The sequence below is a fragment of the Achromobacter aloeverae genome (genome assembly GCF_004121055.1).
Lineage (GTDB): Bacteria > Pseudomonadota > Gammaproteobacteria > Burkholderiales > Burkholderiaceae_B > Bordetella_C > Bordetella_C aloeverae.
Window position 1 is genome coordinate 1 of the sequence record NZ_PYAL01000005.1, and the last position, 115,343, is coordinate 115,343.

Sequence of the window (115,343 nt, forward strand, 5' to 3'; positions counted from 1 at the left end):
AACGCCCCGTTCGCCGCGCAAGCCGACTCCGGCGTGTCGCGCGCCCAGGTTGCCGCTGACGCCGCGCAGACGCCCGGCGCCACCGCGTTCGGCGACCTGAACAACGTGCCGTTCCAAGGCTGATCGACCGCCAGCCGCGGACAGAACAGAAGTCCGGCCCGCCAGGCATGCTGGCCTGGCGGGTTCCCCGGCGAGAGGCGGGGTGCAGTTCTGGATGTCCTCTCGATGCGGTACCTGTAGTCGAAGCAGATTGCAGTTGAAGTACCTGCTGTAGAAGTACCTGCTGTAGAAGTACTTGTAGTGTGCAGTACCCGCAGTACCCATGGCCCCGCTCGCCCCCCTTGTGCGGGGCCATGGTCCATCCCATTCCCTGGAACGGCAGCGCGCCCGCGCGGCTGGCATTCCTTCGGTTCGCTCCCCTCCATAGACCGCAAGCACCGCAGCCCTGGCGACTGTCACGCACATGCGCGCCCCTTCGCGCGCCAAAGTCGATATAAATCGAAAGAATAAAAATTAATTACCCCTATTTTTGAACAAGAGTATTCGCTATCTAGGGTTTATCCCAGGTCTATTACGGCGGAGAATTCAACTCATGGGGAACGACAAAGAGACACCCCCGCGAGATCCGAATCCCGCCCGGATGCCTCCCCGTTCCAAATCAGACAGATCAGGAGTGACATCATGCGTATCCAGACTATTGCGACTTCCGCGGCCCTAGTACTCGCCCTGGTGGGCATTGCCCATGCGGGCACCCCGTTGGGCGATCCCGACAACACCCCCTTCCAAGGCGCCTATGGCCAATCGGACAACGCGTCCGCCAGCCGCGCGCAAGTGCAGGCCGAGCTGCAACAAGCCAAGGCCGAGGGCCTGGTCGCCCGCGGCGACTTGAACAACGTCCCGTTCGCCGCGCAAGCCGACTCCGGCGTGTCGCGCACCCAGGTGGCCGCTGACGTCGCGCAAACGCCCGGCGCCACTGCCTTCGGCGACCCCGACAACGTCCCGTTCCAAGGGGCCTGAGCAAGACTGAAGGCCGGATCAGGGCCATAGCGCCGATTACGTAGTCCGGCTGCCTGGACCCGCTGAATCCAGGTAGTTGCCCCGGCGGGAGGCGGGGCGGCAGTTCATGAAGTCCTCCCGGCGCAGTACCCTCGGCCCCGTCCCCTCGGGGCCGAGTCCATGAAGCCGTGTCCATGGACCCGGGCCTATAAGGCAGCGTCCCTCCGGCGCACGGCGCCATCGTCGAATGCCGCAAGCTCCTGCCGCATCACCTCGCGCGCCAGCTCCGCGAAGACGTTCACCAGCCGGGTACGGTTGTGATACGGCGGGTACAGCAGCCCGATGATCACCGGCACCGCCGGCGAAAACGGCCGCACCTCGATATCCCCCTCCAGCTTTTCTTCCCCAGCGGCCACGGGGTTGATCAGGCTCACGCCCAGGCCCGCCGCCACCAGCGCGCATATCGATGCGCCCAGCCCGGCCTCGGCCACGATGCGGCGCTCCACCTTGGCCGCCTGGAAGATGCCGTCGATGCGTTCGCGCAATGCGCTGCCCATGGGAAAGGAGATGAAAGGCTCGCCGACGAAATCGGCGGGCTTGAGCCGTTTCAGCCGTGCCAGGCGGTGACCGCGCGGAAGCACCGCCACGCAGCGCGTGGTGACCACCGGCTCCACCTGCACGCCCGGCGCGTCGCTGTAAAGCATCGCCAGCCCCGCCTCGCAGAATCCGGAACTGACCCAGTCATGGACGGTGCCCGCATTGCCCGACTGGATGGACACCATCACGTCCGGGTACTGGGTCTTGAAGCGTGCCACGATGCGCGCCAGCAGACCGCCGGCCAGGCGCGGCATGGCCGCCACGCTCAAGCGGCCGGCCGCGAAGGACCGGATGCTGGCGGCCGCCGACTCCAGGCCGGCCAGGCCTATGAAGGTTTTCTCCACTTCGTTGAAAAAACGCGAGCCATCCAGCGTAGGCGTCAGCCGGCTGCCATTGCGTTCGAACAGCGGGAATTGCGTCACCGCCTCCAGCTGCGCGATCAGCCGGCTGACCTGCGGCTGCGAAGTATGCAAGCGGCGGGCGGCCGCGGTCATCGACCCGGACACCATGATGGCCCGGAAGGCTTCGATCTGGCGCAGGCCCAGGCGAGGTGTTGTCATACCATTCCCGTATAGAGCAATACAAAAGTGGAATTGGGAAAAACATTACAGGTAGGACATACTTTTTGCCATCCGGACCATCACGAGTCCTGTATCACGATCCAGCGCCGCCAGGCGCCATGCATAGAACGGGGAAAACGCTTGAAAGCCATCACTACGCTTGCCGCCGCGCTGCTGTCCATCGCTACCGTCGCCGCCCACGCCGACGGCGCCAGCCGCCTGGACAAGATCCGCGAGACCGGCACCATCGTCATCGGCCATCCCGAATCCTCGGTGCCGTTCGCCTATCTGGATGCGTCGCAGAAACCGATCGGCTATACCGTCGAGATCTGCCAGGAGATCGCCAAGGCCGTGCAGGCCGAGCTCAAGCTTCCCAAGCTGGACGTGCGCTACAACCCGACCACATCGGCCACCCGCATTCCGCTGTTGAACAACGGCACGATCGACCTCGAATGCGGCAACACCACCAACCTGCCGGATCGCCACAAACTGGTGTCCTTCGCGCCGACCACGTTCGTCGCGCAAGTCGTCCTGATGGCGCGCAAGGATGCGGGCGTGGACCCCAATAACCCCGCCACGTTCCGCGGCAAGGCCATCGCCGCGCAGGCCGGTGGCCAGACGTTCCGGCTGATCTCGGAAATCAATGCCAAGAACAACTATGGCATCCAGGTCATCGGCGCGAAGGATACCGGCGAGACTTTCCTGATGGTGCAGTCCGGCCGCGCCGCCGGCTCCGCCAACGATGACGGCCTGGCCTACGGTTCGGTGGCCTCGTCGAAGAATCCCGACGACTTCGTGATCGGCACCAAGGGCCTGCAACTGGCGCCTTACGGCATCATGGAGCCCAAGGACGATCCGGCCTACAAGAAAGTGGTCGACGACGCCGTCATCGCGTTGATGAAGAGCGGCAAGGTCGCGGCCATCTACGAGAAGTACTTCAACTCGCCCATCCCGCCGCGCGGCATCAACCTCAAGTATCCGATGAGCGATGCGCTCAAGCGCGCGCTGGCGCATCCCACCGACTCGGGCGACGCGGCCGCCTACGAATAAGCGCCCGGCCAGCCCCGTGCCGTTCACGGCCGCAACCAAACGGCCCGCCGGCGCGCGGCCCGGTTTCCGCCTTCCCTGGACACGCGCATGAACTACGACTGGAGTTGGCGGGTCTTCCTGGATATGTCGCCCGACGGCGTGCACACCTTCCTGGAGACCCTGGCCATGGGCGCCGGCTGGACGCTGGCGCTATCGCTTTCCACCTGGGTGCTGGCCATGGCGCTGGGCTCGCTGCTGGCCGTCTTCCGCACCTGCACGTCGCGCCCGCTGCGCGCCGTGGGCGCCGTGTACGTGGAACTTTTCCGCAACTGTCCGCTGCTGGTGCAGATGTTCCTGTGGTACTTCGTCGTGCCCGAGATCGTGCCCCGGTCGCTGGGGCTGGCCATCAAGCAGATGCCGCAGCCCTGGGGGCAATTCGTGCCGGCCCTGCTGTGCCTCACGCTCTATGGCGCATCGCGCGTCTGCGAACAAATCCGCGCCGGCATACAGTCGCTGCCGCGCGGCCAGTTCCAGGCCGGCACCGCGCTGGGCCTGAGCCAGCCGCAGGTCTACCGCCACATCATCCTGCCGGAGGCCTATCGCATCGTGATCGCGCCGCTGACCTCGGAGTTCATGGGCACCATCAAGTACTCCTCGGTGGCGCTGACCATCGGCTTGCTGGAGCTGACCGGCCAGGCGCGCGCCATGCAGGAGTTCAGCTTCCACATCTTCGAGGCCTTCAGCGCCGCCACGCTGGTCTACCTGGTCATCAACGGCATCGTCGCGTTGAGCCTGCGCGGCCTGGAAAAACGCTATGCGGTGCCCGGCCTCATCGCCGGCAAGCACTGAGGACCGCCATGGGCAATTTCGACTTCGGCGTCATTCGCGACGCGCTGCCATACCTGTTCGGCACGGGCATGACCTTCACGCTGACGCTGACCGCGCTGGCGGGCCTCGCCGGGCTGGGGATAGGCACGCTGCTGGCGCTGATGCGGCTATCGCCGCTGAAGGCCTTGGCGGTGCCGGCGACGATCTACGTCAACACCATGCGCTCCATCCCCCTGCTGCTGGTGATCTTCTGGTTCTACTTCCTGGTCCCTTACCTGGGCGCCTGGATCCTGCGGGCGCCACGGCCGATCCACGTCGGGGCGTTCAATTCCGCGGTGATCACGTTCTCGATGTTCGAGGCCGCGTATTTTTGCGAAATCATGCGCGCCGGCATCCAGTCCGTCGCGCGCGGCCAGGTCCATGCCGGCATGGCGCTGGGCCTGACATCGCGCCAGACCATGTTCAGCATCGTGCTGCCGCAAGCCATACGCAACATGGTGCCGTCGCTACTGACGCGGGTCATCATCCTGTTCCAGGACACCTCGCTGGTGTACGTACTGGCGCTGACGGACTTCCTCGGCGCGGCCGCCAAGATCGGCCAGCGCGACGGCCGCCTGGTCGAGCTCTACGTCTTCGTCGCCGTCGTCTACATCCTCATCAGCTTCACGGCCTCGCAATCGGTCAAGCTGCTGGAGAAACGCCTCATTCCCGCGCGCTGACGCGCCCCGCTCCCCGGAATATCCGCATGGCAAGCCCGCTTCCCCACTCCGCCCAGACCGAACTCCCCGACCACTTCGTCGACCTGCGCAGCGATACCGTCACGCGCCCCACCGAGGCCATGCTGGAGGCCATGCGCGCCGCGCCCATCGGTGACGATGGACTGGACGGCGACCCTTCCGTGCGCCAGCTGGAAAGCACCGTCGCCGCGCGGCTGGGCAAGGACGCGGGCCTGTTCGTCCCCAGCTGCACCATGGCCAACCTGCTGGCGGTGCTGGCGCAGACCGCCAGCCGCGAGCAGGTCGTGCTGGAATCGAACGCCCACATGTACACATCGGAGCGCGGCGCGGCCACCTTCACCAATCTGTTCTACCTGGGCGTGCCGGGCGTGGACGGCGCGATGGACCTGGAACGCCTGGCCGAAGGCGTGCAGGGCGGCGGCCACAAGCTGAAGACGTCATTGGTGGCGATGGAGACCTCGCACAACAATGCCGCCGGCGCCGTGCCGCCGCTGGACTACATGCGCGCGGTCCACGAACTGGCGGCCGCGCGCGGCATCGCGGTGCATCTCGATGGCGCGCGCCTCTTCAATGCGGCGGTGGCGCTGGATGTCGCGCCGCAGGCCGTCGCGTGCCACGCGGATACCGTGTCACTATGCCTGTCCAAGGGCCTGAGCGCCCCGGTGGGCGCGGTGCTCGGCGGCCCGGCCGTGGTGATCGAGCGCGCCCGCACGCTGCGCCGCATGATAGGCGGCACGCAGCGCCAGGCCGGCCTGATGGCGGCGGCGGGCCTGTACGCGGTCGAGCACATGGGCGCGCGGCTGGCGCAGGATCACGCGCGGGCCCGCCGTTTGAGCGATGGGGTGAACGCCGCGCAAGGCGTCCTGCGCGCCACGGTGCCACAGACCAATATCGTGCAGCTGGACGTATCGCGCAGCGGGCGCGACAGCGCCACATGGGTACGCGATCTCGAAGCGGCCGGCCTGGCCGTGCGTCCGTGGGGCGCCGGGCGCCTGCGCTGCGTCACGCACCGGCACATCGAAGACAGCCATATCGAGCGCGCGCTGGCTTCGATACGCGCGGTGCTTGCGCGACACGGGCAGGCTTGATGCCTACGCGCCGAGCGTAGGCGGGGCCGCCCACCAGGGCGCGGCAAGTGCCGGCGCGCTCGGGCATGCCGCCCGACAGTTCGTAGGGATAGCGCTCGCCGCTCAGGCAGCCAGGCGCCAGACCAGCAGGCCCAGGGGCAGGGCGGCGCAGGCCGCCCGCCGGGCCAGCAGCGGACGATAGGTCAGCAGCAGGCCTAGCGGCAGCGCGGCCATGGTCAGGCCGCCGAACCACAAGACTGTGCCCACCGACGGCCCCCATGCATCGATCGCCGGCCACAGGGCCAGGGCCAGCACGGCATAGCCGAGGCCGCGCCAGGCGCGCCGCGCGCGCGCCGGCGGCTCGCGCCGCAGCAGGTCCTCGCAATGACGGTCCATCGATGCGGCGATGGCGCCGAAGCCGGCGAACGCCAGGAGTATGCATGCCCAGGCCATCATTGCTGCACGCCCATTTCACCGGGTTCGCCCGCCCGTGGCCGTCGCTCGGCAAGCGCCTTGCGCGGCGCACCGGCGAGGACGGCGGCATCGGCTCCCCCTCGCACCTTGCGGACCGCGAAGGCCAGCAATACCGCCACGGCCATCGCGCTCAACTCGAAGCCCGCGATGCTCCATTGTCCGCGCGCCAAGCTGCGCCACAAGGGCAGGCCACCCGTAAGCGCATTGAGCGCCGGCAGCAAGAACAGCAAGACGGCCGCGGCGCTCAATTGTTCCACCCAGGCCTGCCGGTGCGTGCGCAGCAAGGGATGCAGCGCGCACAGCAGCCATAGGCCGAAGAACCCGCGTATCTCCCACAGCGCCCGGTCGCGCAAGGCGGCGGGCAGCAGGTGATTGAGCCAGAAGTACCCGGCGATGGCGACCGCCAGGCCGCCGATGGCGCCCACGTTGAGCACTTCCACCAGGCGGTGGCTGAATGGCGTAACGCCTGTCTTGCGGCGTTCCGGCAGGCGCTTGACCACCCACAGCACCAATCCGGTGGCGACCATCAGCGTGCCGGCGATGCCCGACAGGAAGAAAATCCAGCGCAAGGCCGGGCCCGCGAAACGGCCGATGTGCACATTGATCATGGTGCGGTAGACGTTCGTGCTCCATGCCAGCGCCGGCTCGGACGGCGCGTCCATGGGCGTGCCGTCGGCGGCGTAATACAGCCGACGCGCGGGGTACTCCGTCATGCTGTCGCCCGTCGCGGGCCGCAACTCCACCGTGCTGTCCGCCTTGCCGGGATGCCTGATCATGAAGGAATCGATGCCGCGCCCGCCCCATTGCCTGCCTGCGTCGCGCAGGATGTCATCCAGCGCCAGCACGCCGGCCACCGGCGGCGGCGCATCGGCGGGGCGCTCCAGCCTGGGCTCCAGCAGGACGCGCCGCTCCTGGTAGAACTGCATGCGCTGCCCATCGTAGGCGCCGTCCAGGCCCCAGGGCAGCAGCATGAACATCAGCAGCAGCAGGCCGGTGAAAGTCAGGATGAAATGAAAGGGCAAGCCCAGGACGGCCAGCGCATTATGGGCGTCCAGCCAGGAGCGCTGGCCCTTGCGCGGACGGAAGGTGAAGAACTCGGTGAATATCTTCTTGTGCGTGATCACGCCGCTGATGATGGCCACCAGCATGAAGAAGGCGGCGATACCGGCCAGGATGCGCCCGCTGTAGACGGACATGCCGTAGAACTCGAAATGGAAGCGGTAGAAGAAATCCGCGCCCCGCGTTTCGGGTACCCGCAGGACCTCGCCCGTGCCGGCGTCCAGCATGGCGGTCTCGCGGCCGCGCCTGCCCTGGGGCGCGCCTTGCGCCCGCCAGCTGACTTCCACGGCCGGCTGGCGCACGGTGGGCAGGTTGACGGTCCACTGTTCCGCGTCCGGCGCCAGCTTGCGCAAGGCCGCCACCGCGCGGTCGGCGGTTTGCGCGTCGGCGAAGGAATGCTGCGCGGGCGGCTTCATCCAGGCCGTGATCTCGTCGCGCACGTAGCTCAGCGTGCCGGTCAGGAACATCGCGAAGAGCACCCAGCCCAGCAGCAGGCCGGCATAGGTGTGCAGCCAGGACATGGACTGGCGCAATCCCTCGGGCTTGCCGTCGGGCCTCATGCCGCCGCCCCCGCCAGCAGACGATCCAGGCCGTGGCACAACAAGGCGCCGCCCAGCACCCAGGCCCAGGCGCGGGCGGCGCTCGCGCAGGCGAATACCACCAGCACGGCGATGGCGTAGCCCAGGAAACCGATCATGGTCGCGGCGAGCGCGGCGTCGGCCCGCGTCACGACGCGCAACAGCAGGTGGGCGCTCAGCGTGGTGAGGGTATAGGCGAACAGGTAGCCGGCGGGGCCGGCGGCCAGGACGCGCGACAGCACGGCGCAGCGATAGGCAAGGGAAAGGCGGGCAGCGTTGGCGGACATGGGAATCGGTCGTTCGCGCGCGGGATGACCGGGCGGCGGCGCGTAAGGGCGTAAGGGCGTAAGGGCGTAAGGCGTAAGGACGCCTCGGCAAACTCCGATTCTAATACAAATGAGAGTTATTCGTATTATTTGACGGCGCAGCAGGCTGGGCCGGGCCTAGGATGCCTGCCTGCCGACCAGCAAGCCGTGCATATAGCGCCCCGCCTCTTCGATGTCGCAGCGAATGGCCCGGCAGGCGCCTTCCGCGTCGCCCCGCGCCAAGGCATCGACCGCGGACGCGTGGTAATCCATGCGCTTGAGCAGGGGCACGTATTCGGGCAGGACCAGGTTCAGGACAGGCCCGCAGCGCAGCCAGAGCATCTCTATGGCGTCCTCGATCAGGTCCAGGCCGCTCAGGGCGTAGATGTGGAAATGGAACTGGCGATGCGCGTCCAGGTAACCCTCGTTCGCGGGGGCGTCGATAAGCCGGCGCATGTCGTCCACCAGCCCGCGCAGCTTGTCGATATCGGCCGCCGTGACGTGCGCGGCCGCCTCGTAGGCGGCGCGCCCTTCGAGTTCGGCGCGCATGATCAGCAACTGCTGCAGTTGCCCGGCATCGATGTCCGGCACCACCGCCCCGCCGCCCTGGCCTCCGGTGCCGCGCTTGAGCACGCGCTCGGCGATCAGGTGATTTACCGCGTCGCGCACCGGCGTCAGGCTGATGCCCAGCTCCGCGGCCACTTCCCGCAAGACGATGCGGTGTCCGGGTTCATAGCGCCCGTTGAGCAGGGCTTGGCGCAGGGCGGCATAGGAGCGGTCCCACAAGGTTTCCCGGTCTATGGGCTGCAAGGCCGGCGCCTTGGAGCCGGCGCCGGGAGCGGACGCGGATTTCGCGTGGGGCATGCTGGATGTACCTGGTGACTGGGGGCAATGGAGGCCTATTTTCTCACTTCCTCCTGGCGCCGGATCGTGCAAAAAGACCATTGTTATTTGTTATAACGAATGTTAGCATGCGCCGGACTACCGAATCGCCCGCAGAGGCATAGCCCACGCCGCAACGACGGCGTACCTTCGGAGGAGACCACCATGCCATCCTTTACCCGCCTGCTTAGCAGGGGCCTGCTCGCCTGCGCGCTGCCCCTGGCCGCGCCGTCACACGCGGCTGGCTTTCCCGACCACCCAATACGCTTCATCGTGCCCTGGAACGCCGGCGGCTCGAACGACATCGCGGCACGGGAACTGCAACAACTGCTCAGCGCCGACAACATCACGCTCGTCGTGGAAAACCAGCCCGGCGCGACCGGCGCGATAGGCCTGGCCAAGGTGGCTACCTCGCCGGCCGACGGCTATGTGCTGGGCATGGGCACCAGTTCGACGCTGGCGCAGATCGCGCAGAACCTGACGCCGCTGCGCAACGAGCAGTTCACCCATATCGCCCGCGTTTCCACCGATCCCCTGATGCTGCTGGTGCCGGCCGAGGGTCCAGCCAGAAACCTGGCCGACTTCCTCGCCCTCATGAAGAAGAACCCCGGCAAGATATCCATCGGCACGCCCGGCACCAACAACCTCAATCACATCTTCGCGGAAATGACCGCGCGCAGCGCCGGCGTGGGCTATGTCAACGTTCCCTACACGGGGGGATCGCGCGTCATCACCGACCTGGCGGGCAAGCAGATCGACGGGGCGGTCCTCAAGCCTTCGGAGAGCAAGGCCCAGATCGACGCCGGGTTCGTGCGCCCCATCGGCATCTTCGCCAACGAGCGGCTGGCGCTGTATCCGGACGTGCCGACCTTCAAGGAGAAAGGCTACGACGTCTTTCCCTACGGGCCACTCGTGCAAATGGCCTATGTCGTGGCCCCCGCGGGCCTGCCCGCGCCGGAACGCGCGCGTCTTGTGGATGCCTTCCGCAAGGCCATACAGAGCCAGAAGTACAAGGACTTCGCCGCACGGAACGGTTTCCTGGTCGACGACCTGGCCGGCGATGCGCTGGACAAGGAAGTGCGGGACGTGCAGGCCACGCTCAACAGCGTGGCCACCAAGGTCTTCAAGCCCTGACCGACGCAGCGCTTGCCGCTACCGGCGCGCCGCCGCGCGTGCCTGCATCGATATCGACAACACGCAATCGAGGACATGATGAGCATCATCGAGAAAGTTACCTGCCACGTCGTCGCCGCCCCCGTGCAGCGTCCGTTCACGTCATCGCGCGGCTGGCTCTACAAGACCCGCGGATCCTGCATCGTCGAGATCGAGACCCGCGACGGCATCGTCGGGTGGGGCGAATGCTATGGGCCTTCCCAGGTCGCGCGCGCCTATATCGAATCGCAGTATGCGCCACGCATCATCGGCCGCGATGCGCACGACGTCGAAGTCATCTGGGATGACCTGTACAACCGTATCAAGGACTATGGCAGCAAGGGGATGGCGATCTCCGCGCTCAGCGGCATCGATATCGCGCTGTGGGACATCATCGGCAAGTCCTGCGGCAAGCCGGTGCACAAGCTGATCGGCGGGGCGTACCGGACCGAAGTGCAGTCGTACGCGACCGGCCTGTACTTCATCGACATGGATCGCCTGATCGAGGAGGCCGTGGAAGAAGCCACCGAGTACGTGCGGCAAGGTTTCACCGCCGTCAAGATGAAGATCGGGCTGGGCTCGCCCAAGCTGGACCTGCAGCGCGTGCGCGCGGTGCGCGAGGCCGTGGGAGACGATGTCCGCCTGATGGTGGACGCCAACCACTGCTTCACCGTACCGGCCGCGATCCGCCTGGGACGCGAGCTCGAGGCGCTGGACATCGAATGGTTCGAGGAACCGATCTCGCCGGAAGACCTGGACGGCTACGTCGAAGTCACGCGCGCCCTGGACATGGCGGTGGCCGGCGGCGAAAACGAGTTCACCCGTTGGGGTTTCCGGGACATCGTCGCGCGCAAGGCCATGGACATCGTCCAGCCCGACGTCTGCGCCGCCGGCGGCATCAGCGAATGCCGCAAGATCGCCACGCTGGCCATCAGCCATGGCGTGGAATGCGTACCCCATGCGTGGGGGTCGGCCATCGGCCTGGCCGCGACGCTGCACTTTCTTGCCGCGCTGCCCGACCAGCCGCCCAGCTTCCGGCCCATGCCGCCGCTGCTGGAATTCGAGCAATGCGAAAACCCCTTCCGCGACGAACTCACGGTGGCGCCCATCGAGCAGCGGCGCGGCATCGTGCAGATACCCACGGCGCCCGGCCTGGGCATCGAGATCAAGCGCGCGGTGCTCGATCGCTATCGGGTCGCCTGATACAGGGAGGCGCCGATGCGTTTCATCTCGCTCCATCGCGCCGACGGACGTATCGTCCCCGGCATCATCCTGCGCCGCGACGGCGTCGACATGGCGGTGGATGTCACCCATCCAGCCAATCCGCCGTGGTACGCGGCCTTGCCGGCCGATCTGCTGGCCTGGGTCGAGGCGGGCCTGGACACGCTGTCCGCACGCCTTGCGTCGGGCCGCTACGCCGACGCCGCCTGCGTGCCCTTGTCGCAAGCCAGCCTGGCCGCGCCCCTCCCGCGTCCGGGCAAGGTCGTGGGCGCCGCGTTCAACTTCCACGACGCGTTGCGTGAGCGCGGCATGCCACCGCCCGCGAGTCCCGTGATATTCATCAAGTCCGGACGCACGGTGATCGGTCCCGGCCAAGCCGTGCGCCTGGCCACGGATGTCGGCAACGTGACCTACGAAGCCGAACTGGGCGTGGTCATCGGCCGCACGGCGCTGCGCATCGATGCGGCGGACGCGATGGACCACGTCGCGGGCTACCTCATCGTCAACGACGTCAGCGCCAGTGACATGGTCCGCGCCGACAAGGCGTTCGTGCGCGGCAAGAGCCAGCCCACCTTCTGTCCTTGCGGTCCGTGGATCGCCACGCCCGACGAAATCGCCGATGCCGGCGCGCTGGGCGTGCGCTTGCGGCTGGACGGCATCGCGCGGCAACAAGGCAACACGGCGGACCTGGTGTTCGGCATCGCGGAACTGATCGCCCATGCTTCGACGCAGATGCCACTGGATCCCGGCGACATCATCGCCACGGGTACACCGGCCGGCGTCGCCATCGCCCACGACCCGCCCGCCTGGCTGCGCGCGGGGTCGGCCATGATCGCGGAGGTCGACGGCCTGGGCGCCCTACACAACCCCATCGTCGCGGAAGGCCGGACATGAACGAACTGCCCGTGGTGCTCCTGACCAGCGCCATCCATCCTGACGAACATGCGCGGCTGGCACGTCATGCGAACATCGTCCTGCCGGCGGATCCGCGGCCGGATACGCTGCGGCACGCGATTGCGCCGGCACACGGCGTCATCGTGCGCAACCCGCTGCCCGCGGACATTTTCGAACACGCGCCACGCCTCAAGGCCGTGGTGCGGCATGGCGTGGGACTGGACATGATCCCGATGGAGGCGGCCCGCCGATTCCCGGTCGTGGTCGCCAATGTACCCGGCGCCAATACCGCCACCGTGGTCGAGTATTGCCTGGGCGCGATGCTGCATCTACGCCGCCCGCTCGCCCGCCTCGACGGAATGCTGCGCGAGCAAGGCTGGGGGCCCGCGCGGGCCTATGGCGAAAGCAGCGGTGAATTGCATGGCGCCACCTGCGGCATCGTCGGCGTGGGCGCCATAGGCCGCCGGCTGGCAACCGTGGCCGGCGCGCTGGGCATGCACACCCTGGGCTTGACCCGCAGGCCCGAGACCCTGCCACCCGGGGTGCGAGCCGTCGACCGGGAAACGTTGATGCGGGAATCGGACGTCATCGTGCTGTGCTGCCCGCTCACCGAGGCCACGCGCGGCCTGGTGGACGAAGCCGCGTTGTCCGTCGTTCGTCCCGGCGCCATCCTGATCAATGTCGCGCGCGGCCCCGTCGTCGATACGCCCGCGCTGCTCCGGGCGCTGACGGACGGGCGCCTGGCCGGGGCTGCGCTGGACGTCCACGATGTGCAGCCGCTGCCGGCCGACGCACCCATCCTGCGCGGGCCGAACGTCTTGCTGACCCCGCACGTCGCCGGATCGACCGGGGCCAGCATGCGACGCATGAGCGAAGGCGCCGTGGATGAGATGCTGCGCATCCTCGCCGGCCAGGAACCGGTCAACCGCGTTTGAAGCCATATCTTCGGCCATATGTGTGACGCCCTATGTGTGACGCCGTATTGCGTGACGCCGTATTCATGAAGCTGTCGTATGAAGCCCCACTGAAGGATCCGACATGAAAATCACCGATATCGAAGCCGTGCCCATCTCCTTTCCCGTGCCGCCGGAGAAATCTGTGCGCCTGGGCATAGGCCGCAGCGTCAAGCGCGATGCCGTACTGGTACGGGTCCGCACCGACGAAGGCGTGACCGGATGGGGCGAGTCCCATCATGGACGCTGTCCGGGCGCCATCGCGCGCCTGCTGGACACCACGATCCGTGAACTGGTGCTCGGCATGGACGCGCTGGACGTCAACGGCGTCACTGCCCGCATCTTGAAAATGCAGTTCGCCAGCCATGGAATGGGCGCGGCGGCGGCGCTGGCGCTCAGCGGACTCGACCTGGCGTTGTGGGATATCCGTTCGCGCGCCAGCGGATGGCCCTTGTTCCGCCTGCTCGGCGGCGCGGCGCGTCCGGTAAAGGCCTATGCGGGCGGCATATCGCTGGGCTGGCAGGACCCGGCGCGGCTTGCCGATGAGGCGCTGGGCCTGGTCGAACAGGGCTATCGCGCGCTCAAGCTGCGCGTGGGCGATACACCGGCGCGCGACATCGCCCGGGTCCGCGCCGTCCGCGCGGCGGTCGGCGAGGATATCGACATCCTGGTGGACGCCAACACCAGCTACAGCATCGACGATGTCCGCCGCGTCATGCCAGCCTACGAAGAACAGAACGTCGGCTGGCTGGAGGAGCCCTTTCCCGCGCACGACGCGCAGGCTTATGCGCGCGCGGCGCGGCTGGGCCGCGTGCCCTTGGCGGCGGGAGAGAACCACTACACGCGTTACGAGTTCGCGCCCTTGGTGGCGTCGGGCGACGTGGGTTTCATACAGCCCGACCTGTCGAAGTGCGGCGGCATCACCGAGGGCATGCGCATCGCGGCCCTCGGCGCCGCAGCCAAGCTGAGCGTCAACCCGCACACCTCGGCCACCGCGATCAACATGGCCACCACCATCCACTATCTGTCCGCGCTCGACAACCCCGGCTACTTCGAGGCCGATGTCACCGCGCTGAATCCCTTCCGCGACGAGATGATGGACAAGCCACCGTATGTCCTGGACAAGAACGGCATGGTGGCCCCCTACGAAGGCACGGGCCTCGGCTTGGAGATAGACGAGAAATTCCTCGCCGCGCATCCTTTGATAGAGGGACCCTGCTACGTTTGAATCCGGGCATGCCAGGCGTACCCGCGCGCAGCCCTCAGCGCCCGCGTCGGGCCCCGGGGGACTGGCCCTGGTCACGCCACGCGCGACAAATTTCGCGAATACGCCAGCAAGGCGGCGATGGCGGCGACCTGGACGGCCGCGGCGACGGGGAACAGCCAGGTCGCGCCGCCGATATCGCGCAGCAGGCCGAACAGCGCCGGCGCGAAGGCATAGGTGCCCTGGGACACGGCCACGATCAACGGGATGACGCGCTGCGCATCGTCCCGCGTGAACTCGGTCTGGGCGATCAGGGGCGGCAGCGACGTGGCATTGCCGATGCCGGAGCCGAACAACAGCAGGCCGAGCCAACGCAGCGCGCCCGGGAGCGCGCCATCCTGGGGGGGCAGCCACACGCTCATCAACAGGCCGAGCACGCCCGCGACCTGCAAGCCGTAGGCGATGGCGGCGACACGACGGCGATCCGTGCCCGGCGGCATCAGCCTGCCTACCACCATGCGGCCGAGGATCGCGCATGCCGTGCACAGGCCCATGGCGACGCCGGCGGCTTTTTCCCCCATCACGGGCACCAGCAGCGAGAACAGGTGCGCGATCAGCCCGATCTGCGCGAACAGGCCCAGGGCCATGCCGGCGCACAGGGTCAGGAAGCGGCGGTCCCGCCACGCCTTGCCCAAGGGCGCGGGCGGCGCCGATGCCGTGGCAGCGGCAGGGGCAGGCGGCTGCACTATCGCGTCCTTGCCCGCGGTGGCGTCGCCACCGTCCGGACGTTGGCCCTTGGACGCCGGCGTGTGCCGGAACACGGCGCCGGCCAGCCAGGCCATTACGCACACCATCACCAGGCCCACCACCATCGCGGCGCCATCGAGACCCATGCGGCCGATCAGCAGCACCCATAAAGGCGAGAACACCACACCGCCCAGGCTGGCGCCGTTGTACGCCATGCCCAGCGCCGATGGGCGCCGCGCCACGTACCAGGGCGCGATCAGCGCATTCACGGCGGCGGCCCCCATGGTCACCCATCCGGCGCCGCTGAAGGTCGCTGCCAGGAACAGCTGCGCCGGTGTCGCCGCGATGCCCCACCCATACACGCCCACGGCCAGCACGGCGGCGCCCAGCACCGTGATGCGCGGCACGCCGGCCCGGCGGTACAACCGAGGCAGGTTGGCCACCACGAAGGCGCCCAGCACGAAGTGCCACGTTACCGCCGCGGACGCCCACGTCACGTCGGCGGCGCCGCGCTGCACGACCGACTGCAAATAGACGGGGGGCCCGTAGAACCCCACGCCCCAGCCGAAGACCGCCAGCAAGAAGGTGCCCGCGATGACCCGGGATCCAAAGAATGCGCGCGCGGGCGCCACTATGCTCATCGACATTTTCTGCTTGTAGTGAAGGACAGGCGGCCAGTATGCTGCATTGTCGTATCCACACTTCGACCTGGATCGAATCATGCCCGACATTCCCCCCACCGTCGACGATCCGGTCGACGGCCAGCTCGCAGCCGTCGCCGCGGCCATCGGCGATCCCGCCCGCGCCCGCATGCTGTGCAGCCTGCTGGACGGCTGCGCGCGCACGGCCACAGAGCTTGCGGCCGTCGCCGACATCGGCGCGTCCACCGCCAGCAGCCATTTCTCGCGACTGCGCGAGCAAGGGCTGGTGGAACAGGCCACGCAAGGCAAGCACCGCTACTACCGCCTGGCCAATCCCGATGTCGCCGCCGCGCTGGAGGCCTTGCTAGTGGTGGCGGGCGTACGCGCCACGCCTTTCAAACCGCACACGCCGCCCGAGCTATGCGAGGCGCGCACCTGCTACAAGCACATGGCGGGCGCGGTCGCCGTCCGCCTGCACGATGCGTTTCTGGCGCGCGGATACCTGCACGCAGGCACGGGGCAGTATGCCCTGACCGCGGCGGGCGAGGACTATCTGCGCGACCTGGGCATGGACGTGGCCACGGTTCACACCACGCGCCGCAGCTTCGCCCACCCCTGCCTGGACTGGAGCGCGCGCCGCCCGCATATCGGCGGGGCCTTGGGCGATGCGCTGCTGGCGCATTTCCTGAAGCGCAAATGGGTCGAGCGGCAGGGCCACACGCGGGCGCTGCGCCTGACCCGCAGCGGCGAAAAAGCCTTGCGCTTCGAATGAAGCATTAAATGAAGCATTAAATGAGGCATTAAACCTAGCCCTGAACGATGCTTCGAATAAGGCGTGAAGCGCGAGCCCCACCTGCGCGCGCATCGACCCGCCGCCCGCATCAAGCCAGCCAGAGCGCCCGCATCATCGACTCCAGCGCCACCACCAGCGGCTCGCCGACACGATCCGCCGAAGCGATGAAGCCCAGCACGGCATCGGCATGCACGCTGCCCCACACCGTGCAGTCGCCTGCCGCCGCGCCTTGCAGCGCGATCTCCTCGCGCAGGAGCGCGCAGCCGGCGCCGGCCCTCACCAGTGCCATCAGGTTGGCCTGGTCATCGTTCTGCATCACCACGCGCGGACTCAGGCCATGCCGCTCGAACAGATCGCGCAGCAGCAGATGCGCATGGCTGCCGGCCGGACCATCCAGCCATGGCAATTGCGCCAGTTCCCGCCAGCCGCCCTTGCGCATGCTGTCCGCCAGCGCGCGCGGCAAGGCCACTCGATAACGCACGCTGCGCAGGGGCATCCACTGGACCCCCCGCGGCGGCGCGGCGGCCACCGTCAGCGCCGCCGCCAGGCGCCCGCTGGCCACCTGTTCGGCCAGCGACTCGGTGGGCATCACGTGGGTCTTCAATTCGACCAGGGGCAGTTGCCGCGTCACGGTCGCCGCCAGTTCGCCCAGCCGCAGGAAATCCGGCTGCTCGCTGGGCACGCCCAGTTCCAGCACGCCATGCAATTCTCCTTGCAAGGCCTGCGCCGCCGACTTCAGCTGGTTGCCCAGGGCGACCAGCTGCTCGGCGGTCTCCAGCAGCGCTTCCCCCGCCTTGGCCAGGACCAGGCGGCCGCCGCTGCGATCGAACAGCGCCACCCCCAGGCTTTGCTCCAGCGCCTTGATCTGCGCGGTGACGGCCGGCTGCGTCAGGGACAAGGCATCCGCCGCGCGGGTCACGTTGCCCAGGCGAGCCACCTTGATGAAGGCGCGGATCTGGTAGATCTCCATGCCGCCGTCAGGCCGCCAGCAAGCGCACCTGGCTGGGCTCCAGGCCCAGCGCGACCGGCGCGCCGATGGGGAAAATGGACAGGCCCGCCAGGTGCGACTGGTCGGCCGTGATGCATTGGTCGCCGATCATGACTTGGTACCGAGTGAACTCGCCCTGGAATTCGCTGGCATGCACCACGCCGGGCAACCACACATAGCGGGCGTCGGGCGCGCCGCCGGCCAGGTCGATGCGTACCGTGTGCGGCCTGAAGCTCGCCGCCATCCGCGGCCCGTCCGGCAAGTCGCCGTTGGTGGGCAGGTGCAGGTCTCCCACGCCGTCCACCGACAACACCACGCCCTGGCTGGCGCGTTCCTTCACGGCGCCTTCCAGCACATTCATCGTGCCGACGAAATTCGCCACGAAGCGATTCACCGGAAAGTCGAACAGATTATTGGGCGAGCCGATCTGCTGCACCACGCCGTGGTCCAGCACCGCCATGCGGTCGGCCGTGGTCATGGCCTCCTCCTGGTCGTGGGTCACGAAGATGGTGGTAATGCCCAGGCGTCGCTGCAAGGCCAGCAGCTCGCGTCGCATCTGCACGCGCAGCTTCTTGTCCAGGTTCGACAAGGGTTCGTCCAGCAACAGCACCTGCGGCTCGATGACGATGGTGCGCGCCAGCGCGACACGCTGCTGCTGGCCGCCCGACAATTCATTGGGGCGGCGCTTGGCATACTGCGACAGGCCCACCAGCGCCAGCGCGGCCTCGGTGCGCTCCCGCAATTCCGCGCGCGGCACCTTGCGCTCGACCAGGCCGAACGCCACGTTGTCGAACACCGTCATGTGCGGCCACAGGGCGTAGCTCTGGAACACCATGCCGATATTGCGTTTCCAGGGGGGGATGCCCGTCACGTCCTTGCCGTCGACCAGCAGCTGGCCGCTGGAATGCTGGTTGAAACCCGCGATCAGGCGCAGCAGGGTGGACTTGCCCGACCCCGACGGTCCCAGCAGGGCGAAGAATTCGCCGGGCTCGATGGAGATATTCAGGTTCTTAAGCACCTGTGTCTTGCCATAGGACAAGGATATGTCCCGGCACTCGACGCCGACTTTCTTCATAGGGCCTCCAACTCCTCGTTATTGTTCGTCCGCGCCGGCCGCTGCCGCGCGGTGGAGCGCTGCACCAGCACATGGCTTGCATAGGTGCCGATGGCGACCGCCACCACCGCCAGCACGCCCAGCGCGGCGCCCGGGCCGCGTCCCGAGGCGCTTTGCATATACAGGTAGATGCCGTAGCTCATGGGCGCCTGGCTCTCGCGCGTCACCAGCATGATGGTGGCCGACAACTCCACCGCCGCCGTGACGAAGCTGGTCACGAACCCGGCAAGCATACCGCCGGCCATCAAGGGCACCACCACACGCCGGATGGTACGCCAACGATTGGCGCCCATGGACTGCGCGGCTTCCTCCAGCGACACATTGATCTGCTGCAGCGACGCCACACAGGACCGCAGGGCATAGGGCAGCCGCCGCACCGAGTACGCGATCATGATCAGCACCCAGGACCCGGTCAGCAGGGTGCCCGTGAAGGGAATCTCGACCCCACGGAAGGTGCGCAACAGGCCGATGGCCAGCACGATGCCCGGGATGGCCAGGGCCGCCGACGCCAGCCAGTCCAGCCACTGGCGGGCGGGCAGGCGCGTGCGCAGCAGCAGATAGGCGATGGCGGTTCCCAGCGCCACGTCCAGCCCGGCCGCCAGGCCGCAATAGAGCAGGGTGTTGGCGATCATGCCGCTCGAATCCTGGAACACCGACGCGTAGTGAGCCATCGTATAGCCGTCCGGCAGTGGCGCATAGCTCCACACGCTGGCGAAGGACAGCAGCAGCACGCCGATGTGCGGCGACAGCACCAGCAGCAGGACCAGGATGATCCAGCCATAGGCCAGCACGCTCTCGGCGGGACGCAGGCGCCGCTTCTGGATCGCGCCGCCGCCCTTTTGCAGCGTCGAATAGTCCTTGCCGCCGAGCAGGCGCGTGGACAGCCACAATGAAACGATGGAGAAGGCGATGATGATGACGCCGATCACATAGCCCAGCGGGTCCTCCAGGCCGACCTGGGTGATGCGCAAGTAGGCTTGCGGGGCCAGCATGTTGGTCGCGCCCAGCACCAGCGGCGTGCCCAGGTCATCGAAGACCTTGATGAAGACCAGCGACGCGCCCGCCACGAAGCCCGGCAGGGCCAGCGGGAAAATGATGCGGCGGAACAGGCGGAAGCCGCGCGAACCGAGGTTGAAGGCCGCCTCCTCCATCGAGCCGTCGATATTGCGCAGCGCCACCACCAGGTTCATCAGGATGAAAGGGAAGTAGTGCAGCGCCTCGACGAAAATGACGCTGTTCAAGCCCTCCATCAAGGGAATATTGATATCGAACCAGTCGCCCAGCAGCAGGTTGACGCTGCCCGAACGGCCGAATATCAGCTGCATGGCCACCGCGCCGACAAAGGGCGGCATGATGAGCGGCAGCACGCCCAGCGTCTGGATGATCAGCGCGCCGCGAAACTCGAAGCGCACGGTGAAGTACGCGAGCGGCACCGCGATCAGCGAGGCCAGCAGGGTCGACCAGCCCGCCACGTAGAGGCTGTTGAAGAAGGCCTCCTGCATCAGCGGCTGGTGGAAGAAGGACTGGAAATGTCCAAGGGTGAAGCTGCCGTCGGCGTTGACGAAGGCCGTATGGAACACCATCGCGACCGGCACCAACAGGAACAGCAGCAGGAAGGCCAGCACCAGCAGCGCCACGGCCGCGGGTCCCTTGCTCAAGCCGAAGGGAGAAGAATTTCGCATGCGACGTCCGGAATGCCGTGTCGGTTCGACACCTGGTCACGGCGGGGTAGCGTACCGCCCGCTAGCGCGGGCGGTACGCACGGATGGAATACACGTCAGGGGCTACACGCCGGGGGATGTGCCCCCGGCCGTGGCGCCGCTACAGCGCAGCCGCCTGGCCCGCCAGCTTGACGGCTTCCTCGTAGTTGGCGCGGGCCTTGCCGTTCCACTCGCCTTCCAGCTGGGTGATCTTCTGGCTGACGGACGCATCGCGCTTGTCGCCCGAGAACAGTTGCTGGAAGGCCGGATCGGCCGCCTGCTTTTCGTCGACCAGCGGGTTCCAGGCCAGCTTGCGGGCCTGCGCCAGCAGCTCCGCCGCCTTGCCGGATCCGGCCTTGTCGCCAAGCTTGCGTTCGGCGTCATAGATGGCCTTGGTGGCCTGCTGCAGCTCCTTCAGGCGGAAGGTGATCGTCTGGTCGTAGAGCGACTGCACGACGTAGTAGCGCGACTGCGACAGGTTGACGTTGAAGTGCACCTTGCTGCGCTTGGCAATCTCGGCGGGATCGGGATAACCGGGCGGGATCTTGCCCTTGAGTTCGCTGTAGGGCAGCACGGGCAGGCGCGAGATCTTCGGGTCCAGCAGCACCTCCTGGCCCGGCAGGCCCAGCGTGTAGCGGATGAACTGCTTGGCCTCGTCGGTATTCTTCGCGCCTTCGATCAGCGCGATATTGGCCGGCACGATGGCGGTTTCCGTGGGGTAGACGAACTCCACCGGGAACTTGGAGAACTTGCTGGACAGGCCGAAGAAATCGATGACCGGTCCGGCGCCGAACTGGCCGTTGTTCACGCCATCGGGCACGCCGAAAGAGCGTTCGGTCACCGCGCTGCTGTTGCCGGACATGCGCAGCAGGGTGCGCCAGCCGTCGTTCCAGCCTTCGCCCTGGAGTATGGTCTCGGCGGTCAGATGCATGGTGCCCGACCGGGAGGGAGACGTGATGCCCACGTGGCCGAACCAGGCCGGCGCCAGCAGGTCTTTCCACTCGACCGGCGCGGTCAGCTTGTGCGCCTTCAGGTAGCGCGTGTTGTACATGATGCCGTAGCCGGCCAGGGCCTGGCCGAAATAGAGCCCGGCGGCATCGTTGATGGGGAAACTGCCGATCTTGTCCGGCACCTTGGGGTTGGCCAGGTCGCTGGCCTTGGCCAGCAGCTTGGCCTGTCCCAGCAATTCGAAGGCGTCCGGCGCACTGGCCCAGAACACGTCGGGCCGCTGGCCAGCGGGCGTTTCGCGCACATAGGCGATGCCGGCCACCGTATTCTTGTTCAGGAATTCCAGCGTGATGCCGGGATGGCTTTTCTCGAAAGCCACCTTGTAGGCCTGGGTCAGGTCCTTGGGAAAGGACGTGATCACCGTCACGGTACCGGCCTGCGCGGCCGCGCCCGCGCCGGTCAGGGCCAGGGCAAGGGCAAGGCGTCGGATACTCGGCATGGTTGTCTCCCTATTGTCATTTATCGTGCGGCAACCTTAATGGGCAGCCCGGCCCAGCGTCCAATCAGAAATTTTGATGCGGGCTATCAATGGGGGCGTGCGGCGCCACGCCAGGGTCGCCTGCCGTGCCCTAACCCGGCAGAAGGTCGGGCGCCAGCGTTCGGGCCAGCGGCGCCGTTCATCATGCATGGCGGTCTTCTTTCCTGTGGCAGGCGTCGCATCGTCGCTGCCGCGTTAAACAGTTCGCGAGCACCAAGGTGTCTTTGTAGGCGTCAATATCGCTACCATGGTCAACCCCAGACAACCAGGATGGACCATGATCCTTGCCTCCGGTTCGGCCTATGTTGGCCCATTTGTCGACGCCATCTCACATGCAAGACTGAGCAACTACCGCACGTTCTTCTGCCCCGCCGATGACAACGAGACGCTTGGGCTCTACCAGTGGAATGACGACGTCAGCGGTTCGCTGTTCCGTGCCATGTCGCTTCTTGAGATCGTCCTCCGCAATCAGTTCCACAAGGCCCTGGGTGGCCGGTATGGCGCTATTGGTCCCACCGGGGGGAAGGACTGGTTCAATCACCTCAACTTGAATCCGGATTCACGAGACAAGGTCAGAAAGATCACCCACAGGAGACGCCACGGGACTTGGTTGCCTCGCAACCCCATGCCTTCGCCGGACGATGTAGTCTCGAAGCTGACGTTCGGCTTCTGGCCCCACCTTCTGGATGTGACCACAGATGCCACCGGCCAAGCGCTGAAGTGGGGCGATATCCTGGTCGACGTGGTGCCGGGCCACCGGATGCGCTTGCCGACCCAATGGAAACAGCACCAGCGCGACGCGCTTTTCGCAAGACTGGACCTGTGCAACGAAGTCCGCAATCGCATCGCGCATCATGAGCCCATCTGGAAGCTCGGCCCTCTGCTTCAGGAAGCGCGAGCACGCCAAGGCGTGACGCCTGCCATCGTGGCGCCTGCGCCGGCGACACCCTCGGATGCCGTTGACCGATTGGCCCTGTACTACAACCGCATGGTGGAGTTGCTGAAGTGGCTGTCGCCCGACGTAGCGACGGCCTACCGGGGCTGCGAAGCGGATGCCCGCTGCCGGATGCTACTGACTCACGAGACCCTGGAACACTACCGCCGCCGGCGCAGCCTTGGCGCAGTCCAGTTGGACCACTTCCTTGGAAAGCGACGCCTCGCGAAGGTACTGAAGTACGCATCACGGCATCGCCAACCTGTCGCCCTCAAGCGCGGCGAGGCCGTAGTCGGACATTGGGCGAGCCACGCCAGATAGTGCGCCGTTACAGCCACCCGAGCATCGCGGAGATGCTCGCACAAAGGAAAATGGCCGCTTGCGCGGCCATTCCCTCTTTTGCGTCTTGGAGTTTGACGTCCGTCCGAGGAGGGAAGCAGTCAACCTGTGATCCAAGCGCTTACATGACTAGTGTATCCCGTATCGTCCATACCGGCAAATCAGAACCTGATCGCAACCTCACCGCCAGTTCTGACCTGTACGGATACTCCGGGACACGTCCCGGACCCTACACGATCAGATGTCGATATTGCTCGCCGACAGCGCGTGGGTTTCGATGAAGTTGCGGCGCGGTTCGACGTCGTCGCCCATCAGGGTCTGGAAGACCTCGTCGGCGGCGATGGCGTCTTCGATCTGGACGCGCAGCAGGCGGCGCACCTTGGGGTCCATGGTCGTTTCCCAGAGCTGCTCGGGATTCATTTCGCCCAGGCCCTTGTAGCGCTGCTTGCTCACGCTGCGCTCCGCTTCGCCGCGCAGCCAGCGCATGACTTCGCGGAAGTCGGAAACACCGGCCTCCTTGCGCTTCTCGCCCTCGCCACGCGCAACCAGCGCGCCCTTGCCGATCAGGCCCAGGAAGGTCTTGGCCGACCGCGACAGCACGCCATAGTCGGCGCCCGCCACGAACGTGGCGTCGATCACGCTGATGCGCGCATTGCCATGGCGCATGCGGCGCACGATCAGACGCTGCTTCTCCGTGCCCGGGTCCACTTCGGCCGTGACGGACACCGCCTTGGGCGCGAGCGGATCGAACATCGCCTGCTGCAGGTTCTCCGCCGACGCCGCGGCCGTCTCGGGCGTGGAGAGGTCGATCTCCACGCCTTCGGCCATGGCGGACAGCGCGGCTTCGTCGATCATGCGCGACGCGCGCCCGATCACGGCATCCGCCAGGTCGTACTGGCGCGCCAGTTCGGCCAGCGCGTCGCCCGTGATGGGATCGGCGCCTTCGGACGGCACCAGCGACGCATCCTTAAGCGCCAGCTGCAGCATGAACACGGCTTCTTCCTGGTCGTCCTTCAGGTAGCGCTCGTCGCGGCCCACCTTGACCTTGTACAGCGGCGGCTGGGCGATATACACGTAGCCGCGCTCCACCAGCTCCGGCATCTGGCGATACAGCAGCGTCAGCAGCAGGGTGCGGATGTGGGCGCCGTCGACGTCCGCGTCGGTCATGATGATCAGGCGGTGATAGCGCAGCTTCTCGACGTTGAAGTCGGGGCCGATGCTGGTGCCCAGCGCGGTGATCAGGGTAGCGATCTGCTCGCTGGCGATAAGGCGGTCGAAACGCGCCTTCTCGACGTTCAGCACCTTGCCGCGCAGCGGCAGGATGGCCTGGAACTTGCGGTCACGGCCTTGCTTGGCCGAGCCGCCCGCCGAGTCGCCCTCGACGATGTACAGCTCGCACAGCGCCGGATCCTTTTCCTGGCAATCGGCCAGCTTGCCGGGCAGGCCGGCGCCTTCCAGCACGCTCTTGCGGCGCGTCATCTCGCGCGCCTTGCGCGCGGCTTCACGCGCCCGCGCGGCCTCGACGATCTTGCCGCACAGCGCCTTGGCATCGTTGGGATGCTCCAGCAGCCAGGTTTCCAGCGTGCGGGCCACCGCGTCTTCCACGGCCGGACGCACTTCGCTGGAGACCAGCTTGTCCTTGGTCTGGCTGCTGAACTTGGGCTCGGGCACCTTCACCGACAGCACGCAGGCCAGGCCTTCGCGCATGTCGTCGCCGGAGGTCTCGACCTTGGCCTTCTTGGCAAGCTCGTTATCCGCGATGTACTTGTTCAATATCCGGGTCATCGCCGCGCGCAAGCCCGTCATGTGGGTGCCGCCGTCGCGCTGGGGGATATTGTTGGTGAAGCAAAGCACGCTTTCGGAGTAGGTGTCGTTCCACTGCATGGCCACGTCCACCGTGACCGGCACGCCACCGGCGCTCGACTCGGCGCTGACCGAGAACACGTTGGGATGCAGGACCGTCTTGCTGCGATTGATGAACTCGACGAAGCCCTTCACGCCGCCGGAGAACGCGAAGTTCTCTTCCTTGCCCTGGCGTTGGTCGACCAGGCGGATCTTCACGCCGTTGTTCAGGAAGGACAGCTCGCGCAGCCGCTTCGACAGGATCTCGTAGTGATACTCGATGTGCGTGAAGATGACGGGATCGGCCAGGAAGCGCACTTCCGTGCCGCGCTTCTCCGTCTTGCCGGTGACCGCCAGCGGGGCGACGCGCACCCCTTGGCGGAATTCCATTTCATGCACTTCGCCGTTGCGGCGTATGGTCAGGCGCAGCCATTCCGACAGCGCGTTCACGCAAGACACGCCCACGCCGTGCAAGCCGCCGGACACCTTGTACGAGTTCTGGTCGAACTTGCCGCCGGCGTGCAGCTCGGTCATGACGATTTCCGCCGCGCTACGGCCGAATTCGTCGTCCTTGTGGATGTCGGTGGGAATGCCGCGGCCGTTGTCCGATACCGAAATCGAATTGTCGGTGTGGATGGTCACGACGATGTCGTCGCAATAACCGGCCAGCGCCTCGTCGATGGCGTTGTCCACGACTTCGAAAACCATGTGATGCAAGCCCGTGCCATCGGACGTATCGCCGATGTACATGCCGGGGCGCTTGCGCACGGCCTCCAGCCCCTTGAGCATCTTGATCGAATCTGCGCCATAGTTGGCGTTCTCGGGATTGGTATTCGGGGTGTCGGACATAAGTCTTTTCGTTTACTGATTCAAAGAGCCACCGGCCTGAGGGCCGGCACACCAGGCCGGAGAATGCCGGCGAGGCGAGGGAGGAACGATGCGCGCCGCACGAATCGCGGTAGCGGTCGAAGGACGTGCCCTGGAACGGCCCCGACCGGGCCCGGCCCAGGGCACGTCCTTCGCTTAGATGCGCATCGGCATGACGACGTACTTGAACTGTTCGTCGTCAGGCAGCGTGATCAGTGCCGAGGCGTTCTGGTCCGGCATCACGGACCACTTGATCTCCTCGACCTTGATGTTGTTCAGCACGTCCAGCAGGTAGCCGACGTTGAAGCCCACATCCAGCGGTTCATGGCTGTAATCGATGTCGATTTCTTCCTGTGCCTCTTCCTGCTCGGCGTTGGTCGAGGAAATCTTCATCAGGTTCTGCGCCAGCTGCAGGCGCACGCCCTTGAACTTGTCGGTGGTCAGGATGGCGGCACGCTGCAGGCTGCCTTGCAGGGCTTCGCGGTTGACCAGGAAATGGCGCGTGTAGGACGTGGGGATGACGCGCGTGAAGTCCGGGAACTTGCCTTCGACCAGCTTGGACACCAGCTCCACGTCGCCGAAACGGAAACGGATCTGGCCCGGCGCCACGTCGATATCGACGACGGCGTCGCTGTCTTCGAGCAGGCGCTGCATTTCCAGCACGGTCTTGCGCGGCACGATCACTTCATGGCGCTCGGCGATGCCATCGGCCTCGGTGGAGCTGTGTGCCAGGCGGTGGCCGTCGGTGGCCACGGCGCGCACGCGGCCCGGTTCGAATACCAGCAGCATGCCGTTCAGGTAGTAGCGGATGTCCTGCTGCGCCATGGCGAAGTGCACCATGTTCAAAAGGTGGCGCAAGGACTTCTGCGTGAGGCTCAGGGACACGTCCCACTGCTCGGGCTGGGCCACGGTGGGGAACTCGCTGGCCGCCAGCGTCTGCAGCGCGAAGCGGCTCTTGCCGGTCTGCACCGCAAGCTTGTTGCTGTTCAGGGCCAGCTTGACGTCGCCGACGTCGGGCAGGGCCTTGAGAATGTCCACCAGCTTGCGCGCGGCCACCGTGATGGACTCGTTATCGCCGCCCACGCCGAAATCGGCATGCGTGGTGATCTGCACTTCGAGGTCGGTGGCGATGAACGACACCCGGCTTCCCTCTTTGCGCATCAGGATGTTCGCCAGGATGGGCAGCGTATGCCGTCTTTCGACGATGCCCGCCACAGTCGACAGCGGTTTCAGCAATGCATCGCGTGTGGTTTGTACGAGTTGCATGGTCATCCTTTTAGAGTTTGTTCCAACACGTGCAGGGTATGGTTGAGTTCAGCAAGCTTGGCCCGGGCGTCCGAGATCTTGCGCACGGCGTGCAGCACCGTCGTGTGATCCCGGCCACCGAACAGATCCCCGATTTCGGGCAAGCTTTTCTGCGTCAGCTCCTTGGCCAGGTACATGGCCACTTGGCGCGGCAGCGCAATGTTCGCAGGCCGCCGTTTCGAGTACATGTCGGCGACCTTGATCTTGTAGAAGTCGGCCACCGTCTTCTGGATATTCTCGACCGTGATCTGGCCGTTGGACACGGACAGCAGGTCCTTCAGCGCGTCCTTGCAGACATCGACCGTGACGACATCGCGGCCATGGAAACGGGCGTAGGCCAGCACCTTGCGCAGCGCCCCTTCCAGCTCCCGCACGTTGCTGCGCAGATGCTTGGCGATGAAGAAGGCCACTTCCTCGGGCATGGGCACGCCCTCGGACTCCGCCTTGCGCAGCAGGATGGCCACCCGCATCTCCAGCTCCGGCGGTTCGATGGCCACGGTCAGGCCCGAGTCGAAGCGGGAGATCAGGCGACTGTCGATGCCGGCCAGCTCCTTCGGATAGGTATCGCTGGTGATGATGATCTGCTTGCGCTGCGCCACCATCGCCTCGAAGGCATAGAAGAACTCTTCCTGCGTCCGGTTCTTGCCCGAGAAGAACTGGATATCGTCGATCAGCAGCAGGTCGAGCGAATGGTAGTAGCGCTTGAAATCGTCGAAGGCCTTGCGCTGGTAGGCCTTGACCACGTCCGACACGTATTGGTCGGCATGGACATAGCGCACGCGCACGCCAGTGCCCGCCGCCACCATGGCGTTGCCGATGGCATGGATCAGGTGCGTCTTGCCCAGGCCCACGCCGCCGTAAAGAAACAGCGGGTTGTACGAAATGCCGGGGTTCTCGGCCACCTGCAGGGCCGCCGCGCGAGCCAACTGGTTGGCTTTCCCGGTGACGAAGTTCTCGAACGTCAGGTCCGTGTTCAACCGCGACCGCTCGTACACGATGTTCGCGGCTTCGCTGGTGACCGGCGGCGGTGCCGGTACGGGCGCCGGCGCGACGCTGGCCGGGCCGGACGGGACGCCGTTGAGCCCATGCTGCGGCGCGCCATTCGGGATGCCCTCAGACACGCCATTCGCCATGCCATTGGCGCCATGCGACACGTCTTGCGCCGCCGCGGCCGCGGCCGCATTCGCCGCCGCCATCGCCGCCGCGCCACTGACGCCGGGCGTGCCGAGGCTGGCCGCGCGCGGGCGCGGCGCCAGCGGCAGGCGGCCGCCGGCGCCGGCCGGCAGCTCGAACTGCACCTGGACGGGACGCTGGAACCATTCGGCGGCAAGCGACTCGATTTGCTGAGCGTAATTCTTGCGCACCCAATCCAGCTTGAAGCGATTGGGCGCGGAAATGCGCAGAAGGGCCTGCGCTTCGTCGAACGCAACCGGCACCAGCGGACGGATCCATGCGCTGATTTGCTGGGGGGGGATTTCCTGCTCAAGACGACTGACGCAGGTCTGCCAGAATTCTTTCATGTCGCTCTTGTCTAAACCTCGATTCTACCTTGCCCGGGCTGTACTTATCCACAGGCCTGCGTGGCCCGGTGCCCGCGCGGGGGGCCTAACTGTTTGACAAGATAGAGAAAACTTGCTGAAATGGTGGGCTTTACCGAATTTTGCACGAAATTTGGATCCGGGCTTCAGGCTTTGAGGCTTTAGCTTTAGGCTTTAGCTTTAGGCTTTAAACCCCCCGGGCGCCGGGCCTGAGCGCGTGAGCACTCGACCCGAGACCCAACCTGGAATCTGAAATTCGCTGAAATCCGGCCCGGAGCGGCCCAGTACCCAGAAGCACGCCCTCCGGACCCAGAAACTGGCTTAGCCTTCGCCTGCATCCGTCAAGGAAGCAGACGGACCAGCAGGCCGTGTCGACTGGCAGCGTCGCGGCGGCAGCACAGAACGTGCGGGCTGTACAGGACGCGCCCCCCGTAAATTTGTTCTTTTTGTGGACCTTCCATGAAACGCACCTTCCAACCTTCCGTTACCCGCCGCAAGCGCACCCATGGTTTCCGTGTGCGCATGAAAACCCGCGGCGGCCGCGCCGTCCTGAACGCTCGCCGCGCCAAGGGCCGCAAGCGCCTGGCCGTCTGATCGCCCCGTCGCGATCCGTGACGCCGGCCTGCGTGCCGGCGCCAGCGCCTGACATGCCGCGCACCACGCTTCCCCCGGGGGCGCGGATGCACCGCCCCTCCGAGTTCGCCGCCGCCCTGAAAGGCCGCCGGCTGGCACGAGGGGCGTTTTTCATGGTGACTTCCGCCGCCAGCATACAAGCGCCCGGGCAGGCTTGCGCCCGCCTGGGCCTGGTCATTGCCAAGCGCCACGCCGCGCTGGCCGTGACGCGCAACGCGCTCAAGCGGGTCATACGCGAAGCCTTTCGCCACCGTCGGCACGACCTGCGGCCGGCGGACTATGTCGTCCGTCTTCACGCCCGCGTTCCCCGCATGTCGCTGACCGCCCTGAAGCATCTGGCGCGCGCCGAAGTGGACACCCACTTCGAACGCATCGTCCGGATGCCGCCGTCGCGCGGCGAATCCGCGAGGGACAAGCCGGCCGCGCCGGCTGTCGCCACGCCATGATGCGCGCCCTGGTCACCGCGCTGCTGATCGCGCCGATCCGGTTCTACCGGTACTTTCTCAGTCCCTGGATCGGGCGGCAATGCCGCTTTGCCCCGACCTGCTCGGCCTACGCCATCGAGGCCATCGAAACCCACGGTCCGCTGCGCGGCCTGTGGCTGGCGGTCCGGCGTATCGGCCGCTGCCATCCCTGGGGCCCGGGCGGATTGGACCCCGTCCCGCCCGCTTCAGGAACTTCCGGCCCTTGTGGCGGCTCCCATTGCCACCGCGCCGGTCATGATTAACGCTAAACTGGCGGGCTTTGCTGTTCTCGCTTTCACCTTGTAGGCGCCATGGATATCCGACGCACCGTCCTCTGGATGATATTTTCGTTCTCGCTGTTGCTCCTCTGGAACAACTGGCAAGTCCATAACGGCAAGCCGTCGTTGTTCGGTGGCACGCCGCCCGCGGCCACGGCACAGGCCCCCAATCCGCAAGCCGCTCCCGCGGCCTCCACCGCCATTCCGTCGGCGCCCGCTGCATCCAGCGCGCCGGCAGCCCCGGCCGGCGGCGGCGTGCCCACTGCCGCGGCGGCCCAGGCGGCCCAGTCGCAGCGCGTGGTCATCACCACCGACGTCCTGCGCCTGACCTTCGACACCACGGGTGCCCAGGTGGTGCGCGCCGAGCTGCTGAAGTTCCCGGACGCCAACCATGACGACCAGCCGACCGTGCTGCTGGACGACTCGCGCGACCTTAACTACGTGGTGCAGTCCGGCGTGGTCGGTTCGACCAGCGGCCAGCCCTTCCCCACCCACCAGACGCCTTTCCGCATGGTCTCGACGGACCGTTCGCTGACCGGCGATACGCTGGCCGTGGTGTTCGAGGCGGATTCGGGCGGTCTGAAGGTCACCAAGACCTACACGCTGCATCGCGGCCGCTACGACATCGACGTGCGCCACGATCTGACCAACACCAGCGGCGACCCGCTGCGCCCGGCCCTGTACCTGCAACTGCAGCGCGACGGCAACAACCCGCCCGACACGTCCAGCTTCTACCACACGTTCACGGGCATGGCGGTCTACTCGGAGCAGGACAAATTCCAGAAGGCCACCTTCTCCGACATCGAGAAGAAGAAGGCCAGCTATATCAAGCAGGCCGACAACGGCTGGATCGGCGTGGTGCAGCATTACTTCGCCACCGCCTGGATTCCCCCGCAAGGCAAGAACCGCACCAACGAACTGTTGGAAGTGGCCCCCAACCTGTACGCCGCGCGCACCGTGGAATCGGTGGGCGAAGTGTCGGCGGGCGCCTCGGCCTCGATCGATTCGCACCTGTGGATCGGCCCCCAGGACCAGAAGGCCATGGCTGCCGTCGCTCCCGGACTGGAACTGGTGGTCGACTATGGCGTGCTGACCATCATCGCCAAGCCCCTGTTCGCGTTGATGACCTGGCTGCATTCCATCCTGGGCAACTGGGGCTGGACCATCGTGGCGCTGACCGTGCTGGTCAAGGCCGTGTTCTATCCCCTGGCCGCCACCAGCTACCGCTCGATGGCACGCATGAAGCAGGTCGCCCCGCGCCTGCAGGCCCTGAAGGAAAAGTACGGCGACGACAAGCAGAAGCTGAACGCCGCCATGATGGAGCTGTACCGCACCGAGAAGATCAACCCGCTGGGCGGCTGCCTGCCCATGGTCGTGCAGATCCCCGTGTTCATCTCGCTCTACTGGGTGCTGCTGGCCAGCGTGGAAATGCGCGGCGCGCCGTGGCTGGGCTGGGTGCACGACCTGTCGGTGCATGACCCGTACTTCATCCTGCCCGCCATCATGATGGCGACCATGTTCCTGCAGATCAAGCTGAACCCCACCCCGCCGGATCCCGTGCAGGCGAAGGTCATGATGATCATGCCCTTGGTCTTCGGCGGCATGATGTTCATGTTCCCGGCCGGCCTGGTGCTGTACTGGTGCGTCAACAACACGCTGTCCATCCTGCAGCAGTGGAGCATCACGCGCCGCCTGAAGCACGCCACCGAGGCGGCGGCGAACAAATAAGCAGCGAGGCCGGAACAGGGAGCGCACGTCTCCTGCCTGCCGGCTAGCAACCGCAACAAGCCGCGGGGCCGTTTCCTTGGAAGAGGAAACGGCCCCGCGGTTTTTTAACGCCCGGATGTTTCACGCCCCGATACACGCGGCGCCTGTCCGCGTACGGGCTGCGCGGCGCGCCTAGGTTTGCGCGATACCGATTTCGCGCGTCAACCAACGATACGTCGGCCAGGAACGGGCGATGAACTTGTGCAGGTCCTCGCCCACCAGCGGCGTCTCGTCTTCCGCCAGCGTCGCCATCACGTTCCTGACCCGCTCGGATTCGACGACCGACCGCTGCACCAGCCGCGCGATCCTGTCGACGATTTCACGCGGCGTTCCCTTGGGGGCGAACAACATATTGGTCTCGGCAAGATCCTGGTAGGCGGGTCCGATAAAGCCCGCCTCGGCCCAGGTAGGCGTGTCGGGCAAGGCCTTCGAGTGCGGCCCCGTGGTGACGACCAGCGGCTTCACATTGCCGACCTTGATGCCGCCGCCGATGCCCGCCAGCGAGCCCGCGCCGATGCTGACCTGGCCACCGTACAAATCGCCCAGCATCGCGCCGGTGCCCTTGTAGGTCGCCACGTTGAATTCCGCGCCCGTGTCCTTGCTCAACTGGTGCAACATCAACTGCCAGCCGGAGCCGATGGCGTAGTTGCCGCAATTGACCGGCTTGGTCCTGGCCAGCGCGATCAATTCCTTCAAGGAATTCGCGGGAAAGGCCTTGTGCGCCACGCCCACCACGGGACCGACGCCGACGGAGGCAACGGGCACCAGGTCGGTATCGAAATTGACGGCCGGGTTCTTCACCAGCACCGAAGCCTGGGCTGCGGAACTTTGCAGGGTGATCAGCAGGGTGTGCCCGTCGGCGGGGGAATGCGCCACGACCTCCCCCCCGATGGTACTGATGGCGCCTGGCCGGTTCTCCACCACGACCGTCGCGCCCAGTTCCTTGGTCATGTATTCGGCCAATGCCCGCGCCGTCGCGTCGTTGGAGGAACCCGGCGCCTGCGTGGCGATCAGGCGGATGGGCTTGGCGGGCCACGCGGCGCCCTGGCCGAACGCCCGGGGCGCGCCCAGCACGGCGGCGCCAAGCCCGAAGGTCTTCAATACGTCGCGCCGCGATATGCGCTGCGACGCGGCGTCGTTGCGGGTCGTGTTTTTCATAGTCTCCTCCTCGGACCCTGGCGGGCCCAGTCCTTATTCGAATTCGAATCGCTTTTTTGAATGGGTCGGCGAGCCGGACTCGCTGTCCCGGGTATTCTTATTTATACTTGTACGAACAAGTGTACATGCAATACAAGGAGACAGCCAGAATGACAGCCGAACCATCGTCCGCCATGGAGCAGGTCCTGCAAGGCATACGGGTGCTGGACCTGACACAGAACGTGGCGGGCCCCTTCTGCACCCAGATCCTGGGCGATATGGGCGCCGAGGTCATCAAGATCGAGCGGACCGGTTCCGGCGACGACACCCGGGCCTGGCAGCCGCCCAGCTGGGGCGCGCGCTCGTCGACCTTTCTCGCGCTGAACCGCAACAAGAAAAGCCTTGCCGTCGATCTCGACACGCCGCAGGGCGTCGACATCGTCAAGGCCCTGGCACGCGACGCGGACGTGCTGGTGCACTCGCTGAAGCCCGGCAGCGCCGAATCGCGCGGGCTGGGCGACGAGGCGCTGCGGGCCCTCAACCCAGCCCTGGTGTATTGCGCCATCAGCGCCTTTGGCCAACAGGGGCCCCTGCGCGCGCAGCCCGGCTACGACCCGCTGATGCAGGCCTACACGGGCATCATGAGCGTGACCGGCTCCGAGGGCGATCCGCCGGCGCGCGTCAGCGTGTCCCTGATCGACATGGGCACGGGCATGTGGGCCGCCATGGGTATCCTGGCCGCCCTGCTGCGGGTGAAGCTCACCGGCAAGGGCACGACGGTGTCCGCCAGCCTCCTGGAGACGGGCGTCGGCTGGATGAGCATTCTTATCGCCAATTACCGCGCCAGCGGAGTCCTGCCCCGCAGGATGGGCACGGCCATGGCAATGACGGCGCCCTATGAATTGTTCCAGGCCGCCGACGGCGCCGTCTTCATAGCGGCCGGCAACGACCGGCTGTTCCAGAAGGTCTGCGTGGCGCTGGACCTGGAAGCGCTGCCGCGCGACGAGCGATACGCCAGCAATGCCGTCCGGGTCCGCAACCGGCAGGCGCTGCACGAGACCATCGAGCAACGCACGCTGGCGCTGGGCGCCGCGGACATCGCGCGACGGCTCCAGCGGCAGGGCGCCCCGTGCAGCGTGTTGAACAACGTCCAGCAAATGCTGGAAAGCGAGCAGGTGGCGGCGGTCGGCATCATGCAGGAACTCGACATCCAGGACGGCGACGGGCACCAGGTCGTGGGCCTGCCTTTCACCCTGGACGGGCAGCGCCGCACGCGCCACGACGCGCCGCCCGAGCTCGGCCAGCACACGCGCGCGCTGTTGGACGCGGCCGGCTACCCGGCCGCGTCCGTTGACGACCTGATCGCGCGGGGCGTCATCCGCTAACCCTCTACTGGAACCTCACATGAACCACGTCGATACGGCCCATCTCGAAGAAATCCGCCGCGCGGTCGGCGCCCTGTGCGCGGACTATCCCGGCGAATACTGGCAGCAATGCGAGCGCGACGAGCGCTATCCGGAAGAATTCGTCGACGCCATGACCCGCGCGGGCTGGCTGGCCGCCTTGATCCCCGAGGAATACGGCGGGTCGGGCCTGTCCCTGCGCGAGGCCTGCGTCATCCTGGAAGAGGTCAACCGGTCCGGAGCGAACGGCGCGTCGTGCCATGCCCAGATGTACACCATGGCTGCCCTGCTGAACCACGGCAGCGAGGCGCAGAAGCGCAAGTACCTGCCCCGCATCGCGGACGGCAGCCTGCGCCTGCAGGCTTTCGGCGTGACCGAACCCGACGCGGGGTCGAACACGCTGCGCATCAAGACCCAGGCCAGGCGGATCGACGGCGGCTATGTCATCAACGGCCAGAAGGTCTGGACGTCGCGGTTCCGGCAATCGCATATGTACCTGCTGATCGCGCGCACCACGCCCTACGAGGAAGTCAGGAAGAAGACCGACGGGCTGACGCTGTTCCTGGTCGATATCGAAAAAGCGGGCAAGGCGCTGACCTCGACGCCTATCCGGACGATGCTGAACCACCATACCAACCAGGTCTTCATCGACGACCTGCACGTCAGCGACGACGACAGAATAGGCGAAGAGGGCAAAGGCTTCACCTATCTGCTGGACTCCTTGAACGCCGAGCGCCTGCTGGTCGCCAGCGAATCGCTGGGCGACGGGAAATGGTTCGTCGAACATGCGTCGCGCTATGCTAGCGACCGCGTGGTATTCGACCGGCCCATCGGCGCGAACCAGGGCGTCCAGTTCCCCATCGCGCGGGCGCACATGAATTTGCAGGCCGCGGAGCTGATGCGCGACAGGGCGGCGGCGCTGTTCGACGCCGGCGAACCCTGCGGCCCCGAGGCCAACATGGCCAAGTACCTTTCCACGGAGGCCTCGTGGGAAGCCGCCGAGGCCGCCATGCTGGCCTACGGCGGCAACGGCGTGGCCTGCGAATTCAACCTGGAGCGGAAATGGAAGGAAGCGCGTCTTTTCAGGATCGCGCCCATCTCCAACAATCTGGTGCTGGGATATGTGGGCCATCATTTACTGGGAATGCCGCGTTCGTATTGACCCATAGACTAGGCAGACAAGCATGACCAGACCCGCCGCGGCATCGGCCGCGATACCAGGAAACACCAAGCACGCCATGGTCGCGCGTGCGTTGATGCAGGATATCGCCTCAGGCAAGTATCCGGTCGGCGCACAGCTGCCGTCGGAGCCCGACCTGGTGGCCGCGCTGGGCGTCAGCCGCCAGACCATACGCACCGCCTTGCGGTATTTGCGCGATGTCGGCCTGATATCCGGCTCGCAGGGCGTAGGCAGCTTCGTGCGTGCCAGCGCGCCGTCCAGGCGCTACGGCTACGCGTTCGATTCCGTGACGGACCTGGTCCAGTACGCCGCCGACACCGTCATGCGCGTGCTCTCCCGCCGGGAGATCACGCTGACGGCCGAACAGGCCGAGTGGCTGGGACGCAAGCAGGGCGAAGCCTGGTGGCAGGTCCACACCTTGCGCGTCACGGCCGGGCTCGGCGAACCGGTGGCGAGCTCCGTCATCCTGATTCCGTATGTATTCGGCCAGGTCCTGGACGAGGCCGAGCATTCGAGCGAGGCGATCTTCTCCCTGATCGAGCGGCGCATGGGCGAGTCCATCACCGAGATCCGGCAGAGCATCTCGATCGCGCGGGCCGACGACGCGCACGCGGAGGTCCTGGGCGTGCCGCCCGGCGACGCCGTGATGTGCATGGAAAGACGCTATTTCGGGCGCACCGGCGACCTGCTGGAAGTGACCCGGACCCTGCACCCCGCCGAGAAATTCCAATACGACATGCGCGTGCGCGTCAATCCATGACCGTGCGCACGGGCCCCGCGACAACGAGAGGAGACAGCACGCCATGAGCGCCTACGAAACCATTCTTTTCGAAGCAGACCCGCAATGCGCGGAATTGCGGATCGTCACGTTGAATCGTCCGGCGCTCATGAACGCGATGAACACGCGCATGTTCCAGGAGTTGCGCGAGGTCTTCCGGCTGTTGCGGGACGATCCCACGGTCAGGGCCGTGGTGATCGCCGGCGGCGAAAAGGCCTTTTCGGCCGGCGGCGACCTGAAGGAGCGCAATGCCATGAGCTACGACACGTGGCGCCAGCAGCATGAGCTGATCGAGGAGACCTTTCTCGGCGTCCGGGACTTTCCCTGGCCGGTGATCGCCGCGGTCGAGGGGCACGCGCACGGCGGCGGCTTCGAGCTTGCCATGATGACCGACTTCATCATCGCGTCGGAGACCGCGCGCTTCTCGCTGCCCGAAACCCGCCTGGGCATCATGCCGGGCGGCGGCGGCGTGCAGAACATCGTGCGCGCCCTGGGCGTTCCCAGGGGCAAGCGGTACTTGCTCACGGGCGATCGAATCAATGCCGAGGAGGCGCTGCAATGGGGCCTGGTGACCGAGGTGACCGCCGCCGGGCAGGCGCGCGAGACGGCGCTGGCGCTGGCGCGCCGCATCGCGCGCGGCGCGCCCATGTCGGTGCGATACATCAAGGTGGCGGCCAGTCGCGGCGCGGAGGTCGATTTCCACACGGGCTATGCGCTGGACATCGCGGCCTACAACGTGCTCGCCTCTTCCGCGGACAGGGTGGAAGGCGTGGCCGCCTTCAACGAACAGCGCCCGCCGCGCTGGTCGAACCGCTGAGCCGGCCGGAGACCGCCATGAACGCCATTACCGTCACGAACGCCACGCAGCAGCTTGCCGAGTTCATCACCGCCCCGTCGCCCGGCATCCCCGACGTCGTCCTGCGCCGGGCTGCGCGCCAGCTGGTCGACACGGTGGCCGTCACGCTGGCTGGCGCGCGCGACCCTATCGTGCAAGCCTTGCAAGGCGCGCTGGAGGACCGGGACGGCGGCGTCGCGCTGCCGTGGACGCCACGGCGCTTCAGCCAGGACGATGCATGCCTGCTGGTCGGCACGGCGTCGCACGTCCTCGACTATGACGACGTCTGCATGCTGGCGATCTCGCATCCCAGCGCGCCCATCCTGTCCGCGCTGCAGGTGCTGGCCCGCAGCCAGGCCATGCATGGCCGCGACTTCCTCGAATGCTATGTCGTGGGAACGGAGGTCATGATCCGCTGCGGCGAAGCGCTGGGCTTCGGGCACTATGACCTGGGTTTTCACGCGACCGGGACCCTGGGCGTGCTGGGCGCGGCCGCGGCCTGCGCGCGTGCGCTGGGGCTTACGCCCACGCAGGCGCGCCATGCGCTGGCGATCGCGGCCAGCCAGTCGGCGGGGCTGCGGGTCAATTTCGGCAGCGCGGTGAAGTCCATGCACGTCGGGCTGGCGGCGGCCAGCGGCCTGCGGTCCGCGCGGCTGGCCCAGGCGGGCCTGGACGGCGCGCAGGACGCCCTGTCCGGCAAGGGCTGGCTGCACGCCATGTCCGGCGGCGCCGTGGCCTTGTGGCCCCAGGCGGTCCGCCTTGGACAGCCCTACGCCATGGCGCAGCCGGGCTTCGAGCAGAAGCGCTATCCCTGCTGCTACATGATGCACAAGATGATCCGGGCCACCCTCTCGCTGCGGGAACGGCACGGCCTGGGCCTGCCGGGCCTGGAGCAAGCGACCGTGCTGATGGCCCGGGGCGGCACCGAGCCGCTCATCCATCCATCTCCCCGCACCGGCCTGAACGCGAAATTCAGCGGCCCCTATGCCATCGCCGCCAGCCTGGAAGACGGGCAAGTCGGGCTGAAAAGCTTCCACGATGCGGCGGTCATGCGCGAGCCGATCCAGCAGGCCTTGCCGCGCGTGCGGCTGGTGGAGGCCGGAGAGGCCGCGAAGACGGGCGGCGACGTGGGCGCCGCGCCGGTGACCGTCGAACTGCGCTACGCCGACGGCCAGGTGTACGCCTGCACGGTTTCCGTGTCGCCGGGCTCCATCGACGATCCCCTGTCCGACAAGGACCTGCAGGAGAAGTGGCTGGACTGCGTGGCCGAAGGCCTGCCGGAAATGGACACGGATACCGCCCGGCGGCACTTCCACCGGGGCCTGGCCATCGAAGCGGAGGTGGACGTACGGCGCTGGCTGGCGCTCGAACCGGACACCAGCGCGCCACTCAGCGATGCATGCCCCACCGGCGCACGGTAACGCGCTCCAGGTTGTCGAAGCCCAGCCCCTCGACCAGCAGGCCGATCAGGACGACGGCCGCCAGGCCCGCGAAGACGCGGTCGGTATAAAGCTCGTTGCGGTTCTGGAAGATGTACCAGCCCAGGCCGCCCTTGCCGCTGGACGCGCCGAAGACCAGCTCGGCGGCGATGAGCGTGCGCCAGGCGAAGGCCCACCCGATGCGCAGGCCGGCCAGTATGGCGGGCAGCGCGGCCGGCACCAGTATCCGCAGGACATAGCGAACGCCGCGCAGGCCGTAGTTGCGGCCGGTCATGCGCAGCGTGTCGGGAACGGCCAGGAAGCCGGCATACGTATTGACCGCCAGCGCCCACAGCACCGAGTGGATAAGCACGAACACCAGGCTGCCTTCGCCCAGCCCGAACCACAGCAACGCCAGCGGCAGCAGGGCGATGGCCGGCAAGGGATTGAACATCGCCGTCAACGTCGCCAGCAGGTCGCGTCCCAGGCGTGTCGATACGGCCAGCGTCGTCAGCACGAAGGCCAGCGCCACGCCCGCGAGATAGCCCTTGACCAGCACCCGCAGGGACGTGGCCGCGCGCGCCAGCAGTTCGCCGTCCAGCAGGCCCTCGGCAAAGGCCTTGGCCGTGGCGACGAATCCGGGCAGCAGCAGATCGTTGTCGGTGAGCCGCGCGGCAAGCTCCCATAGCGCGGCCAGGACGACGAGGATCAAGGCCTTGCGCACGGCGGTGCGCCGCCAGATGCGTTCCAGCCAGGGCAGCGGCGCCTCCACCGCCAGCTCGGGCAGGGGCGCCAGGTCGCGTACGAACTCTTCGCGGATCGGCGGCAGGGGCGGGCGAGTGTCTGATAGCTGGGACATGGAAGGCGTCGACGTTGCGGTTCGAGGCGAAGTAAGGATCAAGCGGCCGCGCGCCGCGCCGTGGCGAGATGCCGGTCGGACGCGGGTTCTTCCGGCGTGGGCAGGTCGAACAGCAGGTCATGGATGCGCTGTGTCGTGGCCTGGAAAGCCGGTGAGCCCGCGCTGTGCATGCCGTACTGATGCGCGTTGAGTTCGGCGCGGACGCGACCCGGGTGCGGCGACAGCAGCAGGATGCGATTGCCGACCAGCAAGGCCTCCTCTATGGAATGCGTCACGAACAGCAAGGTGAACCGCACTTCCTCCCACAAGGCCAGCAGCTCTTCCTGCATCTTGCGGCGCGTCAGCGCGTCGAGCGCCGCGAAGGGCTCGTCCATCAACAGGATGCGGGGTTGCATGGCCAACGCGCGGGCGATGGCCACGCGCTGCTTCATGCCGCCGGACAAGGTGTGCGGATACGCGTCCGCGAAAGCGGACAGGCCGACCTTGTCGAGGTAGTGAAGCGCGCGCGCGTCCGCTTCGCGCCGCTTGAACTTGCGCGAGGCCAAGAGGGGAAACGCGACATTCTCCCGTACGGTCTTCCAGGGCGGCAGCTGGTCGAACTCCTGGAACACGACGATGCGATCCGGCCCGGGTTCGCGCACGGCGTTGCCATCCAGCCGGATCACGCCTTCGGTGGGCGCGATGAAGCCGGCCACGGACTTGAGCAGCGTGGACTTGCCGCAACCCGACGGCCCCAGCAGGATGTAGCGGTCCGATTCATGCACCTGGAAACCCACCCGATGCGTGGCCCGCACGCGGCGGCCCGGCGTCTTGTATTCCAGGCTGACGCCGTCGACGTCCAGCAGCGGCCGGGGCGGGGCGGCGGTCGCGGTGGGAAGGCCGGCGGCGTGGTTCATGTCAGCTCCCGTTCGCGAGCACGGCGTCGTCGAAGAAGTAGTCGCGCCAGCTTGCGGGTTCGTGCTTGATGGCGCCGACCCGGTGCATGAACCTGGCCAGTGTATAGGTGTTCTGCGGCTCGACCTTGAATTGCACCTGGGGGTTGGTGATGATGTCCAGCAACAGCTTGCGATCCTGCTTGGCGTCGGCGACGCGCAGATAGGTATCGGCAGCCTGGTCGGGATGCTCGCGCACGAAGCGCGCCGCCTCGACCAGGGCATCCTGGAAGGCCTTGTAGGTCTTGGGATTGTCCTTGCGGAATTTTTCCGTGGCGAACAGCACCGTGGACGACGACGGGCCGCCCAGCACCTTGTAGGAATCGAGCACGATGTGCGCGCGCGGATTGCCGGCGAGCTCCTGCTCCTGGAAAGGCGGATTGCCGAAGTGGCCGGTGATCTCGGTGCCGCCGGAGATGATGGCCGCCGTGGCGTCAGGGTGGGGCAACGCCACCGAAATGCTGTCGAGCTTGTTGTATTGCGCTTCTCCCCAGACGGCGGCCGACGCCATCTGCAGCACACGGGACTGCACCGACACGCCGACGGCCGGCAGGGCGATGCGGTCCTTGTCGGTGAAGTCGGCGATGGTCTTCACCTCGGGCCGGTTGCTCACCAGGTAATAGGGAAAGTTGCCCAGCGACGCCACGCCCTTGACGTTCTGCTTGCCGTAGGTGCGGTCCCATATGGTCAGAAGCGGACCGACGCCGGCGCCGGCGATGTCCACCGCGCCGGAAAGCAGGGCGTCGTTGACGGCGGACCCACCGGACAGCTTGAGCCATTCGACCTTGATATCCACGCCTTCCGCCTTGCCATGCTTTTCGATCAACTGCTGATCCCGCGCCACATTCAGCAGCAGGTACACGATGCCGAACTGTTCGGCGATGCGGATGCGGCCTTCGGCATGGGCGGGGGTGGGCATGGCCAGGGCGACGGCGGCCAGGGACAGGGACAGGACGGCGGCGGTGATGGCGCGCGTCAGGCGCGAGGCGAACGGGATCGAGGGCGGCATGGTTTTCCGTCTTTCTTGGTCTGTGGAAAGAAAAACGCGGAACCATCTTCCCGATGGCTCCGCGCTCATGGCGCGTCCGGCATGACGCGCGCGATTGCAGGTGAGGGGGCGGCCACCCACCAGCGGAGGAATCGATGCAGGGGTATCAGTTCGCCAGGCAAACCGCGCCGGTGGCCGGGGCCGCCGATGCCGGCGTGGGCGACGCCAGGGCCAGTATGGCCAGCGCCAGGGCGACCGCGACGCCGGACGCGGCCTTGGCGAGGCGGGAATGAGCGGCGGCGGAGGGCTGGGACATGCTGGATCCTGTGTATTCGTGCAAGGCTGATGAGGATTATCAGCAAGCCGCCACAAGGATCCAACGAATGAATCGGCGTTTATTCAGATCCAGAACTTATATAGACCGCGCCGGGGGCTGGCCGGCCGGGCGAGAGGGCCCGGCCGCCGAACTGGTCGCCGAACTGGCTGCCCAGGGTCAGCCCGCCTTGCCGAGGAAGGCCTCGACCAGCTTTACCCAATACGTGGCGCCCACGGGCAACAAGGCGTCGTTGAAGTCGTAGTTCGGGTTGTGCAGCATGCAGGGCCCCATGCCCGAGTACTGCGACTGGCGGTGCGCGCCGTCGCCGTTGCCCAGGAACAGGTAGGCGCCCGGCACCGCCTCCAGGAAGAAGGAGAAGTCCTCCGCGCCCATGAAGGCCGGGATATTGGTGTCGACGTTTTCCTTGCCGAACGCGGCCTCGGCCACCTGGGCCGCGAAGGCGGTTTCCTTTTCCCAGTTCACCAGCGGCGGGTAGGCGCGGACGAAGTCCAGTTCGCCGGTGCCGCCGTACACCTGGGGCAGGGTGGTGGCGATGCGGCGGATGGCATCCTCGATGGTGTCCAGCGCCTCGGTGGTATAGGTGCGAACCGTGCCGCGGATGACCGCCTCGCTGGGGATGACATTGAAGGCGTCGCCGGCATGGATCTGGGTGACCGACAGCACGGCGGAGTCCAGCGGGTCCTTGCTGCGGGAAATCACCGTCTGCAGCACGCCCACCATCTCCGACGCGATGACGATGGTATCGACCGACTTGTGCGGCTGGGCGGCGTGGCCGCCCACGCCATTGATGGTGATGGTGAAGCGGTTGCTCGACGCCATCGCCGGGCCGGCGCGGAAGCCGAACTGGTTTACCGGCATGCCGGGCATGTTGTGGATGCCGAAGACCGCGTCACAGGGGAATTTCTCGAACAGGCCGTCCTGCATCATCGCACGCGCGCCGGCATTGCCGTTTTCCTCGGCCGGCTGGAAGATGAAGTGCACGGTGCCATCGAAGTTGCGATGTTCGGCCAGGTATTGCGCCGCGCCCAGCAGCATGGTGGTATGGCCGTCGTGGCCGCAGCCGTGCATCTTGCCCAGCACCGTCGAGGCGTGGCCAAAGCGGTTGTGCTCTGGCATCGGCAGCGCGTCCATATCGGCGCGCAGGCCTATCGTCTTCTTGCTGTTGCCGTTGCGCAGCACGCCGACCAGGCCGGTCTTGCCGAAGCCCGTATGCACTTCGATGCCCCAGCCGCGCAGCTTTTCGGCCACCAGGGCCGACGTGCGGGTTTCTTCGAAAGCGGTTTCGGGATGGGCATGGATATCCCGGCGTATCGCCGTCAGCTCGCCCGCGGCGCGCTCGATTTCTGCGATGGTTTTCATAGTTGCCTTTGGATGTAGAGGGCGACGGCCTGCGTCGCCTTGGTCAGTGCGGCCTGCAAGGCCGGAAATCGTTCGTTCTTCTCGAAAGTCTGTTCGTTCATGTACTGCTTGCGATGGATCTCTATCTGCAAGCTGTGGCGCCGTTGCGCCGGCCGGCCCAGGCGCGCGATCAGCGCCACGCCCTTGAAGGGATCGTTGCGCGCCACGGTGTAGCCGCTGGCTTCCAACGAGGCCTGCACGACGTCGACCAGCCCGGGATCACAGGTCGTGCCGTCACGGTCGCCCAGCACGAAATCCGCCAGCGGGCGGTCGCTCTTGATTTGCAGCGTCTCGTAGGAATTGGACGGCATGGAGTGCAGGTTCAGGTGCCAGACCGCGCCGAAGCGGCGATAGGCGGCCTCGATATCCTGGTTCAGCGCCGCATGATAGGGCTGGTGGTAGGCATCGATGCGATGCTGGACCTCCGCGACGCCCAGCTTGCGCGCGTAGATGGGCTGGCCGGCGGCCTTGCTCCAGATCAGTCCATGGCCGATGCGGCTTTTTTCCGTCGGATGGATGGCGCCCGGCCACGGGCCGTCCAGCAGGCCCGGCTCGATGTCGTCGGGCTCGCGGTTGGGGTCGATATAGGTGCGCGGGAATTGCGCGCAGATCAGCGTGCCGCCGACATCGGGAATGCCGCGCCACAATTCGTCGACGTGCGTGTCCTCGCCGCTGCGCAACAGCGACGGGGCTAGCGCATGGCCGAAGTCGGCGGGATAGATGACGCCGCTGTGGGGCGAGTCGCATACCAGGGGCAAGGGGTCGACGCGCGGCGCGTGGCGAACGTAAGGGGCGAAGGACGAGTCGCTGGTCTGCATGGGGGCAAGGGTCCGGTTGATGGCGGCGTGGCTAGGATCCGGCGGCGTAGGGGTTGTCGGTCGGGTTGTCGGTCGGGGTGTCGTTCGGGGTGTCGTTCAAATGGCAGGCGCTCACATGCCCAGGCGCGATCATACGCAGCAGCGGCCGCTCCTGCCGGCACCGCGCCATGGCCCGCGGGCAGCGGGGATGGAAGGTGCACCCCGGCGGCGGCGCCAGCGGCGACGGTAATTCGCCCTTGATGGGCTGGAAACTGCGCCGCTGCGCGTTCAGCGTGGGCAACTCCTTGAGCAGCGCTTGCGTATAGGGATGGTTGGCGCCCTTGAAGACTTGCTCCGTGGTGGCGATCTCGACGATACGGCCCAGGTACATGATGGCCACGCGGTCCGAGATATGCCCTACCACCCCCAGGTTATGGCTGATGAAAAGATACGTCAGATCCAGTCCTCGGCGCAAATGCGCGAAAAGATTGAGCACCTGCGCCTGGATGGAAACGTCCAGCGCGGCCACGGCCTCGTCGCACACGATGACCTTGGGCTTGAGCGCCAGCGCCCGCGCGATGCCGATGCGCTGGCGCTGGCCGCCGGAGAACTGATGAGGATAGCGCTGCGCGTAGGCGGGATCCAGGCCGACCTGGCCCATCAGCCGCGCGACGTAAGCCCTTTTCTCGCGCGCGGGGATGATGCGATGCACCACCGGCGCCTCCCCGATGATGTCCTCCACCCGCATGCGGGGATTGAGCGAGGCGTAGGGGTCCTGGAAAATCATCTGCACGCCCAGCTCGTACGCGCGGCGTTCGCTGTCCGGCATGGCGGCCACCGCCTTGCCGCGATAGCTCACCTGGCCGGCGGTGGGGCGCAGGATCCCCGCGATGATGCGCCCCAGCGTCGATTTGCCGCAGCCCGATTCGCCGACGATGCCGATGACTTCGCCCGGCATGACATCCAGGTCGACGCCAGCCACGGCATGGACCTCGGTCTTGCGCAGGCGCGCGCCGAACAGATTGGCGATACGGCCGGCCAGGTCGACATTCTGCGTGAAGCGCATCTCCGCGCCGCGCAGGGAGAGGATGGGAGTGATCGCGGCGCCGGGCGTGGACGGCATCGATGTGCCTTCGGCCGAACCGGCGCCCTGCTTCGTAGCCTGCGCGCTCATACGGCGGACTCCTCGCCGGCATGCCAGCAACGCACCCAGTGCGCGGGCCGCCACTCGACGGCCTCGGGCGCCTTGATACAGGCTTGCGTGGCGCGTGGACAGCGCGTGCGGAAGGCGCAGCCTTCCGGCAGTTTCAACAGGGAAGGCGTCATGCCAGGTATGGATGCAAGGTCATGGCCGCGTGTCGCGGGCGTCGGGATCGATGCCATCAGGCCATGCGTATAGGGATGCAGCGGATGGCCGATGATTTCCGCCGTGCTGCCGGTCTCCACCACGCGGCCGGCGTACATCACCGCGATGCGGTCCGCCAGTCCCGACACCACTGCCAGGTCGTGGGTGATCCAGATCAGCGCCGTGCCGGTCTCGCGGCACAGTTTCTGCACCTCGTGGAGAATCTGTGCCTGGATGGTCACGTCCAGCGCGGTGGTCGGCTCGTCGGCAATGATCACGCGCGGCGAATTCAGTAGCGCGATGGCAATGGCCACGCGCTGGCGCATGCCGCCGGACAACTGATGCGGGTAGGCGAGCAGCCGCTCGTCGGGCGCAGGGATGCCCACCATGGTGAGCACCTCGCGCGCACGCTGGCGCGCCTCCTTCTTGCTGACCTTGCGATGCGCGCGGATCGCTTCCAGCATCTGCGTATCGACGCGCAGCACCGGATTCAGGGTCATCATGGGATCCTGGAAGATCATCGCGATCTCGCGCCCGCGCAGGCTGCGCAAGCGTTCCGGCGTGGCATGGCGCAGGTCCTGGCCGTCGAAGCGTATGCTGCCGCCCACCACGCGGCCGGGCTCGTCGATCAGGCCGATCAATGAAAAGCCGGTAATGCTTTTTCCGGACCCGGACTCACCCACGAGGCCCAGGATCTCACCCGCATCCAGGCGCAGGTCGACACCGTCGACCGCCTTCAACACGCCGGCACGCGTGAAGAAGTGCGTCTGCAGGCCGGCGACGTCAAGAATGGGCGCGCCGGCGGCCGCAGGCGCGGGAGGCAGGGAAGTCGCTTGCATCGTCGCGGTCATTGCGCGTTCCGTGGATTGAGCACGTCACGCAAGTGGTCGCCCACCAGGTTTATGCCGATGATGGTGATGGCCAGCGCAATACCGGGGAAGAAAGATATCCAATAGCGCCCTGAAAGCAGGTACTCGAAGCCGTTGGAGATGAGCATGCCCAGCGATGGTTGGGTCACCGGCACGCCCACTCCCAGGAAGGATAGCGTCGCTTCCAGCGCGATCGCGTGCGCCAGGTCGATGGTGGCGATGACGATCAGAGGCGGCATGCAGTTGGGCAGCAGATGGCGCCACAGGATGCGCCCCCAGCCCAGGGACATGCAGCGCGCCGCCTCGACATACTCCTTGCCTCGCTCCACCAGGGCGGCGCCGCGCGCGGCCCGCGCGAAATAGGCCCATTGCACCACGATCAGCGCGATGATCACCTTGTCGACGCCGGTGCCCAGGATGGACAGCAGGATCAGCGCCACGAGTATGGACGGGAAGGACAGTTGTATGTCCGCGATACGCATCAGCAAGGCATCCAGGCGGCCGCCAAAATAGGCCGCCGTCAGCCCTACCGTGGCGCCGATCGCGAATGCGAAGAACACCGATACACAGCCCACCATCAGGCTGATGCGCATGCCATAGAGGATCGCCGACAGAACGTCGCGTGCCTGTCCGTCGGTGCCCAACCAATAAGTCATGTCGCCCGACATGCTGGCGCTGCCTGGCGGCAGCTTGGCGTCGGTGATGTCCAGCGTACCGATGTCGTAGGGATTCTGGGGCGCGATCCATGGCGCCAGCAGGGCCGAGCCCACCATGACAATGAGCAGCACCAGGCCCAGGATGGCCAGCTTGCTGGCAAGGAAATCCTGGAGGAAGCGGCGCAGGGGAGTGAGTTCCTTCTCGGCGCTCGCCGGGGCCGTCGGCCCGTCGGGAACACCGTGCATGGGGCTCTGCGATGCATACCTGGCTGCCTCGCGCACGGCACTCGGCGCCACGTCCAGCGGCGTGTCGGTGGACGGATTGGGCGGCTGGTTGGAAGTAGGGGTCATCGGCGGCCATCCAGCCGGACGCGCGGGTCCAGCACCGTATAGACGATGTCGACCACCAGGTTCAACATCACCAGGAAAAAGACGATCAGCAACAGGTAGGCCACCACCACCGGGCGGTCCAGGTTGATGATGGAATCGATCAGCAGCTTCCCCATGCCGGGCCAGGAGAACACCGACTCCGTGACCACCGCGAAGGCCACCACCTGGCCGAATTCCAGGCCGCCGACCGTGACGATGGGAATCAGGATGTTTTTCAGCAGATGCACGCTGAGCACGCGCCGCTCGGACAGGCCCTTGGCGCGCGCGAACTTGATGTAGTCCATGGGCAGCGCCTCGCGCGTGGCAGCGCGCGTGACGCGGATGATGGTGGCGCACTTGGCCAACGCGATGGTCGCCGCCGGCAGGATGAGGCTGGCCCAGCCACCCAGCGTCAGCACGCTCAGGCGGACGGGGCCCAAGGCGACGGTCGGCCCGCGGCCGCTGGCAGGCAGCCAGCCCAGGGTCACGGCGAACACCATGATCAGCATCAGGCCGACCCAGAAATTGGGCAGGGAGAAGCCGAGCACCGAGCCGGTCATGATGGCGCGCGAGCTGACCGCCTTGGGCTTGAGTCCGGCGCGTATGCCCAGCGGAATGCCGACCAGCAGGGAGATGCCCATCGCCACCACGGCCAGCTCCAGGGTCGCCGGCGCGCGGTCGAGGATCAGCTTCATGGCCGGTTCGCCGGTCAGGAAGCTGTTGCCGAAGTCGCCATGGATGGCCTTGCCGATGAAGATCAGGTATTGATGCCACAAGGGCAGGTTGAGCCCCAGGGACTGGCGGATGGCTTCGCGCTGCGCCTCGGTGGCGTCGGGGCTGGCCATCATGGCGATGGGATCGCCAACCATGTAGATGCCACCGAAAACCAGCGCCGACATGACGAACATGACGACGACGGTCTGCAGAAGGCGACGGATGATTGTTGCTAGCACGTCGGCAGGCTCACTTCGTCACGGTTCATACAACGCGGCACGCGGCGCGCGCCACAATGTGCGCGCCGCGTGTCACGGCAATGGTCGGCGCGGCCGGGCCGCCGCCGTCAAGGCTTGATGGTCGCGTTCTGGGCCAGCGTCATCTGGTCGGCCCGGCCCAGGTAGCGCAGGTCGTTCTTCATGGCCCACACCGACAGCTCGAAATGCACCGGCAGCGCGGCGTAGTCCTCCATGGCGGTGTCGGCGGACTTGGCCAGCAGCTCGGCGCGCTTGGTGTCATCCATGGTCGAGATGCCCTGCTTGAACAGCGTGTCCACCGTGGCGTTCGAATAACGGCCGCGATTGGTGGTGCCCAGGCCAGCCTTGGGGTCGGGCGTGACCAGCAGCGATCCCAGCGCATTGGACATTTCGCCGCTGGTCACGGACCAGCCCGCCAGGTAGGCGCTGTACTCGTACGAATCCCGCTTCTTGAAGAAGACGGGGGGCGCCGAGGCATCCACGTTGGTCTTCACGCCGATGCGCGTCCACATCGACGCGATGGCTTGCGCCACCTTGGCGTCGTTGACGTAGCGGCCCGAGGGCGCGCCCAGCGTAATGCCGAAGCCATCCGGATAGCCCGCTTCCTTCAGCAAGGCCTTGGCCTTTTCCAGGTCGGCCTTGGGCGCCTTGGAATGCTCCTTGGACGCACCGAACATCGGGTAGGGCAGCAGGTTGCCGGCGGGCAGGGCGATGCCGCCCATCACGCGGTCCACCAGGGCTTCGCGGTTGATGGCCAGCGACAGCGCCTGGCGCACCCGCTTGTCCTTCAGCGGGTTCTTGTTGTTGGTGCCGGTGATGCCGGGGCTGGGCTCGGCGAATTGATCCATGGCCACGTACATGACGCGCACCGAAGGCGTTTCCTCGATGTGCAGCTTCTTGTCGGCCTTCAGCTTGGGCAGGTCGTCGGTCGGGGGATCCTCGATCAGGTCGACGTCGCCGGCCAGCAGGGCGGCCACGCGGCTGGCGGCATTGCTCATCGGCCGATAGACGACCTTGTCCCACAGCGGCTTCTTGCCCCAGTAGTTGTCGTTGCGCACCAGTACGATCTCGGCGCCGCGCTTCCACGACACGAACTTGTAGGGACCGGTGCCGATCAGGCCGTCGCCGGCGTTCAGTTCGGTGGTCGTCTTGCCTTCGGGGGCCGGGCCCGAAGCGGCCTTCTTGGACAGGATGGGCAGTTGCGACAGGTTGGGCAGCAGGGCGGGCGCCGCTGCCTTGGTGGTGATGCGCACCGTGTGGGCGTCCACCACTTCCGTCTTGGCCACGTCCTTCAGGTACAGCGTGAAAGGCGAAGGGCTGTTGGGCACCTTGGGCGCGCGTTCATAGGTGAAGACGACGTCTTCCGCGGTGAGCGGCGTGCCGTCGGAGAACTTCACATTGGGCCGCAGCTTGAAGGTCCAGACGTTGCCGTCCACCGTCCACGATTCCGCCAGCGCCGCTTCCGGCTTCAGCTGGCTGTCCGTGCGCACGAGCGGGTCGAAGATGGTTTCGGCGATCTGCGTATTGGGAGTGAGCGAGTGATACTGGGGGTCCATGGAGCTGGGCTCGCTCTTCAGACCGATGATCAGATCGCGTGCCATGGCATGGCCCATGGCGCCGAAGGCCAAGGCGAGTGCAGCGGCGCTGCCGGCAAGAACGCGGGTAAAGCGGCGAGTCGACATCAAGACGCTCCCTGTTAGGATGAAACCCGGTGTAGGACCTTAGCTTAGGGGACCCGGTGCGCTCAGGCTTGTGGCCCAGCTTAGGCTGTCTAGGCCGCAACATACGGAGGAAACGGGGTCGGCGCAACCCGTTATATTCCCTTATTGCGCAAAGTAGCCCCTCTCTGAACCCCCTATGTCCCCTTTTGTCTCCGCTCCCATTGCCGCCATCGCCACCGCTCCCGGGCGCGGGGGCGTGGGTATCGTGCGCGTCTCCGGACGCGACCTGGGCGCATTCGTGCGCGGCCTGTTCCAGCGCGACCTCACGCCGCGCCATGCGCATCTGCTGCCGTTCCGGGATGGCGATGGGGAGGTGCTGGATGAAGGGCTGGCGCTATTCTTCCCGGCGCCGCATTCCTATACGGGCGAGGACGTACTCGAGTTACAGGGTCACGGCGGTCCTGCCGTCTTGCGGCGCGTGCTGGACCTTTGCCTGCGGGCGGGCGCGGACCTGGGCATGCGGCTGGCCGAGCCCGGCGAATTCACGCAACGGGCCTTCTTGAACGACCGCATCGACCTGGCGCAGGCCGAGGCCGTCGCCGACCTCATCGAAGCCACCTCCGATGCCGCTGCGCGCGGCGCCATGGCATCGCTGTCCGGCGTGTTCTCGGCGCGCGTCACCGCCCTGGCGGACCGCATCGTGCATTTGCGCATGCTGGTGGAGGCGACGCTGGATTTCCCCGAGGAAGAAATCGACTTCCTGGAAAAATACCAGGCGCGCCCCCTGCTACAGGGCTTGCGCGACGAGCTTGACGCCATCCTGGCGCAGACCCGCCAGGGCGTGATCCTGCGCGAAGGCCTGCATGTCGTGCTGGCCGGCCGGCCCAACGTCGGCAAATCCAGCCTGCTCAATGCGCTGGCGGGCGACGAGGTCGCCATCGTCACGCCGATCGCCGGCACCACGCGGGACAAGGTGGTGCAGGAAATCCACATCGAGGGCGTACCGTTGCACGTGGTCGATACGGCGGGCCTGCGCGAGACCGACGATCCCGTGGAAAAGATAGGCATCGGCCGCACCTGGCAGGAAATCGCCAAGGCCGATGTCATCCTGCACCTGGTGGATGCCGGCGCGCCGGACGAAGACATGGACGCCGGCATCGCGGAGAAGTTGCCGCGGGGCGTGCCGGTGGTGAAGGTGGTGAACAAGATCGACCTGGAAGCAGCGGGCGGCCCGGGTCATGTCCCCGGTTCCGCGCAGGACGCCCTGGCCTTGCGATCGCAAGCCGGCATCGACGGCACCCTCCGCATCTCCGCCAAGACCGGCGCCGGCCTGGACAGGCTGCGCAAGGCCTTGCTGGACATTGCAGGCTGGAATCCCGGCGGCGAATCCCCCTGGCTCGCGCGCGAACGCCACCTGCGCGCCTTGCAGGACGCGTCCGACCACCTGCAACTCGCCACCGAACATGCCGCCCTCGACGATCGGGTGCTGGACCTCTTCGCGGAAGAACTGCGCCTGGCGCATGACAGCCTGGGCAGTATTACAGGACGGTTCACCAGCGACGATTTGCTGGGGGAGATCTTCTCCAGCTTCTGCATCGGGAAGTGAGGCGGTGTCGTTCACATCACCCATGCACAGGGGTAAGTCCGGTCGCTATCGCGAAGCGCCTGATACGGGTTTGGGCCTGCTCCCATTTTTTCACCCATTTACACCCATTTAACGATGACTGCGACTTCGCGTCGGCCACCTCCGCGAAGCTGAGGATGGCCCGGCACGCCAGCCTCAACGCTGCGAAAACGCCGGCTGCTGGCCGCGGTTCTGCCAGCGATGCCGCAACGACAATCCCCAGCGTTCGACGTAGCGCCAGGACGCATCGGCCATGAGCCAGGCCAAGGGGAAGAACACCGCGGCGCGCACCCACCAGGACTGGCCGGCCAGGTAGTAATCGACCAGGACGACCACCAGCCAGTGTTGCAGGTATAGCGAATAGCTGATCTTGCCCACATAGCGCATCGGCGGCGTGGACAGCAGGCGCTGGACCCAGGAGGGCGCCAGGATGGCATACGGGAACAGGGCCATCAATGCCAGCGACTGCACGGTGAAGCGGCCCACTTCGCGGAAGGCCGGGTCGCGGTACAGCAGGCTGCCCAGGAGCAGCGCGGCACCGGCATAGAATGGCAAGGGCGTCTGCCAGCCCCGCAGCAGGACGGGGTAGAACCACACGACGAGACTGGTGATCGCGCCGAACAGAATGGCGTCGATACGCGTATCCGTGGCCATGTAGATACGCAGGTTCTCGGTCGCGGTCGGGCCGATCCCGGCATACAGGTGCGCGCGCCAGGCCAGCACGATCACGCACAGGGCCAGGAACACGGCCAGCGCGCGCCTGCAGTCGTCCACCCTGACCAGCAGCGCGAACAGGGCGGGAAAAACCAGGTAGTAATGTTCCTCGACGGCGAGCGACCAGGTGATGCTCATCGGCGACAGCAGCTTGCCCTCGAATGGATGGCCGAAGATCTGCCAGTAATTCTGCAGGTAGAAGAACGCCGCCCCGACATCGGTCCATGGCACGTCGCCTTGCACGACGCGCACGGCGGCGATGCACAGCAGCAGGAACACGACCAGCGCGGGCATCAGCCGCAGCAGGCGCCGTACGTAAAAGGCGCTGATCTGGATGCGGCCGGCACGCGACTGCTCTTGCAACAGGGTGCGGGTGATGATGAAGCCGCTGATGAAGAAGAAGACCGTTACGCCCAGTCCGCCGGGGATGATGTTGCCCAGCCCGGTATGCGACAAAACCACCAAGGCGATGGAGATGGCCCGCAACCCGTCCAATGCCGGCAAATAGTTTTCACGAGACATGCGACCCCTGTCTGCTCACGCGGGCCAGAACGGCAAAAACCGCCAGCGACATGGTCACTGACGGTTACCGAGGATTATGCCATATGCAACCGCGCGCCCATTCAGGGCACGGGAGCGCCGGGCGGCTCGCGATGCGCACACACCGCCAGCAAGGTCGCCAAGGGGGGCAGGACAAAACACCACATGCCAACGGCGACGAACAGCAGGGCGGCAATCGCGCAGCCTAGCGCAAAACCCAGCAGGACCGGCGTCATGCGCGCCAGGCGATCCACCGTGCTCTTGCGCTCGGCGGCCGCCAGGCCGCGGAACAGATCGGCCAGGTCCAGCATGACTTGCGTGGTGGTGCCGGTCATCAGCGTGGAGGGCGGTTCGCTGCCGAGATGCGCGCGATGGGCGGCATTCTGGATGGCCATGGCGGCCACCAGCACCATGCCGGTCAGAATGGCCGGTCCGGCGTCGGGATCGCCGGCGAACGGTCCCCAATACATGGCGATGGCGCCGCCGGCGGCCAGCATCACCGTCTGCAACATCAGCAGGATGCGCATGACCGGCGCGTCCCGGCGGGCCAGCCAGCCCCCCAGCAAGCGCATGGCGATGACCATCGCGCAGAACACCGGCAGGGCCAGCAGCTTGCCGATGGCGCCGCCGCTTCCCTGCGCCAGGGCCGCGCCCAGCGTGACGAAGTTGCCCGTGACATGGGCGGTGAACAGCCCGTGCAGGGTCAGGAAGCCGGCGGTATCGACATAACCGCCGTTGAACGCCAGCAACCTCGCGACACGCCCCGCGGGTGTACCCATGATCGTGCTCCCGTCCGTCTCCGCGGCGGCCGATCAGGCCGCGCGCAACGTCTTCAACGCACCGGTCCAGCGCAGCAGTTCGTCAAGCGCGACCTTGGCCGCGTCGTTGTGCAGCTGGGTCGGTTGAAACTTGCCGCTTTCGTCCAGGGTCTGGGGGAAGTTGGGCACCATGACCTGTTCGTTCAGCGGCACGATCTTCAACGTGGTCAGCAGCGTCTTGACCTCCTGCACGGCGCGCAGGCCGCCCGAGGCATGAGCATAGCTGACGAAACTGGCGGGCTTGTAGTTCCACTCGTTGTAGAGATACTGCAGGGCGTTGAGCAGCGCCGGCGGCGCGTTGAAGTTGTATTCCGGCGTCACGAACACGAAGGCGTCGGCGCTCGCGACGCTGGCGGACCACTTGCGGGTGTGCTCATGCGTGTACTTCTGCATGCGCGGATGGTTGGGCTCGTCGAATACCGGCAGCCTGAAGTCGGCGAGATCGACCAGTTCGACATCGAATTTGCCGTGTTCGACGGCGGCTTCGTAGAACCACTGCGCGAAGGCGGGGCCGACGCGGCCGGGACGGGTGCTGGCGATGATGACGTTGAGACGGGGCTTGGTGGACATTTGGGAGCTTCCTGGATTTGAGGCCGGCAGCGGGCAAAGACGCGCCGCTTGCCGCGGTGCCGCAATTCTAGGAGTTCCCATTTTTAAAATAAAGTGGGCAAATCCGGCTTTAATCATTCCAAAAACAGCAACATTGACCCCCCTGCCGGGTAGTGCCACAACGGCCTCCAAGAACGCCGCCCCCCGCGCGCTGGCCAGCAACAGCCCAGTTTCGAAGTAACTGGTTTCCATCATGGAGATTGCGGAAGATGCCGCTCCTTCGATGAGCAAGCCTCGCCAATTATCTGTTTTGTCGTCGTTTTCTCTGAAAGATCGAACTTCGAGACAATTAATGTCGGAAACGCTACGGTAGAATCAGTCATAACATTTCGCTACGGTGTCCAAGGCCCTGCTCGTGAGCCCGTCCTCCGAATACAGTCTGTTGTCGTTGAACCAGGTCCGGACCATGCTGGCTGCCCGGTCCCGGCTGGTCGCGCGGGTGACCGCGGCGACCTTGCTGCTGACGCTGGTGCTCGTCCTGGTGCTGCCGCGCGTGTGGACCGCCACCTCGGACGTGTACATCGACTATCGCGAGAACGACCCCATCAACGGCCGTGCGTTCTCGGCCATGCTGGATGAGAGCTACATCCAGACCCAGATCGACATGATCCAGAGCCAGGCGGTGGCCGACCAGATGATCAAGACGCTGGGCCTGCTCAGCGGCGCGGACGCCCGCAACGGCTCGGTCGAGCATAACGAGCTCAGCGCCTACATCAAGCGCAATCTCGAAGTCACGAAGGCGCCGAACAGCCGCGTGCTGACCGTCTCCTTTTCGGCCAATACCCCGCAGAAGGCGCGCGATTACGCCAACGCCATCGTCAATTCCTATATCGCGGTCAGCCAGAGGATCTCCTCCTCGGCGGCGCGCGAGCGTTCCGAGCAGTACACGGCGCAGCTGGAGCAACTGCGCGGCGAAATCGACGCCATCCAGGACAAGCTGACGCAGTACCAGAAGGAAACCGGCATCGTCGACACCAAGGAAGCGGGCGACCTGGAGTTGCGCCGCCTTAACGACATGAGCACCTCCATGCTGGCGCTGGATGCGCAGCTGGAAGAGGCGCGGGCGCGCAACGCCGCCATCGACGGCATGCTCAAGAGCGGCGTCCGTCCCGAGGACCTGCCGCTGGTGGGACAGGTGTCGCCCACCAACGATTTGCGCAACACCATCAATATCCTGGACAACAACCTGGGCGAGCTGCGCGGTTCGCTGGGACCAAACCATCCGACCGTAAAGGGCCTGATGGCGCAACGCGCGCAAATGCAGGCCGGCATCACGCGCCAGGCCAACGCGGCCATCGATGCCCAGCGCAGCAACTTCCAGCGCCTGCAAGCACAGAAGGACGCCCTGCAGCGCGACATCGACACCCAACGCGCCAAGGTGCTGGACCAGATGGCCAAGCGCGACCGCATCGCTGCCTATCAGCGCCAGTTCGCCGGCGTGGAACAGGTCTACAACACGGCGCTGCAGAAGTACGACAGCATCCTGATGGCGAGCAATATTTCGCTGCCCAACCTGGCGGTGCTGCGTGCCGCCGAGATTCCGACCGAACCGTCGCGTCCCCGGGTGCGCCGCAGCCTCGCGCTCGGCTTGCTGGTCGGCCTGTTCGCGGGCGTCGCGCTGGCCCTGCTGCTAGAACTGAGCCAGCGCCGCATCCGCAGCGCCGACGACCTGCTGCGCGATACCCGATACCGTGTGCTCGGCCGCATAGGCCGCCGTCCTCCCACGCTATCGCAGGCCAAGCCATGAGCAATACCGCGCTGCACTCCCTGTTCGATCGCATCGGACAACCGGCCGGCCGGCCGGATGCGCCCGCGGCGCCCGACGCACCGGCGCATGCGGCCGCGCCCATACCCGCGCCCATGCCGGTGCATACGGCCGCGCCCGCCGCCACGGAGCCACAGCCGCCCAGCCCCCCGCAGGACGTGGCTCCGGCTGCCCCCCAGGCCGCCGCACCGGCCGGCCCCACGGAGAAAATGGGCGAGCGCTTCATCCGCCTGGGCCTGCTGACCGAAGAACAGGTCCAGCACGTCGTGAAGTTGCAGCAGGCGGAGCGCCTGCGTTTCGGCCAGGCTGCCGTCAAGCTGGGCTTCGTCTCCGAGGAGCGGGTGCAGTCGGTGCTGGCCGAGCAGTATCACTACGACTATGCGCCGGCCAACCAGCAGCAATCGGATATTCCCCTGGCCATCGCTTCGGCCCCGTTCAGCCAGGAAGCCGAGGCCATACGCCAACTGCGCGCGGAAATCTCCATACAGCTGGAAGGCCAGCCGCGCATCGCCATCGCCATCGTCAGTCCCGAGGACGGCGAGGGCCGCGCCTACCTGTCCGCCAGCCTGGCCGTCGCGTTCGCGCAGACCGGCCGCAGCACGCTGCTGGTCAACGCCAACCTGCGCGCCAGCGGCCAGCGCGACCTGCTGGGCGCCAGCGGCGGCGCGGGCGGCCTGTCCAGCATATTGGCGGGCCGCAGCGGCACGGGCCCCTGCCGAGCCGTGCCCGGCTTCCCGAAGCTGGCGGTGCTCGACGCGGGTCCGCAGCCGCCCAACCCGGCCGAACTGTTGCGCGAACCGGCATTGGGCAGGGTCCTGGAAGCCTATGCCGGCAACTACGAGATCTTCATCGTCAACACACCGGCGATGAACCACTCATCCGATGCGCAAGGCATCGCCCGCCAGGTCGACGCCTGCGTGATGATCGCCCGCCGCGACATGACCCGCCTGGCGGACCTCGAACGCGCGGCTCAATTGCTGGAAACGGCAGGCGTACGCGTCCTGGGCACCGTCTATAACGAATACGATCCGGACGATCGCGCCAACCGGGGCCTGTGGGCGCGCGTGCGCGATCTGCTGCCAGGCAAGCTGCGCCGCTGAAAAGGCATGCCATGTCCCTGGTCGCACCCGTTCCGAACACAGCGCAAGACGATGCGCGCATGAATCCACAAGGCCCGGGCGTACGCTGGACCATCTGGTTGCTGGTGGCGGTGAGCATGGCCTTCCCCGTCCTCCCCGACACCTTCACGATGAACGCCATGGGGCCGGAGTTGACCCACTCCGTGGTCGAAGGCTCCCTCAAGCGGCAGATCGTGTTCGGCTCCCTGTTCCTCGGCGCCGCGCTGCTGGCGTGGCGCTGCCGCGGCAGTGTCCTGCGCAACCTGCGCGGGATGAATATCTTCCTGCCGCTGGTCGTGCTTTACTGCCTGGTCAGCGCGGCATGGTCGCCCTATCCGGAAGTGACCATGAAGCGGACCTTCATCGTGATGGTGCTGTTCCTGATCGGCGTGGCGGTCGCGCCGCCGACAGGCATGACGCGGCAGGTGGGGCGGATCACGATGGGCGCCTACACCCTCATCCTGGTCATTTCCTTTTTCGTCGTTCTTATCGATCCCGGCATCGGCGTGGACTACGCGCTGGGCGATGCATGGCGCGGCATCACCTGGCAGAAGAACACGCTGGGCTCCATCGCCGGCTTCGCGGCCCTGTTCTACCTGCGCGAGGCGGCGATGCAGCCGCAATACCGCGGGCGCTACGTGGCCGGCCTGTTGTTCTGCATGTTCATGCTGGTGATGTCCAAGAGCGCCACGTCCATGCTGTGCCTGGCGGTCAGCGCCGGCATCTACCTGGTCGTACGGCGCCGCCACGTCGGGGGCCGGCACGCGGAAGCCATCGTGGTCCTGGCCGGCGTCGTGGCGGCGCTTTTCGCCTTGCTGCTGTTCTATGTCGTACTGGGCCGCATGCCTACCCCCAAGGATTTGATCGCGCCCGTTACCGCGCTGTTCAACAAGAGCGCGGACTTGACCGGCCGTGACCAGATCTGGGACCTGGTGGACCTGTCCATTCAGCGGCATCCGCTGCTGGGCATAGGCTACAGCGCGTTCTGGACCGGGACGGGCGGCCCATCGCAATACATCGCCGACAAACTGGGCTGGATGCCCGCGCACGCGCACAACGGCTTCCTGGACATCATCAACGATATGGGCCAGGTCGGCTTCGGCCTGTTCATGGCCTGCCTGCTGTGGCACTTGTACAGCATCCTGCGCCTGGCCCGCATGGACCGCGAGGACGCGGCGATGCACCTGGGCATCTGCGTGGCGATCATCATCAGCAACTTCTCGGAGAGCCAGCTCCTGCGCGACTCGGCCTTCCAGAATGCGCTGTTCATTTACTCCGTCGTTGCCGTGGGCGCCCGCCTGGCCATGGCGAGGTCCGCGACGCGGACCGTGCCGGGCGCCTCGCTAGCCGCCCCGTCGCGACTGCCCGCATGGACGGCGCAGGGCGGAGGACCAGGCCGATGACGCTTGGCGCGCCCGCGCAAGAAGCACCTCGCGTCCAAGCCCCGCCGGCGGCGCCCGCCTCCAGGGGACCGCGGCGCGCCATGCAATGCACCACGAGATGCTCCCCACGGCTCGCCGTGGCCGCCGTCATGGTCATGGCGCTATTGCTATTGGCCCTGGGCAACACCGGGGCCCAGGCCGCATCCACCCAGCCGCGCTGGTTCAACTTCCCGGTGGACATGGACGCGCTGGGCGGCGCGCCGGACCAGTCCGCGCTGAACCAGCCGCTGGATGCGGCGTCGCGCATCGTCGCCCACGACGGCCATTTCTATACGGTGGGCCGCGACGGCCTGCCCGGCACGGCCGACGACCGCCGCATCCGGCTGTTCGGCGTCAACCTGTCGTTGGGCGCGAATTTTCCCGAGGCCGACGACGCGGCGCGCCTGGCCCGCGATCTGCGCAAGCTGGGCGTGAACGCCGTCCGCCTGCATCATCTCGACTTGCTGCCATCCGACTACGAGGACGCGCCGCTCAGCATCCTCACCAGCGGTCCTTATCCCACCTTCAGCCCCACCGCCGTGGCACGCCTGCGCGGCCTGGTCCAGGCGCTGGCGCGCGAAGGCATCTATGTCGACCTGAATCTCCATGTGGGCTACCGTTTCCGCCCCCGCGTGGACAAACTGCCCCCGCTGGATGGCGGCGCGGAACAACCGCCGGTGACCGCCCCCATCCATCTTTACTATCCGAGCCTGGTCGAAAAGCAGGAACGCTACGCGCGCGAACTCATACAGGCCTTGAACCTGAAAGGAAATCCCGTCCTGGCCATGGTCGAGCTCAACAACGAGTCGTCCTTGGTGACCGCCTGGCTAGGCAACGAATGGCAGGCCGCCGTACCGAGCGGCTATGCGCCGGCCTTGCAACGCCTGTGGCGCGAATGGCTGCTGCGCCGCTACGGGACCCTGGACCAGGCCTGCACGGCCTGGGGCGGCTGCGCGAGCGGTGTCGCGCAAGCCGACGAGCTACCCATGCCCGGGCAACAGCAAGCGTATGAAAGCGGCCTGGCGGCCGTACGGTCGAGCATCGAGCGGCGGGCGCGCAAATGGTTCGGCGGCAAGCAGGACGGCATCGATGCCCGCGAGCGGGATTTCCTGGCCTTCCTCACCGCCACGGACAAGACCTACTTCGACCGCCTGCGCCACGTCGTGCACGAAGCCACCGACAAGTGGGTGCCGGTTACCGGCACGCAAATGACCTTCGGCGGCATCCTGAATTTCGATTCGCAGCCGTCGATGGATTTCATTGACGAGCACATCTACGTGGCGCACCCGGATCTTCATGGCGACCACGACTGGCGCATCGAGGACCGCACGGCCAGCGGCGGCGACTTCGAGCGGCTGCTGGCCGTTTCCATGCGGCGCGACCGCGCGCGGCCCTTCGTGGTGAGCGAATACAACCAGCCCTTTCCCAATCCGCGCGGCGCCGAAATCCTGCCGCTGATGAGCGCGGTGGCCGCGCTGCAGGATTGGGACGCGCTTTTCTATTTCGGATACAGCGATACCGTGCGCACGCCCATGTCGCCGTCGCGCTTCTCGCTGGTCGGCGACTGGGGCAGGGTAGCGCTGGTGGGCCAGAGCGCAAGCTTGTTCCGCCTGGGACTGCTGCCCGCGCTGACGCGCCATATCGATATCCCCGTACCCGCGGCGCTGCGCGGCACGCTGGGCGCGGACCGCCGCTTCGACGCCATCACGGCTGGCTTGTACGACACCCTGGGCGCGAGGCCTCAACTGGCCTACCAGGGGCAGGTCGCCCTGCAACTGGACCCGCCGGAAAACGCCACGCCGGCCTTGCCCGCCGTGGCCGACCCCGCCACGGCAAAGGCCTATGCCACGCCGGACGGCGCCTTGCGGCAAGACCTGGCGGCGGGCCGCATCGTCATCGATACGCCGCTATTCTGGGCGGTGGCGGGGGCCACCGGCGCGCCGCGCATCGCGGGCCGCAGCGCCTGGATACAGTACGACCAGGACGGCCCCGATTCCGCCACGGTCATCCTCAGCCCCCTGGATGGCCGCACGCTGGCGGATTCGCGCCATCTGCTGCTCAGCCTGGGCAACTTCACCACCGGCAGCCAGCCGGGATCCATGCCGCAGCGCCCCAAGCGCGTCGTGCCCTATGGCGGGCAATCCCGCTGGTCGACCCTGGAACCGGATCCCGGCGCCGGCGGCCCCTCCGGCAGCACGGACACGCGTCCGCCCGCGTGGCTGCTGGCGACGCCCGCCGTCCTGGGACTGGCGCCGCGTTCCGGCCAATTGAAGGTCTACCCGCTCGACGGCAGCGGCCGGCGCCTGGCGGCGCTGGCGCCCTCCCTGGCCAGCAATGCCGCCGATGGCGCACGGATTCACGTACAGGCGCCGCCGCAAGCGGCGGTCAATGGCGGCGTGAACAAACAGGACGGCAACAAACAGGACAACAACAAACAGGACAGCATCTGGTACGAGATTGTCTACGAGGACAAGCCATGAAACCGATGCCCGCGGCGGCGCCTGCCGGACAGGCCAGCGCCTCGACGCGCAGCATGGAACCCCGCCCATGACTCGACGACCCGATTCCAGCGACATCAGCGTCTGCATCGCCACGTACAAGCGACGCGAAATGCTGGACGCCTTGCTGTCCGACCTGGCGGCGCAAACCTTGCGGCCGCGCCAGGTCGTGGTCGTGGACAACGACGCCGCCGGCAGCGCGCGCGACGTGGTGGAAGGCCATCGCCAGGCGCTGGCGGGCATCGAGGTGACCTATGCCGTCCAGCCGGAGAAGAACATCTCGCTGACCCGCAACCTGGCGGTGTCCCTCGCGCGCCACGATTGGGTGGCTTTCATCGATGACGACGAGCGCGCGCCGGCTGACTGGCTGTCCCTCATGCATGCCACCGCCATCCGCTACGATGCCGACGGCGTACAGGCGCCGGTCCTGGCCATCCTGCCCGACCATGCGCCGGACTGGATCCGCCGCGGCGACTTCTATGGCTGGGCGCGCTTTCCCACGGGCACCGTGGTGCCGCGCAATGTCATGCGCATCGGCAACTATCTGCTGGCCGGCCATTGGCTGCGGCGCCAGGAGCAGGTGTTCAGTCCGGCCTATGGCTTGAGCGGCGGCGAGGATGGCGACCTGCTGATGCGGCTGGCCGGCCAGGGCGCGCGCATGGTGTGGTGCGACGAAGCCTGCGTGACCGAACCCGTGGCGGACAACCGCATGCGCCTGTCCTGGCTGTGCAAGCGGGCCTTGCGCGGCGGCCAGGACTACGCCTTGCACTTTCGCGCCGGCAAGCTCGACCACCGGCCGGGATTACCGCGCCGCATCCTGTTCTTCGGCCGAGCCCTGGCGCAGATGATCGTGGCGGGGCTGTTGGCGCTCTGCGCCTTGCCGCTGGGCCGCCACCGCGCGGCTGCCTGGCTGGTCCGCGCTTATGCCAATTGGGGCAAGCTGTCGACGCTATGGGGCGGACGACATATCGAATACGCCTGAGACGTTGCGATGACACTGCTTCTGAATCTCGTCTTCCTGCTGCTGGCGCTGCCGGTCACGCTCGCGTGCGTTTATCTGGGCGTCCTGACCCTGCTGTCGGCGCGGCCCGCGCCCATGCCGCCATCGACCCGCCGGCTGCGCTTCGACGTGCTGGTGCCGGCGCACAACGAAACCGCGGTCATCACCCGCACCGTAGGCAGCCTGCTCGCCCTCGACTGGCCGGCCGACCGCTTCCGCGTAATCGTCATCGCCGACAACTGCGACGACGATACGGCGGCCCTGGCGCGCGCCGCCGGGGCGCGGGTCATCGAGCGTGCCAATGCCGACCTGCGCGGCAAAGGCTACGCGCTGGAATACGGCGTGGAGGAAAGCGGCCGCGACGGCTACGGCGACGCCGTCGTGGTGATAGACGCCGACAGCGTCGTCTCGCCCAACCTGCTGGAAGCCTGCGCCACCCGGCTGGAGCAGGGCGCCGAGGCGGTGCAGGTGCATTACGGCGTTCTCAATCCCGATGACTCCTGGCGCACGCGCATGATCGCCATCGCGTACGCCGCCTTCCATGCCGTGCGTTCGCGCGCGCGTGAACGCCTGCGGGTGTCCTGCGGCCTGCGCGGCAACGGCATGTGCCTGAGCCGCGCACTGCTGCAACGACATCCCATGCGGGTGTTTTCCATGGCGGAAGACCTGGAGTACGGCATCCAGCTGGGATTGGGCGGCGTGCGGGTATGGTACGCGGACGAGGCGGCGGCGAATGCCGAGTTCCTGTCCTCGGAGCAAGGCTCGCGCTCGCAGCGGCAGCGTTGGGAGGGCGGCCGCTTCGCCGTGGTCCGCGCGTATGCCGGCCGCCTGCTGATGCAAGGCCTGCGCCGGCGCGACCGCGTCAGCTTCGAGCTGGGCCTGGACCTGCTGCTGTTCCCGCTGGGCTACGTCGGCCTGCAGATAGGCGTCCTGCTGCTGCTGTCCGCGGTGGCAGCGATCTGGCTGCCCGCCATGCTGGGATGGACCTGGCTGGCGCTGGCCTTGCTGTTGATCCTGGTGCTGCATACCTTGCGTGGCTGGCAGCTGACCTCCCTGGGCCCGCGCGCGCTGCTGGACCTGGCGCGCGTGCCGTTCTTCATTGCCTGGAAGCTCTTCGTCCTGCTGCGCTACAAGCGCAACAAGGCCTGGGTCAAGACGACGCGCGAGGATAACTAGTGCAGCGCTCCGGCTCCGCCCTGCTCAAGCTGCTGGGAAGCTCCATCGTCGACCAGGCCATGCTGTCGGCGGCGAACTTCCTGGTTGGCCTCATCCTGATCCGCTACACGCACGACACGCAGTACGGCTACTACGTGCTCGGCTTCAACGCCATGATGCTGGCGGTCACGCTCCAGGGCTCTTTCATCGGCACGCCGCTGATCATCCGCCTGCCCACCTTGACCGAGGCGCAGCGCAGCGCGTGGGTAGGCAGCCTGCTGCGCGACCAGATACGCTGGAGCATGTTCGGCGGCGTGGCCACCTTGGCCGGCGCCGCGATCGCGTGGGCCATGGGCGCGCTGGATCGCGAGTCGGCACCGGTGCTGGTGGCGGGCCTGGTCCTGGTGCTGTGCCAGCTTTACCGCGAATACTTCCGCAGCGTGCTGCTGATGGTGCAGCGGACCGTGCCGGTCCTGGCCGCCGACAGCGTCTACGTGGCCTGCCTGATCGTGGGCGGGCTGGCGGCCACCCGGTTCGCCGCCGCCGCGACCGCCGCGCTACTGGCTGCCGCGGCGGCGGCGCTGGTCGGCGCCGAGCTGCTGCGCCGCATACTCGGTCCCGGCCTGGACCGCCAGGCCGCGCCGGGCCGCCTCGCCGATATCGCGCGCACGGGCGCCTGGGCCGCCGCCGGCGGCGTCATTTATTGGCTCTTCACCCAAGGCTATAGCTTCGTCGCGGCGGCCACGCTGGACATCGCCGGCGTGGCGGCGCTGGCGGCGTCGCGCCTGCTGATGATGCCCATCAACGTCATGTCCACCGGCGTGCAGAAGCAGCTGGTGCCGATCGCATCGGGATGGGTGCACCAGTCGGGCGTGGCGCACACGTTCCGGCGCCTGCTGATCTTCTCCTGCATCATGGGCGTACTGACCCTGGTCTACGGCGCGGTGGTATGGCTGCTGCGCGACTGGATCTTCGTCGACCTGATGCGCAAGAGCTTCGATTACCGCAATACGCTCCTGCTGATGTGGATCGGCGTCTTCCTGGTAATGGTGATGCGCGAACCCATCACGCAGTTGCTGGTGTTGAGGCAGCGTTTCCGCACGCTCATGGCCGCCTCGCTGGCCAGCGCGGTCGTCGCCCTGACCATCAGCTACCTGGGCATGACGCAGTTCGGCACGCGCGGCGCGCCGATAGGCATCCTGGTGGGAGAGGTGCTGAACCTCATCGCCGCGCTATGGATGGTCCGTCGTGAAATCCGTATCGACCGCCGCGACGCCGGCGCGGGGAACACGCATGACTGAGCCACGCAACGCAACCCTGGACATCGCCAAGGGCCTGGGCATCCTGCTGGTCGTGTTCGGCCACAACGACTGGGTGATCGCGCATCCGCTCCTGCGCAACGCGATCTATACCTTCCACGTGCCCTTGTTCATCTTCCTCGCCGGCATTTTCTTCAAACCCGAACGGCCTCTTGGCCCCATGCTGGCCAGCCGCGCCGATGGCGTCCTAAAGCCCTATTTCGTCGCCTTGCTAGGCCTGGTGGCGTTTCAAGGCCTCTTCCGCGGCGGCATCAATATCGGACGCATCCAGGGTGTGCTGTACGGCACCGGCGCCACGATAGACTGGCCGCCGCTCTGGTTCCTGCCCTATCTGTTCCTGATGACCCTGTTCGCCTGGCTTTACTGGCGCGTGGCGCGGCTGGAACGGGCGTCCCCGTGGCATCGCGCCGCGGCCCTGCTGGTGCTGCTGGCGGCCGGCGTGGCGATCATCCGCGCCGAACACGCCAGCGCGCTGCGCCTGCTGGACCTGCCGCTGGGCAAGGTCGGGCTGCCCTGGAGCCTGGACCTGCTGCCGCTCGGCGGCTGCTATTTCCTGCTGGGCCGGTGCTGCCGCGATGCCGTGCTGCATACGCAATGGCGGCCGGCCGCCGCGCTGCTGGCGCTGCTGGCGTTTGCGCTGTTGTTCGGCTACACCGGCGCCACGCTGGACTTCAACGAACGTACCTACGACAACCTGGCCGCGTCCACGGCCTCGGCCTTGCTGGGCACGTTCCTGGTGCTGCAGTTCGCCGCGGCCGTCCAGCGCTGGTCCCTGGCCACCCGGGCGCTGCGCTATGTCGGAGAGTCCACCCTGATATTGCTGCTGCTGCACGGCGTGGTGCAGGTCCGCGTCCTGGAAAAGCTGGACGGCCGCTTCCCCGCGGGCGCGGGTTCGGCCACGCACGGCATGCTCGCCTTCGCGGCCGCCGTGCTGGTGCCCTTGGTGGTGGGGGAAGTGCTGGCGCGCATACCGCCGCTCGGCGTCCTGGTGCTGCCTCGCCGCAAGGCCCTGCGAGCAGGATGAGTCCGGCCAGGTCAGGTCCGGCCTGGCCCGCGCGCGAGGTCAGAAGATGCGTTCGTTGACGTGTATGACGTCGCCGGGCTGCACGGAATCGGTCATCTTGACCCGTGACTCCGTGACCTTGCCGGTCAACACATCGGTGCGATTGATATCGATACGGCTGTCCGACGCCCGCGGCGTCAGGCCGCCCGCCAGCGACAGCGCGCGCATGACGTTCAGGCCATGCTCGACGGGATAGCCGCCCGGTTTCCCGACTTCGCCGTAGACATAGAAGCGCGGCGCGTCAGGCACGAACACGACGTCACCCGGCTGCAACTCCGTATCCTGCACCGTCTGCGACGGCGCCTGACGGTTGCTCACGTACAGGTTGATGCGATCCTTGCCGCCATCCGCGCGGCGCACCAGGGTCACCACATCGGCGGCATCCTTGGACGCGCCGCCCGCCATGGCCAGCAGTTCCAGCACCGACAGATGGCCTTCGATCGGATAGCGGCCAGGCCGCTCGACCTTGCCCAGCACCGAAACGATGCGGCTGCGCAAGGTCAGCACCTCCACCGCCACTTGCGGGTCCGTCATGAAACCACGGCTACGCAGGTCCTGTTCGATGCGCCTGCCGATCGCGGCGGGCGTCAGGCCCGACACGCGGATGGTGCCCAGCATCGGCACCACGACGCCCCCATCGGCGTCTATGGTCACCCGGGCCTGGGCGCCGCCGGTGCCCATGATGTTGATGCCCAGGGTATCGCCGGGACCGACCGCGCCGAGGGCGCCATTGACAGCCTGTCCCACGGCGTCGTCCCCGGCCGGCATCGGCGCGGTGACGGCCTGCGGCGACTTGCGCGGCGCCGCGGCGCCCGACCCGCCGCCGTAGGAGGTGGATCGCTCAGCGGCCGGGTAGCGCTCCGTACCGCGATCGCCGCTATGCATATTGGGAGACTGCAAGGGGGCGGCGGGGGTGACGGTCGTCCGGGGCGCCGCCTGCGCGGGGGCGGGAACGTAAGGACGCTGGGCCGGCGCGGCCGCGGGGGGCGTATAGGTCGGCAGCGGCTGCGCGGGGGCGGCCGGCGTGTAGGCAGGCGACTGGTAGGGCGCGTTGTAGCGGCCATAGTCGCCGCCCGGCATGGACGGGGAACTCGGCGCGGGTGCCTGTCGCGATGGCACGACAGGGTCCGGAATGGGCAGGTCCTGCGCGCCGGCGGTCGCCATCACCACGAGCAGTACGCTCGCCCCTGCCATCCGTCCTGCCGCCATCAGACCCGCCACATCGCTCTCCGGTCCTTAATTCGTTTGCTGGTTTTGCCGCATGTAATAGTAGCCGAAGCAAACTGTCACACCAGGGGTTTTTAAATACAATGGATGAATGACTCCCATACGGCGTTACGCCACGGCTTTTCATACTTACGTATGAAACTCTCCGCCCAGGCTTACCGCCATTTGTATCGAGATTCCTCTTGTCCAGCCCAGACCCTGTATCCGGACCTCTCGCGCTGTCGCATGGTGACACGCTGGCGATGCCCAGTGTCCGGCTGTTCGACCTCGATATCGCGGCTGTAACCTTCGACACCGCCGTCGAACGCCTGTCGCGGGCCGCGCTGCGGCGCGACGGCCACGCCCGGGTGGTGGTCACGCCCAACGTCGATCACCTGACCCGCCTGGACAAGGCGCCGGAATTCCGCGAGCGCTATGGCAAGGCGGAGTTCATCTTCGCCGACGGCATGCCCGTCGTCTGGGCCAGCCGCGTGCTGGGCAAGCCCTTGCCCGAGCGTGTGACGGGCGCCGACCTGTTCGTGGCACTGTGCCGCCAGGCCCAGCGCCAGAAATGGCGCGTGCTGCTGCTGGGCGGCATGCCGGGGACCGAATCGCGCTTGCTGGACGGCTTCGCGCGCTTTTTCCCGGGCATGGACATCGAAATCGTGGCGCCGTCGATGCGCTTCGACCCCTACGGCGCGGAGGGCGAGTCGTTCGCGGAGAAGGCGCGCGAACACGAAGCCGACCTGATTTTCCTGTGCGTGGGCATGCCCAAGCAGGAAAACTGGGCGCTGCACTACGCGCCCACCCTGCCGGGCGGCATCGTGCTGTGCGTGGGCGCCGCCATGGAGTTCGCCATCGGCTTGCAGCGGCGCGCGCCGAAGTGGATGCAGCGCATCGGCATGGAATGGTTGTGGCGCCTGGCCAGCAATCCCCGCCGCCTGTGGCGCCGATACCTGGTGGACGATACGCGCTTCCTGGCGCTTTGCTGGCGACAATGGCGTAATCAACGCGGCTCCGCAGCAACACCGTGACAGCTGGGATGCGGCGGACCGTTGCAGCCGCTAGCCTGGCGCTATGCGGCGCCCAGGCCGTCGGCGCTCCCGGTCCGGCGGACTGGGCGGTGCAGCTCGGAAGCTCGTACCAGTACCAGAACAACCCGGCGCGCCTGCCCGATTCATCGTCGGACATCCACGGCGCGGGCATCATGGTCAATTCGCTGGGCCTGGGGCTGCGCATGCCCCTGCTCTCCGATGCCACCCGGCTGGACATCGGCGGCACGGTCGCGGACGCGCGCTATACGGACGACAAGCAGCTCGATCACCAGCCTCGCAATCTCCTGTCCACGCTCTACTGGCGGGCCACCCCCTTGTTCGAAGGGCAATTCGACTACGGCTACCAGAACCAGCTGAATCCCTATCTGCCACGCACCTGGCCGGAGCGCGACATGCAGGCGAGGGACAAGAAATCGGCGCAGATCGGCCTGCGCGTGACCGACAGGCTGACGCTGCCGCTGTTCAGCGTCTTCCGCAACGGGACGCGCTACGACCAGGCCATCAATCAGACGCTCTATGACCGGACAGACACAGGCTGGCAGGCGGCGGCGCAATATGCGGGGGCGGGCCGCTCGATCGCGCAAGCGGGCCTGCGCCACACCAACACCAGCTACTACGATCGCACCCCGGACCTGACGGCGACCATCGACAACCGGTACACCGACAACGAGGCCTTCCTGGCGGCGCGCTGGGACTACAGCCCCAAGACGCTGCTGTTCGCGCGCGTCGGCCTGCTCAAGCGCAGCTATGACAACCTGACCGACCGGGACACCAACCTTTTCACTTTCCAGAGCCGCGCCACGTGGGACTATTCGCCCAAGACCCGGCTGGAATTGCAGCTCTGGCGCCGGCCTTATGCGAACGACGACGATCCCACCGTGCTGTATTCGATCCAGACGGGCGGCCTGGCGGCGCTGACGTGGCGGCCGACCGTCAAGACGGCGGTCAGCCTGGGCGTCGAGCACAGCCAGCAGCGCAATACCGCCTACACCGGCGGCAACGATGAAAAACTGCAGATCTGGCGCGTGGGCGCGCGCCTGCAATGGCAATCCACCGACAACCTGCGCTGGATCATGGACGTGTACCACGATCGCCAGCGCGCGCCCAGCACATCGGACAGCTTCAACCAGAACTTCGTGCGTATCGGCTTCGAATACACCTTCGGCACCCGCGCCAAGGAAGACCTGCGCCTGCTGATGGAACCTTCCGATTGCGAATGGCGGCGGCCGGAGCTGGCCTTCTGCGATCCCATGAGCGGAAGATAGCCCCGGCGCCACGCACGCGCGCCGGCCGCCGCGACGACGTCAATACGCGTTGCGGTCCCAGAAGATCACCAGCACCGTGCGGACCAGGATCTTCAAATCCAGCTGCAGCGACCAATTGGCGATGTAGTAGCGGTCGTACTTCACCCGCCGCTGCATTTTCTCGGGCGTATCGGTCTCGCCGCGCAGGCCGTGTATCTGCGCCCATCCGGTAATGCCGGGCTTGACGCTATGGCGCAGCATGTAGCCGCGTATCAAGCGCCGGTACAGCTCGTTGTGCTCGGCGGCGTGCGGACGCGGTCCGACCAGGCTCATCGTGCCCGTCATCACGTTGAACAGCTGCGGCAATTCATCCAGCGACGTCTTGCGCAGGAAACGGCCGACGCGCGTGACGCGCTTGTCCCCGACCTGGGCCTGGCGCAGGCTGCCGTCGGCCTCCTTGCCGGACGCCACCGTCATGGAACGAAACTTGTAGACGGTGATGGGCAGGCCGCGTTCGCCATAGCGCTGCTGGCGGAAGATGACGGGGCCGGGCGACGTCAGCTTGATCGCAATGGCCGCCGCCAGCATGACCGGCGCAAGCGCGACCAGCATCAGGCCGCCGATGACCAGGTCCATCGCCCGCTTGATGCTGCGCGACAATCCCACCATGTGCGTCTCGTGCAGCGCCAGCAGGGGCACGCCGGCGATATCGGCGCTGCTGGCGCTCAGCTCGCCCAGGAAAGGCGATTCGGGCATCAGGTAGATCGCCGACGTCGAATCGTAGAGCCGGTTCATGAGATCCGCGGTCAGCGGCTTCTCCTTTTCGTCGTCCAGCGTGACGAAGGCCATGCCGAACTTGCCCGCCTCGATTTGCGGCAGCGCATCGGGATAGCGGCCCAGGTACTTGGGCACGGGCGCTTCGCCATCCCGCGGCGTCACCGGTTCTTCCGCGTAATAGCCCGCCACGTAGATGCCCAGGATGGGCGAGCGCTGCAGGCGCATGGCCAGCTTGCGCGCTTCCGGTCCCATGCCGAAGAAGACGGCGGCGCGCCGGCTGGATGGCGAATTATTGATGCGATAGGCGGCCCGCCGCAGGCTGAACAGGCCCAGCAGCTGCAAGGGCAGCGCGATCGCGGCCCATTGCAGCGTCATCATCCGCAGCCAGTGCGGATCGATCTGCTCGCGCGGCAGGAAGAAGAGGGCGGCCACGCACAGGAACAGGACATTGAACCACCGCATCATGCCGCGTCCCAGCATCCACCACATATTGCGCGCGCTGATCAACAGCGTGAAGCGCGAATAGATGTAGAAGGCCCCCATGGCCAGGACCGCCGGCACCCAGCTGACGAAGACCGGCGACTTGATGCCGTGGAAACCGGCCAGGAGCAGGAAGGCGCCGGCGTTGAGCAGGGCGCAGACCAGCCCCCCGAGGGCCATGAAGGAACGGTGGGGATGGGTGGGTGGCGCAGGCGAGATCATGATGGAGAAATCGTGGAATTTCAGCGGCCGTAGACGTCGTCGAACCGCACGATGTCGTCCTCGCCCAGATAGGGACCGGATTGCACTTCGATCAGCTCCAGATCGATGGAACCCGGATTCTCCAGCCGATGCTTGACGCCCAGCGGGATGTAGGTGGACTGGTTTTCCGTCAGCAGGAAGACTTCGTCGCCGCGCGTCACGCGCGCCGTGCCCGTCACCACGATCCAGTGCTCGGCGCGGTGATGGTGCATCTGCAGCGACAGGCGCGCGCCCGGCGCCACCCGGATGCGCTTGACCTGGAAGCGTTCGCCATTGTCGATCGAGTCGTAGCTGCCCCAGGGCCGGTAGACCAGCCTGTGGGCGTTCGCTTCAGGCCGCCCGGCGGCGTTCAGGCGGGCAACGATGCGCCGCACATCCTGCACCTTGTCGCGCGCGGCCACCAGCACCGCGTCGGCGGTCTCCACCACGACCACGTCGTCGACGCCCAGCAGGGCCACCAGGCGCTGGCTGGCATAGGCGTAGACGTCATGGCAATCCTCGGCCACCACGTCGCCGCGCAAGGCGTTGCCGTCGGCGTCATGCGGCGCCAGCTGCCAAAGCGATGCGAACGAGCCGATATCGCTCCAACCGGCGTCCAGCGGCACCATGGCCACGTCGGGGTCGCGCTCCATGACGGCGTAGTCGATGGAATCCGAGGGGCAGGCGGTGAAGGCAGCCTTGTCCACGCGCAGGAAATCGCCGTCCTGGCGCGGACCCGCCATGGCGGCGCGGCAGGCCGCGAGAATATCCGGACGATGCGCTTGCAGCGCCTGCAGATAGCGCGAGGCGCGGAACAGGAACATGCCGCTGTTCCAGAAATACTGCCCGCTGGCCAGATATGCCTCGGCCGTGGCGGCGTCCGGCTTTTCCACGAAGGCCTCGACGGGGGCCACGCCCTCGCACGGCGCACCGGCGCGGATATAGCCGTAGCCCGTTTCGGCGTAGGCGGGCTGCACGCCAAACGTCACCAGGCGGCCCGCCTCGGCGGCGGGTCGCGCGGTGTTTACAGCTTCGTGAAAGCGCGCGACATCGGGCACCGCGTGGTCCGAAGGCAACACCAGCAGCAGGGCATCGTCGCCGTCGGCCGTGGCCAGCAGCGCCGCCAAGGCGATCGCGGGCGCCGTATTGCGGCCGACCGGCTCCAGCAGGATCGAGGGTTCGTGCAGGCCGATCTGGCGCAATTGCTCGGCGACGATGAAGCGGTGTTCCTCGTTCGCGACAAAAATCGGCGGGAGCCCGGCGAGGGCCGCAATGCGCTCGCAGGTGGCCTGCAATGCCGAGGAATCGCCCAGCAAAGGCAGGAATTGCTTGGGATAGCCCAGGCGCGAAAGCGGCCACAAACGGGTGCCTGAGCCGCCCACCAGCAATACGGAGCGCAGCTTTAGCGGAGTACTCGACATCTGGACTCCCTAGCAAACCGCGGCCGTTACACATTTGTTGCGGCGCGGGTACATTCTTCGAGGCAGCGCTGGCGTCCCAGCCTTACGGCCATCGATCTTACAGATGATGCTACGTAACCGATGTAGCATGCGAGCGTATCTATATATTTTAATTTAAGTCGCCAATATACTAGAATCGATTGTTGCGGTGCGTGTGTATGAGGGCTGTCACCTTGTCCCGTCCGCCTGAGACGCAAGGTTATGCTCCAAGAATGCGGCCTAATGTCCCGCAGCTCCGCCTTGCCAACCGTGCGTGGGGCCTATGCAAGGCCACAGAAGAGTTCGACCTGCCATGGCCTTGACCCGTAATCTTTCATTACGTGGACCCCGGTACGCGCCGGCTGCGATGTTCCGTGCACCCACATTTCGGCCTAAGCCTTCTGGCACCATATCCGTGGGCGAGCATTACCCATTTCAGTCCCCCGAAGTTACATCCCAGTCGCGTCCCGCCTCGTTCTCCACGACCGCGTACCGTGCCGGGCCAGGGCGTCGCTGACGGCGCCGGAGAAGGAGCATCGTGGAAAGCGCCATCCTGTCCCACCTCAACGACCGACTCTGCGCCAGCCAATGGCGTGTAGCCCTGGCCGCCTTCGCACAGGAATTGGCGCAGGACCTGACGCCGCAGCGCCTGCGCGCCTTGATGCGCCGCGCGGGCGAGCGTTTCGCCGCCGCGCACGTGTTGCCGCAGGCTGCTTCCATCGAAGACTTGCAGGCGGCGATCAATCAGTTGTGGCAGACCGTGGACTGGGGCTGGGTGACCATCACCGAAGCCGATGACCACCTTGCGCTGACGCACTATTGCGCGCCCTTGCGCGCCGCATTCGGCCCCGAGCACCTGGCGTGGAGCGCCGGCTTCCTGGAAGGCGTCTACGAACTGTGGATGCGCCAACTGGGCGCCGACCGCCAATTGCACGTGACACAACCGCAAGCCCCCGACCCGGTCGGGACCATCGTCTACCGCTTCGGCCGGTAGCCATCATCGACTTGCAGGCCGGGCCCGGGGGGGCCCGCACAGGGGGGTAGCGAGTGAACCGCGATACCAGCGATATCACCAGCCTGTACCGGCAGTTCGGGGGGGACCCTGGGCAATACCGGGAAATCGGCCGGGCCACCAACGCAGGAATGGCGCGCGAGCGCTGGCCGCTGCTGGGTCACGTGCGGCCGGGTGAGCGCTATGTGCCGCCCAAGGCCGGCAGCAGCGCCGCCGACCGTCCCGTGGCGGCGGCCAGCTGGCCGCCGCTGGCGATTGCTCCCACCTTGGACCTGTTGCCGTCCGGACAGCCGCTGGCCGAGCCCGTTCGCCCCGGCTCGGTCGCCAGCGCCGAAGCGGTCGCCGCGCTCATCCACAGCGCGCGCGTCGACCGCCCCGCCCTGGACGCCCTGACGCTGCCGCCGGTGACCCGCAAGGACACCACGGCGAATGAAGACTCGATCGGCAATGTCGAATTCGTGGCCGCCGCAGCCGCTGCGGCAGCGGTGGCGGCGGCTGCGCCGGCAGGCCCGGAAATCGGCCCGGATGCAAGCGCCATGGTTCCGGTTGCGGAAACAGCCGTCCCGGAAATGCCCGCCGCGATTACGCCTGCCACGCAGACGCCGGCCACTACCGTGGCGCCGGCTCCTGCGCCGGCCGCGCCCGCCACCGCCGCCGCCGTGGATCCCGCCCAAGCCAGGCCCCCGACGCCGCCTCCGCGGGTCGTTACGCCTATCGCCCCCGCGCCAGCCGCGAACACGTCCCTGCACGATGTGTTCGCGCGCCTGGCCCAGGCCCCCCGTTCGGCAGCGGATCCGAAGACCGATTCGACGCCCCGCAAGACGACGCAAAAGTGAAGACCATAGCCATCGTTTCCGCCAAGGGCGGTGTAGGAAAGACCACGGTAGCCGCCAACCTCGGCCTGGCGCTGCGCCTGGCTGGCCAGCCCACGCTGGTGGTGGACTTCGATCCGCAGAACGCCTTGCGCTTCCATCTGGGCGCCGACCGCCAGACGGGCATCAGCGGCCTGGCGCGCGCCTCGCTGACCGGCGCCCCGTGGCGCGATATCAGCGTCCAGGGCGATTCCGGCGTGCACCTGTTGCCATTCGGCCAGATCAACGAAGACGACCGCATCGCCCTGGAACAGCAGATGAACCAGGACAAGCATTGGCTGGCCCGCCATCTGGAAGCACTGGCGCTGCCGGACGACACGCTGGTCATCCTCGACACGCCGCCTGGCCCTTCCGCCTACCTGCGCCAGGCCCTGGCCTGCGCCGACCTGGCCATCATCGTGACCTTGCCCGACGCCGCGTCCTACGCCACGCTGCCCTTGATCGAAAGCCTGATTACGCAGTACTGCGAAGGCCGTCCCGGGTTCCTGGGCCACGCCTACATCGTCAACCAGGTCGACCGGTCGCGCCCGCTGGCCAAGGACGCCGTGCAGGTCATCCGCAATGCCCTGGGTAACCGCGTCATCGGCGCGGTGCACCTGGACCCGACCGTCGGCGAAGCGCTGGCCTTCGGCAAGACCGTCATCGAACACGCGCCGCACAGCCAGGCCCGCACCGACCTGGCCGCGTGCACCCACTGGGTGATCCAGCAATTGCGCACCGCCGGAGGCTCCCGGGCATGAAATCCTCGACCACCGAAACCTCGGCCGGCAGCGGCCGCGTTTCCCGCTGGGGCAACCGCCTGCTGTCCTGGCGCATCTGGAAAATGGGCTGGGCGCGCGTACTGGCCACGGTAGTGTCCTGCATACTCTTCGTGCTCACCGTGGCCGTCGAGATGGACCTGTTCCAGCAGTTCGTCTTCGCCCTCGCGTGCGTGGTCATGACCTTGCTGCTACACCGGGTGGCGGGCCGCCTGGCCACGCTGGTGATGATCATGCTGTCCATCACCACGTCGGTGCGCTACATGTACTGGCGTATCACGGACACCCTCGGCTTTCACGGCATCCTCGACAGTATCTTCGGCTATGGCCTGTTGTTCGCGGAAATCTACGCGCTGGCCATGATGCTGCTGAGCTACTTCCAGAGCGCATGGCCGCTACGCCGCAAGCCCGCGCCACTGCCGGCCGACATGACGCACTGGCCCACGGTCGACATATTCATCCCCACGTACAACGAGCCGCTGGATGTGGTGCGGCAGTCGGTGCTGACCGCACTGGCGATGGATTGGCCGGCCGACCGCTTCAAGGTCTATGTGCTGGATGACGGGCGCCGCCCTGAATTCCGCGAATTCTGCGAAAAAGCCGGCGCCGGCTACCTGACCCGTCCGGACAACAGGCACGCCAAGGCCGGCAACATCAATGCCGCGCTGGAAAAGACCGACAGCGACTTCGTCGCCATCTTCGATTGCGACCACATCCCCGTGCGATCCTTCCTGCAGATCTGCATGGGCTGGTTCGTCAAGGACAAGAAGCTGGCCATGCTGCAGACGCCGCACGTCTTCTTCTCTCCCGATCCCTTCGAACGCAACCTGGACACGTTCCGCAACGTACCCAACGAAGGCGAGCTCTTCTACGGAGTAGTGCAGGACGGCAACGACCTGTGGAACGCCACCTTCTTCTGCGGCTCGTGCGCGGTGATCCGCCGCTCGGCCTTGCTGGAAGTCGGCGGCGTGGCCACCGAAAGCGTGACCGAGGACGCGCTGACCGCGTTGAAAATGAACCGCGCCGGCTACAACACGGCCTACCTGGCCGTGCCGCAGGCCGCCGGGCTGGCCACCGAGAACCTGTCGCGCCACATCGGCCAGCGCACGCGCTGGGCGCGTGGCATGGCGCAGATCATCCGCGTCAACAATCCGCTGCTGGGCAAGGGCCTGCGGCTGGGCCAGCGCATGTGCTACCTGAGCGCGATGCTGCACTTCTTCTTCGGCCTGCCGCGCGTGATCTTCCTGACCACGCCGCTGGCCTATCTCTTCTTCCACGCCAACGTCTTCCAGGCCTCGGCCATCATGGTGGCGGCGTATGCGCTCCCCCACATCATCCTGTCCAACCTGACGGGCTCGCGCATCCAGGGCAAGTTCCGCCATTCGTTCTGGAACGAAGTCTACGAATCGGTGCTGGCCTGGTACATCATGAAGCCCGCGATGATGGCGCTGCTGCGTCCCAAGGCGCCGCAGTTCAACGTGACGGCCAAGGGCGGCATCATCCGCGAATCGTATTTCGACTGGACGCTGGCGCGGCCCTACGTGGTGCTGCTGGCCTTGAACCTGGCGGGCCTGATCGTCGGCGTGGTCGGCCTGGTCCTGGAGACCGGCGGCGCCGACCAGCGCTTCACCATCGTGCTCAACCTGGCATGGACGGTCTACAACATCATCATGACCAGCGCCAGCGTCGCCGTGGCCGGCGAAGTGCGCCAGCTGCGCAATGCGCCACGCGTGGCGATCACGCTGCCGGCCATGCTGGGCCTGCCGGATGGCCGCACCGTCGCGTGCGACACCAGCGATTTCTCGCAGGGCGGGCTGGGCCTGGTCCTGCCCGCGGGCGTGATCGTGCCCACCGGCATGCAGGTCAACGTCTCGGTGTTCCGCAACGAGGAAGAGGCCATTTTCCCCGCGCTGGTCACCTTCAGCCAGGGTGGGCGCCTGGGCGTCAGCTTCCGCGACCTGACGCTGGAACAGGAAAAGGAACTGGTGCAGATGACCTTCGGCCGCGCCGACACCTGGGCCTTGACCTGGGGCAGCATGGCGCCCGATTCGCCCATGGCCGCGCTCTACCAGATCACCCACATCGGAATGCGCGGCTTCACGCTGCTGCTGCGCCAATTGCGTGACCGTACCCTCGCGGGCCTGCGTCGTCCCGCGTCCGTGTTCACCAAGCAATGAAGGACGATAGATCGATGACCCCCAGGCCCGAAGCGCGACCGCTCCTGCTGCGCCGCTCGCGCGTATTGCCCGCCCTGGTATCGGCCCTGCTATCGCTGGGCGCGCCGCGCGCCATGGCGGCGCCCGCCGACAATTCCGCGCCGCCGGCCGCCGCGCCCAAGCCAATCCCGGCCGCGGCTGCGCAAGCCGCGCCGGCCTTGCCGCCCGGCGCCTATACGTACTCGATCCCGCTTTCGCGCCTGAGCGGCCAGACGGCGCTGCCGCTGCGTGGCGTCGACGGCATCAACGGCCTGGGCTTCGGCCAGCGCATCGACCAGTCCATCATCGGCGCGGATGTTCATCTGAACTACACGTATTCGCCCTCGCTGCTGCCCGACCTGTCGCACCTGAAGATCATCCTCAACGGCGAGGTGGCCCAGAGCATTCCCTTGCCCAAGGAAACCGCGGCCGATCCCGTTGAACGGACCGTCGCACTGCCGGTGCCGGCGTTGGCCGAGTTCAACCGGCTCGACATCCAGCTGGTCGGCCACTACACGTTGGGCTGCGAGGATCCGCTGCACTCCAGCCTGTGGGCGGACATCGCCGGCCGCAGCACGCTGGACCTCACGGTCACGCCGGTCGACCTGCCCAATGACCTCGCGCTGCTGCCCGCGCCGTTCTTCGACAGCCACGACATCCGCCAGCTCAACCTGCCCATCGTGCTGGGCCGCGCGCCCGACGCCGCACGGCTGGAAAGCGCGGGCATCGTTTCATCCTGGTTCGGCGCGCAGGCGGGCTATCGCGGCGCCAAGTTCACCGCCAGCATCCAGGACGTACCCGCCCATGGCAATGCCATCGTGCTGCTGCAACAGGGCGACAACCTCCCGGGGCTGCAAGCGCCCGCTGCCCAGGGCCCGACGCTGGCCATGGTGGCCAACCCCAACGATCCGCATGGCAAACTGCTGCTGGTCATGGGGCGCGATGCCAAGGAGCTGAAGCAGGCCGCCACCGCGCTGGCATTGGGCAACCAGACCCTGTCCGGCCCAACCGTGCGCATCACCGAGCTGGCGACCCTTTCGCCGCGCAAGCCCTACGACGCGCCGAACTGGCTGCGCAGCGACAGGCCGGTGCTATTCGGCGAACTGGCCGCGCCGCGCACGCTCAACGTCTACGGCCATCGTCCCGCGCCGATCAATGTCAGCCTGCGCATGCCGCCCGGCCTGTTCGGCTGGCACAGCGACGGCGTGCCGGTGCAATTGAAATATCGCTATTCGCCGCGTCCCAGCGCGACGCAATCCGTCATGGAAATGGTGGCCGGCGAGCAGTTGGTGCGCAGCTTCCGTCTCAACGACGGTTCGCCGTCCTTCTACGACAAGCTGTCCAACCAGCCCACGTCCGAAGGCCAGGCGACGGTGATGGTGCCGCCCTACCTGTTGCCGCCGCTCACCGCGCTGCAATTCCGCTATGTCTACGAATACGCCAAGCTGGGCGAATGCCAGAACAGCATCGTCGACAACATCCAGAGCGCCATCGATCCCGGTTCCAGCATCGACATCTCGGGCCTGCCCAAATATGCCGCCATGCCCGACCTGTCGTTGTTCGCCGACGCGGGGTTCCCGTTCACGCGCATGGCCGACCTGTCGGAAACCGCGGTGGTCCTGCCCGACAACGCCACCGTCGCCGACTACTCGGCGTATCTGACGCTGCTGGGCACGATGGGCCAGTCCACGGGCTATCCCGCGACCGGTGTGACGGTGGCCCAGGCCACGCAGGTGGAAGGCCTGAAGGACAAGGACCTGCTGGTGCTGGCCTCGGGCGCCAACCAGCCGCTGGTCAAGCAATGGAGCGCCTACCTGCCCAATGGCTTTGATGGCGCGCAGCGCAAGTTCGCCCTGTCGGACTGGTTCTCCGGCGTCGTCAACTGGTTCGGCCCCGATCCGCGCGATCGCAAGCGCACCGCGGACCTGAAGCTGACCTACGCCGGTAGCGGCGCCAACGCCACGCTGGCCGGGCTGGAGTCCCCCTTGAAATCAGGACGCAGCGTGGTGCTGGTATCGGGCGCCGACAGCGATGGCCTGGATGCGGCGGTCAACGCCGTGCTGGCCAACCGCGACACGAACAACAAGGTGGAAGACCTGCAAAGCAAGATCGGCGGCAACCTTACGGTGGTCTCCGGCAAGCAGGCGCTGACCGTGCTCGACGACCAGAACTACTACGTCGGCTCGCTGCCGCCGTGGTTGGGCTTGCAGTGGTTCTTCTCCAACCACCCCCTGACGCTGGTCGGCGCCCTGGTGCTCAGCGCCCTCGTCATCGCCGTACTGCTCTACCTGTCCCTGCGCGCCCGTGCGCAACGCCGCCTCGGATCCTGAACATGTCCAACGTACAACGCCAAGAATTCACCCAACGCCACGCGATTGCGAAGTGGTCCGCGCTGTTGATGAGTTGCGTGTTGGGCGCGCAGGCCGTTGCGCAACCCGCCAACCGCGCCGCCGCCAACGCCACCAACGCCGCCGCGACGCAGCCCGCTGCACAAGCTGCCGCCGCCCCCTTCAAGCCCGACATCACCTACACGCTCGAGCAGCTGGGCGCGCAATACCCGCTCAATCTGCGCGGCGTGGACGGCAGCAATACCCTGAACTTCAGCGTCCGCAATGACGAAGTGGTGACCGGCGCGCGGCTGGACATGCGCTACACCTATTCGCCGTCGCTGCTGGCGGATATTTCGCACATCAATGTGCTGGTCAACGACGAAGTCGCCGCGACCATCCCGGTGCCCAAGGAGACCGGCGGCGTCAACCTGCAGCGCACGGTCGAGATCCCGCCGTACCTGATCACCGCTTTCAGCAATCTGCGCTTGCAGCTGATCGGCCACTACACCATGGACTGCGAGGACCCGCTGCACTCCAGCCTGTGGGCCAACATCAGCAACCAGAGCAAGCTGGAACTGGCCACCTCGCAGGTGCAGCTGCCCGACGAGCTGGCCAACCTGCCTGAACCCTTCTTCGATCGCCGCGACCGGCGCGAACTGCAATTGCCCTTCGTTTTCGCGGCCAATCCCGACACCGCCATGCTGGAAGCGGCGGGCGCGGTGTCGTCGTGGTTCGGCGCGTTGGCGGGCTATCGCGGCGCGCGTTTCACGGCCTCGGTCGGCCAGATTCCCGCACAGGGCAACGCCGTGGTATTGGCTGTCGGCAACAACGCGCCCGGCACCTCGGGCACGCCGCTGCAAGGCCCCACGCTGGCCGTGACGGCCAACCCGACCGATCCCAACGGCAAGCTGCTGCTGGTGATGGGCCGCAACGCCAAGGAACTGAAGCAGGCCGCCAATGCGCTGGTGACCGGCAGCCAGGCGCTGACCGGCGCTTCCGCCACCATCACCCAGGTGGCCGACCTGCAGCCGCGCAAGCCCTATGACGCGCCCAAGTGGCTACGCACGGACCGTCCTGTCTCATTCGGTGAACTGATCGAGGCCAAGCGCCTGAACGTGTCGGGCTACAGCCCCGACACCATACGCATCGACGTGCGCGTGCCGCCGGACCTGTTCGGCTGGCGCGAGGACAAGGTGCCCGTGAACCTGCATTATCGCTACACGCCGCAACCCACGTCCGTGAATTCCTCGCTGCTGTTCAGCGTGGACAACCAGTTCGTCAAGTCGATACCGTTGTTCGCGCTGGAACGCATCGCGGACGGCGAGAAGCTGCGCGCCCAGGTGCTGCCGGATGAAAGCCTGCCCATGCAGGCTCGGCTGGACGTGCCGCTGGAGCTGTTGAAGTCGCGGTCGCAGCTGCAGTTCCGCTACATGTACGACTACATCAAGCAAGGCGAATGTCGCGACATCATCATCGACAACGTACGCGGCGCCATCGATCCTGAGTCGACCATCGACGTCAGCGCCTACCCGCACTTCATCGCCATGCCGGATCTGGCGGCCTTCTCGCAAGCCGGCTTTCCGTTCACGCGCATGGCGGACCTGTCGGAGACCGCGGTGGTTCTCGGCAGCAATGCCGCCGCGCAGGAATACGGGGCCTACCTGACCGTGATGGGCCGCATGGGCGAGTCGACCGGCTATCCCGCCACCGGCGTCACGGTGGTGCGTGCGCAGCAAGCCTCGTCGGCGCCGGCCGGCAAGGACCTGCTGGTGATCGCGTCGGGCGCCGACCAGGCCTGGTTGAAGGACTGGGCGGCGCGCATGCCTGCCGCCTATGAAAACAACGGGCGCTTCACGGTATCGGACCTGGTCTACCGCGTGCTGGGCTGGTTCCACGTCGATCCACGCCAGGATGAAACGCCGCCGCGCACCGCAATGGCCTATACCAGCAGCGGCGTCAGCGCCGTGGTGGCGGGCTTCGAATCGCCGCGCGAAAGCCAGCGCAGCGTGGTGCTGATCGCCAGCAACCAGCCCCAGGGCCTGCAGGATGCCACGTCAGCGCTGATCGGCGGGAAGGACTATGACCGCCCCATCCAGGGCAGCCTGGCCGTCATCCGCGGCAAGCAGGTCGACTCGCTGGTGGGCGACCACCAGTACTACGTCGGCAGCCTGAGTTTCTTCAAGCGCATCGACTGGTGGTTGTCGTCGATCAATCCGAACCTGACGCTGATCGGCGTGGTGGTCACGCTGGCGATCGTGCTTGCCATGCTGGCCCTCCTGTTGAGCCTGCTGCGTCGCAAGCCCAAGTCGCCCTCGATCTGAAGCAGGGATGCGGACGACCATGCCCACGACGATGCTCGCGCCCTCGCGCCCATCTGGCCTGCCTCGCCCGGCTCGCGCCTTCATGCCCGTGGCCTGCGCGTTGCGCCGGGCGGCCGCGTGGCTGGTGCTGGCGTTGGCGGCCCCCGTGGCGGCGCAGGCAGCCCCGGCCGCCCAGGCGCCCACCTGCGCGCCGCCCGCCTGGTCCAGATGGGACGCCTTCAAGCAACACTACGTGCAGAAGGACGGCCGCGTGCTCGATGCCAGCACGCCGCGCCAGCACAGTTCATCGGAGGGTATGTCCTATGGCATGTTCTTCGCGCTGGTGGCGGATGACCGCGAGACGTTCGACCGCCTCTGGCACTGGAGCGTGGACAACCTGGCGGGCGGCGACATCTCGAAGCACCTGCCCGCGTGGTTCTGGGGCCTGCGCGATGACGGGACCTGGGGCGTGATCGACGCCAACTCGGCTTCGGACGCCGATCTGTGGTTCATCTATGCGCTGCTGGAAGCGGCGCGCGTGTGGCACAGGCCGGATTACGAGCGCGATGGCAAGGCGCTGCTGGCGCTCGTGGAAACACGCGAAGTCGCCGAATTTGGCGGTCCCGGCGGATTCGGCGCCATGCTGCTGCCGGGCGCCGATGGATTCGTGCAGCCGAATCAATGGCGCGCCAATCCCAGCTACCTGCCCATGCCCGTGCTGCGCCGCCTGGCGCAAGCATCGCCGCAGGGCCCGTGGAACAAGATCGCAGACAATACCTTGCGCCTGATCCAGCAAAGCAGCCCACGCGGCTATGCGGCCGACTGGGTAGCCTATGACGTCGACAAGGATGGCGTAGGCAAGTTCGGACCCGATCCGGCCAAGGGCGCCGTGGGCAGCTATGACGCCGTGCGTACATACATGTGGGCCGGCATGACCGCGGTGGACGATCCCTTGGCGAAGCCGATGATGCAAGCCCTGGGCGGCCTCGCGCAAGCCACCGCGCAAAATGGCGTGCCGCCCGAGAAGGTCGATGTCCATACCGGCGCGCTGTCGGGCACGGGGCCGTTCGGTTTCTCGGCAGCGCTACTGCCTTATTTGCAGGCATCGGGTCAGCAGGAACTGCTGGAAAGCCAGCTTGGCCGCGTGCGATACGCATGGTACGCAAGCCTGGCGCCAGCGCAGGTGGCACGGCACCAGCCGCCTTATTATGATTACGTGCTCAGCATGTTCGGCACCGCGTGGCTGGACGGTCGCTATCGCTTCCGGCGTACGGGGCAAATCCAATTAGAGTGGGAGAAATCATGTCCGCACGCCGTCACACGGTAGCCCTCGGACTGTTGGCCGTACTGGCCCATCCGGTGGCTTGGGCGCAGGACGATGCTTCCCGCACACTGGTGGAGCAGGGCCGCTACTGGCGCGCCCAGGGCAAGCCCGAACAAGCCGCGCAAGCATGGGAGAAACTGCTCCTGGCCGATCCCCGCCAACCCGAGGCGCTGTATGGAATGGCGTCGATAGACGTCGACAAGCAGCAATACGCCCAAGCGCGCGACTACCTTGCTCGCCTGCGCGCGGCCGCGCCCGACAGCCGGTACGTGCCGCTGCTCGAACAGGACCTGCGGCTGGCCGTCAATCCAGGCAAGGCCGACATCGACAAGGCGCGCCTGATGGCGCAGGATGCCGCCAACAAGAACGATGCCGCCGCCATGTCCGCGGCCATCGCCCAATACGACAAGGCGTTGGGCAGCAAGACGCCGCAGGGCGACGTGGCACGCGAGTACTACACATACCTGGGCTACACCAACGGCGGCCTGGATCGGGCCATCCAGGGCCTGCAACGGCTGGATCGCGAACAACCCGGCAACCCCGCCGTCATGCTTCCGCTGGCGCAACACATGGCGCGCAACGAACGCACGCGCGCCGAAGGCATCCGGCGCCTGCAGCAGTTGTCCAGCCGTGCCGACATCGGCGGCGCCGCAACCGAATTCTGGCGCACGGCCCTGACTTGGCTGGGCGCGCCGAGCGCCGAAGAAAAGCCGTTGTTCGAGTCATACCTGGCCAAGCACCCGGACGACGCGGAGATCCGTGCCCAGATGCAGCAGGTGCGTACCGCCGCCGCCGGCAAGGTCGCCGCCGTGCCTACCCAGGATCCTCGCCTGGCGCGCGGCTTCGCGGCGCTCAAGCGCGGCGATATGGCAACGGCCGAAAGCGAATTCACTGCCAAGCTGAAGGAAAGCCCGAACAACGCCGATGCGCTGGGCGGCCTGGGCGTGGTGCGCATGCAGCAGAACAACCTGCCCGAGGCCGAGCGCCTGCTGGCGAGTGCCGCCGCCCGCCCCGGCGGCGCCAGTTGGAACAAGTCGCTAAATTCGGCACGCTACTGGAACCTGATCAACCAGGCCAATGCCGCGCAAGACGCCAACGACCTGGCATCGACGCGCAGCCTGCTGGAACAGGCGTTGCGGCTGGATGCGCGCGAGCCGGCGGGCCGCAATGCCGTGGCGCGCCTGTATGCATCGCAGGGCGACATGGCGACCGCGGAGAAGGCCTATCGCGCCGTGCTGGCCACCGACAAGAACAACCGCGAAGCGCTCAGCGGCCTGGTGGGCGTACTGGCCCAGACCGGCCGCGCCGACCAGGCCATGCAGTTGGTCAACAGCCTCGGTCCCGCGCAGCAGGCCGAACTGGGCGACCTGCGCCAGGTACGCGCGGCCGTGGCCGCCGGACGTGCCCGCGCAGCGGAGCAGCGCGGCGATACCGAAGGCGCGCGCCGGGCGCTGGAAGACGCCTTGCATGACGATCCCAACAATCCATGGACCCGCCTGGAACTGGCGCGCTACTACCTGGACAAGGGCAACCGCGCCGAAGCGCGGCGCCTGGTCGATGGCCTGTTGTCGTCCAATCCCGATATGCCGGACGCGCAGTACGCCAGCGCATTGCTCTCGATGCAGATGGGGGAGTGGAGCAAGGCGCGACAGACGCTGGCAGGCATTCCGCCTTCCAAGCGTACGCCAGCCATGGCGAGCACCGAAGCGCAGGTGAACTTCCAGTTGCAGGTGCAACGCGCCTCCGACCTGGGCAAGGATGGCCAGACGCAGGAAGCCAGGGCCTTGCTCGCCCGGCTGGAACCCGCGGCGGGACAGAACCCGGCACTGGTCGGCGCGATCGCGCAGGCTTACGCGGACGCGGGCGACCCCGCGCGCGGCATGGCTCTGCTGCGCCAGCTGCAAACCGGCCCCGGCGGTACCCGTCCCGACGTCTTGCTAGCTTACGCGGGCCTGTTGGTGAAGACGGGGCAGGACGTCGAGGCGGCACGCGTGCTGCGCCAGATCCAGGCTCAGAAGCTGACGCCCGCGCAGGCTCGCCAGCAGGAAGACCTGGTTTTCCTGTACACCGTGCGCCAGGCCGAATTGCTGCGCCAGCGTGGCGACGTTGCAGAGGCTTATGACGTACTGGCTCCCGCGCTGAAAAAACGTCCCAACGATCCCTTGGTCGTGGCGGCGCTGGCACGCATGTATGCCGAGGCGGGCGACAACGCCAAGGCGCTCGAGCTGTACAACAACGTGCTCGCCAACGAACCCAATAATCCCAACCTGCTGCTGGGCGCCGCACAGGTGGCGTCGCAGGCGGGCGATACCCGCTACGCCAACAACGCGCTGGAGCGCGCCGTCGCGGCCGCGCCCAACGATCCCGACATCCTCGCCGGCGCGGCTCGCGTCTACCGCGCTAACGGCAAGACCGGCAAGGCCGCCGATCTGCTGGCCTCCGCCATCGCGATAAAACAGCAAACCGAGCAGACGCAGGTGGCCATGGCGCCAGCCTATGCCGATACCGGCGTGCCGGCCAATCCGTTCCGCTCGCGTTCGAGTTCGAGTGTGCCGCCCGCGGCCATGGACGCCACCGTGCAATCCATGCCCGTCGCGCCATCGACCGACCTGGCCGGCACGCCCGGCAATCCGCAACAGGCCGCGACACTGCTGGCGCTACCCGCCGGCCGTCCGGCGGCCGCGGCGCCCACGCCACCAGCGATGCCCGATTACATGGCTTCCTCGGCTCCGGCCCCGGCCTCCACCGCCGCCGTCCCGCAGGACGTCGTGGTGGCGCGCCCGCTCACGCCGGGCAGTTCGTCGCAGTCCATCACCGTGCCGCAAGCGCCGGGCGCCGCATCGATGGGCAACGCGCCGACAGGATCTCCATCCGATCTCGTCGCGATGCAGAACGACCTTCGGGAGATACGGGAAGAGCGCTCGCCGGAAATTCGCGTCGGCGCGTTCGTACAGTCCAACAACGGCGCGGACGGCATGAGTCGCCTGACCACGGTGCAAGAACCGGTGGAAGTCCGCCTGCCCCTGGGCGAAGGCAAGCTCTCCTTGCGCGCTACCCCCGTGCAGCTCAACGCCCGTTCGGTGGGCAGCGATACGTACAACAGCAGCCAGTTCGGCGCGGGTCCGGTTGCCACCCTGGCGCAGCAGGCAGGCCTCGTGGGCGCGCCCGGATCGCAGAAGGACAGCGGTGTCGGCCTGTCGGTAGGCTATGAAACCAAGAACCTGACGGCGGACATCGGCACCACGCCGCTGGGCTTCGAACGCAATAACGTGGTGGGCGGCGTCGACTGGAAAGGCACCATCGACCCCGCGGCGGGCAGCTGGTATTCGGTGGGTGCCTCGCGCCGTGCCGTCACCGACAGCCTGCTGTCGTTCGCGGGCGCGCGTGACTCGCGCACGGGTGACACCTGGGGCGGCGTCACGGCGTCCGGCGTATCGGGCCAGATCGGCACCGATAAGCCGACATACGGCGTGTACGGCTATGGCTCATGGCAATATCTCGACGGTAGCAATGTCGCGTCGAACACCCGGGCCGAAGTCGGCGGCGGTGTCTACCGCTACCTGGTGCGCGACAATGACCGGCTGTTGACGGCGGGCTTGAACCTCGGCGCCACGTTCTACAACCGCAACGAACGCTTCTTCACCTACGGCAATGGCGGCTACTTCAGTCCGCAGGAGTTCTACGCGTTGAGCGTACCGATCACCTGGGCCGAACGCCTGGACCGCTTCAGCTACAAGCTGCAAGGGTCGGTCGGCATCCAGCACTTCCATGAAAGCAGCGCCGACTATTTCCCGACCAGCTCGTCGCGCCAGGCGGCGGCCGTGCAAGCCGCCGCGGCGCTGGGCCTGGGCGATGGTGCGGTCTATTCAGGACAATCCAAGACAGGGGTAGGCTATAACGTGGCCGCCACGGCGGAATACCAGCTGGCGAACAACTGGTTCGTCGGCGCGACCGTCGCGGCCGACAACGCCAGCGACTACCGCCAGTATGCGGGCGGCCTGTACCTGCGCTACACGTTCTACCCGCAAACCCGTCCCATGGACATGCCGGTGGTGCCCTATCGCTCCCCATACAGCCGATAACGCGCACACAGCCATTTTTCAGGAGTCATCGACATGATTGCCTCAGTACTCGCAGGTCTTACCATCCTGGTCGTGGGCGACAGCCACCTGGGATATCCCGGCTATCTGATCGACACCCTGCAAGACAACCTGCTGGCCAATGGCGCCAAGCAGGTGCATACCGTCGGCGTGTGCGGCTCGACGCCCGCCGACTGGCTGACCGCCACGCCCGGCACCTGCGGAGGCGCCGAGCGTATCGGCAAATCCCCCATGGTGCGCAAGGAAACCATCAGCACCACGCCGATTTCGCAGCTGCTGGCCACCGACAAGCCCGATCTCGTCATCGTCGTGATGGGAGACACCATGGGGGGCTATGGCAAGGACGTATTTCCCAAGACCTGGGCCTGGCAGCAGACCACGGGGCTGACCAAGGCGATCGCCGCGAACAAGACCGCCTGCGTCTGGGTGGGCCCACCCTGGGGCAGCCCTGGAGGCAAGTACAACAAGACCTTCGGCCGCGTGCAGCAGGTGTCGTCGTTCCTGGCGACCAACGTCGCGCCATGCGAATACATCGACACCACGAAGATGTCCAAGCCCGGCGAATGGGGCAGCACCGATGGCCAGCACTTGACCACCACCGCCTACAAGGCCTGGGGCAAGGACATCTCGGACGCTCTCGTCCAATTGCCCGGCGTGAAGAAACTGAAGCAGTGAGAACCATGCGCCCTACGGCAGGTGAGGGCGCAGCAATGAGGAGTCCGTAGCATGCCTTTGTCCGCCCTGGCGGGTTTGTCCCTGCTGGTCATAGGCGAAAGCCACCTGACCTTGAACAACTATCTGCGCGAGCCCCTGCAGCAGGCCCTGCTTGCCCAGGGGGCCGCCCACGTGCACACCATCGGCGCCTGCGGCGCGAGCCCCGCGCGCTGGCTCAAGGCCACGCCCGTGGATTGCGGCGCTGACCAGGTCGACAACAAGCCCGCTGTCGTATTGGGCAAGGAAGCGCGCACCACGCCGATCACCGACCTGATCCAGAAGGACAAGCCGGACGTCGTCATCGTCATCATGGGCGACACCATGGGCTCCTACGACAAGCCCGTGTTTCCCAAGACATGGGCGTGGCAGGAAACCACTGGGCTGACCAAGGCCATCGCCGGCACCAACACGACGTGCGTATGGGTGGGTCCGGCGTGGGGCACCGAAGGCGGCCCGTATTCCAAGAACGCCCCGCGCACGATGGAGTTGTCCAAGTTCCTGGCGTCGAACGTGGCGCCTTGCACCTACATCGATTCGTTGAAGTTTTCCAAGCCGGGCGAGTGGCAGACCCTGGACGGCCAGCATTTCACGCAAACGGGCTATGCGGCCTGGACGAAGGCCATCGTCGCCGCCCTCGATGCGTCTCCCGCCATTACGAAGCTGAAGAAAAAATGAAGAACCCGCTGATTCTGCTGGCGCTTGCCGCCACGCTGTCCGCAACCGCCGCGGACGCTGCCGAGGTCCCGCTCTACGAGACCGGCCCCGCCGAGGACTCGTCCTTCGTGCGCTTCGTCAACGGCGGCCAGCAGCCGCTGGAAATCGTCGCCACCGGATCGAATGCGCGGCTGACCTTGGACACGGCCAAGCCCGCCTCGGATTTCCTGCCCATACGCGCCGGCAAGCCCATCGAGGGCGCGCTGGTGCGTGGCGGCGCCAAGCGCAATGTATCCGTCACGGTGCAGCCTGGTGAATTCGCCAGCGTCGTCGGCCTGGACGATGCGGCGGGCGGCCTGCGCACGGTCGTCGTGCATGAACAGCCGGACGACTTCAACGCCCTGAAGGCTTCCGTCGCGTTCTACAACCTGGACGCGCAATGCGCCTCGGCCGCATTGCTGGCCGCGGGCCGCAACATCGTCTTGCTGGACCAGGTGCCGGAAGGGCAGTCCAAGCGCCGGCAGATCAATCCCGTGCCGCTGAGCGTGCAGTTGTCTTGCGCGGGCCAGGCCGTGGGGCAGCCACTGGACCTCGGCACCTTGGAGGCCGGGCAACGCTACACGGTATTCCTGGTGCCGGCGGGCAAGCAATCGAGGATATTCCAGGCGACCGACACGGTGGCGCGTTGACATGGCGACCCGGCGCGCCGCCGCCTTTCGGGGCGCGTCACCGGCAAGCGGGTATCGGCAGCGCGTGCTGCGTCCCGTCAGCAATGGTGTAAGGACGCTGGTAGATGGGGTCGGTAAAGGCCTCGGCAGGATCGGCGAACGTCCAGCCGTTCCTTTCGAACATGGCCAGGATATCCGGCAGCACGATGGTATTCAGGCCATTGGTATGCAGCAGCAACACCTGCACCGGACTGCGGCCCAGGCGCTGCTGCCATTGCGCCTGCTGTTTCCGCACTTCCTGCCACAAGCGATCGAGATAAGGCTTGCGGTATTGATCGACGTCCAGCTTGGGATTCTTGTTGGCCGCGGCAATGAAGCGTTCGCTGTAGTTCCAGTCGTCGATGGTGATCGTGACGGGCGCCACGCCATAACCGTGTTGCGCCAGCAGGTTGTAAAGCCGGTTGCGCCGTTCAGGCGTGCTGCCTTCGTTGAGATAGGGCAGGCGCAGGCGCGGGCACCAGCCCGGCATCGTGTTCACCAAGGCCTGGTCGCGCAGCACGTCCTGCATGAAGGCCTCGGGCGTCGTGTCATCCAGGAATCCGCGATGGGTATAGGTGTGGTCACCGATGCCGTGGCCAGCCGCGCCCCAGGCGCGCACCAGCGCCAATCCTTCCGGACTGTCGACGAATATGCCGGCCGGAAAGATCATCGCGCGGACGCGATGCTTGGCCAGCGTCTCCAGCAGATAGGCGTTCCACTGCGCGGCGCGAGGCTCGATGCGGGGATCCAGGCCATCGTCGAAGGTAATGGCCACGCGTTGCGCCATGGCCTGGCAAGACAGCAGGCCCAGTATCGCGAACCCCAGCGTGCGGCATATCGCGGCAAGAATCCGTTGGAAGAATATCGGCTGGCGCATCATGGCGCCGATTCTAATCCTGCCTTCCCTTCCTCCGCTATCGCGCGGTGGGACCAACCGTCACATTGACAGAAAAATAATCGAGCAATGGTCTTCGCCTCCCTGGAATTCCTGACGCTGTTCCTGCCGGCGTTCCTCGTCGTATACGCCCTGGCGCCGCAACGCGCGCGCAACTTCGTGCTCCTGGTCGGCAGCTGGCTTTTCTACAGTTGGCTCAAGCCCATCTACCTGCTGCTGCTCGTTTCGGTAACGGTGGTGGCCTGGGGCGGCGGCCTGCTGATCGAGCAATCACGCGCGGGCCGAGGGCGCAAAGGGCTGCTGGTGCTGCTGCTGGCAGCCAATGCCGGCGTGCTGTGCTGGTACAAGTACGCCAACATCCTGGTCTCCACCTTCAACGACCTCATCGCCATGCGGGGCGCCATGCCACTGGCCTGGGAACGCGTGGCCCTGCCGGCGGGCCTGTCCTTCTTCGTGCTGCAAGCCGTGTCCTACCTGGTCGACGTCTACCGCAAGGACGTCCGCGCCGAACGCAGCTTCATCGACTTCGCCGCGTACAAGGCGATGTTCGGACAGCTCATCGCGGGCCCCATCATTCGTTGGGCCTGGGTCGACAAGGAAATGGCCCACCGCACGATGGACTGGGAGAACTTCTGCCTGGGCGCGCGCCGATTCATGGTCGGCATGAGCATGAAAGTGCTGGTCGCCGACACGCTGGCGCCCGTGGTCGATGCCGCATTCGCGCTGCATCAGCCATCGCTGGCCGATGCGTGGATAGGGTGCGGCGCCTACACGCTGCAACTGTTCTTCGATTTCGCCGGCTACAGCGCGATGGCGATAGGCCTGGGCCTGATGATGGGTTTTCACCTTCCCGAGAACTTCAATCATCCCTATCTCGCGCGCAGCATCCAGGACTTCTGGCGCCGCTGGCACCTGTCGCTGTCGAGCTGGATCCGCGACTACCTCTACATCCCCATGGGCGGCAATCGTGGCGGGGTGTGGAAGACCTATCGCAATCTGCTGGTGACCATGGGCATCGCCGGACTGTGGCATGGCGGCGAAAGCTGGAACTTCCTGCTTTGGGGCCTGGCGCACGGCGTCGCGCTGGCGGTGGCGCGGGCATGGAGCGGCAACGGCCTGCCCGTCGTTCCATCATGGCTGTCACGCGTCCTCACGCTGCTTTTCGTCATGCTCGCCTGGACGATTTTCCGGGCCGCGAATTTCCACGCCGCCCTGGCCATGTATCGCGGCCAGTTCGGCCTTAACGGCATCGCGCTGGGCGATTCCCTGTCGTACGTGCTGCGCCCCGCGCATGGCCTGGCGGCGGCGCTGGGGGTATTGTGCGTCGTATTGCCGGCGCTCCAGCCGTGGTGGTCATCGCGACCCCCGACGCGCCTGCGGGTCTTCTGGAGCGCGCTGTGGCCCGTGGCGGGCTTCCTGCTGGCGTACGCGCTGATCGCCGCGCGCGGCGCCGTGCCTTTCCTCTATTTCCAGTTCTGAGGCGGACACGATGAATACTCGTCCCGAACAACCGCCCACCGCCAATCCCAGCATGTTGAACCGGCGTACGTCCCGTCTCGCGGGCGTGGTGCTGGTGGCCTTCATGGGCGCCGCCGTCATCAGCAATGCCTGGTGGACGTGGACGGGAGATCACACCTTCCTGCCCGACGATCTCTCTACCCATCGCATTCTCGACGGCGGCGTGACCCACGACATGTCCTTGCGCCTTGCGGACATGGACTTCAGCAGCGAGGCGGCCCGGCTCCAGCGAGGGCTTGGATGGCTGACGCTGCGCGACCTCGGGGAACGCGTACGGCGCGGCTGCCCGGGATGGCTGTTCCTGGGCGATGAATTGCAGGTGCATGCCGACGCCGAGGCCAACGAAAAGTCGCGCGCCGACATCGTGGTCCAGCTGGGGCAGGCGCTCGCCAAGCGGGACATCAAGCTGCTGGTCGCGGTGGTTCCCGATAAAAGCCGCATCGAAGCCGCGCGCCTGTGCGGCCTGCACCGGCCGGCCGCGTTCGAGGGCCGCCTGGCGCGGTGGGTCCAGACCCTGCAAGGGCAGGGCGTGCAGACGCTGGATCTAGGCGCGGCGCTGTCCGGGCTGGGACAGGACGCCTATTACCGAACCGACACGCACTGGACCGAAGCAGGGGCGGGAGCCGCGGCGAACGTTGTCGCCGATCAGGTGAAGCGTAGCGGGGTGCCCTTGCAGCCGCCCCAGCGCTATCGCGTCACGGCCTTGCCGCCGGCGCCGCGGCCCGGTGACCTGGTACGCCTCGCCGGGGTCGATTGGCTCCCCGCCCGTTTGCAACCGCCTGGCGAGATCGTTGAACAACATACCTGGACCGTGGAGGCAGCCGCCGCCGCGCCGGCTGCCAGCGCCGACGACCTGTTCGGCGACAGCGGCCTGCCGACCCTCGCGCTGATCGGTACGTCCTTTTCGCGCACGTCGGCGTTCGTGCCGCAACTGTCCCAGGCGCTCGGCATCGCCGTGGGGAATTTCGCGCGTGACGGCGGCAAGTTCGGCGGCGCCGCGCAGGCGTATTTCAAGAGCGCCGCCTGGAAGCAGACGCCGCCGCGCCTGGTCATCTGGGAGATGGACGAACGGGATCTGCAAGCGCCGCTCACCGCGGAAGACCAGGTGCGTTTCTAGCTTCCAGAAACGCGCTTTCCAGGAATGGCGGTTCCAGGTTGGCGCTTGTGGGCGCCGCTATTCGTCCGCGCGGCTTTCTTCCCTGGGAAAAACGTCGCGGGCGGTCTTTTCATACGCGTGGTTTTCCACGTTTTCCAGGCAGTTTCCCCCAGGGACTCCACAGGGTTTTCACAGGCTTTCCCACACCTTGTCCCCAAGGATGTTCCGCAGGTTTCCACAGCATACCCTCAGCCTGCCCCCAGGCTTTTCCCCAGGCTTATCCCCAAACCGGGCAGAAAAAAAGCCCCGCATTTCGCGGGGCTTGAGCCTGCACGGCGTCATCGAGTTCTATTTGTGCGCCGTCCTTGCCTGTGATTTGTGCGTATCAGGCGAATTCGGTGCGTCCGCTGTCGTCACCTTCGCTGACCTTCACGCCTTGTTGGAAAACCGCATTGTCGATATCGCCCTTCATGTCGATGCCGGCAGCCTTGGCCTGCTCGAGCTCAGCCTGCACTTGAGCGCGGCTCGCACCTTCATCGGCTTGGCCATAGACGCCTTCGAAAGGAACATTGTCGACATCGCCGATCGGGGTGCCCGCGTGGGCGGCGCCGGCAATCAGGGCCAGGGAAACAGCAACAGCGCTAGCTAGGATCTTCATTTCAAACTCCAGTCCGGTTAAGCCGGTCCAGGGGGCGGTACCCACCGCGCGCCTGCTGGACCGTCGCTCTATGGACTGCATTGTGCGCTTCACCGAATCTAGGATAAACCCTAGCTATCGAAAAAGATTTATCCAAAAAATCGACTAATAGTCGGACCGCATGACGGATTGGGTGCCCGGATGAGGCACTCGAAGGGGACAGCCATCACCGGCGCGAGCAAAAGTGCTGTGGATAACCTCTAAGCGGCGGACTTGTGCACACCGTGTGGAACGAATCTGGACAAAACCCGCTTTCAGGGCCGTCCCGAAAAGTTGCTCAACTTTGCCCAGCGCCGGAAACAGACTTCCTCCACATCTGAAAAGCCACGTAAGCCACTGAAATTCAAACCCTTTCTGCTGTTGATGCAGTTATCCACAGACACCCACCATAATCATTCTTTTTATATAGAAAAGAAGGTGTGAAAACATTCTTTCCCCTCGGCCACCGCCCACCCCACCCCGTGAGAACAGTAGGTTCAACAGAATTTTGGGGACATATAAGGCCTGCCGGAGACATGTGATGTCTTCCACCAACGCTCCTGTTCACCCGCAAACGTATTTCCCGTCCCACAGCGTGATGGCGAAGCCACCCGGACGCCCGAGGTACACCCTCGGCGACCAAATCGCGCCAAAGCGTGGATAACCAGGTCCCTGGGCGTTAGCCAGCTATCAGGAGGCAGGGAAATCGCCAGCCATGTCCTGACCCTGCGTACTGAATGCGCATTTTTGCGTAGCCAGAGGGGGCGTTTGCTCTTTTATCCACAGAATCGACGAAAAAACGGGCTCGGCCCGTGCAAATTGGGCTGATCCGCCGCGCGACGCAGCGCCCTTATCCACGAACGCAGCGCCATCCCGCAGGATGGCTGTACAGCAAAGGCAAGGAATGCGTGAAGTCCTGTGGATAAGCACTAAGTCGCCTACATGTGCACAGCATGTGGACGGTACAGGCATAAATACCGCTTTCGATGTCGAACCGAAAAGTTGCTCAACTACCGTTCACACGCCAAACAGAAGCGCTGCACAAGCAAAAACGTCCGTAAGTTTCTGAAATCCCGAACGTTTCCGTAGTTGATGCAGTTATCCACAGACCTTATCCATCATTAGTCTTTATATATAGAAGAGATAGGTGAACAACTTAGGAAGCGGAACTCCGGGGACAAGGATGCGCGGACCAAGTCGCCATCCGATGGCTTGTTTATCCCGGGATATCCAATGCCAACGGCACGGACCCGCAGGCATTGGTCTCTTCTTGACACCTGGGCGAAGAAAAGGGCAGCGCGAGGGCCTAACCCTTGCCTGCCCTTTTGGTGCGTAACCTGGACCCGGCCCATGGTCCTCGGCAAGAAAAAGCCCCTTCAGGGCCATAGCGTGCCTTGAAGGGGCCTTTCAGGTTGGGGGTTATCCACACCCGTGCGCGATCTGGTGGCCGACCGCGTACTTTGTACGTTCAAACGCGCTGCAGTTTTTCCAGGGCCGCGTCCAGCGTCTCATCCCGCTTCGCGAAACAGAAGCGGACCAGGCGGTGATTGGATTCGGGCGCGTCCGGCCGTTGATAGAACGCGGAGATGGGGATAACCGTTACCCCATGATCCACGGTCAGCCACCGGGAAAAGTCCGCCTCGGGCAGGTCCGAGATGGCCGAGTAGTCCGCCATGAGGAAAAACGTGCCGGGGCTGGGCAGGGGTTTGAAGCGCGTCTTGGCCAGTCCTTCGCTAAGACGGTCCCGCTTGGCCTGGTAGAACGCCGGCAGGTCCATGTACGGCTGCGGGTCTTTCATGAATTCGGCCAGGGCGAACTGCATGGGGGACGAGACGGTGAAAACCATGAACTGGTGCACTTTGCGCAGTTCGAGGCTGAGCTGGCGCGGCGCGCAGCAATAGCCGATTTTCCAGCCGGTGGTGTGATACGTCTTGCCGAAGGATGAGATGACGAAGGTATGTTCGGCCAGCAGGGGACGGCGCGCGAGGCTGGCGTGGGGCTTTCCGTCGAACACGATGTGTTCATAGACTTCGTCGGATACCAGCAGGATGCCCGTGTCTCGCACGATTTTTTCGAGGGCATCCAGGTCGCTTTCGTCCAGGATGGCGCCGGTAGGGTTGTGCGGGAAGTTCAACATCAGCAGCCGGCTTTTCGGCGTGATGGCGTCTCGAACACGCTGCCAGTCGATACGGTAGTACGGATCTGTCCCGGTCGGCGCGCGTAGCGGAACCGGAACGGCCGTCGCTCCCGCCAGGCGGATCGCGGGCAGGTAGGAATCGAAGCAGGGCTCGATGACGATGACTTCGTCGCCGGGACCCACGGCGGCCATGACCGTGGCCATCAAGGCCTCGGTTGCGCCACTGGTGACCGTGATTTCCGTTTCGGGGTCGTAGGCGTGGCCGTACAGCGCCTTGGTCTTGGTCGCGATGGCTTCGCGCAGCGAAGCCACGCCCGGCATGTAGGGATACTGGTTGTGGCCGTCGGCCATGGCCTTGTCGACCAGCTTGAGCAGGCGCGGATCGGGATTGAAGTCCGGAAAGCCTTGTCCCAGGTTGACCGCCTTATGTTCGACGGCCAGGCGGCTCATGACGGTGAAAATGGTGGTGCCCACGTCGGGCAACTTGGATCGGATCATGGTGTGTCGGTTGGGGGTTGTGACGTGTGGCATGAAGTATCCCACCATTGCCAGGCCTATGTGGGATGTCGCGACACGATGCCAGGAGATAGGCGGCCGTCGCCGCTCATGGCGCGCGCCGCGGGGGCTGGTTGAAAAAAAGCCACATAAGGGTAAACAGCACGTTGTCCGTGTCGGGGGCGTCTGAGTATGCTCGATCAGCAGTGATATTCATGCCGGGCGTCATTATCTCTTCGCTGAACCTCGGTCCACCCCTGAGACACGGCGGGCAATAGAGTAAGCATGGCCGCTTGCGGTTGGAAAAAGCGCATTTTTGAATAACACCGCCTACCGTACCGTGTTTCTAGAGGAAGTGAGTATATGAAGGGCAAAGTGAAGTGGTTCAACGCTGACAAGGGCTATGGTTTCATCACGCCCGATGAGGGTGGCACGGACGTGTTCGCCCACTTCTCGGCAATTCAAGGCCGCGGCTACCGTAGCCTGAATGAAGGCCAGGACGTCGAATTTGAAGTCAAGGAAGGCCCGAAGGGGCCCCAGGCGGCGGAGATCCGTCCGCTCTAACCCGGGTAATCCGTTACCCGCGCCGGGTCAGCCGGCAACAAACGCCCCGAGGCCTTTTGGTCCGGGGCGTTTTTCATTGCCCTGTGTTCGCGGCCTTGATTATGTGCATAACTATGTGAGTAACTGTGGGAGTTCGATGGATAAGCGCCAGGATTCGGACGCCGTTGCGGATCGGAAACTGGCCGCCTGAGAGATATCCCCGGATGCAGTTATACACAGCTTGAGCACGCTTATCAGGGGGCGCCGCGTGGCGTTCGCGGATAGCCGTTCGGGGTCGGATGGGTAATCTTTATAGGGAATTTTGTAAAACAGCGCCGGTTTTTGCCGCTGAGTTGGCATTTTTTCCCATTTGCATGGGCCCCACTCGAGGCCTGCCCAGGGCATGAGCTTGGAGGCGGCCTTACGTTATTCACAAAACTATCCCCAGGCTTGTACGGCTTCCCGGACGCTGCGCGAGTTGGCTCCGTTGTATGGGTCCAGGCTGTGGATTACTTTGTCCCCAGTCTTGATTTGCTCTGGGGCGATGGCGCACTTCTTTGCTTCATCAATGAATGCTGTCCGCGCTCGCGTGTCTGCATCCCCAGGCCAGAGGATACTGGGTGAAGATGTCGCGTGATTTCTCAGAATAGCCGTGGGGACTATTCATGGCACTGGGATGGCGCTTGCTCCGCTGAGTCCGTCATTGCCCGTGATGGAGGAGGGGACATCACGGATTCAGGGCGGCGTTTGGTTTTGCGCTACAGCGGATCGGTCCTTTGGCTTAGGACATCTCTCAGCCTTGTTTCACGTGGAACATTGATAGTCGGTCGCCGGGTGGGACAGCGGACGCGCCGGGCGGGGTACCACTCCGGTCGCAAGCGCGGAAGCCATCTCGGGAGTATAGGGAATCCTTTGGCGCGAAGGCCCCGGATGGCCGCGGCGGCCGATGTTTCACGTGAAACATCAACTCTAGTTAGAGGACCTGTTCTAGTTATGGATAGAACGAGTGTCGCCGCGTTCCCGCGTGTGGGAATGGCGCACCGCTCGCACCATGCGGGCCCGTGTCCTCATCCGTGTGGCGGCCAGGTGCTGGGCATAGGTCTTGGTTAGCGCGAGAATCTCGGCCGACGGCCAGGAACGTGTCGGTGGGCTGCAACATGAGGGTGCTCGCAGCGTGGAATATGCTGCCGATGGCTGGATAGCGGACTCCAGCGCGGCTAGAATCTATCCTTCGCATCGCCGTCGTGTAGGGAGACCCGGGCCGTCGCATTTACGGCGGTGGTTGAGGGGTGGGCATCCCGGTTAGCTGAGCGGCGTTGGGTGAGCTTCAGTTCAATCCCGATCGATCCGGCATGGTTTGAGCAGCCGGTTGTTCCACGTGAAACACCTCCCTTGGCTCTGTCACTACGGCGACTTCGTGGGCGGGCGGCCCCCTGACCGCGCGAAGCCTCAGAAATCCATGGCCTAACGACGCATGGGCATGCGAGCGCGTTAGGACATCATGCGTTATGTGTAGGCAAAGTTCGTAGTGTCCGCGTATGTGTCCATACGGGGCGTTCCGGTGACGACGGTAGCGGCACTGACATGGTCTTGCGTCTAGCGGGTAGCGGGAACGTGATCAGCCATACCGCGTTCAGACACACCGATAGGACGCCACACCTCCGTCGAGAAGGGGTAGGACGTTGTCAGCTCGCATATATCAGTGGACCTGCGGGAGAGGAGGGCGGTATGCCGCAGGACATTGAGCAGCACTGAGGACCGCGCTGCCTCCGACCGGTGCATTCGGTCCTCGCTGTGTTGCCGTTACGCAAGGCGCAGTATCCGCGTGACCCGGGTGATCAATCCCTTTCTTGCCTTGTCCGCGGCGGCGGCAAGGCGGGGGAGGGGCAGGGATGGCGGTGTTAGCCCCCCAGCCTTAGACATCCATCCACTGTTTCACGTGAAACGTAGCAAGGCCGCCGCCACGAATTTATAATCCTCCCCTACAGCTCTTTATCTGATTTGCAAAATGGATTATCCGCGTGAGTTCGACGTGATTGTGGTGGGCGGCGGCCATGCCGGAACGGAAGCCGCCTTGGCATCCGCCCGTGCTGGCGCCAAGACGCTGCTGCTCACCCACAATATCGAGACCCTGGGGCAAATGTCCTGCAATCCCTCCATCGGTGGGATAGGCAAGGGACACCTGGTCAAGGAGATTGACGCACTCGGCGGCGCCATGGCGATCGCCACGGACGAAGCGGGTATCCAATTCCGCATCCTGAACGGTTCCAAGGGACCTGCCGTCAGAGCCACCCGCGCGCAGGCCGACCGGGTCCTTTACCGTAAGGCCATCCGTACCCGCCTGGAAAATCAGCCGAATCTCTGGCTGTTCCAGCAAGCCGTGGATGACCTTATGGTGGAAGGCGACCGGGTCACCGGCGCCGTAACCCAGATCGGCTTGAAGTTCTTCGCGCGCAAGGTCGTGCTGACCGCGGGCACCTTTCTCAATGGCTTGATCCACGTCGGCCTGCAGAACTATTCGGCGGGCCGCGCCGGCGATCCGCCGGCCATATCCCTAGGCCAACGGCTGAAGGAACTGAAGCTGCCGCAAGGCCGGTTGAAAACGGGCACCCCGCCTCGCATCGATGGCCGCACCATCGACTACAGCGTCCTGGAAGAGCAGCCGGGGGACCTGGATCCCATCCCTGTTTTCTCGTTCATGGGATCCGCGGCCATGCACCCGCGGCAACTGCCTTGCTGGATCACCCATACCAACAGCAGGACCCACGACATCATTCGCGGCGGCCTCGATCGTTCGCCCATGTACAGCGGCGTCATCGAAGGTATTGGACCTCGCTATTGCCCGTCGATCGAAGACAAGATTCATCGCTTCGCCGACAAGGCCAGTCACCAGGTCTTCCTGGAACCGGAAGGCTTGGACACGCACGAGGTCTACCCCAACGGCGTGTCGACCAGCCTGCCTTTCGATGTCCAGCTGGACCTGATCCACTCCCTGCCCGGCCTGGAAAACGCGCACATTCTTCGCCCAGGCTACGCCATTGAATATGACTACTTCGATCCACGTGGACTGAAGTCGACCCTGGAGATCCGCGCGATATCCGGGTTGTACTTCGCGGGCCAGATCAACGGTACGACCGGCTATGAAGAGGCGGGCGCGCAAGGCTTGCTGGCCGGCGTAAACGCGGCGCTGGCCGCACTGGGGAAGGAACCCTGGACCCCGCGCCGCGACGAGGCCTATCTGGGGGTATTGGCGGACGATCTCATTACCCGTGGCGTCACCGAGCCCTATCGCATGTTTACTTCGCGCGCCGAGTACCGGCTCAGCTTGCGCGAAGACAATGCGGACTTGCGGCTCACCGAGACAGGCCGACGCCTGGGGCTGGTGGACGATACCCGTTGGGACGCGTTCAACCGCAAACGCGATGCAGTCGAAGCTGAAATACAGCGCTTGCGGTCTACCTGGGTCAACCCGCGCATATTCCCGGCCGATGTCGCCACACCCTTGCTGGGGCAAGCCATTGAACGTGAGTACTCACTATCAGATCTTCTGAAGCGGCCGAGCGTGTCCTATCGGCAGCTGATGGACGCCCGCAACACCGACGGCAGCCTGCTCGCCGGTCCCGGCGTCGAGGACACCGAGGTCGCGCAGCAAATCGAGATCCAGGTCAAATACGCCGGCTACATCGCTCGCCAGCAGGACGAGGTGCAAAAGCACCTGACCCACGAGCAGCAGCCGATACCCGCCGACATCGACTACGACGCCGTCACCAGCCTCTCGTTCGAAGTCAGGCAGAAGCTGAAGACGCACCGTCCCGAAAACATCGGCCAGGCCGCTCGCATTTCCGGCGTCACGCCGGCGGCGATCTCCTTGCTGCTGATACACCTCAAGCGCCTGCATTACGGCTCGCGCAAGCACGCCGCATGAGCCCCGTCCGGACGCCCGGAGCGGCATCTTTGAACGCGGCCGCGCGCGGCGCCTCGGCGCCGGCCAGGCCTTCGGCCACGGATCCGGCCGCGCGCGTGCGCGCGTGCTGCGCAGAACTGGATCTGGACGTCAGCGATCTCCAGGTCCGGCAGCTCCTGGACTATCTCGCGCAGCTGCAACGGTGGAACCGCACGTACAACCTGACCGCCTTGCGCGATCCCGAGCAGATGCTCGTGCACCACGTTTTCGACAGCTTGGCCGTTGTCGCGCCGCTGGACCGCGCCATGCCCGCCAATGGCAAGCTCTATGACATCGGCGCGGGCGCCGGCCTGCCAGGCGTCATTCTGGCCATCATGCGGCCGGCCTGGCGTATCAGCTGCGTGGACGCCGTCGAGAAGAAAACCGCCTTCGTACGCCAGATGAGCGGCGTGCTCGGCCTGTCCAATTTGCAGGCCGTGCATGCGCGCGTCGAGCAACTGGAACCGGCGGCCTGCGATGTCGTCACGTCTCGCGCATTCGCTTCCTTGCGCGACTTCGCCGACCTTGCCGGACGTCATGTGGCCGACGATGGTACCCTCGTCGCCTTGAAGGGAAAAAAGCCGGACGATGAGATCGGCGAGCTGCAGTTGCAAGGTGCATGGCGCATCGAGGACATCCAGCCCATCGCGGTGCCGGAACTCGATGCGCAGCGCTGCCTTATCTGGATGCGCCGCGCGAGCGGCAGCCTAGGAACCCCATGAGCACTACTCCCCCCAACAAACCCGCGCGGGTATTTTGCATTGCGAATCAGAAGGGCGGTGTCGGCAAGACCACGACCGCCATCAACCTGGCCGCCGGCCTGGCCACGCATGGCAGGCGTGTGCTGCTGGTCGATCTCGATCCGCAGGGGAACGCCACCATGGGGAGCGGCATCGACAAGAGTTCGCTCGAATCCAATCTCTATCAAGTGCTGATCGGCGACACCACGATCGCCAATGCCCGCGTGCGCTCGGAGGTCGGCGGCTACGACGTGTTGCCGGCCAACCGAGAGTTGGCGGGCGCCGAGATCGACCTTGTCCAGATGGAAGAGCGCGAACGCCAGCTCAAGGCCGCGATCGACACGGTCGCCGATGACTACGACTTCGTCCTCATCGACTGCCCGCCCACCTTGTCCCTGCTGACCCTGAACGGGCTGGCCGCGGCGCATGGCGTCATCATTCCCATGCAGTGCGAATACTTCGCGCTGGAAGGCCTGTCCGATCTCGTCAACACGATCAAGCGCGTGCATCGCAACATCAATCCCGAACTGCGCGTCATCGGCTTGCTGCGCGTGATGTTCGACGCGCGCATGACCCTGCAGCAGCAAGTGTCCGCGCAGCTGGAGGCGCACTTCGGCGACAAGGTGTTCTCGACCATCGTGCCGCGCAACGTGCGCCTGGCCGAAGCGCCCAGCCATGGCCTGCCCGGTGTGGTCTATGACCGCGCATCGCGCGGCGCGCAAGCCTATATCTCGTTCGGCGCGGAGATGATAGAACGCGTCAAGACACTTTCCAGTTGACCCCTATGCAAACGATCGATGCCGATATGGCCGTGGCCACTCGCGATCCGCTCACCGCGCGCATGGAAGAAGCCGCGCTGAACGCGACCGTGGTTCGCGAACAGATGCTCTATGACGGCTGGCTCATGCGTTGGGCCAACGCCAAGGCGCGCCGCGCGCGCAGCATCAATCCCATCGCCGCGCCGTTGATCGATATCGAGGAAAAGCTGGCTTTCTGCCGGGCGCATTATCAGCGTGTCGGACGACCCCTGATTTTCCGCATCAATTCGGCATGCGCGGATGCCGGGCTGGATGCACGCCTGGCGCAGCGCGGTTACGCGCGCATCGATGAAACGCTGGTCATGGCGGTCGAACTGCCCGCGTCCCGGCCTTCGACGGCGCCGGTGCTGCGCTACGAGACCGGCACGCCCGAGCAGTTCGCCGAGGTCACCGGCGCCTTGCGCGACTATGGCGCCGAGCATGTGCGCGAGCATCGACAGCGCCTGTCCGACATCGCCGTGCCCAGCGCGCGCGTACTCGCGCGCGACGCCGACGGCCGCATCGTCGGCGCTGGCCTGGCGGTAATGGATGGCGGCCTGGTGGGCGTGTTCGACGTCGTCGTGGTCCCCGAGGCGCGGCGTCGGGGCTACGGCCGTGCGCTGGTGGAGCACCTGCTGGCGCAAGGCGTGACGCATGGCGCACGCCACGCCTACCTGCAGGTCGAATCGGGTAATGAGGCCGCGCGCAAACTGTATGGCGCGATGGGGTTCGCCGAGCGCTACCGTTATTGGTATCGCGCGCCGCAAGCACCGCAAGAGTAACCAGCTTCGCAAGGATAGCTATATGGCGACAAAAAAACCTAAAGGCTTGGGGCGCGGGCTCGATGCTCTACTGGGCGCCGACGCGCCGGCCATCGAGACCTTGGGCAAGAAGGAAGTCAAGGAAGAGGGCCCTCCCTCGGTATTGCCGGTCACGCGGATGCGCGCCGGCAAGTACCAGCCCCGCACGCGCATGGACGAAGGTGCGCTGACCGAGCTGGCGGATTCGATCCGCACGCAAGGCATCATGCAGCCCATCCTGGTGCGGGCCCTGCCGGACCTGCCTGGCGAGTATGAAATCATCGCCGGCGAGCGCCGCTTCCGCGCCGCCCAATTGGCCGGGTTGAAGGAAGTGCCCGTCCTCGTGCGCGATGTGGCCGACGAAAACGCCGCGGTGATGGCGTTGATCGAGAACATCCAGCGCGAAGACCTCAATCCGTTGGAAGAAGCGCAAGGCGTGCGTCGCCTGCTGGACGAGTTCGGGCTGACGCACGAACAGGCGGCCCAGGCGATCGGTCGTTCGCGGTCGGCCACCAGCAACCTGCTGCGCCTGCTCAATCTCGCCGCGCCGGTACAGACCATGCTGCTGGCCGGCGACGTGGACATGGGACATGCGCGCGCCTTGCTGGCCGTCGATGCGGCGACGCAGATACAGCTGGCCAACCTGATCGTCGCCAAGCGCCTGTCGGTGCGCGAGGCGGAAAAGCTCGTGACCGCGGCCGGCATGGCGGCGGAGCCCGTCGAACGCAAGAAGAAAGCCGGCGTTTCACGCGACGTCACGCGGCTGGAGGAAGCCTTGTCCGATTTCCTCGGCACGCGTGTCGCGTTGAAGATCGGCGCGCGCGAGCGTGGACAGATCGTGATCGATTTCCACGGCTGGGATCATCTGAATGCGCTGCTTGAAAAGCAGGGGATGTCCGGCGTCCTCGACGAGGCCTGAGCATGTCCACACAGCCCCACCTGTCCGCGCGGACCGCAAGCAGCGATGATTCCCAGCCCTTGATCGCCGTGCTCGCCACGGGCGGCACCATCGCTGGCGTGCAGGCTGCCGCCACGGCCTCGTCCTACGTGGCCGGCAGCATCTCGGTCGAGCAGCTCATGGCCTCCGTGCCGCAGCTCGCCGGCCTGGCGCGCCTGCGCACGGAACAGGTTGCCAATGTGGGCAGCCAGAACATGACACACGCCGTGTGGCAGGCGCTGGCGGCGCGCGTCGACATGTTGGATGCCGATGACGAGGTGCAAGGCATCGTCATCACGCATGGCACCGACACGCTGGAGGAAACCGCTTTTTTCCTCGGCCTTACAGCGCCCGCGCGCAAACCGCTGGTGCTGGTCGGCGCCATGCGGCCCGCCACCGCGCTGAGCCCGGACGGACCCGCCAACCTGTATGCGGCCGTGGCGTTGGCGCGCCATCGCCTGGCGAAGGGACGCGGGCCGCTGGTGGTCATGAATGGCGACATCCACGCCGCGCGCGACGTACAGAAAGTTGCCGCCAGCGGCATCAACGCCTTTGCTTCGCCCAATGGCGGCCGCGTCGGCGTGATGGTCGGCGTGGACCCCCTGTTCCACGGCCCCGCGCAGCCCGCGCCTGAACGCTATCCGTTGGATACCCTGGGCCCGGCCGCGCAATGGCCGCGCGTGGCCATCGTGCATGCGCACGCGGATTTGCAGGCGGACGTGGTCGATGCGCTGGCGGCCTTGTACGACGGCCTGGTGCTCGCCGGCGTGGGGGACGGCAACGCGACGGATGCCGCGATCGACGCGCTCAAGCGCGCGGCCGCGCAGGGCGTGGCGGTCGTGCGAGCCAGCCGCACGGGTAGCGGCTACGTCGGCCGTGGCGCCGAGATCGACGATGACCAGGCCGGCTTCGTTGCCGCGGGCGATCTATCGCCGCAAAAGGCGCGCGTGCTGCTGATGCTTGCGTTGACGCGCACCCGGGATCCCGCGCGTCTGCAGGCCATTTTCGACAATCGCTGAACGCGCGCGGCGGCGCGCACGCAGCCTGTTGCGTTCGCTGCGGATATCACGCGATCACTATTTCTCCCACGGCGGCAGCCAGCGCATCGTAGCCCTCCTGGCCCTGCGTACGCCGATTGGTGAAGACCGTCGTGATGCGCTCTGCCGGCCAGTAGGAGACGCGCGCCGTCGCCCCCAGCCGGGTATCGTCGGCCATCACCAGGACCTGGCGCGCATTGCCCGCCATCGCGCGCGCGACTTCCGCGCTGGCCAGGTCGTCATGTGCCGCGCCGTGGCGCGCATCCAGTCCGACAGGGCAGAGCAGGGCGGCATCGGCGCGAAAGCGATGGATCTGCGCGACGGTATGCTCTCCCTGCGTGGCATCGGCATGCGGCGCCAGTTCGCCGCCCAGCACTAGCACGCGCCTTGCCTGCGCACCGCCCTCACGCGTGGCGGCCCGCAGGCGCAAGGCCACGACGAAGGCATTGGTGACAATAAGCAGATCTTCGATCGCCGCCAGCGCATCGGCCACGTAAAGTGCCATTTCGCCCGCCTCGATGAACACCGTCTGTCCCGGCTGCACGCGCGCCGCGGCCGCGCGTGCGATCAACCGTTCATGGCGTCCGGCGGCGCCTCGCGCGCCCGCGGCCGCTGACGCGGGATCAAGCGATACCACGCCGCCGTGCGTCCGCCGCAAGGCGCCCTGTGCTTCCAGCTCGATGAGATCACGCCGCACGGTCTCGCGCGACACGCCCAGTTCCTCGACGATGCGGTCCGTGGTCACGCTGTGCAAGGTGGCCACGATGTTGCGTATGCGCCGGTATCGGTCTTCCTGCCACATGGATCGCTCCGTATCTGTCGGATGCGTCCGTGTTTCCGCAAGCCCGGGCGGGCTCCGACCCGGCCTATGTTTGCAGAGTTGCCATGAGGTGTCCAGGCGCGGTGTCCAGGCGCCGGCATGGCCGCGCGGCCATGCGGGAACTTGCGCAGCGTTGGCAGGCGCCCGTGGCATTGTCGTTTCGCCGCCATGACCTGTTTCCCGCCACGCACCCGCTGTACGTGGGAGAACTGGGGCTGGCGAACCCGGCGCGCGCCCGCCGATGGCGTGGACTTCGCCGAGGTCGTGCACAGCGTGGCGCGCCATGCACCGGCCGACGTCGCGATCTGCGTGGACGCCGGCACATTCGCCGCGCCGGTCTACCTGCACTTCCCCTTTGTTTATCCGCAGCGGCTGATGGCGCCCATCGACGGCGCCATGGGCTACGGCGTGCCCGCGGCCGTTGCCACGGCGCTGCGTCGTGGCAACGGCCGAGATCGTCTGCATGGTCGGCGACGCCAGCTTGCAGTGCGTGCTGCCGACGACGACGAAAATCCCCCACATCGTTTGACAAGCAAAACAAACATCTCCATAATCTCGAATTCTCCGCTGGAGGGGTGCCCGAGTGGTTAAAGGGGGCAGACTGTAAATCTGTTGGCCTTGCGCCTACATTGGTTCGAATCCAATCCCCTCCACCAGAATTCTTCAGCGGCATGTGAAAGCGTGTCGTAGCAGGGACGGTAGCAAAGCAGTAGCGGTGGTGAGCGAGCGCGGTGTTGTTTCAGCGATGCTTGCTCCCAGACCGAAGTGGATGACCGAATCCAGGCGCGGTTTGCCTGGATTTGCAATGTCTGGCGTATGCTTTGCGCCTTTGCCGGGTGCGGCGGTCGGGATGATTCCTGGCGGCGGTTCCTGCAGCAACCTGCGGAATGTTGGGGCGGAGAGCGTAGTGGCAGGTATCGTGGTCGGTATCGGCTTTGTTGTGGCAGGAAGCCGCGCCGTCGTGTGACGGTGAGTTGTTTGGCAGTGGTTGTACAGGCAGTAGGCAAGTAGTAGTAAGTAGTACCAGTCGTCGCAGTGCGGGCTGAGGGTAACGCGGGTGTAGCTCAATGGTAGAGCAGAAGCCTTCCAAGCTTACGACGAGGGTTCGATTCCCTTCACCCGCTCCATGCACGCTGGCACGCAGTAGTTGTTGTGCAGTAGTTGTCAAGAAATCGGCAGTACCGTACGGCAGTTAAACGTACAAGATTTTCGCCCATGTGGCTCAGTGGTAGAGCACTCCCTTGGTAAGGGAGAGGTCACGCGTTCGATCCGCGTCATGGGCACCAATTTTTGTGTCTTCTCTTAGTTCGCACATCCAGGTCAGGAGTCAGCCATGGCAAAAGGCAAGTTTGAACGTACCAAGCCGCACGTGAACGTGGGCACGATCGGTCACGTTGACCACGGCAAGACGACGCTGACGGCAGCGATCACGACGGTGCTGTCGACGAAGTTTGGCGGCGAAGCCAAGGGCTACGACCAGATCGACGCGGCGCCGGAAGAGAAGGCGCGCGGCATCACGATCAACACGGCGCACGTGGAATACGAAACGGCGACGCGTCACTACGCGCACGTTGACTGCCCGGGCCACGCTGACTATGTGAAGAACATGATCACGGGCGCGGCGCAGATGGACGGCGCGATCCTGGTGGTGTCGGCCGCCGACGGCCCGATGCCGCAAACGCGTGAACACATCCTGCTGAGCCGCCAGGTTGGCGTGCCGTACATCATCGTCTTCCTGAACAAGGCGGACATGGTGGACGACGCCGAGCTGCTGGAGCTGGTGGAAATGGAAGTTCGCGAACTGCTGAGCAAGTACGACTTCCCGGGCGACGACACGCCGATCGTGAAGGGTTCGGCCAAGCTGGCGCTGGAAGGCGACAAGGGCGAACTGGGCGAGCAGGCCATCCTGGCGCTGGCCGATGCGCTGGACTCGTACATCCCGACGCCTGAGCGCGCCATCGACGGCACGTTCCTGATGCCGGTGGAAGACGTGTTCTCGATCTCGGGTCGCGGCACGGTGGTGACCGGCCGTATCGAGCGCGGTGTGGTGAAGGTCGGCGAGGAAATCGAAATCGTGGGCATCAAGCCGACGGTGAAGACGACCTGCACGGGCGTGGAAATGTTCCGCAAGCTGCTGGACCAAGGTCAAGCGGGCGACAACGTGGGTATCCTGCTGCGCGGCACCAAGCGCGAAGACGTCGAGCGCGGCCAGGTTCTGGCCAAGCCGGGTTCGATCAACCCGCACACGGACTTCACCGCCGAGGTGTACATCCTGTCCAAGGAAGAAGGCGGCCGTCACACCCCGTTCTTCAACGGCTATCGTCCCCAGTTCTACTTCCGTACGACGGACGTGACGGGCACGATCGACCTGCCCAAGGACAAGGAAATGGTCCTGCCGGGTGACAACGTGTCGATGACCGTGCGCCTGCTGGCCCCGATCGCCATGGAAGAAGGCCTGCGCTTCGCCATCCGCGAAGGCGGCCGTACCGTCGGCGCCGGCGTCGTCGCTTCCATCATCAAGTAAGCATAAAAGCGACAAAAGCGAGGGGGCGAAATGCCCCCTTTGCTTTTGTCCGCAATATTCCCTTTACACGGGAATAGAAAAGGTAGTACTATGGATGGTTCCGCGAGGTTCCATCCTTCGTTTTTGAAGGTCGGGTGTCCAAGCAGGGTAATTCACGTCATAAGTGCATCACATACAAGTGGTGCATTCATGTGGTGAGGCCTGTGGAAACACGCTCGGAAAGCTGTGCGGGCACAGTGGAAAAAGCCCAGCTGTAGGGGTATAGCTCAATTGGCAGAGCGTCGGTCTCCAAAACCGAAGGTTGTAGGTTCGATTCCTACTGCCCCTGCCACCACAGCGCTGGCCAGTGGTTATGTTTTCCGACCATGAGCCCGGCTTCCGCCGTCCCGCCTTCGTCCCCGTGGACTTCCGGAAAATATCGCAAGTCGCGCGCTTACGGCGGACTTGACTAGCAAAATGTCCAATACCAGCGTAGAAACTGTAACTAGTACCACGGATCGCCTCAAGCTGGCTCTGGCGGTGCTCGTCATCATTGCTGGAATCGTCGGGTTTTCGGTGCTCAGCGAGCAGCCCATGCCGGCTCGCATCGGCGTTTTCGTCGGTGGCCTGCTTCTGGCCGCCCTCATTGCCTGGTTCAGCGAACCTGGCCGCCGCACGTTGAGCTTCGCCAGCGAGTCCTATAACGAAGTCAAGCGGGTGTCCTGGCCCACGCGCAAGGAAACGACGCAGATGACGGGTATCGTCTTCGCGTTCGTGGCCGCAATGGGTATCTTCATGTGGGTGCTCGACAAGGGCATCGAATGGATCATTTACGGCCTGTTGTTGGGCTGGAAATAAGGGACGGCAAATGAGCAAGCGTTGGTATGTCGTCCATGTGTATTCCGGCATGGAAAAGAGCGTCCAGAAGGCGCTGATCGAGCGCATCGACCGTGCGGCTCTGCAAACCTCTTTCGGCCGTATTCTCGTGCCGTCCGAAGAAGTGGTCGAAATGCGCGGCGGACAAAAGTCGATCTCCGAACGGCGGATCTTTCCCGGCTATGTGCTGGTTGAGATGGATCTGACCGACGAGACCTGGCACCTGGTGAAGAACACCAACCGCGTCACCGGCTTCCTGGGTGGCTCGGGCAACCGTCCGTCGCCGATTTCCGAGAAGGAAGTCGAAAAGATCCTCTCCCAGATGGAAGAGGGTGTGGAAAAACCGCGTCCCAAGATCCTCTTCGAAGTGGGTGAAATGGTACGCGTCAAGGAAGGTCCGTTTGCTGACTTCAACGGCAACGTCGAAGAAGTCAACTACGAGAAGAGCAAGGTGCGTGTGTCCGTCACCATTTTTGGTCGCGCCACGCCCGTCGAACTGGATTTCAGTCAGGTCGAAAAGACCTGATTTTTCAACCCCGGGGAGCCGTCCGCTTGCGCGGTAACGGCGTTTGAACCCGCAAGGAGCAAAGCATGGCGAAGAAGATCGTCGGCTTTATCAAGCTGCAAGTGCCGGCTGGTAAGGCTAACCCCTCTCCCCCGATCGGTCCGGCGCTGGGTCAGCGCGGCCTGAACATCATGGAATTCTGCAAGGCGTTCAACGCCAAGACGCAGGGCATGGAGCCCGGTCTGCCGATTCCGGTGGTGATCACCGCTTTCGCGGACAAGAGCTTCACCTTCGTGATGAAGACGCCGCCCGCGACCATTCTGATCAAGAAGGCCGCCGGTGTGCAAAAGGGTTCGCCCAAGCCCCATACCGACAAGGTCGGCAAGCTGACGCGCGCCCAGGCTGAAGAAATCGCCAAGACCAAGGAACCCGACCTGACGGCCGGCGACCTGGAAGCCGCCGTTCGCACGATCGCGGGCAGCGCCCGCAGCATGGGCATCACCGTGGAGGGCATCTGATCATGGCAAAACTGTCCAAGCGTACCGCCGCTCTGCGTGAAAAGATCGATCGCACCAAGCTGTATCCGGTTGCCGATGCCCTGAACCTGGTCAAGGAAACCGCCACGGCCAAGTTCGATGAGTCCATCGACGTCGCCGTGCAGCTGGGTATCGACCCCAAGAAGTCGGACCAACTGGTCCGTGGTTCCGTGGTGCTGCCGGCCGGTACCGGCAAGTCCGTGCGCGTCGCCGTGTTCGCCCAGGGCGACAAGGCTGAAGCCGCCAAGGCCGCCGGCGCCGACATCGTCGGTCTGGAAGACCTGGCTGACCAGATCAAGGCTGGCCAAATGGACTTCGACGTGGTCATCGCCTCGCCCGACACCATGCGTGTCGTCGGCGCCCTGGGTCAGATCCTGGGCCCGCGTGGCCTGATGCCGAACCCCAAGGTCGGCACCGTGACGCCCGACGTCGCCACCGCCGTGAAGAACGCCAAGGCAGGTCAGGTGCAGTACCGCACCGACAAGGCCGGCATCATTCACGCCACCATTGGCCGCGCCTCCTTTGGCGTGGAACAACTGCAAAGCAACCTGGCTGCCCTGGTCGACGCCCTGCAAAAGGCGCGTCCGGCTGCTGCCAAGGGCGTGTATCTGCGCAAGCTGGCCGTCTCGTCCACGATGGGCGGCGGTGCTCGCGTCGAAATCGCCTCGCTGTCCGCCACCGCCGCCTAAGCGGTCGCTGTTCAGCAAACGAACTTTGGGCTGCGTCCGGTCAACCGGCCGGACGTTGCTGTCAAAGACCGCTGGAGCGGATGCCGGCGGTCCTCGTTTCCCGGCAACGGGAAGGGAAGGCCCGGCCTCTGCTTAATCCCGAAGCCCGTCTGGTTCGGATCCAGCGTAGACGGCGTCCCATGGAAGAATTCTTTACCTGAAGAACTCGACCAGGTCGCCGCATTCGGTTGACGCCCAGGGATTATCCCCGAAGCGTCTTTTGATGGAGTGTTCAAACCGTGAGTCTCAATCGCCAAGAGAAAGCAGTGGTGATCGAGGAAGTCTCGGCGCAGGTCGCCAAGGCTCAATCGATTGTCATCGCCGAGTACCGTGGTCTGGACGTCGCCTCTGTCACCGTACTGCGCAAGACTGCGCGTGAATCGGGCGTGTACCTGCGTGTTCTGAAGAACTCGCTGGCTCGTCGCGCTGTTGCTGGCACGGCCTTCGAGCCGATCGCCGAGCAACTGACCGGTCCGCTGATCTATGGTATCAGCGTCGATCCGGTAGCGCCGGCCAAGGTCCTCGCTACTTTCGCCAAAACCAACGACAAGCTGGTTATCAAGGGCGGCTCCCTGCCGGGCAGCCTCTTGAGCAAAAACGGTGTAGAGGCCCTGGCCTCGCTGCCGTCCCGCGAAGAGTTGTTGGCCAAGCTGCTGGGCACCATGCAAGCCCCGATCGCGCAATTCGCACGTACGCTCAACGAAGTTCCGACCAAGTTCGCCCGCGGCCTCGCTGCCGTGCGCGATCAAAAGGAAAAGGCCGCGGCGTAATCGCTGCTGCCCTGGACTTCGCTGTACGACCGAGCGACAACCAAACCCTGGCATTACCAAAATCTGGAGTTCTTAAAAATGGCCCTTAACAAAGCTGAAATCCTTGACGCCATCGCTGGCCTGACCGTTCTCGAACTGTCGGAACTGATCAAGGATCTGGAAGAGAAGTTCGGCGTGTCGGCTGCTGCCGCCGCTGTTGCCGTTGCCGCCCCCGCTGCTGGTGGCGCCGCCGCTGCCGCTGAAGAGCAGACCGAGTTCACCGTCGTCCTGGCTGAAGCCGGCGCGAACAAGGTCAGCGTCATCAAGGCCGTTCGCGAACTGACCGGTCTCGGTCTGAAGGAAGCGAAGGACCTGGTTGACGGCGCTCCGAAGCCCGTCAAGGAAGGCATCGCCAAGGCTGACGCCGAAGCCGCCAAGAAGAAGCTGGAAGAAGCCGGCGCCAAGGTCGAAGTCAAGTAAGACCTGCGTTGACTTGCCCGGGGACAGTGCAGTTTGCCGTCCCCGGGCTTTTGCGTTTCCAGAAAACCCTTTTTCCGCAGGGTCAGAAGGGTTTTCTGGAGTCGTATATCAGTGGTATCACCCCGGGCCGTGGTTTGACGGCCCATGCAACCTCGAGTCGGAGTGCTCATGCCTTACTCGTACACCGAAAAAAAGCGCATCCGCAAAAGCTTCGCCAAGCGTGAAGACGTCCAGAACGTACCTTTCCTGCTTGCAACGCAGCTGCAATCCTACCTAACTTTTCTGCAGGCGGAAACCGCCCCGTCGCAGCGAGCCAACGATGGGCTACAGGCGGCGTTCTCGTCGATATTCCCCATCGTCAGCCACAACGGAATGGCGCGTCTTGAGTTCGTCAGCTACGTGCTCGGCGAGCCGGTGTTCGATGTCAAGGAATGTCAACAACGTGGCCTGACCTATGCTTCGCCGCTGCGCGCCAAGGTGCGCCTGGTGCTGCTCGACCGCGAAGTCAGCAAGCCCACGGTCAAGGAAGTGAAGGAACAGGAAGTCTACATGGGCGAGATTCCGCTCATGACCGGCACCGGTTCCTTCGTCATCAACGGCACCGAGCGTGTCATCGTTTCGCAGCTGCACCGTTCCCCCGGCGTGTTCTTCGAGCACGACCGCGGCAAGACGCACAGCTCGGGCAAGCTGCTGTTCTCGGCCCGCGTGATTCCCTACCGCGGTTCCTGGCTGGACTTCGAGTTCGACCCCAAGGACGTCCTGTTCTTCCGTGTCGACCGTCGCCGCAAGATGCCCGTCACCATCCTGCTGAAGGCCATCGGCATGACGCCGGAATCCATCCTGGCCCACTTCTTCGACTTCGATAACTTCGAGTTGAAGAGCGAAGGCGGCATGATGGAATTCGTGCCCGAGCGCTGGAAGGGCGAAATGGCCCGCTTCGACATCTCCGATCGCAGCGGCAAGGTCATCGTCGAAAAAGACAAGCGCATCAACGCCAAGCACTTGCGCGACCTGGCTGCCGGCGGCATCCAGCGCATCTCCGTGCCCGAGGAATTCCTCTATGGCCGCGTGCTGGCGAAGAACATCGTCGACGCCGACACCGGCGAAGTCGTGGCCCGCGCCAACGACGAGATCACGGAAAGCGTGCTGAGCGCCCTGCGCGCCGCCAACGTGCTCGAGTTCCAGACCCTGTACACCAACGACCTGGATCGCGGCCCCTACATCTCGCAGACCCTGCGCACCGACGAAACGGCCGACCAGATGGCCGCCCGCGTCGCCATCTACCGCATGATGCGCCCTGGCGAGCCGCCTACCGAGGAAGCCGTCGAGGCCCTGTTCCAACGTCTCTTCTACAGCGAGGAGACGTACGACCTGTCGCGCGTCGGCCGCATGAAGGTCAACAGCCGCCTCGGTCGCGGCGAAGACATCACCGGTCCCATGACCCTGACGAACGAGGACATCCTCGAAACGATCAAGGTCCTGGTCGAGCTGCGTAACGGCCGTGGCCAGATCGACGATATCGATCACCTGGGCAATCGCCGCGTGCGCTGCGTCGGCGAACTGGCCGAGAACCAGTTCCGCGCCGGCCTGGTGCGTGTCGAGCGCGCCGTCAAGGAACGTCTGGGCCAGGCCGAGACGGAAAACCTGATGCCGCATGACCTGATCAACTCCAAGCCGATCTCGGCCGCCATCAAGGAGTTCTTCGGTTCGAGCCAGCTGTCCCAGTTCATGGACCAGACCAACCCGCTGTCGGAAATCACCCACAAGCGGCGCGTCTCGGCCCTGGGCCCGGGCGGTCTGACCCGCGAACGCGCCGGCTTCGAAGTGCGCGACGTGCATCCCACGCACTACGGCCGGGTGTGCCCGATCGAAACGCCGGAAGGCCCGAACATCGGCCTGATCAACTCGATGGCGCTGTATGCGCGCCTGAACGAGTACGGCTTCCTGGAAACCCCGTACCGCAAGATTATCGACGGCCGCGTCAGCGACCAGATCGACTATCTGTCGGCCATCGAGGAAAGCCACTACGTGATCGCGCAGGCCAACGCCGCGCTCGATAGCGAAGGCCGTTTCATCGACGACCTGGTGGCTTGCCGCGAAGCGGGCGAAACCATGTTGACCTCGCCGGCCAACGTGCACTACATGGACGTGGCGCCGTCGCAGATCGTGTCGGTCGCGGCCTCGCTGATTCCGTTCCTGGAGCACGATGACGCGAACCGCGCGCTGATGGGCGCCAACATGCAACGCCAGGCCGTGCCCTGCCTGCGTCCCGAGAAGCCCGTGGTCGGCACCGGCATCGAACGCACCGTGGCGGTCGACTCCGGCACCACCGTGCAGGCGCTGCGTGGCGGCGTGGTCGACCACGTCGACGCCGAGCGTGTCGTGATCCGCGTCAACGACGACGAAAACGTCGCCGGCGAAGTGGGCGTGGACATCTACAACCTCATCAAGTACACCCGTTCCAACCAGAACACCAACATCAACCAGCGTCCCATCGTCGCCCGCGGCGACAAGGTCGCCAAGGGCGATGTGCTGGCCGACGGCGCGTCGACGGACCTGGGCGAACTCGCCCTGGGCCAGAACATGCTGATCGCGTTCATGCCCTGGAACGGCTACAACTTCGAAGACTCGATCCTGATCTCCGAAAAGGTCGTGGCCGACGATCGCTATACCTCGATCCACATCGAGGAGCTGACCGTGGTCGCGCGCGATACCAAGCTCGGACCGGAAGAAATCACCCGCGACATCAGCAACCTGGCCGAAACCCAGCTGAACCGCCTGGATGAATCGGGCATCACGTACATCGGCGCCGAAGTCAGCGCCGACGACGTGCTGGTCGGCAAGGTCACGCCGAAGGGCGAGACCCAGCTGACGCCGGAAGAGAAGCTGCTGCGCGCGATCTTCGGCGAAAAGGCGTCGGACGTGAAGGACACGTCGCTGCGCGTGCCCTCGGGCATGACCGGCACGGTGATCGACGTCCAGGTCTTCACGCGCGAAGGCATCGTGCGCGACAAGCGCGCCCAGTCCATCATCGACGATGAACTGCGTCGCTATCGCCAGGACCTGAACGACCAGCTGCGCATCGTCGAGAACGACCAGTTCGATCGCCTCGAAAAGATGCTGGTGAACAAGACCGTCAACGGCGGCCCGCGCAAGCTGGCCAAGGGCGCGACCATCACCAAGGCCTATCTGGCCGACCTGGATCGCTGGCAGTGGTTCGACATCCGCCTGGCCGATGAACAGCACGCCGTCGTGCTGGAACAGGCCAAGGAATCGCTCGAACAGAAGCGCCACCAGTTCGACCTGGCCTTCGAGGAAAAGCGCAAGAAGCTGACGCAAGGCGACGAGCTGCCCCCGGGCGTGCTCAAGATGATCAAGGTCTACCTGGCCGTCAAGCGCCGCCTGCAGCCTGGCGACAAGATGGCCGGCCGTCACGGCAACAAGGGCGTGGTCTCGCGTATCACCCCGGTGGAAGACATGCCGCACATGGCCGACGGTACGCCCGCCGACATCGTGCTGAACCCGCTGGGCGTGCCGTCGCGGATGAACGTCGGCCAGGTGCTGGAAGTGCACTTG

The 115,343-nt window shown here is 65.8% G+C and carries 95 protein-coding genes, 4 tRNA genes and 2 pseudogenes (1 of these 101 running past the window's edge); 66 read left to right on the forward strand and 35 right to left on the reverse strand.

Translation table 11 applies throughout. The annotated features are described in order from the left end of the window. Positions 1 to 681 precede the first annotated feature (681 nt). Positions 682 to 1,017, forward strand: a complete 336-nt coding sequence (locus C7R54_RS16760; protein ID WP_129151603.1) for a DUF4148 domain-containing protein — start codon at positions 682 to 684, stop codon at positions 1,015 to 1,017. A gap of 185 nt (positions 1,018 to 1,202) precedes the next feature. Here C7R54_RS16760 and C7R54_RS16765 read toward each other — a convergent pair whose 3' ends face one another. Next, positions 1,203 to 2,153 (reverse strand): LysR substrate-binding domain-containing protein, encoded by a 951-nt coding sequence (locus C7R54_RS16765; protein WP_129151604.1) that lies wholly within the window; start codon positions 2,151 to 2,153, stop codon positions 1,203 to 1,205. A 141-nt stretch (positions 2,154 to 2,294) separates the two neighbouring features. On the opposite strand from C7R54_RS16765, the gene C7R54_RS16770 reads away from it, so the two are divergent. The 4 genes from C7R54_RS16770 (at position 2,295) to C7R54_RS16785 (ending at position 5,835) form a co-directional block, all read left to right on the forward strand. Then, the gene (locus C7R54_RS16770; RefSeq protein WP_129151605.1) at positions 2,295 to 3,203 is read left to right on the forward strand and encodes an amino acid ABC transporter substrate-binding protein; all 909 of its coding nucleotides are present in this window, start codon (positions 2,295 to 2,297) and stop codon (positions 3,201 to 3,203) included. 87 nt (positions 3,204 to 3,290) lie between these two features. After that, entirely contained in the window at positions 3,291 to 4,031 is a 741-nt protein-coding gene (locus C7R54_RS16775) for an amino acid ABC transporter permease (RefSeq protein WP_129151606.1), read from the forward strand. Between the two features lie 8 nt (positions 4,032 to 4,039). Further along, positions 4,040 to 4,729, forward strand: coding sequence for an amino acid ABC transporter permease (locus C7R54_RS16780; RefSeq protein ID WP_129151607.1), 690 nt, complete (start codon positions 4,040 to 4,042; stop codon positions 4,727 to 4,729). Between the two features lie 26 nt (positions 4,730 to 4,755). Beyond that, the gene (locus C7R54_RS16785; protein ID WP_129151608.1) at positions 4,756 to 5,835 is read left to right on the forward strand and encodes a threonine aldolase family protein; all 1,080 of its coding nucleotides are present in this window, start codon (positions 4,756 to 4,758) and stop codon (positions 5,833 to 5,835) included. Between the two features lie 102 nt (positions 5,836 to 5,937). On the opposite strand, the gene C7R54_RS16790 is transcribed toward C7R54_RS16785, so the two are convergent. From C7R54_RS16790 to C7R54_RS16805, 4 genes are all read right to left on the reverse strand, one after another. Next, positions 5,938 to 6,270 carry a DUF3325 domain-containing protein gene (locus C7R54_RS16790; protein ID WP_129151609.1) on the reverse strand — a complete coding sequence of 111 codons (333 nt, stop codon included), beginning with the start codon at positions 6,268 to 6,270 and terminating at the stop codon, positions 5,938 to 5,940. Beyond that, the gene (locus C7R54_RS16795; RefSeq protein WP_129151610.1) at positions 6,267 to 7,907 is read right to left on the reverse strand and encodes a PepSY-associated TM helix domain-containing protein; all 1,641 of its coding nucleotides are present in this window, start codon (positions 7,905 to 7,907) and stop codon (positions 6,267 to 6,269) included. The genes C7R54_RS16790 and C7R54_RS16795 overlap by 4 nt, the downstream gene beginning before the upstream one ends. Next, positions 7,904 to 8,212 (reverse strand): hypothetical protein, encoded by a 309-nt coding sequence (locus C7R54_RS16800; protein WP_129151611.1) that lies wholly within the window; start codon positions 8,210 to 8,212, stop codon positions 7,904 to 7,906. Before C7R54_RS16800 ends, C7R54_RS16795 begins: the two co-directional genes overlap by 4 nt. Before the next feature lie 156 nt (positions 8,213 to 8,368). Next, the gene (locus tag C7R54_RS16805) at positions 8,369 to 9,094 is read right to left on the reverse strand and encodes a GntR family transcriptional regulator (RefSeq protein ID WP_129151612.1); all 726 of its coding nucleotides are present in this window, start codon (positions 9,092 to 9,094) and stop codon (positions 8,369 to 8,371) included. A 183-nt stretch (positions 9,095 to 9,277) separates the two neighbouring features. On the opposite strand from C7R54_RS16805, the gene C7R54_RS16810 reads away from it, so the two are divergent. The 5 genes from C7R54_RS16810 (at position 9,278) to C7R54_RS16830 (ending at position 14,560) form a co-directional block, all read left to right on the forward strand. After that, positions 9,278 to 10,246 carry a tripartite tricarboxylate transporter substrate binding protein gene (locus C7R54_RS16810; protein WP_129151613.1) on the forward strand — a complete coding sequence of 323 codons (969 nt, stop codon included), beginning with the start codon at positions 9,278 to 9,280 and terminating at the stop codon, positions 10,244 to 10,246. A gap of 75 nt (positions 10,247 to 10,321) precedes the next feature. Further along, positions 10,322 to 11,467: a mandelate racemase/muconate lactonizing enzyme family protein gene (locus C7R54_RS16815; protein WP_240039570.1), complete on the forward strand. Its 1,146-nt coding sequence runs from the start codon at positions 10,322 to 10,324 to the stop codon at positions 11,465 to 11,467. A gap of 15 nt (positions 11,468 to 11,482) precedes the next feature. Beyond that, a complete protein-coding gene (locus tag C7R54_RS16820; RefSeq protein ID WP_129151614.1) occupies positions 11,483 to 12,379 on the forward strand; it encodes a fumarylacetoacetate hydrolase family protein in 897 nt (298 codons plus the stop codon). Then, the gene (locus C7R54_RS16825; protein WP_129151615.1) at positions 12,376 to 13,314 is read left to right on the forward strand and encodes an NAD(P)-dependent oxidoreductase; all 939 of its coding nucleotides are present in this window, start codon (positions 12,376 to 12,378) and stop codon (positions 13,312 to 13,314) included. The genes C7R54_RS16820 and C7R54_RS16825 overlap by 4 nt, the downstream gene beginning before the upstream one ends. A gap of 103 nt (positions 13,315 to 13,417) precedes the next feature. Continuing rightward, a complete protein-coding gene (locus C7R54_RS16830) occupies positions 13,418 to 14,560 on the forward strand; it encodes a mandelate racemase/muconate lactonizing enzyme family protein (RefSeq protein ID WP_129151616.1) in 1,143 nt (380 codons plus the stop codon). Positions 14,561 to 14,631: 71 nt separating this feature from the next. Here the strand turns inward: C7R54_RS16830 and C7R54_RS16835 are convergent, their stop codons facing one another. Further along, positions 14,632 to 15,924, reverse strand: coding sequence for an MFS transporter (locus C7R54_RS16835; protein WP_129151617.1), 1,293 nt, complete (start codon positions 15,922 to 15,924; stop codon positions 14,632 to 14,634). A 79-nt stretch (positions 15,925 to 16,003) separates the two neighbouring features. Here C7R54_RS16835 and C7R54_RS16840 point away from each other — a divergent pair, with 79 nt between their 5' ends. Then, positions 16,004 to 16,696 carry an ArsR/SmtB family transcription factor gene (locus C7R54_RS16840; RefSeq protein ID WP_129151618.1) on the forward strand — a complete coding sequence of 231 codons (693 nt, stop codon included), beginning with the start codon at positions 16,004 to 16,006 and terminating at the stop codon, positions 16,694 to 16,696. A 109-nt stretch (positions 16,697 to 16,805) separates the two neighbouring features. Here the strand turns inward: C7R54_RS16840 and C7R54_RS16845 are convergent, their stop codons facing one another. The 4 genes from C7R54_RS16845 to C7R54_RS16860 all read right to left on the reverse strand — a co-directional run bounded on the left by C7R54_RS16845 (position 16,806) and on the right by C7R54_RS16860 (position 21,966). Continuing rightward, positions 16,806 to 17,687: a LysR family transcriptional regulator gene (locus tag C7R54_RS16845; RefSeq protein WP_129151619.1), complete on the reverse strand. Its 882-nt coding sequence runs from the start codon at positions 17,685 to 17,687 to the stop codon at positions 16,806 to 16,808. 7 nt (positions 17,688 to 17,694) lie between these two features. Next, positions 17,695 to 18,780, reverse strand: a complete 1,086-nt coding sequence (locus tag C7R54_RS16850) for an ABC transporter ATP-binding protein (protein ID WP_129151620.1) — start codon at positions 18,778 to 18,780, stop codon at positions 17,695 to 17,697. After that, positions 18,777 to 20,501, reverse strand: a complete 1,725-nt coding sequence (locus tag C7R54_RS16855; protein ID WP_129151621.1) for an ABC transporter permease — start codon at positions 20,499 to 20,501, stop codon at positions 18,777 to 18,779. The genes C7R54_RS16850 and C7R54_RS16855 overlap by 4 nt, the downstream gene beginning before the upstream one ends. Positions 20,502 to 20,640: 139 nt before the next feature. Further along, entirely contained in the window at positions 20,641 to 21,966 is a 1,326-nt protein-coding gene (locus C7R54_RS16860; protein WP_129151622.1) for an ABC transporter substrate-binding protein, read from the reverse strand. A 316-nt stretch (positions 21,967 to 22,282) separates the two neighbouring features. Between C7R54_RS16860 and C7R54_RS16865 the strand changes: the two genes are divergently transcribed. Then, a complete protein-coding gene (locus C7R54_RS16865; protein WP_158021230.1) occupies positions 22,283 to 23,260 on the forward strand; it encodes an Abi family protein in 978 nt (325 codons plus the stop codon). Between the two features lie 255 nt (positions 23,261 to 23,515). Here C7R54_RS16865 and gyrB read toward each other — a convergent pair whose 3' ends face one another. From gyrB to dnaA, 3 genes are all read right to left on the reverse strand, one after another. Continuing rightward, complete coding sequence (gyrB, locus tag C7R54_RS16870; protein ID WP_129151624.1) at positions 23,516 to 25,969, reverse strand: DNA topoisomerase (ATP-hydrolyzing) subunit B; 2,454 nt, start codon at positions 25,967 to 25,969, stop codon at positions 23,516 to 23,518. 174 nt (positions 25,970 to 26,143) lie between these two features. Then, positions 26,144 to 27,253 (reverse strand): DNA polymerase III subunit beta, encoded by a 1,110-nt coding sequence (dnaN, locus tag C7R54_RS16875; protein WP_192903679.1) that lies wholly within the window; start codon positions 27,251 to 27,253, stop codon positions 26,144 to 26,146. Between the two features lie 2 nt (positions 27,254 to 27,255). Next, positions 27,256 to 28,812 carry a chromosomal replication initiator protein DnaA gene (dnaA, locus tag C7R54_RS16880; protein WP_129151626.1) on the reverse strand — a complete coding sequence of 519 codons (1,557 nt, stop codon included), beginning with the start codon at positions 28,810 to 28,812 and terminating at the stop codon, positions 27,256 to 27,258. Positions 28,813 to 29,289: 477 nt separating this feature from the next. Here dnaA and rpmH point away from each other — a divergent pair, with 477 nt between their 5' ends. The 4 genes and pseudogenes from rpmH to yidC all read left to right on the forward strand — a co-directional run bounded on the left by rpmH (position 29,290) and on the right by yidC (position 31,933). Then, entirely contained in the window at positions 29,290 to 29,424 is a 135-nt protein-coding gene (gene rpmH / locus C7R54_RS16885; protein ID WP_057654304.1) for a 50S ribosomal protein L34, read from the forward strand. A gap of 53 nt (positions 29,425 to 29,477) precedes the next feature. Next, positions 29,478 to 29,843: pseudogene (gene rnpA / locus C7R54_RS16890) on the forward strand (ribonuclease P protein component); the annotation flags it as partial. A gap of 74 nt (positions 29,844 to 29,917) precedes the next feature. Next, on the forward strand, positions 29,918 to 30,190 hold the full coding sequence (gene yidD / locus C7R54_RS16895) for a membrane protein insertion efficiency factor YidD (RefSeq protein WP_204524358.1): 273 nt from the start codon (positions 29,918 to 29,920) through the stop codon (positions 30,188 to 30,190). 48 nt (positions 30,191 to 30,238) lie between these two features. Beyond that, complete coding sequence (gene yidC, locus C7R54_RS16900) at positions 30,239 to 31,933, forward strand: membrane protein insertase YidC (RefSeq protein ID WP_129151628.1); 1,695 nt, start codon at positions 30,239 to 30,241, stop codon at positions 31,931 to 31,933. 171 nt (positions 31,934 to 32,104) lie between these two features. Here the strand turns inward: yidC and C7R54_RS16905 are convergent, their stop codons facing one another. After that, on the reverse strand, positions 32,105 to 33,130 hold the full coding sequence (locus C7R54_RS16905) for a Bug family tripartite tricarboxylate transporter substrate binding protein (protein WP_129151629.1): 1,026 nt from the start codon (positions 33,128 to 33,130) through the stop codon (positions 32,105 to 32,107). A gap of 149 nt (positions 33,131 to 33,279) precedes the next feature. Between C7R54_RS16905 and C7R54_RS16910 the strand changes: the two genes are divergently transcribed. The 5 genes from C7R54_RS16910 to C7R54_RS16930 are packed head-to-tail and all read left to right on the forward strand — an operon-like array spanning position 33,280 to position 38,726. Further along, positions 33,280 to 34,494, forward strand: a complete 1,215-nt coding sequence (locus C7R54_RS16910) for a CaiB/BaiF CoA transferase family protein (protein WP_158021231.1) — start codon at positions 33,280 to 33,282, stop codon at positions 34,492 to 34,494. 19 nt (positions 34,495 to 34,513) lie between these two features. After that, on the forward strand, positions 34,514 to 35,674 hold the full coding sequence (locus C7R54_RS16915; RefSeq protein WP_129151631.1) for an acyl-CoA dehydrogenase family protein: 1,161 nt from the start codon (positions 34,514 to 34,516) through the stop codon (positions 35,672 to 35,674). A gap of 22 nt (positions 35,675 to 35,696) precedes the next feature. Beyond that, positions 35,697 to 36,452 carry a GntR family transcriptional regulator gene (locus C7R54_RS16920; RefSeq protein WP_129151632.1) on the forward strand — a complete coding sequence of 252 codons (756 nt, stop codon included), beginning with the start codon at positions 35,697 to 35,699 and terminating at the stop codon, positions 36,450 to 36,452. A gap of 43 nt (positions 36,453 to 36,495) precedes the next feature. Beyond that, on the forward strand, positions 36,496 to 37,287 hold the full coding sequence (locus tag C7R54_RS16925) for an enoyl-CoA hydratase/isomerase family protein (protein ID WP_129151633.1): 792 nt from the start codon (positions 36,496 to 36,498) through the stop codon (positions 37,285 to 37,287). 17 nt (positions 37,288 to 37,304) lie between these two features. Beyond that, positions 37,305 to 38,726, forward strand: coding sequence for an MmgE/PrpD family protein (locus tag C7R54_RS16930; RefSeq protein WP_129151634.1), 1,422 nt, complete (start codon positions 37,305 to 37,307; stop codon positions 38,724 to 38,726). On the opposite strand, the gene C7R54_RS16935 is transcribed toward C7R54_RS16930, so the two are convergent. The 11 genes from C7R54_RS16935 to C7R54_RS16980 form a co-directional block, all read right to left on the reverse strand. Beyond that, positions 38,695 to 39,582 (reverse strand): ABC transporter permease, encoded by an 888-nt coding sequence (locus tag C7R54_RS16935; RefSeq protein WP_129151635.1) that lies wholly within the window; start codon positions 39,580 to 39,582, stop codon positions 38,695 to 38,697. The genes C7R54_RS16930 and C7R54_RS16935 overlap by 32 nt on opposite strands. A 38-nt stretch (positions 39,583 to 39,620) precedes the next feature. Further along, positions 39,621 to 40,478 carry an ABC transporter ATP-binding protein gene (locus tag C7R54_RS16940; RefSeq protein WP_129151636.1) on the reverse strand — a complete coding sequence of 286 codons (858 nt, stop codon included), beginning with the start codon at positions 40,476 to 40,478 and terminating at the stop codon, positions 39,621 to 39,623. Position 40,479: 1 nt separating this feature from the next. Next, on the reverse strand, positions 40,480 to 41,433 hold the full coding sequence (locus tag C7R54_RS16945) for an ABC transporter substrate-binding protein (RefSeq protein WP_377815575.1): 954 nt from the start codon (positions 41,431 to 41,433) through the stop codon (positions 40,480 to 40,482). A 235-nt stretch (positions 41,434 to 41,668) separates the two neighbouring features. After that, a complete protein-coding gene (locus C7R54_RS28895; protein WP_158021232.1) occupies positions 41,669 to 41,818 on the reverse strand; it encodes a hypothetical protein in 150 nt (49 codons plus the stop codon). Positions 41,819 to 41,995: 177 nt separating this feature from the next. Beyond that, complete coding sequence (locus tag C7R54_RS16950) at positions 41,996 to 43,198, reverse strand: M20 aminoacylase family protein (protein WP_129151638.1); 1,203 nt, start codon at positions 43,196 to 43,198, stop codon at positions 41,996 to 41,998. Then, a complete protein-coding gene (locus tag C7R54_RS16955; protein WP_129151639.1) occupies positions 43,195 to 44,055 on the reverse strand; it encodes an N-formylglutamate amidohydrolase in 861 nt (286 codons plus the stop codon). Before C7R54_RS16955 ends, C7R54_RS16950 begins: the two co-directional genes overlap by 4 nt. Positions 44,056 to 44,086: 31 nt before the next feature. Continuing rightward, entirely contained in the window at positions 44,087 to 45,157 is a 1,071-nt protein-coding gene (locus tag C7R54_RS16960) for an ABC transporter ATP-binding protein (RefSeq protein ID WP_129152012.1), read from the reverse strand. Between the two features lie 47 nt (positions 45,158 to 45,204). Next, positions 45,205 to 46,218: an ABC transporter ATP-binding protein gene (locus C7R54_RS16965; protein ID WP_129152013.1), complete on the reverse strand. Its 1,014-nt coding sequence runs from the start codon at positions 46,216 to 46,218 to the stop codon at positions 45,205 to 45,207. Positions 46,219 to 46,226: 8 nt separating this feature from the next. Then, a complete protein-coding gene (locus tag C7R54_RS16970) occupies positions 46,227 to 47,150 on the reverse strand; it encodes an ABC transporter permease (RefSeq protein WP_129152014.1) in 924 nt (307 codons plus the stop codon). A gap of 101 nt (positions 47,151 to 47,251) precedes the next feature. Further along, positions 47,252 to 48,226: an ABC transporter permease gene (locus C7R54_RS16975; protein ID WP_129151640.1), complete on the reverse strand. Its 975-nt coding sequence runs from the start codon at positions 48,224 to 48,226 to the stop codon at positions 47,252 to 47,254. A 107-nt stretch (positions 48,227 to 48,333) separates the two neighbouring features. Then, positions 48,334 to 49,926 (reverse strand): ABC transporter substrate-binding protein, encoded by a 1,593-nt coding sequence (locus C7R54_RS16980; protein ID WP_129151641.1) that lies wholly within the window; start codon positions 49,924 to 49,926, stop codon positions 48,334 to 48,336. Positions 49,927 to 50,101: 175 nt separating this feature from the next. Between C7R54_RS16980 and mnmE the strand changes: the two genes are divergently transcribed. Beyond that, positions 50,102 to 51,511: a tRNA uridine-5-carboxymethylaminomethyl(34) synthesis GTPase MnmE gene (gene mnmE, locus C7R54_RS16985; RefSeq protein ID WP_129151642.1), complete on the forward strand. Its 1,410-nt coding sequence runs from the start codon at positions 50,102 to 50,104 to the stop codon at positions 51,509 to 51,511. Positions 51,512 to 51,685: 174 nt separating this feature from the next. Here the strand turns inward: mnmE and C7R54_RS16990 are convergent, their stop codons facing one another. The 3 genes from C7R54_RS16990 to C7R54_RS17000 form a co-directional block, all read right to left on the reverse strand. After that, entirely contained in the window at positions 51,686 to 52,765 is a 1,080-nt protein-coding gene (locus tag C7R54_RS16990) for an acyltransferase family protein (RefSeq protein WP_129151643.1), read from the reverse strand. 101 nt (positions 52,766 to 52,866) lie between these two features. Next, positions 52,867 to 53,562, reverse strand: coding sequence for a YoaK family protein (locus C7R54_RS16995; RefSeq protein ID WP_129151644.1), 696 nt, complete (start codon positions 53,560 to 53,562; stop codon positions 52,867 to 52,869). A gap of 33 nt (positions 53,563 to 53,595) precedes the next feature. Further along, positions 53,596 to 54,171 (reverse strand): NADPH-dependent FMN reductase, encoded by a 576-nt coding sequence (locus C7R54_RS17000; protein ID WP_129151645.1) that lies wholly within the window; start codon positions 54,169 to 54,171, stop codon positions 53,596 to 53,598. Positions 54,172 to 54,565: 394 nt separating this feature from the next. Between C7R54_RS17000 and C7R54_RS17005 the strand changes: the two genes are divergently transcribed. The 8 genes from C7R54_RS17005 (at position 54,566) to C7R54_RS17040 (ending at position 65,510) form a co-directional block, all read left to right on the forward strand. Continuing rightward, positions 54,566 to 55,957 (forward strand): GumC family protein, encoded by a 1,392-nt coding sequence (locus C7R54_RS17005; RefSeq protein WP_129151646.1) that lies wholly within the window; start codon positions 54,566 to 54,568, stop codon positions 55,955 to 55,957. Then, positions 55,954 to 57,075 carry a CpsD/CapB family tyrosine-protein kinase gene (locus C7R54_RS17010; RefSeq protein WP_129151647.1) on the forward strand — a complete coding sequence of 374 codons (1,122 nt, stop codon included), beginning with the start codon at positions 55,954 to 55,956 and terminating at the stop codon, positions 57,073 to 57,075. The genes C7R54_RS17005 and C7R54_RS17010 overlap by 4 nt, the downstream gene beginning before the upstream one ends. 59 nt (positions 57,076 to 57,134) lie before the next feature. Next, positions 57,135 to 58,496, forward strand: coding sequence for an O-antigen ligase family protein (locus tag C7R54_RS17015; protein WP_158021233.1), 1,362 nt, complete (start codon positions 57,135 to 57,137; stop codon positions 58,494 to 58,496). Between the two features lie 80 nt (positions 58,497 to 58,576). Then, on the forward strand, positions 58,577 to 60,994 hold the full coding sequence (locus C7R54_RS17020; RefSeq protein WP_158021234.1) for a beta-galactosidase: 2,418 nt from the start codon (positions 58,577 to 58,579) through the stop codon (positions 60,992 to 60,994). A gap of 67 nt (positions 60,995 to 61,061) precedes the next feature. Then, a complete protein-coding gene (locus C7R54_RS17025) occupies positions 61,062 to 61,994 on the forward strand; it encodes a glycosyltransferase family 2 protein (protein WP_129151649.1) in 933 nt (310 codons plus the stop codon). 9 nt (positions 61,995 to 62,003) lie between these two features. After that, on the forward strand, positions 62,004 to 63,188 hold the full coding sequence (locus C7R54_RS17030; protein ID WP_129151650.1) for a glycosyltransferase family 2 protein: 1,185 nt from the start codon (positions 62,004 to 62,006) through the stop codon (positions 63,186 to 63,188). Then, positions 63,188 to 64,468 carry a lipopolysaccharide biosynthesis protein gene (locus C7R54_RS17035; protein WP_240039571.1) on the forward strand — a complete coding sequence of 427 codons (1,281 nt, stop codon included), beginning with the start codon at positions 63,188 to 63,190 and terminating at the stop codon, positions 64,466 to 64,468. Before C7R54_RS17030 ends, C7R54_RS17035 begins: the two co-directional genes overlap by 1 nt. After that, positions 64,461 to 65,510, forward strand: a complete 1,050-nt coding sequence (locus C7R54_RS17040) for an acyltransferase family protein (RefSeq protein WP_129151651.1) — start codon at positions 64,461 to 64,463, stop codon at positions 65,508 to 65,510. Before C7R54_RS17035 ends, C7R54_RS17040 begins: the two co-directional genes overlap by 8 nt. Positions 65,511 to 65,549: 39 nt before the next feature. Here the strand turns inward: C7R54_RS17040 and C7R54_RS17045 are convergent, their stop codons facing one another. Continuing rightward, positions 65,550 to 66,770 (reverse strand): SLBB domain-containing protein, encoded by a 1,221-nt coding sequence (locus C7R54_RS17045; protein WP_129151652.1) that lies wholly within the window; start codon positions 66,768 to 66,770, stop codon positions 65,550 to 65,552. Positions 66,771 to 66,958: 188 nt separating this feature from the next. Between C7R54_RS17045 and C7R54_RS17050 the strand changes: the two genes are divergently transcribed. Both C7R54_RS17050 and C7R54_RS17055 read left to right on the forward strand, forming a co-directional pair. Further along, positions 66,959 to 67,789 carry a WecB/TagA/CpsF family glycosyltransferase gene (locus C7R54_RS17050; protein WP_240039572.1) on the forward strand — a complete coding sequence of 277 codons (831 nt, stop codon included), beginning with the start codon at positions 66,959 to 66,961 and terminating at the stop codon, positions 67,787 to 67,789. A gap of 89 nt (positions 67,790 to 67,878) precedes the next feature. Then, on the forward strand, positions 67,879 to 69,075 hold the full coding sequence (locus C7R54_RS17055; RefSeq protein WP_129151653.1) for a porin family protein: 1,197 nt from the start codon (positions 67,879 to 67,881) through the stop codon (positions 69,073 to 69,075). A gap of 39 nt (positions 69,076 to 69,114) precedes the next feature. Here the strand turns inward: C7R54_RS17055 and C7R54_RS17060 are convergent, their stop codons facing one another. Both C7R54_RS17060 and C7R54_RS17065 read right to left on the reverse strand, forming a co-directional pair. Then, positions 69,115 to 70,533 (reverse strand): undecaprenyl-phosphate glucose phosphotransferase, encoded by a 1,419-nt coding sequence (locus tag C7R54_RS17060; RefSeq protein WP_240039573.1) that lies wholly within the window; start codon positions 70,531 to 70,533, stop codon positions 69,115 to 69,117. A gap of 20 nt (positions 70,534 to 70,553) precedes the next feature. Continuing rightward, entirely contained in the window at positions 70,554 to 71,972 is a 1,419-nt protein-coding gene (locus C7R54_RS17065; protein WP_129151654.1) for a mannose-1-phosphate guanylyltransferase/mannose-6-phosphate isomerase, read from the reverse strand. 556 nt (positions 71,973 to 72,528) lie between these two features. Between C7R54_RS17065 and bcsD the strand changes: the two genes are divergently transcribed. Genes bcsD through C7R54_RS17120 form a run of 11 tightly spaced genes read left to right on the forward strand, consistent with a single transcriptional unit; the run spans position 72,529 to position 88,938 of the window. Beyond that, positions 72,529 to 72,984, forward strand: a complete 456-nt coding sequence (bcsD, locus tag C7R54_RS17070) for a cellulose biosynthesis protein BcsD (protein ID WP_240039574.1) — start codon at positions 72,529 to 72,531, stop codon at positions 72,982 to 72,984. A 53-nt stretch (positions 72,985 to 73,037) separates the two neighbouring features. After that, positions 73,038 to 73,838, forward strand: coding sequence for a cellulose biosynthesis protein BcsP (bcsP, locus tag C7R54_RS28900; protein WP_158021235.1), 801 nt, complete (start codon positions 73,038 to 73,040; stop codon positions 73,836 to 73,838). Then, the gene (gene bcsQ, locus C7R54_RS17080) at positions 73,835 to 74,614 is read left to right on the forward strand and encodes a cellulose biosynthesis protein BcsQ (protein ID WP_129151656.1); all 780 of its coding nucleotides are present in this window, start codon (positions 73,835 to 73,837) and stop codon (positions 74,612 to 74,614) included. The genes bcsP and bcsQ overlap by 4 nt, the downstream gene beginning before the upstream one ends. Next, on the forward strand, positions 74,611 to 76,809 hold the full coding sequence (bcsA, locus tag C7R54_RS17085) for a UDP-forming cellulose synthase catalytic subunit (protein WP_129151657.1): 2,199 nt from the start codon (positions 74,611 to 74,613) through the stop codon (positions 76,807 to 76,809). Before bcsQ ends, bcsA begins: the two co-directional genes overlap by 4 nt. 14 nt (positions 76,810 to 76,823) lie before the next feature. Further along, positions 76,824 to 79,157, forward strand: coding sequence for a cellulose biosynthesis cyclic di-GMP-binding regulatory protein BcsB (gene bcsB, locus C7R54_RS17090; RefSeq protein WP_240039575.1), 2,334 nt, complete (start codon positions 76,824 to 76,826; stop codon positions 79,155 to 79,157). Between the two features lie 2 nt (positions 79,158 to 79,159). After that, positions 79,160 to 81,478 carry a cellulose biosynthesis cyclic di-GMP-binding regulatory protein BcsB gene (gene bcsB, locus C7R54_RS17095; protein WP_240039576.1) on the forward strand — a complete coding sequence of 773 codons (2,319 nt, stop codon included), beginning with the start codon at positions 79,160 to 79,162 and terminating at the stop codon, positions 81,476 to 81,478. Positions 81,479 to 81,497: 19 nt separating this feature from the next. Further along, entirely contained in the window at positions 81,498 to 82,784 is a 1,287-nt protein-coding gene (bcsZ, locus tag C7R54_RS17100; RefSeq protein WP_240039577.1) for a cellulose synthase complex periplasmic endoglucanase BcsZ, read from the forward strand. Beyond that, positions 82,760 to 86,863: a cellulose synthase subunit BcsC-related outer membrane protein gene (locus C7R54_RS17105; RefSeq protein WP_129151658.1), complete on the forward strand. Its 4,104-nt coding sequence runs from the start codon at positions 82,760 to 82,762 to the stop codon at positions 86,861 to 86,863. The genes bcsZ and C7R54_RS17105 overlap by 25 nt, the downstream gene beginning before the upstream one ends. A 33-nt stretch (positions 86,864 to 86,896) precedes the next feature. Beyond that, positions 86,897 to 87,556 (forward strand): SGNH/GDSL hydrolase family protein, encoded by a 660-nt coding sequence (locus C7R54_RS17110; RefSeq protein WP_129151659.1) that lies wholly within the window; start codon positions 86,897 to 86,899, stop codon positions 87,554 to 87,556. A 51-nt stretch (positions 87,557 to 87,607) separates the two neighbouring features. Beyond that, the gene (locus C7R54_RS17115) at positions 87,608 to 88,270 is read left to right on the forward strand and encodes an SGNH/GDSL hydrolase family protein (RefSeq protein ID WP_129151660.1); all 663 of its coding nucleotides are present in this window, start codon (positions 87,608 to 87,610) and stop codon (positions 88,268 to 88,270) included. Further along, a complete protein-coding gene (locus tag C7R54_RS17120; RefSeq protein WP_129151661.1) occupies positions 88,267 to 88,938 on the forward strand; it encodes an alginate O-acetyltransferase AlgF in 672 nt (223 codons plus the stop codon). Before C7R54_RS17115 ends, C7R54_RS17120 begins: the two co-directional genes overlap by 4 nt. Before the next feature lie 37 nt (positions 88,939 to 88,975). Here the strand turns inward: C7R54_RS17120 and C7R54_RS17125 are convergent, their stop codons facing one another. Beyond that, a complete protein-coding gene (locus C7R54_RS17125; protein WP_129151662.1) occupies positions 88,976 to 89,836 on the reverse strand; it encodes a polysaccharide deacetylase family protein in 861 nt (286 codons plus the stop codon). Positions 89,837 to 89,920: 84 nt separating this feature from the next. Between C7R54_RS17125 and C7R54_RS17130 the strand changes: the two genes are divergently transcribed. Together C7R54_RS17130 and C7R54_RS17135 are read left to right on the forward strand one after the other, a co-directional pair. Further along, positions 89,921 to 91,330 carry an MBOAT family O-acyltransferase gene (locus C7R54_RS17130; RefSeq protein ID WP_129151663.1) on the forward strand — a complete coding sequence of 470 codons (1,410 nt, stop codon included), beginning with the start codon at positions 89,921 to 89,923 and terminating at the stop codon, positions 91,328 to 91,330. A 10-nt stretch (positions 91,331 to 91,340) separates the two neighbouring features. Beyond that, entirely contained in the window at positions 91,341 to 92,486 is a 1,146-nt protein-coding gene (locus C7R54_RS17135; protein WP_129151664.1) for an alginate O-acetyltransferase AlgX-related protein, read from the forward strand. Between the two features lie 364 nt (positions 92,487 to 92,850). On the opposite strand, the gene C7R54_RS17140 is transcribed toward C7R54_RS17135, so the two are convergent. Both C7R54_RS17140 and C7R54_RS17145 read right to left on the reverse strand, forming a co-directional pair. Then, positions 92,851 to 93,123, reverse strand: coding sequence for a DUF4148 domain-containing protein (locus C7R54_RS17140; protein ID WP_158021236.1), 273 nt, complete (start codon positions 93,121 to 93,123; stop codon positions 92,851 to 92,853). A gap of 1,486 nt (positions 93,124 to 94,609) precedes the next feature. Then, on the reverse strand, positions 94,610 to 95,776 hold the full coding sequence (locus tag C7R54_RS17145; protein WP_129151666.1) for a pyridoxal phosphate-dependent aminotransferase: 1,167 nt from the start codon (positions 95,774 to 95,776) through the stop codon (positions 94,610 to 94,612). A 360-nt stretch (positions 95,777 to 96,136) separates the two neighbouring features. Between C7R54_RS17145 and C7R54_RS17150 the strand changes: the two genes are divergently transcribed. From C7R54_RS17150 to C7R54_RS17180, 7 genes are all read left to right on the forward strand, one after another. After that, the gene (locus tag C7R54_RS17150; protein WP_129151667.1) at positions 96,137 to 96,337 is read left to right on the forward strand and encodes a cold-shock protein; all 201 of its coding nucleotides are present in this window, start codon (positions 96,137 to 96,139) and stop codon (positions 96,335 to 96,337) included. 1,987 nt (positions 96,338 to 98,324) lie between these two features. Next, on the forward strand, positions 98,325 to 100,241 hold the full coding sequence (mnmG, locus tag C7R54_RS17155) for a tRNA uridine-5-carboxymethylaminomethyl(34) synthesis enzyme MnmG (protein ID WP_129151668.1): 1,917 nt from the start codon (positions 98,325 to 98,327) through the stop codon (positions 100,239 to 100,241). A gap of 29 nt (positions 100,242 to 100,270) precedes the next feature. Further along, positions 100,271 to 100,981 (forward strand): 16S rRNA (guanine(527)-N(7))-methyltransferase RsmG, encoded by a 711-nt coding sequence (rsmG, locus tag C7R54_RS17160; RefSeq protein ID WP_377815512.1) that lies wholly within the window; start codon positions 100,271 to 100,273, stop codon positions 100,979 to 100,981. Then, on the forward strand, positions 100,978 to 101,778 hold the full coding sequence (locus C7R54_RS17165; protein WP_129151670.1) for a ParA family protein: 801 nt from the start codon (positions 100,978 to 100,980) through the stop codon (positions 101,776 to 101,778). The genes rsmG and C7R54_RS17165 overlap by 4 nt, the downstream gene beginning before the upstream one ends. A gap of 5 nt (positions 101,779 to 101,783) precedes the next feature. After that, positions 101,784 to 102,578, forward strand: a complete 795-nt coding sequence (locus C7R54_RS17170) for a GNAT family N-acetyltransferase (RefSeq protein ID WP_129151671.1) — start codon at positions 101,784 to 101,786, stop codon at positions 102,576 to 102,578. 22 nt (positions 102,579 to 102,600) lie between these two features. Then, on the forward strand, positions 102,601 to 103,515 hold the full coding sequence (locus C7R54_RS17175; protein ID WP_129151672.1) for a ParB/RepB/Spo0J family partition protein: 915 nt from the start codon (positions 102,601 to 102,603) through the stop codon (positions 103,513 to 103,515). 2 nt (positions 103,516 to 103,517) lie between these two features. Continuing rightward, a complete protein-coding gene (locus C7R54_RS17180; RefSeq protein WP_129151673.1) occupies positions 103,518 to 104,552 on the forward strand; it encodes an asparaginase in 1,035 nt (344 codons plus the stop codon). Between the two features lie 46 nt (positions 104,553 to 104,598). On the opposite strand, the gene C7R54_RS17185 is transcribed toward C7R54_RS17180, so the two are convergent. Beyond that, complete coding sequence (locus C7R54_RS17185) at positions 104,599 to 105,372, reverse strand: DeoR/GlpR family DNA-binding transcription regulator (protein ID WP_129151674.1); 774 nt, start codon at positions 105,370 to 105,372, stop codon at positions 104,599 to 104,601. 131 nt (positions 105,373 to 105,503) lie between these two features. Here C7R54_RS17185 and C7R54_RS29260 point away from each other — a divergent pair. From C7R54_RS29260 to rpoB, 14 genes and pseudogenes are all read left to right on the forward strand, one after another. Further along, a pseudogene (locus C7R54_RS29260) lies at positions 105,504 to 105,563 on the forward strand (hypothetical protein); the annotation flags it as partial. Positions 105,564 to 105,636: 73 nt separating this feature from the next. Then, positions 105,637 to 105,981 (forward strand): hypothetical protein, encoded by a 345-nt coding sequence (locus tag C7R54_RS29265; protein ID WP_240039578.1) that lies wholly within the window; start codon positions 105,637 to 105,639, stop codon positions 105,979 to 105,981. Further along, positions 105,960 to 106,046 (forward strand) — tRNA-Tyr (locus C7R54_RS17195). Before C7R54_RS29265 ends, C7R54_RS17195 begins: the two co-directional genes overlap by 22 nt. A 397-nt stretch (positions 106,047 to 106,443) precedes the next feature. Beyond that, a tRNA-Gly gene (locus C7R54_RS17200) sits at positions 106,444 to 106,517 on the forward strand. An 84-nt stretch (positions 106,518 to 106,601) separates the two neighbouring features. Beyond that, positions 106,602 to 106,676, forward strand: a tRNA-Thr gene (locus C7R54_RS17205). Positions 106,677 to 106,723: 47 nt separating this feature from the next. Continuing rightward, the gene (gene tuf, locus C7R54_RS17210) at positions 106,724 to 107,914 is read left to right on the forward strand and encodes an elongation factor Tu (protein ID WP_129151675.1); all 1,191 of its coding nucleotides are present in this window, start codon (positions 106,724 to 106,726) and stop codon (positions 107,912 to 107,914) included. A 255-nt stretch (positions 107,915 to 108,169) separates the two neighbouring features. Continuing rightward, positions 108,170 to 108,245, forward strand: a tRNA-Trp gene (locus tag C7R54_RS17215). A 125-nt stretch (positions 108,246 to 108,370) separates the two neighbouring features. Continuing rightward, a complete protein-coding gene (gene secE / locus C7R54_RS17220) occupies positions 108,371 to 108,751 on the forward strand; it encodes a preprotein translocase subunit SecE (protein WP_129151676.1) in 381 nt (126 codons plus the stop codon). A 10-nt stretch (positions 108,752 to 108,761) separates the two neighbouring features. Continuing rightward, entirely contained in the window at positions 108,762 to 109,295 is a 534-nt protein-coding gene (gene nusG, locus C7R54_RS17225) for a transcription termination/antitermination protein NusG (RefSeq protein ID WP_129151677.1), read from the forward strand. A 65-nt stretch (positions 109,296 to 109,360) separates the two neighbouring features. Next, positions 109,361 to 109,792 (forward strand): 50S ribosomal protein L11, encoded by a 432-nt coding sequence (gene rplK / locus C7R54_RS17230; RefSeq protein WP_129151678.1) that lies wholly within the window; start codon positions 109,361 to 109,363, stop codon positions 109,790 to 109,792. 2 nt (positions 109,793 to 109,794) lie between these two features. After that, a complete protein-coding gene (rplA, locus tag C7R54_RS17235) occupies positions 109,795 to 110,499 on the forward strand; it encodes a 50S ribosomal protein L1 (protein ID WP_129151679.1) in 705 nt (234 codons plus the stop codon). A gap of 278 nt (positions 110,500 to 110,777) precedes the next feature. Next, on the forward strand, positions 110,778 to 111,308 hold the full coding sequence (rplJ, locus tag C7R54_RS17240; protein ID WP_129151680.1) for a 50S ribosomal protein L10: 531 nt from the start codon (positions 110,778 to 110,780) through the stop codon (positions 111,306 to 111,308). A 78-nt stretch (positions 111,309 to 111,386) separates the two neighbouring features. Continuing rightward, the gene (gene rplL, locus C7R54_RS17245; RefSeq protein ID WP_129151681.1) at positions 111,387 to 111,767 is read left to right on the forward strand and encodes a 50S ribosomal protein L7/L12; all 381 of its coding nucleotides are present in this window, start codon (positions 111,387 to 111,389) and stop codon (positions 111,765 to 111,767) included. Positions 111,768 to 111,935: 168 nt separating this feature from the next. Continuing rightward, on the forward strand, positions 111,936 to 115,343 hold the 5' portion of the coding sequence (gene rpoB, locus C7R54_RS17250; RefSeq protein WP_129151682.1) for a DNA-directed RNA polymerase subunit beta. Its footprint extends 705 nt past the window's final position; 3,408 of the gene's 4,113 nt are visible here — the first part of the coding sequence; it begins with the start codon at positions 111,936 to 111,938; its stop codon lies beyond the right edge, outside the window.

Coding starts and splice junctions, on each gene's coding strand:
- C7R54_RS16760 (WP_129151603.1), top strand. CDS start 682: ATGCGTATCCAGACTATTGCGACTTCCGCGGCCCTAGTACTCGCCCTG.
- C7R54_RS16765 (WP_129151604.1), bottom strand. CDS start 2,153: ATGACAACACCTCGCCTGGGCCTGCGCCAGATCGAAGCCTTCCGGGCC.
- C7R54_RS16775 (WP_129151606.1), top strand. CDS start 3,291: ATGAACTACGACTGGAGTTGGCGGGTCTTCCTGGATATGTCGCCCGAC.
- C7R54_RS16780 (WP_129151607.1), top strand. CDS start 4,040: ATGGGCAATTTCGACTTCGGCGTCATTCGCGACGCGCTGCCATACCTG.
- C7R54_RS16785 (WP_129151608.1), top strand. CDS start 4,756: ATGGCAAGCCCGCTTCCCCACTCCGCCCAGACCGAACTCCCCGACCAC.
- C7R54_RS16790 (WP_129151609.1), bottom strand. CDS start 6,270: ATGATGGCCTGGGCATGCATACTCCTGGCGTTCGCCGGCTTCGGCGCC.
- C7R54_RS16795 (WP_129151610.1), bottom strand. CDS start 7,907: ATGAGGCCCGACGGCAAGCCCGAGGGATTGCGCCAGTCCATGTCCTGG.
- C7R54_RS16800 (WP_129151611.1), bottom strand. CDS start 8,212: ATGTCCGCCAACGCTGCCCGCCTTTCCCTTGCCTATCGCTGCGCCGTG.
- C7R54_RS16805 (WP_129151612.1), bottom strand. CDS start 9,094: ATGCCCCACGCGAAATCCGCGTCCGCTCCCGGCGCCGGCTCCAAGGCG.
- C7R54_RS16810 (WP_129151613.1), top strand. CDS start 9,278: ATGCCATCCTTTACCCGCCTGCTTAGCAGGGGCCTGCTCGCCTGCGCG.
- C7R54_RS16815 (WP_240039570.1), top strand. CDS start 10,322: ATGATGAGCATCATCGAGAAAGTTACCTGCCACGTCGTCGCCGCCCCC.
- C7R54_RS16820 (WP_129151614.1), top strand. CDS start 11,483: ATGCGTTTCATCTCGCTCCATCGCGCCGACGGACGTATCGTCCCCGGC.
- C7R54_RS16825 (WP_129151615.1), top strand. CDS start 12,376: ATGAACGAACTGCCCGTGGTGCTCCTGACCAGCGCCATCCATCCTGAC.
- C7R54_RS16830 (WP_129151616.1), top strand. CDS start 13,418: ATGAAAATCACCGATATCGAAGCCGTGCCCATCTCCTTTCCCGTGCCG.
- C7R54_RS16835 (WP_129151617.1), bottom strand. CDS start 15,924: ATGAGCATAGTGGCGCCCGCGCGCGCATTCTTTGGATCCCGGGTCATC.
- C7R54_RS16840 (WP_129151618.1), top strand. CDS start 16,004: ATGCCCGACATTCCCCCCACCGTCGACGATCCGGTCGACGGCCAGCTC.
- C7R54_RS16845 (WP_129151619.1), bottom strand. CDS start 17,687: ATGGAGATCTACCAGATCCGCGCCTTCATCAAGGTGGCTCGCCTGGGC.
- C7R54_RS16850 (WP_129151620.1), bottom strand. CDS start 18,780: ATGAAGAAAGTCGGCGTCGAGTGCCGGGACATATCCTTGTCCTATGGC.
- C7R54_RS16855 (WP_129151621.1), bottom strand. CDS start 20,501: ATGCGAAATTCTTCTCCCTTCGGCTTGAGCAAGGGACCCGCGGCCGTG.
- C7R54_RS16860 (WP_129151622.1), bottom strand. CDS start 21,966: ATGCCGAGTATCCGACGCCTTGCCCTTGCCCTGGCCCTGACCGGCGCG.
- C7R54_RS16865 (WP_158021230.1), top strand. CDS start 22,283: ATGATCCTTGCCTCCGGTTCGGCCTATGTTGGCCCATTTGTCGACGCC.
- gyrB (WP_129151624.1), bottom strand. CDS start 25,969: ATGTCCGACACCCCGAATACCAATCCCGAGAACGCCAACTATGGCGCA.
- dnaN (WP_192903679.1), bottom strand. CDS start 27,253: ATGCAACTCGTACAAACCACACGCGATGCATTGCTGAAACCGCTGTCG.
- dnaA (WP_129151626.1), bottom strand. CDS start 28,812: ATGAAAGAATTCTGGCAGACCTGCGTCAGTCGTCTTGAGCAGGAAATC.
- rpmH (WP_057654304.1), top strand. CDS start 29,290: ATGAAACGCACCTTCCAACCTTCCGTTACCCGCCGCAAGCGCACCCAT.
- yidC (WP_129151628.1), top strand. CDS start 30,239: ATGGATATCCGACGCACCGTCCTCTGGATGATATTTTCGTTCTCGCTG.
- C7R54_RS16905 (WP_129151629.1), bottom strand. CDS start 33,130: ATGAAAAACACGACCCGCAACGACGCCGCGTCGCAGCGCATATCGCGG.
- C7R54_RS16910 (WP_158021231.1), top strand. CDS start 33,280: ATGACAGCCGAACCATCGTCCGCCATGGAGCAGGTCCTGCAAGGCATA.
- C7R54_RS16915 (WP_129151631.1), top strand. CDS start 34,514: ATGAACCACGTCGATACGGCCCATCTCGAAGAAATCCGCCGCGCGGTC.
- C7R54_RS16920 (WP_129151632.1), top strand. CDS start 35,697: ATGACCAGACCCGCCGCGGCATCGGCCGCGATACCAGGAAACACCAAG.
- C7R54_RS16925 (WP_129151633.1), top strand. CDS start 36,496: ATGAGCGCCTACGAAACCATTCTTTTCGAAGCAGACCCGCAATGCGCG.
- C7R54_RS16930 (WP_129151634.1), top strand. CDS start 37,305: ATGAACGCCATTACCGTCACGAACGCCACGCAGCAGCTTGCCGAGTTC.
- C7R54_RS16935 (WP_129151635.1), bottom strand. CDS start 39,582: ATGTCCCAGCTATCAGACACTCGCCCGCCCCTGCCGCCGATCCGCGAA.
- C7R54_RS16940 (WP_129151636.1), bottom strand. CDS start 40,478: ATGAACCACGCCGCCGGCCTTCCCACCGCGACCGCCGCCCCGCCCCGG.
- C7R54_RS16945 (WP_377815575.1), bottom strand. CDS start 41,433: ATGCCCACCCCCGCCCATGCCGAAGGCCGCATCCGCATCGCCGAACAG.
- C7R54_RS28895 (WP_158021232.1), bottom strand. CDS start 41,818: ATGTCCCAGCCCTCCGCCGCCGCTCATTCCCGCCTCGCCAAGGCCGCG.
- C7R54_RS16950 (WP_129151638.1), bottom strand. CDS start 43,198: ATGAAAACCATCGCAGAAATCGAGCGCGCCGCGGGCGAGCTGACGGCG.
- C7R54_RS16955 (WP_129151639.1), bottom strand. CDS start 44,055: ATGCAGACCAGCGACTCGTCCTTCGCCCCTTACGTTCGCCACGCGCCG.
- C7R54_RS16960 (WP_129152012.1), bottom strand. CDS start 45,157: ATGCCGTCCACGCCCGGCGCCGCGATCACTCCCATCCTCTCCCTGCGC.
- C7R54_RS16965 (WP_129152013.1), bottom strand. CDS start 46,218: ATGCAAGCGACTTCCCTGCCTCCCGCGCCTGCGGCCGCCGGCGCGCCC.
- C7R54_RS16970 (WP_129152014.1), bottom strand. CDS start 47,150: ATGCACGGTGTTCCCGACGGGCCGACGGCCCCGGCGAGCGCCGAGAAG.
- C7R54_RS16980 (WP_129151641.1), bottom strand. CDS start 49,926: ATGTCGACTCGCCGCTTTACCCGCGTTCTTGCCGGCAGCGCCGCTGCA.
- mnmE (WP_129151642.1), top strand. CDS start 50,102: ATGTCCCCTTTTGTCTCCGCTCCCATTGCCGCCATCGCCACCGCTCCC.
- C7R54_RS16990 (WP_129151643.1), bottom strand. CDS start 52,765: ATGTCTCGTGAAAACTATTTGCCGGCATTGGACGGGTTGCGGGCCATC.
- C7R54_RS16995 (WP_129151644.1), bottom strand. CDS start 53,562: ATGGGTACACCCGCGGGGCGTGTCGCGAGGTTGCTGGCGTTCAACGGC.
- C7R54_RS17000 (WP_129151645.1), bottom strand. CDS start 54,171: ATGTCCACCAAGCCCCGTCTCAACGTCATCATCGCCAGCACCCGTCCC.
- C7R54_RS17010 (WP_129151647.1), top strand. CDS start 55,954: ATGAGCAATACCGCGCTGCACTCCCTGTTCGATCGCATCGGACAACCG.
- C7R54_RS17015 (WP_158021233.1), top strand. CDS start 57,135: ATGAATCCACAAGGCCCGGGCGTACGCTGGACCATCTGGTTGCTGGTG.
- C7R54_RS17020 (WP_158021234.1), top strand. CDS start 58,577: ATGCAATGCACCACGAGATGCTCCCCACGGCTCGCCGTGGCCGCCGTC.
- C7R54_RS17025 (WP_129151649.1), top strand. CDS start 61,062: ATGACTCGACGACCCGATTCCAGCGACATCAGCGTCTGCATCGCCACG.
- C7R54_RS17030 (WP_129151650.1), top strand. CDS start 62,004: ATGACACTGCTTCTGAATCTCGTCTTCCTGCTGCTGGCGCTGCCGGTC.
- C7R54_RS17040 (WP_129151651.1), top strand. CDS start 64,461: ATGACTGAGCCACGCAACGCAACCCTGGACATCGCCAAGGGCCTGGGC.
- C7R54_RS17060 (WP_240039573.1), bottom strand. CDS start 70,533: ATGATCTCGCCTGCGCCACCCACCCATCCCCACCGTTCCTTCATGGCC.
- C7R54_RS17065 (WP_129151654.1), bottom strand. CDS start 71,972: ATGTCGAGTACTCCGCTAAAGCTGCGCTCCGTATTGCTGGTGGGCGGC.
- bcsA (WP_129151657.1), top strand. CDS start 74,611: ATGAAATCCTCGACCACCGAAACCTCGGCCGGCAGCGGCCGCGTTTCC.
- bcsB (WP_240039575.1), top strand. CDS start 76,824: ATGACCCCCAGGCCCGAAGCGCGACCGCTCCTGCTGCGCCGCTCGCGC.
- bcsB (WP_240039576.1), top strand. CDS start 79,160: ATGTCCAACGTACAACGCCAAGAATTCACCCAACGCCACGCGATTGCG.
- bcsZ (WP_240039577.1), top strand. CDS start 81,498: ATGCCCACGACGATGCTCGCGCCCTCGCGCCCATCTGGCCTGCCTCGC.
- C7R54_RS17105 (WP_129151658.1), top strand. CDS start 82,760: ATGTCCGCACGCCGTCACACGGTAGCCCTCGGACTGTTGGCCGTACTG.
- C7R54_RS17110 (WP_129151659.1), top strand. CDS start 86,897: ATGATTGCCTCAGTACTCGCAGGTCTTACCATCCTGGTCGTGGGCGAC.
- C7R54_RS17115 (WP_129151660.1), top strand. CDS start 87,608: ATGCCTTTGTCCGCCCTGGCGGGTTTGTCCCTGCTGGTCATAGGCGAA.
- C7R54_RS17120 (WP_129151661.1), top strand. CDS start 88,267: ATGAAGAACCCGCTGATTCTGCTGGCGCTTGCCGCCACGCTGTCCGCA.
- C7R54_RS17125 (WP_129151662.1), bottom strand. CDS start 89,836: ATGATGCGCCAGCCGATATTCTTCCAACGGATTCTTGCCGCGATATGC.
- C7R54_RS17130 (WP_129151663.1), top strand. CDS start 89,921: ATGGTCTTCGCCTCCCTGGAATTCCTGACGCTGTTCCTGCCGGCGTTC.
- C7R54_RS17135 (WP_129151664.1), top strand. CDS start 91,341: ATGAATACTCGTCCCGAACAACCGCCCACCGCCAATCCCAGCATGTTG.
- C7R54_RS17140 (WP_158021236.1), bottom strand. CDS start 93,123: ATGAAGATCCTAGCTAGCGCTGTTGCTGTTTCCCTGGCCCTGATTGCC.
- C7R54_RS17145 (WP_129151666.1), bottom strand. CDS start 95,776: ATGATCCGATCCAAGTTGCCCGACGTGGGCACCACCATTTTCACCGTC.
- C7R54_RS17150 (WP_129151667.1), top strand. CDS start 96,137: ATGAAGGGCAAAGTGAAGTGGTTCAACGCTGACAAGGGCTATGGTTTC.
- mnmG (WP_129151668.1), top strand. CDS start 98,325: ATGGATTATCCGCGTGAGTTCGACGTGATTGTGGTGGGCGGCGGCCAT.
- C7R54_RS17165 (WP_129151670.1), top strand. CDS start 100,978: ATGAGCACTACTCCCCCCAACAAACCCGCGCGGGTATTTTGCATTGCG.
- C7R54_RS17170 (WP_129151671.1), top strand. CDS start 101,784: ATGCAAACGATCGATGCCGATATGGCCGTGGCCACTCGCGATCCGCTC.
- C7R54_RS17175 (WP_129151672.1), top strand. CDS start 102,601: ATGGCGACAAAAAAACCTAAAGGCTTGGGGCGCGGGCTCGATGCTCTA.
- C7R54_RS17180 (WP_129151673.1), top strand. CDS start 103,518: ATGTCCACACAGCCCCACCTGTCCGCGCGGACCGCAAGCAGCGATGAT.
- C7R54_RS17185 (WP_129151674.1), bottom strand. CDS start 105,372: ATGTGGCAGGAAGACCGATACCGGCGCATACGCAACATCGTGGCCACC.
- tuf (WP_129151675.1), top strand. CDS start 106,724: ATGGCAAAAGGCAAGTTTGAACGTACCAAGCCGCACGTGAACGTGGGC.
- secE (WP_129151676.1), top strand. CDS start 108,371: ATGTCCAATACCAGCGTAGAAACTGTAACTAGTACCACGGATCGCCTC.
- nusG (WP_129151677.1), top strand. CDS start 108,762: ATGAGCAAGCGTTGGTATGTCGTCCATGTGTATTCCGGCATGGAAAAG.
- rplK (WP_129151678.1), top strand. CDS start 109,361: ATGGCGAAGAAGATCGTCGGCTTTATCAAGCTGCAAGTGCCGGCTGGT.
- rplA (WP_129151679.1), top strand. CDS start 109,795: ATGGCAAAACTGTCCAAGCGTACCGCCGCTCTGCGTGAAAAGATCGAT.
- rplL (WP_129151681.1), top strand. CDS start 111,387: ATGGCCCTTAACAAAGCTGAAATCCTTGACGCCATCGCTGGCCTGACC.